Source organism: Zafaria cholistanensis, from assembly GCF_008580665.1.
Classification (GTDB): domain Bacteria; phylum Actinomycetota; class Actinomycetes; order Actinomycetales; family Micrococcaceae; genus Zafaria; species Zafaria cholistanensis.
This window is the reverse complement of the sequence record NZ_BKDJ01000001.1, coordinates 227083-341020: the sequence shown is the minus strand read 5'-3', so window position 1 is coordinate 341020 and position 113938 is coordinate 227083. Positions and strand designations below refer to the sequence as shown.

Sequence of the window (113938 nt, the reverse complement as noted above, 5' to 3'; positions counted from 1 at the left end):
GCCGGTGCCGGGAACGCTGTTCGGGTGGGCCCCGTTGAGCGGGGCGGAGACCGCGTTGGCGGCTTCGAGGACGTTGATGGAGTTCCGCCAGGCCGTGGTCAGGAAGGCGACCTCCGCCGGGGCCAGGCCCCCCGGCCCGGCGGAGGGGAATTCCTGCGGGAAGCGGAAAAGCTGGCCCGCGGACGCGCCCCGGAAGCCGTAGATCGACTGGTTGGGGTCCCCGACGGCGGTTACCGCGTGCCCCCCGCCGTACAGGCAGGAAAAGAGCACCATCTGGGCGTGGGAGGTGTCCTGGAACTCGTCCAGCAGCACCACCTTGAAACGGGATCGCTCGGCCGCCCCGGCGGCGGGGACGGTCCGCGCAATGCGGGCCGCGAGGGCCACCAGGTCGCCGTAATCGAGCACGCCGCGGCGGCGCTTCTCTTCGGCGTAGTCCTCGGCCAGGCCCGCGACGGTCGATCGGGTGCGCAGCCTGTCCAGCAGCTCCAGGGCCTTCTGCGCGGGGGCCGCCGGCTTGCCTTCGTGGTACGGCAGCGCGGACAGCGTCCCGGTGAGGTCATCCAGCCAGGCGCGCGCCTGCCCCGGATCGACGAGGTGCTCGGCGCATTCGCCCGCAAAGTTCACCACGGCGTCGATGAGCGTGGCTTTGGAGGCGCTCAGGTGCTCGTGGTCCCCGTCGTAGGCGTCCACGACCGTGGCCGCCAGCTGCCAGGCTTGGGCCCCGCCGAGCAGGACGGTGTCGCTTTCAACACCGATGCGCAGCCCGTGGTCCTGGACCAGGGTGTTGGCATAGGAGTGGTAGGTGGAGACCGTGGGTTCAAGGGAGGCGTCGTCCTCGGCGTCGGGCAGCAGCCCGCTGCGCGCCAGCTTGGCCAGCTGCTGGCGGATGCGCTGGGCCAGCTCGCCGGCGGCCTTGCGGGTGAAGGTCACTCCGAGGACCTGCTCGGGGCGGACCAGCCCGTTGGCGACCAGCCACACCACGCGGTCGGCCATGGTGGCGGTCTTGCCCGAGCCCGCGCCGGCGACCACGAGCATCGGGGCCAGCGGAGACGAGATGATGGCCGACTGTTCGGCGGTCGGCTGGTGTTGGCCAAGCAGGTCGGCCAACTCCTCCGGGGTGAAACGCGGCGTTGCAGGATCAGTCACTTCCGGATCCGCCACCGCCGTCTCCGCGACCTTCTCCTCCGTCACGGTCTCCTCTGTCATGGTTTCCTCCGTCACGGTTCGGTGACCTGCTTTCCTTGGACGCAGAGGGGGCAGACGGAGGGCAGGCGGCAGGCGGACCCGCCGCGGCCCCCCTTGGCGGGATCGTGGCGGGCGAGGAACTCCGCCGCGCCCATCAATTCGGCGGCGGCCAGGACCATTGGGGTGGCCCAGTCCTCGCCGTCGACCGCCGGCTGCGCCTGTTCCCTGGGGCTCTTGGTGACGGTGCCCAGCTGGACCAGGGCGGCCCCCGCCGGCTGGGACGGGACGGGCACCTCCAGCTTGCCCTCCAGCGCGCCGGCGAGCACGGCGGCCTGATAGCTGCCCAGTTGGGCGTGCCTCTCGACGTCTTTCCCGGCGGGCTGGGATTTGCCGGTCTTCAGGTCCACGACGTAGGCCCGGCCGTCCGCGTCGACCTCGACGCGGTCCATGACCCCGCGCAGGCGGGCCGTGCGGGGTCCTCCGGGCACCTCGACGTCGAATGCGACCTCGCGTCCGGCCAGGGTGCGGCCCTGGCCGCGCATGAGCAGCGCGTACTGGGCGAGCTTGCGCAGCATCGCGTCGGCGCGTTCCTTGTCCCGGGCGCTTTCCCAGTTCGCGGGCATGTCCAGGTCCGGCCAGCGCCGTTCCAGCTCGGCGGCGTATTCGCTGCCGGTGGCGTCGGGCAGGTTCTCGGCGATCCCGTGGACCAGGGTGCCCAGGCTGCGCGCGAAGTCCGTGGCTGCCTCCCCGCCGGCGGCCTGGACGAACCAGTTCAGCGGTGAGTCGAGGACGGCCTCGACCTTGGACGGGGATACCCGCACCGGTTGGCCCTCCGGGGTCACCGGCGCATGGGTGGTGGAGGGCAGCAGGCCCCACCAGTGTTCGGGGGCGGCGCCGCGCACCGGGCGCGGGCTGGCCGCGAGGCGGGCCAGCACCGCGGCCGCGTCGGCACGCACCGCGGCATCCTCCTCGGCCTCGGCGGCCTGGCGCAGCCGTGCCACCAGGGCGGAGAGCGTGCGGGGGCGGGCCACAGGGGTCACCGGACGCGGACGGTCGGGATCGGTCCACGGCACCGCAAGCTCCAGGAACTGGGAGGGCTGGTGGTCCTCGGAGGAGACGGCCACGCACACCACGCCGTCGCGGGCACGGGAGAGCGCCGTGGCGAAGGTGCGAAGCTCGTCGGCACGCGTGGCGCGCAGGCGCGAGGCGGGGTCGCGCTGGAGCAGGATGTGCGGGCCGTGCTCGACGACGTCGGCCAGGGCCCCTGAACCGAGGAGCTCGCCACGCAGCCGGGTGTTCGGCCAAATGCCCTCCTGGAGCCCGGGGAGCAGCACGAGCCCCCATTCCCGCCCGGCCGCGGCCGCGGGGGTCATCACCTCGACCGCATCGAGGCTTTCGCCCCGGTTGGCCAGGGTGTCCATGGGCAGTTCCTGGCCGAGCACGTGCTCGACGAACTGCAGGACGGTGGAGCCGGGCAACTGGTCCACAAAGCGCTCGGCCGCCTGGAAGAGCGCCATCACCGCATCCAGGTCCGCGTCGGCGCGCACCCCGGCGCTTCCGCCCTCGTGCACGGCCTGCGTCCAGGCCTTCTCCATGCCGGAGGCCTCCCACAGCGCCCACAGCGCGGTTTCGGCGTTGGCCCCGGGATCGGCCAGTTCGGCGCGCAATGCCTCGAACATGCGGACCAGGCGCCGTGCCCCGGCGGCTTCGCGGCCCAGCCCCTCAAGCGCCGCGGGCTCGTCGAAGAGCGCGGCGAGCAGTTCGTTGGAGCCGCGGGTGCCGCCGGCGACGCGTTCCTCGCGGCGCAGCGCCTGGCGTAACCGGCGCACGTCCAGGGCGGTGGAGGTGCCGTACCGCGAGGAGAGCAGCAGTTCGACCCCGGCGGTGTCCGCCGCGGCGTCGGGCGCCAGCGCGCGCACCATCAGGTCCAGCAGCGGCCGGACGGCCGGTTCGTCGCGCAGGGGGGTCTCGGCCGGCGGGACGGTCACCGCGATCCCCTGCGCGGTGAGGTAGCGCGAAACCGCCCGGACCTGCCCGCCGGTGCGTACGATCACGGCGATGGAGGCCAGCGGCCGCCCCTCCATGAGGTGCTCCTCCAGGATGCGTTGGGCCAGCAGGCGCATCTCATGGATCGGGGAGTCCACCAGGTGGGCCTCCACGGTCCCCACCCCCCGGCCCGGCGCCCCGTCCGCCGGCGGGGACTCCCCCGGCACGTTCCAGGGCGCCTCCCGCGGCTCGGGCTCGAAGGTGCGCCCCGCGGCGCCGGCCGCAACGGGGATGCGCCGGGCGATCCGCTGCCAGGCCCCGGAAAGCGCCGCGGGCATGCGCAGCGAGCGCGTGAGCTGCAGGTTCCGGACTGGCCGTTCCTCGGTGCCGAAGCGGCTCCCGAAGGCGGCCAGGAGGTCCGGCCGGGCGCCGCGGAAGCCCTGCACCACGCTGTCCGGGGAAGCGAAGGCGAGCAGGTCCCGGCCGGCGCCCAACAGCTCCAGGAGGCGGTGCTGCGAGGGGGTGGCTTCCTGCAGGTCGTCCACGACCACCAGCCGCAGCCGTTCCCGTTCGCCCTCCAGCAGTTCGGGGATGCCGGCCAGCAGGTCCGCGGCGGCCGTGATCAGCCCGGCGGGGTCGAAGGCCTCGGAACTGCCCAGGTCCAGCAGGTCGCGGTACTCCTGGTAGAGCTCGGCGGCGGCCGCCCATTCGGCGATGCCGGTGGACTCGCCAAGGTCGGCCAGGTCCCCGGCCTCGAGGCCGTGCTCGGAGAGGCGGTCGAAAAGCTCGCGAACCTCCTTGCGGAAACCGCGCGTGCCCACCGCCTCGCCGAGGGAATCCGGCCAGGCGGGGCCGGGCGTGAAGCCGGCGGCGTGGCCGGCGAGCAGCTGCCCGATGAGGGTGTCCTGCTCGGGGCCGGAGAGCAGCCGTGGCGGACGCTGCACGTAGGGCAGGTGCCCGGCGACCCGGGCCCGGCGGATCAGGTCGAAGGCGTAGGCGGACCAGGTGCGCACGGCCGGTTCGGAGAACGTGGTTTCGGTGCCGGCGGAGAGCGCATCGCGCAGGCGTGTCGCGGAGGCGCGCGAGGGCGCGATGGCCAGCAGCCCCTGCGGGTCCAGGCCGCGGTCCAACCGGCGCACGATGGCGGCGAGCGCCGCCGTCGTCTTCCCCGTCCCGGGCGCGCCGAGCACCAGCACCGGGCCGTGCCCGGGGCCGAGTCCGGCGATGCTCTCCTGCTGCGGCGTCAGCTGCAGTGCCTGCGGATGCTCCATGGCATCCATCCAACCAGCACTCCCCGACAACTTGGGCCCAGGCCCGCCGGACGCGGTCCGCGGCGCCGGTATCCGGCTCACGAACGCCCCGGCAGTGACGGCCCCGGAAGCGGGCGTCCGGGCCTCCCATGCTGGGGTCATCCGTGCCGGAGCCTTCCGGGTTCGGTCCCCGGGGCTGACGCCCCTGCGGCCGGCGACCCTGCGGCCAGCGCCTCGGCGAGGCGGTCGATGGCGGCGAACCCGGCCCCGTCCGGCTGCCAGCGGGCCGCGGCCATGTCGATCCGCGCCCCGCGCCGGGGCGTGCCTTCGGCCTCCCAGCGGGCGGCCGCGCGGGCGGCCAGGGCCGGCGGCAGGGTCCCGTCGGCGCGCAGGATCCGCCACCACGGCAGGTCCGCCGGGGCGGAGGCCATGGCCGCACCGACCTGGCGGGCTCCGCCGCCGCGGCGCCGGGGGGATGTTCCGCGCGGGTCCGGCGTCTGGAGCGGATCCGGCGTCTGAAGCAGTTCGGCGACGTCCCCGTAGCTGAGCACGTGTCCCGGCGGGACCAGCGCGGCGAGGGCGTGGACAGCGTCGGCATAGGCGTGCGGCATGGGAACCCAGTGTAGGCGGCGAGGGTCCCGTGCCGAGCGAAGCGAGGTGCGGGGGCCGCCGCACCCCTCACCGCGGGAAGGGGACTGCAACCGCGGCGCAAAGTGACGGCAGCGCCCGGTAGCGTTAAGCCCCATGAACAACTGGCATGAACTCCCCCGCGCGGCCTTCGACCTCGAGACCACCGGGCGGGACCCGCAGACGGCCCGGATCGTGACCGCGTCGGTCGTAATGGTCAACGGCCGCCAGGAGATCGTGCACCACCGCGAGTGGCTGGTGGACCCCGGCGTGCCAATCCCGGAAGAGGCCGCCGCGATCCACGGGGTCAGTACCGAGCGCGCCGCCGCCGAGGGCATGGACGCCGCCAGCGCGGTCGCCGAGATCACCGCGCACCTGCGCGACCTGTTCCAGACGGTTCCCGTGATGGCGTTCAACGCCGCCTACGACTTCACCGTGCTGGCCCGGGAGTGCGAGCGCCACGGCGTCGCCCCGCTGGAACCGGCCCCGGTGATCGACCCGTACATCCTGGACAAGCGGGTGGACCGGTACCGGCGCGGCAAGCGCACGCTGGCCGCGATGTGCGAGTTCTACGGCATCCCCCTGCGGGACGCGCACACGTCCCTGGCCGACGCGGCCGCCACCATCGGGGTGGCCGATGCCTTGGCGGCAAAGTACCCCCGGGAACTTCAGGTCGACCCGCTGCAGTTGCACGGGGCCCAGGTCCAGTGGGCCGCCGAACAGGCGGCCAGCCTGCAGGAGTGGCTGCGCCGCACGGATTCGGCCGCCGTGGTGGAGGGAGCGTGGCCGGTCCGGTAGCCGCCCCCCACGCACCCCCGGTACCCGGGTGTGACAAGTCTCACGCTCGCGGCCGCGTCATCTTCGCCGGAACCCGCCTGCCGGGCATCACCGCATCGTTCGCCCGCGGGCGCGGCGGGTGCCGCATCGTTCGACCGGCCGGGGGCGGTGGCCGGGAATATCGATCCCCAAGGGCACATGACGGCGATTGGCGCACGATTATTCGGCGATGCTTCAATATGGGGTAACTTTCTCTCCCATCCCCAGGGGTTCCTTTTGATCACTGTGACCGACCTGCGCAAGGTCTACCGCCAAGGAGACCGCGACGTCGTCGCGCTCGACGGCGTGACACTCCGCGTCCCGAAGGGCTCGGTCCACGGGATCATCGGCCACTCCGGCGCCGGCAAATCCACCCTGGTGCGCTGCCTGACGCTGCTGGACCGGCCGACCTCCGGCAGCGTCTCGATCGGGGACAGGGAGCTCTCCAGCGTCTCCGACGCCGAACTGCGCCGGGCGCGCCGCCGGATCGGCATGGTGTTCCAGCACGCCAACCTGCTGGACTCGCGCACCACCGCACAGAACGTCGCGTTCCCCCTGGAACTGGTGGGAACCCCCAAGCAGGAGGCCGCCCGGAAGGTTGCCGAACTGCTCAAGCTCGTGGGCCTGGACCGGTTCGCCGACGCCTACCCCTCCCAGCTCTCCGGCGGGCAGCGCCAGCGCGTGGGAATTGCCCGGGCCCTGGCCACGGACCCCGACGTGCTGCTGTGCGACGAGCCCACCAGCGCACTGGATCCGGCGACCACGGAAGAGATCCTCGACCTGATCAAGGCACTGCGCGACCGCCTCGGGCTGACCGTGCTGATCATCACCCACGAGATGCACGTCGTGAAGCGGGCCTGCGACTCGGTGTCTCTGCTCGAGGCCGGGAGGATCGTCGAAAGCGGCAGGCTCGCGGACGTCGTGGCCTCGCCGGGCGGGCGGCTCTCCATGGCCCTGCTGCCGCTGCCCGGGGAAGCCCCGGAGGTGCTGCCCGGCGGCCCCGTCCTGGACCTGCTCTACTCCGGGGACGCGGCCGCGATGCCGGTGATCTCCGGCATCGCCCGCCGCTTCGACACCGACGTCAACGTCCTGGCCGGTTCCGTGGAGCACCTCGGCGAGGCCCAGTTCGCCCACCTGCGCATCCAGCTGCCCTCCAGCGCCGACCTGGCCGCCATCACCGCCCACCTGACCGCCAACGGCATCGCCGTGACCACGAAGGAGGCCTAGGCGATGGACATCCTCAACGACCTTTTCTCCAACCCGGGCATCACCAAGGCCCTGCCCACCGCTTTCGCCGAAACCCTGCAGATGGTGGGGATCTCCGGGGTGTTCGTGGTGCTGATCGGCCTGCCGCTGGGCGTCATCCTGCACACCACCGCCCCGGGCGGCCTGACCCCGGCGCCGTGGGTGAACGCGGTGCTCGGCGGCATCATCGTGAATATCACCCGCTCGGTCCCCTACGCCATCCTGATGGTGTCCCTCATCCCGCTCACCCGGATGCTGGTGGGCACCTCGATCGGCCCGGTCGCCGCCTCGGTGTCCCTGACCATCGGCACGGTGCCGTTCTTCGCCCGCCTGGTGGAAACCTCCCTGCGCGAGGTCGACTTCGGCAAGATCGACGCCGCGCTGGTGATGGGTTCGACCCGCCTGCAGGTGGTCCGCAAGGTGCTGCTGGCCGAGGCAATGCCCGGTTTGGTCGCCGCCCTGACGACCACGCTGGTCACGCTGGTGGGCTTCTCCGCGATGGCCGGCCTGATTGGCGGTGGCGGCCTGGGCCGCCTCGCCTACAATTACGGCTACCAGCGTTTCGACACCACCGTCATGCTCACCACGATCGTGATCATGGTGGTGCTGGTCCAGCTGATCCAGTTCGTCGGCGACCGCGTTTCGCGCAGGGTCGACCACCGCTGACGCCCTGCCCCCTCGATTCCCGCCGCCTCCCGGGCGGCGGTCCCGCGGCCAGTAGCCGCTAGCCGCGGAAACCCTCCGGACGCATCCCCGACGTCCGGCCGGAAGAATAGGACGCATTCCATGCGTAAGCAGCTCACCCTTGTGGCCACCGGCCTCGCCGCCCTGTTCGCGCTGACGGCTTGCGGTGGCGGAACCTCCACCACCCCCAGCGCGGACGCCACGCTGGACCCGGCGAACCCCACGGTGGTCAAGGTCGGCGCCGTCCCGGTGCCGCACGCCAAGATCCTCGAATTCATCGATGCCAACCTGGCCCCGGAAGCCGGGATCGACCTGGAGATCACCGAGTTCGACGACTACCAGACCCCGAACGTCGCCCTCAGCGAGGGCAGCGTCGACGCCAACTACTACCAGCACCTGCCGTGGCTCGAAGACCAGATGAAGACCAAGGGCTACACCTTCGAGCACGGCGCGGGCGTGCACATCGAGCCGTACGCCGCGTTCTCGGACAAGTACAAGACCCCGGAGGAGATCCCGGACGGCGCCACGGTGGCGATCACCAACGACCCGTCCAACCAGATCCGTGCACTGCGCGTGCTGGAGTCGGCGGGCCTGCTCAGCGGCATCGAGGATGATTCCGCCGTGCTGACGCTCACCGATGAGCAGAACCCCAAGGGCCTGAAGTTCGAGGAGAACCAGCCGGAGATCCTGATCACCCTGGTCTCCGACCCGAAGGTGGACATTGCGCTGGTCAACGGCAACTTCATCCTGCAGGCCGGCCTGAGCACCGACGACGCGCTGGCCGTGGAGTCCGTGGAGAACAACCCGTACGCCAACTTCCTGGCCTGGCGCGCCGGCGAGGGCACTCCCGGCATCGCCAAGCTCGAGGAGCTGCTGCACACGGAGCAGGTCCGCAACTACATCACCGAGAACTGGCCGAACGGCGACGTCACCCCGGCCTTCTAGCCTGCGGGCCGGGCCCCGGGCAGAGCGGCTTGGCCGCCGCGCACGGGACCCGGCTGCGGCCGCCCTGGGCGGTGCGCCCCCAGGGAAAACGGCGACGGCCGGTTCCCCTCTCAACGGAGGGGAACCGGCCGTCGCCGTTTTCCGCTGCGGGCCGGCTGGCCCGGCTGGACTGTTACTCCGGCTGGGCTGCTGCGGCCGCACGGGCCGCCGCCGGCAGGGCGGCATGGATCTTCGCCATGGCCTCGTCGTCGTGCGCGGCGGAGAGGAACCAGGCCTCGAACACGCTTGGCGGCAGGTAGACCCCGGACTCGAGCATGCTGTGGAAGAACGGACGGTAGCGGAACGCCTCCTGCGCCTGCGCCTGGGCGTAGTTGTGCACCCCGGCCGCCGAGGTGCCGAAGGCGACCGAGAACAGGTTCCCGGCCCGCTGGATGGAGTGGTCCACGCCCTCGGCGTCCAGCGCCGCGGAGACCGCGGCGGACAGTTCCAGGGAGCGCCGGTCGATGAACGCGTAGACCTCCGGGGTGGCCAGGGTCAGCGTGGCGACGCCGGCCGCCATGGCCACCGGGTTCCCGGAGAGCGTGCCGGCCTGGTAGACCGGCCCGATCGGGGCCAGGTAGTCCATGACCTCGGCGCGCCCGCCCAGGGCGGCGGTGGGCAGCCCGCCGCCGATGACCTTCCCGAACGTGAACAGGTCCGGGGTCCAGCCCTCCTGCGCGCCGGTCAGGCCCCAGTAGCCGGCCCAGCCGGTACGGAAGCCGGTGAGGACCTCGTCGAGGATCAGCAGGGCGCCGTTCGCGGCGGTGGTGCGGGAGAGGAACGCGTTGAAGCCCTCCTCCGGGGTGACAACGCCCATATTGGCGGGCGCGGCCTCGGTGATCACCGCGGCGATGCGGTCCCCGTACTTGGCGAAGGCGGCCTCCACGGCGGCGGTGTCGTTGTAGGGCAGCACCAGGGTCTCGGCGGTCGTGGCAGCGGTCACGCCGGCGGAACCGGGCATCGCCATGGTCGCCAGTCCGGACCCGGCGGCGGCCAGCAGCGAGTCCAGGTGGCCGTGGTAGCAGCCGGCAAACTTCACGATCAGGTCCCGGCCGGTGAAGCCGCGGGCCAGGCGCACCGCGGTCATGGTGGCCTCGGTGCCCGTGGAGACCATGCGGATGCGTTCCACGCCCGGCACGCGCTCCATGACCAGTTCGGCCAGCCGGCCCTCGTCCGGGGTGGAGGCACCGAAGGAGAGCCCGTGGTCGACGGCGGCGTGCACGGCGGCGAGCACGCCCGGATGGGCGTGGCCCAGCAGGGCCGGGCCCCAGGAGCAGACCAGGTCCACGTAGCGGATCCCGTCAGCGTCGGTCAGGTAGGCGCCGTGGGCATCCACCATGAAGCGCGGGGTCCCGCCCACGGAGCCGAAGGCGCGCACCGGCGAATTCACGCCGCCGGGCATCAGCTTCCGGGCACGCTCGAAGAGTTCGTTGGAGGAGGTCATGGTCTACTTTCCTTCTTTCAGCCAGCCGGCCAGTTCGGCGGCCCAGTATGTCAGCACGGTGTCGGCACCGGCGCGCCGGATGCCCAGGACGGATTCGGTAATGGCGGCCCGGCGGTCGATCCAGCCGTGCGCGGCGGCAGCCTCGATCATCGCGTACTCGCCGGAAATCTGGTAGGCGGACACCGGTACCGGGGACATCGCGGCGATGTCGGCGACGATGTCCAGGTAGCTCATGGCCGGCTTCACCATGACCATGTCGGCGCCCTCGGCCAGGTCCAGCTCCACCTCCAGGAGCGCCTCGCGGCGGTTTGCGGCGTCCATCTGGTAGGTGCGGCGGTCCCCCTTCAGCTGGGAGTCCACCGCCTCGCGGAACGGCCCGTAGAACGCCGAGGCGTACTTCGCGGCGTAGGCCAGCACGGACACGTCCTGGTGGCCGGCGGCGTCGAGGGCCTGCCGGATCACCGCGACCTGGCCGTCCATCATGCCGGACGGGCCGAGCATGTGCGCGCCGGCCTCGGCTTGGGCGACGGCCATCTCCGCATAGACCTCCAGTGTGGCGTCGTTATCGACGCGGCCGGCCTCGTCCAGGACGCCGCAGTGGCCGTGGTCGGTGAACTCATCGAGGCAGACGTCGCTCATGACCACCAGGGCGTCGCCGACCTCGCCCCGCACATCGCGGATCGCCCGGTTCAGCACGCCCTCGGGGTCCAGGCCGGCACTGCCGGTGGCGTCGCGGTCCTCGGGGATGCCGAAGAGCATGATCCCGCCCAGCCCCAGCCCGGCGGCCTCGGCGGCGGCGCGCCGGAGCGTGTCCGGGGTGTGCTGCACCACTCCGGGCATCGACTGGATCGGGTTCGGCTCGGACAGGCCTTCGCGGATGAAGGCCGGCAGGATCAGCTGCTGGGGGGCGATCAGGGTCTCCGCGGCGAGGCGGCGCATGGCGGGAGTGGTGCGCAGGCGGCGCGGCCGGTGTTGGGGAAAGCTCACGTCGGTTCCTTCGGGGTCGGTTCTGCGGGCGGGGTCGGTACTGGGGGCGGGGTCGGTACTGGGGGCGGTGGGATGTCCGGGGTGCCCGGGCCCGGCGGGTGAGGCACCGGCGGGACGGGCGCCTGCCCGGTGCGGGCTGCCCGGGCGGATTCCCAGGCATCGGCCAGTCCGGCGGGGGTGGGCACCGGGGCCGTCGCGGCCGGCGGCAGGCCCAGCCGGTTGAGCTCGGCGGCGGTGCTGCGGCCGATCGCCACCAGTGCGACGGCGGCCGGGGGCGCCGGGACCAGCGCGGCGAACCGGCGCGCGATGCTCGGCGAGGACAGGAAGACCGCATCGATGCGGCCGGCCTCAACCCGCGCGGCCAATGCCTCCGGCGGCAGGACCTCGGCGTCCAGCAGGGGGCCCGGTCCGCCACGGGCTCCGGCAGCGGCTCCGGCAGGGTCTCCGGCAGAGGCTTGCGGGCCGGGGCCCGGACGGCGGGTGGAGTCCAGACGGCGGGTGGGGTCCGCGGGGGCCTGGACCGTCCGGTAGGCGACCACCGCCTCGGTGCCCCAGCCGCGGGAGCGGAGTCCCTCCTCCAGCACCGGCGCTGCCAGGTCCGCCTGCGGAAGGTAGACCGTCCGCTCCCCCGCCTCCGGGGAGGGGGCCGGCGCCTCCGGCCAGCCGGCCAAGAGGCCCTCGGCGGAATGGTCCGGGGCCGGGAGGACGTCGACGCGCCACCCGGCGTCCGTGGCAGCCCCGGCGGTGGCCGCTCCGACGGCGGCCACCCGGGTTCCGGGAGGCACCTCCAGCTCCAGGCCCAGGGCGTGGCAGCGCTGCTGCAGCGCCCGCACCGTGGTGGCGCTGGTCAGGACGATCCACCGGTGGGCCCCGGCCAGGAACCGGCGCAGGGATGCGTCCAGGGCGGCAGTGTCCTCCGGCAGCTCGAAGTCGACCAGCGGGCACACCACGGCGCCGGCTCCGCGCGCCGCGAGCTCGGCCACCGTGGGGCCGGCCCGTTCCGGGCTGCGCAGCACGGCAGCGGTCAGCCCGGAGAGCGCCCCGGAAGCAGGACTTCCGGGGGGAACCGCCCCGGGCGGGCGGGCGGATGCCCCGGCGGGACCTGGCCCCTCCGGGGCATCCGCCACCCTGCTTCCGGGCACGGGGTCAGTGCCCTTCCGGATCGACCGGAACATCCGTGCGCAGGTCCGCCAGCGCCGCGGCGCCTTCGCCAAGCAGCAGCTCGGCCAGCGACCGGCCCACCAGTTCGGCCCCGGAGACGGTCAGGTCCCTGCCGGTGGCGGAGCGGCGCAGCACCTCGGTGCCATCGGTGCTGCAGACCGCGGCCTCCAGCACCAGGGCGTCCCCTTCCACCCGGGCCAGCGCGCCGATTGGCGCGCTGCAGCCGGCCTCGAGCCGGGCCAGCAGGGCCCGCTCGGCGGTGACGGCCAGCCGGGTGTCGTGGTCGTCGAGGGCGGCCAGCGCGCCGGCCAGCGCGCCGGCCGCAGCCGTCTCCGGGCGGCACTCCACCGCCAGCGATCCCTGCCCGGGGGCGGGCAGCATGACCGCGGGGTCCAGGTATTCGGTGATGTGGTCCTGCAGGCCCAGCCGGAGCAGCCCGGCGGAGGCCAGCACCACGGCGTCCAGGTCGCCCTGGAAGCCGTGGCCCACGCCGCCGTCGTCCGCAGCGGGCGCCTGGCCCTTGACGCGGCCAAGGCGGGTGCCCACGTTGCCGCGGATGTCCACGACCTCCAGGTCCGGGCGGGCGGCGCGCAGCTGCGCGGCCCGGCGCGGGGACCCGGTGCCGACCGTGGCACCGGCGGGCAGCGTGCCCAGGGTCAGCCCGTCGCGGGCGCACAGCGCGTCGCGCACGTCCACGCGGCGCGGCGTCGCGGCGATGACCAGGCCCGGGGGCTGCCTGGAGGGGAGGTCCTTGAGCGAGTGGATGGCCACGTCGCAGCCGCCCTCAAGGAGGGAAACGCGCAGCGCCGCGGCGAACACTCCGGTGCCGCCCAGCTGGGACAGCGGTCCGGAAGTGACGTCGCCCTCGGTCTTGACGCGGACCAGTTCATAGGCCAGCCCGGATTCTGCGGCCAGCGCCTCGGCGACCGTGGTCGTCTGGGTGACCGCCAGCGCGCTGCCGCGGGTGCCCACCACGAAGCCGGTTTCGGCAGCCGTGCCGGGGCCCGGCGCCGGCCCGTTTCCGGTACCCACGCCTTCGGGGCCCATGCCTTCGGTGCTCATGCCTGCGGCACCCCCACTTCCGAGTCGACGGCGGCGATGGTCGGCCGCGCTGTTCCGTCCCGCATCACCTTCACGCAGCAGTTGGCGCGGCAAACGTCGAACCACGGGCCCAGTTCGGCCTCGGTGGCGCGGCCCTGCAGCAGCGCGGAGCCGTCCGGGCCGGCCAGGCGCTCGCAGACCATGTCCACGATGCCGCGCACGAACGCCGCGTGGGTGCCGGGGGTGGGGACGCGGTGGAAGGCCAGCCCCAGGTCGGCGCATGTTTGCCGGGCCTCGGTGTCCAGGTCCCAGACCACCTCCATGTGGTCGGAGACGAAACCGATCGGCACCACGACGGCGCCGCGGGTCCCGGCCTCGGCGTACCCGGCCAGGGCATCGTTGATGTCCGGTTCCAGCCACGGCACGTGGGGTGCCCCGGAGCGGGACTGGAACACCAGCGACCACTCCAGCCCCTCCGCTTCCGGAACGCGGGCCAGGATGGCCCGCGCGACGGAGAGGTGCTGGGCCGAATAGACGTCGGTCTCCAGCTCCGCGGCCAGGGCGCGCGGACCTGCGGCCTCGGCGTCGGAGGTGGGGATCGAGTGCGTGGTGAAGACGATCCGGATCGGGCCCTCGGGGTCGCCGGCCGCGGCCAGCTGGGCGCGCACGTCGGCCAGGCCGGCCGCAAGGCCCTCCGCGAAGGGCGCCACGAAGCCGGGATGGTCGAAGTACTGGCGGACCTTGTCCACCTCCAGCTTGCCTTCCAGGCCGGTCTCGCGCAGCCCCACCCCGAGGTCCTCGCGGTACTGGCGGCAGCTGGAGTACCCGGAGTAGGCGCTGGTGGAGAACATCAGGACCCGGCGGTGGCCGTCGGCGTGGATCTGCCGCAGCGTCGGCTGGATGTAGGGCGCCCAGTTGCGGTTGCCCCAGTAGACGGGCAGCGCCAGGCCGCGGGCGGCAAGTTCGGCCTCGATCGCGGCCTTCAGCGCGCGGTTCTGCGCGTTGATGGGGCTGATGCCGCCGTTGGCTCGGTAGTGCGTGGCGACTTCCTCGAGGCGCTCGTCCGGGATACCGCGGCCGGCGGTGACGTTGCGCAGGAACGGGATGACGTCCTCCTGGCCCTCCGGTCCGCCGAAGGACGCCAGCAGGAGGGCATCGTAGGGCTTCGGGGCCATCCGTCCGGCGGCGTCGTACCCTTCCCGCGGATCGAACACGTGCTGGGAGGGCTGCATCAGCGCAGGACCTCGGCGACCTCGGCGGTGGAGATCCGGCGCCCGGTGAAGAAGGGGATCTCCTCGCGCACGTGCTGGCGGGCCTCGGTGTAGCGCAGGTGGCGCATCATGTCGACGAGGTCGATCACGTCCGGGGCCTCCAGGGCGATCATCCACTCGTAGTCGCCCAGCGCGAACGCAGCCACCGTGTTGGCCAGCACGCTGGGGAAGTCCCGGCCGAGAATCCCGTGGTCGCGCAGCATCTTGCCGCGCTCCTTCGGGTCCAGCAGGTACCAGTCCAGGGAGCGGACGAACGGGTAGACGCAGAGCCATTCCTTCGGCTCGACGCCGCGGGCGAACGCCGGCGAGTGGTCCTTGGCGAACTCGGCCTCGCGGTGCACGCCAAAGGAGGACCACACCAGGCTGGTCTCGGCGAACAGGTAGGTGCGGCGGACCTTGCGCAGGGCTTCCTGGAGGCCCTCGAACGTCGGGCCGTGCAGCCACACCATCACGTCGGCGTCGGCGCGCATGGCGGAAACGTCGTAGGTGCCGCGCACAACGACCCCGTCGGCGGCCAGTTCGGCCACGAGCGCGTCGAACGCGGCCACGCCCTCGGAGCGGTCCAGGTCGGAGTCGCGCTTGAAGACCGTCCACAGCGTGTAGTACATCGTGGCGCTCCCGGCGTTGGCGCGCTCGGCCATGACCGGGCTGTTGTGCTCGGGCTGGTACGGGGTGGGCTGGCTCATGGGATGTGTGCCTCGTTTTCTGCGGATGGATCGGATCTGGTCTGGATTGTCTCAGGCGGCGCTGACGGCCAGCCGGGAGCGGGTGTCGGCGACGACCGCCGCGAGCCCGGTCCCGGAGAGCCAGCCACCGACCACGTCGAGCCCGGGCAGGGCCCGGGTGGCGGCGTGGAAGGCGGCCACGCGGTCGCGGTGCCCGGTGGTGGCGAAGGGCAGGGCGCCGGCGAAGCGGACCACGTCCCAGCCCAACACGTCCTTTTCCTCGAGCGCGGTGCCCAGCAGCGCGGACGCGTCGGCGACCGCCTGGTGGCGCAGGGTGGCGTCGTCGGCGTCGGCCAACCGGGCGGCCTCCGCGGAGAGCCGGCCGTAGGACAGGCGCAGCACATGGGTGCCGGGGCCGGCCTCGTCCGCGAGCCACTGCCACTTGGCGCTGGCGTGGGTGAGGGCCTTGGCGCCAATCCCGCCCGTCCCCGGCGCCACCAGCAGTCCGGTGCCGCGCGGAGCCGCGTCCAGTTCGGGCTTGTCGACCACCAGGGTGACCAGGGAAACCCCGGCCCCCGTGGCGGGCCGGTGCCCGGCCAGGGCGGGCAGCAGCGGGGAGAGCAGGTCGACGGCGGCCGGGCCCCCGGTGGCGACCACGAGGCGCCCGGCACCCACGGTGCGCTGGCCGTCCGCGTCCGCGACGGTGACGGACCAGGGCTGCTCCGCACCGGCATCATGCCCCAGCCGCACCACCGCGGTGCCGGTGTGCAGGGCGGCGCCGCGGGCGCGCAGGTCCTCCACCAGCGCCGCGGTGAGCCGGTGCATGCCCCCGGCAAGGCCGGCCACCGCGGAGCCTGCCGGGGCGGCAGCACGCAGCGCGGCCACGGCGCGGGCCAGCGAGCCGTGCTGGAGGACGGCCGCGCGCAGCCCGGGCGCGACGGTGTCCACATCCAGGGTGTCAGGGTCGGCCGAGTGCACGCCAGCCACGACCGGGGCGACCAGGGTCTCCAGGACGGCCAAGCCCATCCGCGAGCGGACCAAAGCGCCCAGGCTGAGGGGGCCCTGAGCCAGGCGCCTGGGTACCGGCAGGACAAGGTCGGCGGCGGCGCGCAGGCAGCCGGAGGTGCCGATGGCGGACTTCACGTCCCCGGCCCAGGGGTCCCCCGGAATGCCGAGGATCCCGGTGGCCGGCAGCGGCTGGGCCACCGGCCGGCCGTGGCGTTCGAAGTGCAGCCAGGCGCCCCCGGGCTGGGGGGCGGCGATGCTCTGGCCCAGGCCGAGTTCGGTGGCCAGGTCCGCGACGGCGGTGGTGCGCGTCGCGAACGATTCCGCGCCGGCGTCCAGGACCAGTCCGGCGACCTCGTGGGCGCGGACGCAGCCGCCCCAGGTGGCGGAGGACTCGAAGACCTCCACGCTGTGGCCGCTGAGCGCGAGTTCTCGGGCGGCGACCAGGCCGGAGATGCCGCCGCCGACCACGACGGCCCGGGGACCGGGGGGGACGGCCTCGGGCAGGTGCGCGTGGCCGGGACGCAGGCGCTCCAGGCCGTGGTGGAGCCCCTGCTGGAGTGCGTTCCGGTGTGGCATCGGAGGTCCTTTCGTCGCGGGTGCCGCGCAGGCGCCCCGTCGGGGCCGGGCCGTGCGGCCCGGGAATGGCCGGAGCCGTGGGTCCTAGGCGAGCGGAGACTCCCCCGGGGCGATCGAGTGGATGAGCCCGACGACGCGGGTGAGGACCGCGGGATCGGTTTCCGGGGGCACCCCGTGGCCGAGGTTGACCACGTGGCCCGGGGCGGAGGCGCCCGCGGCGAGGACCTCCCGGACGTGTTCTTCAAGCACCTGCCACGGCGCGTTGAGCAGCGCCGGGTCGATGTTCCCCTGCAGCGGGGTGGTGCCGCCGAGGCGGCGGTTGGCCTCATCCAGCGGCAGGCGGTAGTCCACCCCCACAACGTCCACGCCGACGCTGCGCATGGCGGCCAGCAGCTCGGAGGTCCCGGTGCCGAAGTGCACCAGCGGGGCGCCGAGGTCGCGGACATGGTCCAGGGCCCGGGCGGAGGCGGAGGCGACGTGGCGTTCGTAGTCGGCCAGGCCCAGGCTGCCGGCCCAGGAGTCGAAGAGCTGCCCGGCGCTGGCGCCGGCCTCAAGCTGGGCGCGCAGGAACGCGCCGGACGCGTCGGCGGCCCATGCCGCGAGCTCCTGCCAGGCCTCCGGGTCCGCATGCATCATGGTGCGCGGGCCGAGGTGGTCCCGGGACGGCCTGCCCTCGACCATGTAGGCCGCCAGGGTGAAGGGGGCTCCGGCGAAGCCGATCAGCGGGGTGGAGCCGAGCTCGGCAACGGTCAGGGCGACGGCCTCGCGGATCGGGTCCAGCGCGGAGTCTTCGAGGCGGGGCAGCTTGCGCACGTCGCCGGCGCTGCGCACCGGGGATCCGAGCACCGGGCCGACGCCGGGAACGATGTCCACGTCCACCCCGGCCAGGCGCAGCGGGATCACGATGTCGGAAAAGAAGATGCCCGCGTCCACGTCGTGGCGGCGGACCGGCTGCAGGGTGATTTCCGCGGCCAGCTCGGGCTTGAGGCAGGATTCAAGCATGCCGATGCCTTCGCGCGCCTTGCGGTACTCGGGCAGCGACCGGCCGGCCTGGCGCATGAACCACACCGGGCGGCGGCTCGGGGCACCGCCCCGGTAGGCGGTAATCAGCGGGGATCCGGCAGTACGGCCATCCATCAGCGGGTGGCTTGCGCTCAACGTCATGCCTTCGATTCTGCCAAGTTGCGCCCCGGAACTGTAATCCGGGACCGATCCGGACCGATCCGGGCCCGCGGAAGTGGCGGAGGACACCCGATCGGGCCCCCCGGGTGGGCCTGACCGGCCCCGAAGCGGGATACCATGGGACCATTGTGGTTTTCGTATCGCTTGTCGCCTCCCATTCGGATATCGACCTCGAGACTGTTGCGCTGCTGAGCGCCGGATCGTCCGGGGTCGCTTCCGCCGTGCTTGACGGCACCACCCCGGTTTCCGGCGCGGTGGTGCTGGCTACGTGCAACCGCTACGAGGTCTACTGCGAGGCCCCCCGCGAGGACGACGTCGAGGCCGCCCGCTCCGCCGTGATCTCCCAAATCAGCCGCGCGTCCGGACTCACCGAGCACCAGGTCTCCCAGGCGCTGGCCACCAAGACCGGCGCGGATGCGGTCGACCACCTCTTCTCCGTGGGCGCCGGGTTGGACTCCGCGGTGATCGGCGAACGCGAGATCGCCGGGCAGGTCCGCCGGGCCCTGATCGAGGCCCAGCAGAAGGGCACCGCTTCCGGGCCGCTGGTGCGCCTCTTCCAGACCGCTTCCCGCACCGCCAAGGAGGTCGGCACCCGCACCGCCCTCGGCGGCCGCGGCCTGTCGATCGTTTCCGTCGCCCTCGACCTGGCCGCCGACCTCTCCCCCGACGCCGGATGGGCGGACAAGTCCGTCGTCGTTTTCGGCACCGGCGCCTATGCCGGGGCCACGATGGCGCTGCTGAAGGAGCGCGGCGTCGTGGACCTTTCCGTCTACTCCGCCTCCGGGCGGGCCGAGGCGTTCGTGGCGACCCGCGGGGGCACCGCCCTCGACGACGACACGCTCACCGCGGCACTGGCCTCCGCGGACGTGCTGGTGGGCTGCTCGGGCGGGGACCGTCGCCTCATGGCCGAGGACATTGCCGGGCTGGACCGGGCGGGCCGTCCGCTGGTGGCGATCGACCTGGCACTGACCCACGACTTCGACCCGGCCTTCGAGGACGTTGACGGGGTGGAGCTGATCACTCTTGAGTCGGTCCGCATGGCCGCCCCGACGGAGCAGGCCGAGGCGCTGCGCGAGGCCCGCCGGATCGTGCGCGCCGCCGCCGACGAGTTCGAGGCCGAGCAGCGCCAGCGTTCCGCGGACGCGGCGATCGTCGCCCTGCGCCAGCACACCCAGTCCGTGCTCGAGGCCGAGGTGGAAAAGGTCCGTGCCCAGCACGGCTGCACCGCGGCGGCCGAGGAGGTCGAGTTCGCGCTGCGCCGGATGATGCGCCAGCTGCTGCACATCCCGACCGTGCGCGGCCGCGAGCTCGCCGCCCAGGGGCGCCTGGACGAGTACGAGGCCGCACTGGAAACCCTCTACGGGATCGCGCCCGCGGCGGCCGCGCAGCCGGCGCGCTCCGGCAGCGCGGCGCCGGCAGCGGTGGCGGCCCATCCGCCGGTGGGTCCGGGGCAGCGGCACGACGCCGGCCAGTGCCAGGCCACCGGCACCGACGGATAGCCCACCTTCGGCCGCGGAAGCGGGCGGCGCCGGGACCCCGTAACAGGGACGACCCGGTACGGAGACCCGGTACACAGACCCCGTACAGGGACTCAGTACAGGGACTCAGTACACGGGCTTTGCCGGCTCAATCCGGCTGATCCACGCGAGGATTCCGCCGGCGAGGTGGCGGGCGTCGTACCCGCGGTCAAGCAGGTGGCCGAGCACCTCGCCGGAGCGGGCTCCCGACTTGCAGTGCAGCACCACCGGCACGTCACGGGGCAATTCGGTTTCCCCGGAGAGCAGTTCCCCGCGCGGGACCAGCACGGCCCCCTCGATGGCCACGATGGCCGCCTCCCCCGTCTCGCGGACGTCCACCAGCAGGAACTCGGCCTCCCCCGCCGCGCGGGCGACCAGCAGGCGCGCCAGTTCCGCCGCGTCGACGGCCGGCAGCTCCCGCTCCACCGGCGCGCCGCAGAACTCCGCGTAGTCGGGAAGCAGCGCGGCCGGACGGACGGCCTCCGGGTCCGGGCGCAGCCCCACCTCCCGCCACCGCATGGCCAGCGCGTCCAGCACCAGCACCCTTCCCAGCAGCGGCTCGCCCGTCCCGGTCAGCAGCTTGATGGCCTCGGCCGCCATGGCGGACCCGATCTGCCCGCACAAGGCCCCAAACACGCCGCCCTCGGCGCAGGACGGGACGGTTCCGGGAAGCGGCGGCTCCGGGTGCAGGTCCCGGTACGTCGGCCCCCGCCCGGCCCAGAACACGGTGACCTGCCCGTCAAAGCGCAGGATCGACCCCCAGACGCAGGGCTTGCCCAGGATGGTGGTCGCATCGCTGACCAGGTAGCGGGTGGCGAAGCTGTCGGTGCCGTCCAGGACCAGGTCGTACCCTGCCATGATCTCCAGCGCGTTGGAGGAGTCCAGCCGCTCCCGGTGCTCCACCACCTGCACCAGCGGGTTGATCCCGCGCACGGTCTCCGCCGCCGAGGCCGTCTTGGGGCGCCCCACGTCGGCAGTCCCGTGGATGACCTGGCGCTGCAGGTTGGAGGTGTCGACGGTGTCGTCGTCGACGATGCCCAGCGTGCCCACCCCGGCGGCCGCAAGGTAGAGCAGGACCGGCGATCCCAGCCCGCCGGCCCCCACCACCAGCACCCGCGCCTTCTTCAGGCGCCGCTGGCCCGCCATCCCGACCTCGGGGATGAGCAGGTGCCGCGAATAGCGCTGCAGCTCCTCCGCCGTCAGTTCCGGCCCGAGGTCCACCAGCGGCCCGGGGTCCACCAGCGGCCCGGGGCCTTGGCCCCGGCCCGCGTCCCGGGCCGAGTGGTTCATGATTTCCATGTCCACACTCTAGTTCCGCCGGCACTGCCCAGGGACATTACCGCGCAGTACACTGGGGGCGGTCGGAGCGTCCCGGCACCGCCCGGTCCCGAAAGGCAGACGTGAGCACCACCCCCCAGCGCCCCGCCCGCACCCCGCGCATGCCCCGCGAGGAGCGCCGGCGGCAGCTGCTGCGGGCCGCCCAGCAGGTCTTCGTCGCCCACGGCTACCACGGGGCGGCGATGGACGAGATCGCCGAGGTCGCCCAGGTCAGCAAGCCGGTGCTCTACCAACACTTCCCGGGCAAGCGGGAACTCTACCTTGCCCTGCTCGACTCCCACCTCGAGAACCTGACGGAACTGCTCGCCCAGGCCATCGCCGGCACCCAGGACAACCGGCAGCGCGTGGTGGACACCATCCGCGCCTACTACCGGTTCGTCTCCCAGGACAGCCAGGGCCACCGGATGATCTTCGAATCGGACCTGATGAACGACCCGGACGTCGGCGCCCGTCTGGAAACCTTCAACGCCCGCTTCGCCGCGTCGATCGCGGACGTGATTGCCGCCGAGACCTCGGTGCCCCATGCGCAGGCCACGCTGCTGGGGCGCGCCCTGGCCGGGATGGCACAGGTTTCGGCGCGCTACTGGCTTGAACTGGGCAATGACGTGCCCCTTGAGGAGGCCAGCGAACTCGTGGCCCGTTTAGCTTGGCGCGGAATCAGTCGCTTCCCCAAGGAAAACTGACGTACATTCGGTACCGGAAAACCACCCGCGCCGTCCGCCGGCGCCGCCACGAAAAGGAGCGCCAATGGACGTGCGCATCGGAATCCAGAACGTCGCCCGCGAAGTCGTCATCGAATCCGGGCAGACCGCCGAGGAGGTCGCCGCGGCCGCGAGCAAGGCCATCGCCACCGGCAGCGGAGCCGAACTGCGCCTGACCGACGCCAAGGGCCGCGTCGTGATCGTGCCCGCCGGCGTGATCGGCTACGTGGAGATCGGCGCCGAGGAGCAGCGCCGCGTGGGCTTCGCCCACTGATCCCGGCCGAAGCCAACAGCAGGGGCCACGGCTACGGGCCCGAACGGTCCCCGGTGACCACCTTGGCGCCGGCCGCCTGCGCAGCCTCGGAGACCGCCCGCGCCAGGGCGAGGTCCTTGCCGGTGACCCGGCCCCCCGCGTCGTGCGTGGTGCTGGCCAGGTGGACGGTGTTGTAGCGCCAGTCCAGGTCCGGGTGGTGGCCCAGCTCCTCCGCGAGCGCACCGACCGTTCCGATGAACGCTACCGCGGGCGGGGCGCCGCGGAAGCGGTAGGAGGCCACCAGCCGGTCCCCGATCAGCCGCCAGTCCGGCAGCCCGGCCACGGCCGCCGCAAGGGCGTCCTGGCCCTGCGGGTCCACCGCGTGGATGCCGTCCGGATGTGCCGCGTCGTCCATGGGGTTCCCTTCTTCCGTGCGGCGCCGGGCGCGCCCGGCCCGGGTCCCTAGGCGGTGAGCCCCAGGGCGCCCATGCGCCGCGAATGGTTTTGGACCAGCTTGGCGAAAAGCTGGGAGATGACTTCCCGGTGTTCCTCCCCGCTTCCGTGCGGGAGCAGGTTGCCCCAGAAGTCGTGTTCGTCCCCGATCAGGCGGGCCTGGGTGAGCGCCTCCCCGAGCAGCCTGCGCCCCCACAGGGCCAGCCGGGAGGCCAGCCGGGGGTCGTCGGCGAGCGCGGCCCGCAGCCGTCCGCGGATCCAGCCCGTCTGTTCCTCCATCGACTGGACCGCGGAGACCAGCAGCCGGGTCTCCTCGTCCAGGGCGCGGGCGATGGCCCGGTAGAAGTCGCCCGAGACGGCGTCGATCACGTAGGCCTTCATCAGCGACTCATGCCAGTCCCCCGGGCGGGTGCGCTCGTGCAGCGCGTCGATGGCGGCGACGAAGGGTTCCATGGCCGCCTCCGGGTCGGCCCCGCGGGCCAGCAGGCGCTCGCGGACGGCCTCGTAGTGGCCGAATTCGGCGACGGCCAGCCTGGCCAGCGCCTCCCGGTCGCCGAGCGTCGGGGAGAACCGGGCATCCGAGGACAGCCGCTCGAACGCGGTCAGCTCGCGGTAGCACATAAGGCCATAAAGGGCCGTCTCGTAGCGCTCGGCAAGGGGCCGGCCCACCACCGACCCGGGCTGTTCACTCATGCATCCAGCCTACTCCGCGCGCGCATGGGTAGGCTGGGCACGTGGTGTACCAGCACATCGATCTGACCGCCGGAGCCCGGCGGACCGGCCTGGCCGCGGCGTTGGCGGCCCTGGAGGACGAATTCGGGCTGCCCCGCGGCTTCCCGGAGGATGTGCTGGAGGAGGCGCGGGCGGCGGTGGCCGCGCACCATCCCCCCGCGGAGGACCGCACCGGCATTCCCTTCGTGACGATCGACCCGCCCGGGTCCACCGACCTGGACCAGGCCGTGCACCTGGCCCGGGACGGCGGTGGCTACACCGTCCACTACGCCATCGCCGACGTGCCCGCCTTTGTGGCCGACGGCGGGGCGGTGGACCGTGAGGCCCGGCTGCGGGGCCAGACCGTCTATCTTCCGCACCGGCGGATCCCGCTGCATCCGGAAGTGATCAGCGAGGATGCCGGCAGCCTGCTCCCGCTGCGGCGCCGCGGCGCCTACGTGTGGACGTTCCGGCTGGACCGCGAGGCGCGCGTGGTCTCGACGGAACTGGTGCGCGCCGCCGTCGTCAGCCGCGCGCGGCTGACCTACGCCGAGGCGCAGCAGGCGCTCGATGCCGGCGCCGCGGACGAGTCCCTGGTCCTGCTGAAGGAGGTCGGGATCAAGCGGGTGGCGCTGGAGCATGCGCGCGGCGGCGCGCACCTGCGCATCCCCGAGCAGGAGATCGAGGCGGACGACGAAGGCGGGTACCGGCTGGTGGCACGGGCCCCGCTTCCGGTGGAGGACTGGAATGCCCAGATTTCGCTGCTGACCGGGATGGAGGCGGCCCGGATCATGGTGGCGGGCCGGATGGGCATCCTGCGTACCCTGCCCGGGCCCGACGCAACCGGGGTGGCGTATTTCCGCCGCCGGGCCCTGGCCCTGGGCCATGAATGGGAGCCGGGCGTCCATTACGGGGACTTCCTGCGCTCCCTGGACCTGACCGACCCGCGCCAGCTGGCGCTGATGCACCATGCCGCGGCGCTGTTCCGCGGAGCCGGCTACACGGCGTTCGACGGCGAGGTCCCGGAGGAGCACGTGCAGGCCGCGATCGCCGCCCCCTATGCGCATGCCACGGCGCCGCTGCGGCGGCTGGTGGACCGTTTTGTCCTGGTGGTGTGCGACCACCACCTGCGCGGCGAGCCGGTCCCCCCGGGGGTGCGGCAGGCGCTGCCGCTGCTGCCGGAACTGATGCAGCGCTCGGGCCAGCTGGCCTCGCGGGTGGAACGGGCCGCGATCGACACGGTGGAGGCCGCCTTGCTGGCCGGCAGGGTCGGGGAGATGTTCTCCGCGGTCGTGATCGAGCCCCCGGCCCCGGCCGCTCCCGAGCGCAACGGCCGGGAGGGAAACGGCGGCAACGGTGGCAACGGTGGCAACGGGAGGCCGGCCGGCAACGGGGGCGGACCGTACGGGACGCTGCAGATCGCCGATCCCCCGGTGGCCGCCCGGTTCGAGGACACCGGGCCGGAAGGGGCCCGGGTGGCGGCCGGGGAACGGGTCACGGTCCAGCTCGCCGAGGCGGATCCGGGTACCCGGAAGGTGCTTTTCCGCACGGTCCGCTAGGCCGGCAGGACCCTGTCCCCGTCCGTCCCGCAGCGTGCCGCGCCCCGGGGGCGGGCCCGCAAGATACACTGGTTGGGTATACATGGATGCCCGGTCGCTATACGTCACCAGTTCCCCGGCAGCGTTTCACCAGCAAACCTGCCCCCCATGGCGCGGTCAGCTTCTCCGCGCCGGCAGCCCGCGATCGGCTCCGCTGGATGCGCCGCTCCCGCGGTGGTCTCCGTCCCGCCCCGTGCGGTGCGCGTTGAGCACGCCCGGCCTCGGCACCCTAATGAAATTGAGAATGCCTTGAACGCTGAACACCATCTGATTGCCGACTCGGGCACCGAAGAGATCGACGTCGAAGAGTCGCTGACCACCACCGAAGCCCCGCACGAGATCCCGGAGAAGACGTTCGCCGACTTCGGTGTCCGCCAGGACATCGTCGACTCGCTGGCCGCCGCCGGCATCACCCACCCCTTCCCGATCCAGGCGATGACGCTGCCGATCGCCCTTGGCGGCCACGACATCATCGGCCAGGCCAAGACCGGCACCGGCAAGACCCTCGGCTTCGGCCTGCCCGCGCTGCAGCGCGTGGTTGGCCCGGGCGACGAGGGCTACGACCAGCTGCCCGTCCCGGGCGCCCCGCAGGCGCTGATCGTCGCCCCCACCCGCGAACTGGCCGTCCAGGTCGCCCAGGACCTGGAAACCGCGTCCAGGCACCGCAACGCGCGCATCGCCACCATCTACGGCGGCCGCGCGTACGAGCCGCAGATCGAGCAGCTGCAGGCCGGCGTCGAGGTGGTCGTCGGCACGCCCGGGCGTCTGATCGACCTCTACAAGCAGAAGCACCTGAGCCTGAAGAACGTGCGGATCGTGGTCCTGGACGAGGCCGACGAAATGTTGGACCTCGGCTTCCTGCCGGATGTGGAGACCCTGCTGGCCGCCACCCCGGCGGTGCGCCAGACCATGCTCTTCTCCGCCACCATGCCCGGGGCCGTCGTGGCCATGGCCCGGCGCTACATGTCCCAGCCCACGCACATCCGTGCCGCCGATCCGGATGACGATTCGATCACCAAGAAGGACATCCGCCAGGTCATCTACCGCGCCCACCAGCTGGACAAGGACGAGGTCGTTGCCCGCATCCTGCAGGCGGAGGGCCGCGGCCGGACGATCATCTTCACCAAGACCAAGCGCTCGGCCGCGAAGCTGAGCGACGAACTGGTCGACCGGGGATTCGCCGCCGGATCCATCCACGGCGACCTGGGCCAGGGCGCCCGCGAGCAGGCGCTGCGCGCCTTCCGCAACGGCAAGGTCGACGTGCTGGTCGCCACCGACGTCGCCGCCCGCGGCATCGACGTGGACGACGTCACCCACGTGATCAACCTGCAGTGCCCGGAGGACGAGAAGACCTACCTGCACCGTGTCGGCCGCACCGGCCGCGCCGGGAACAAAGGCACCGCGATCACCTTCGTGGACTGGGAGGACGTCCCGCGCTGGGGCCTGATCAACAAGGCCCTGGGCCTGGACCAGGCCGAGCCGGTGGAAACCTACTCCTCTTCCCCGCACCTGTACACCGACCTGAACATCCCCGCCGGAACCAAGGGCCGCCTGCCGCGCCACAAGCGCACTTTGGAAGGCCTTTCCGGAGAGGTGCTTGAGGACCTCGGGGAGACCGGCAAGAAGAACTCCGGGCGCGGCGGTTCCCGCGGACGCGGCGAGGGCGAGGGCAGGCACCCCGGCCGCGGCCGTTCCGACCGTCCGGTCCACGCCGAGGGCAAGGGCGGGCGCAGCCGCGGCCCCCGGGCCGAGGGTGCCCGGAACGACGCCGCCGGTGGCGGCGCGGCGCGGCAGGACGCCGCCGCGGAGGCTCCGGCCGGTACCGGGACCCCTTCGGCGCAGGAGCCGGCCGAAGGCGGCCCCGAGGCCCCGCGCCGCCGCCGTTCGCGGACCCGCCGCCGCAACGGCGAGGTCGTGTCCCGGCCCGAGGGCGAGTAGCCCGCTTGGCCGCGAGCGTTTCCGTGGATACCGGAGCCGCGGAGGTCCCCCACCGGGGGCTCCGCGGCTTCGGCCGTTCGCGCCCGCCCGCCTGGTCCCCCGACGGTCCGGACCTGGTGGTGCAGGCGGACAATGCGGACTACCTGCCCAAGCTGCCCGACGGCGCCTTCACGCTGATCTACGTCGACCCGCCGTTCAACACCGGGCGCACGCAGAAGCGCCAGAACGCGAAGATGGTGCGCGCGGTACCCGGCGAAGGGGACCGCGTGGGCTTCAACGGGCGCACCTACCAAACGCTGCTGGGTCAGCTGCACAGCTACGACGACGTGTTCGAGGACTACTGGTCCTTCCTTGAGCCGCGGCTGCGCGAGGCCTGGCGGCTGCTGGCCGAGGACGGAACCCTGTACGTCCACCTGGACTACCGGGAGGTGCACTACGCCAAGGTGCTCATGGATGCCATCTTCGGGCGGGAGTGCTTCCTGAACGAGATCGTCTGGGCCTACGACTACGGGGCCCGGTCCAAGAGCCGCTGGCCCACCAAGCACGACAACATCCTGGTGTACGTCAAGAACCCGGAGCGCTACCACTTCGACGCCGAGGCCGTGGACCGCGAGCCCTACATGGCGCCGGGCATGGTCACCCCGGAAAAGGCCGCCCGCGGGAAGCTGCCCACGGACGTGTGGTGGCACACCATCGTCTCCCCCACCGGCAAGGAGAAGACCGGCTACCCGACGCAGAAGCCCGAGGGCATCCTGCGCCGCATCGTGGCCGCCAGCAGCCGGCCCGGCGACTGGGTGCTGGACTTCTTCGCCGGTTCCGGGACCACCGGCGCGGTCGCGGCCGCCTTGGGCCGGCGCTACGTGTGCGTGGACTCCAACCCGCAGGCGGTCAGGGTCATGGCCGACCGGCTCCCCGGCGCGAAGGTCTACCCGGCACGGCTGCGCCGGAGTTCGAAGGCCTGAGGGTTCAAAAGCCTGAGGGTTCAAAGAAGGCCCGGACATGCCCCGGCGCGGCCGCGCCGGGGCATGTCCGCCCTCCCGGGCCCCTTCCGGCCGGTCCGGGAGGGCGGGCAGGCCGCCGCTGGCGGGGCGGCTACTGGCTGGGCGGCGCGCTGGTGACCATCTCGCCGTCGGGCGCCACCACGTACCAGACGCCGTTGACGTCCTGGCCGAGCACATCGCCCGGCGCCGTGTCCTTGGCGTAGTAGTACAGCGGCATGCCGTCCAGCGTCAGGTGCTTGCGCCCGTCCGGACTGTCGATGGTGCCCACGGTCCCGGTCACCGACGGGTCGACCGCCGGCTCGTCCCCCGCGGCCACCGCGATTGGCCAGGCCTTCAGGCATTCGTCCGTGCAGGCGCTGGTCCCGGAGTCCTTGGTGTCCTTGGTGAAGTAGTAGAGCGTCATGCCCCTGCCGTCCACCACGATCTCCCCGAGCGGGGAATCGGCGGTCTTCAGGTCCACGGCCTCGGAGTCGGCCGCCGGCGGGCTCGTGGTACCGGGTGGCGGGGTGGAGGGGCCGATCGGGGTGCTGGTGGTGTTCCGGGGCTCGGGCTCCGTGCCGGGGGCGCAGCCGGCCAGTGCTGCCGACGCCGCCACCGCCAGCAGTGCCAGCGCCATAGAGGTCCTGTTCTGGGGACGATTCATGGGATGGATCCTTTCCCTGCGGAGGGGGCCGGTGCACCGGACCGGATGTTCGGGACCGCGCACCCCTGTTCTCCAAGACGCACAGGCCCCAAGGTTGGTTCAACGCGGCGTGGCTATGCTGCCGGTGTCCGCCGCGTTGCGCAAGGCCCTGCGGCGCCGCGCCCGGGGCGGTCCTGCGGCGCCCCGCCGCACCCCGGGGAGGTGGCACGTGCAACCGATGGAGCAGCAGCGATGCCCGGTAAGGCCCGATCCCCCGCACGGGTCAGCCCCGGACAGCGGCTTCGCGGAGCGGATCTACCGGGAGCACGGCGACGCGCTGCGCCGCTTCGTCCTGCGGGCCGGGCCCGACCCCTCCTGCGTCGAGGACATCGTCCAGGAAACGGTGCTGCGCGCGTGGCGGGCGGCGCCACGGATCACCGGCAGCCTGCGCGCCTACCTGTTCCGCACGGCGCGCAGCGCCATGGTGGACGCCTACCGCAGGTCGGCGGTCCGGCCCCCGCTGGTATCCATGGACGGCGGGGTGGACCTGCTGCCGGACGCGGCGGACCCGATCGAGGAGCTGCTGGGCCGGCTGCTCATGGAGGAGGCGCTGGGGCGCCTGAGCGCCGAACACCGGGAGGTCGTGGTGGCCCTGCACTACCGGCGCGAGACGCTGGTGGAGGCGGCCGAACGCCTCCGGATCCCGGTGGGCACGGTGAAGTCCCGGGCCCACTACGCTCTCCATACGCTCCGGACGGTGCTCGCCGCGATGGGGGTGGAACGCTGAACCGGCCGGCTTCCCGGCCCGGACGCCGTCCCGGGCTGCCGTCCTACAGCGCGGGCATGTTCACCGGCGCCGAGCCGGTGCCCGCCTCAAGGATCCGGGCCAGCATCTCCGGCGAGGTGGTGTTCTCCCCCAGCCGGTTGGGTTTGCCGGTGCCGTGGTAGTCGCTGGATCCGGTGACGATCAGCCCGCGCTCGGCGGCCAGCCGGCGCAGGTAGTCCCGGCCCGCCGCGGGGTTGTCGCGGTGGTCCACCTCCACCCCCAGCAGGCCCGCCCCAATCATGGCCTCGAACGTCTCCGGCCCCACGACGCGGCCGCGCTCGGAGGCCACCGGGTGCGCGAACACGGGCACCCCGCCGGCGTCGCGGACCAGCTTGACGGCCGCGACCGGATCCACGGCGTAGTGGCTCACGTAGTAGCGCGAGCGGGCGGTGAGCACGCTGGCGAACGCCTCGGAGCGGGTGGAGACCACGCCGGCGGTCACCAGCGCGTCGGCGATGTGGGGCCGGCCGATCGTCGCCCCGGGCACCGCGTGCCGGCTGACCAGGTCCCAGTCCACCGGGTAGTCCTCGGAGAGCAGCGCGACCATTCTGCGGGCCCGGTGCACGCGCGCGTCGCGGGCCTTGTTGATCTCCTCCAGCAGCCCCGGGTGCGTGGGATCGTGCAGGTACCCCAGCAGGTGAACGCTGATGCCCTCGGCGGTCTTGCAGGAAATCTCGATGCCGGGAACCAGCCCCATCCCGACCTCCCCGGCCGCGCAGGCCGCCTCGGCCCATCCGGCCGTCTGGTCGTGGTCGGTCAGTGCCAGGACGTCCAGCCCGGCAGCCTTGGCCGAGGCGACGACGCCGGCCGGGGGCTCGGTCCCGTCCGAGACGTGCGAGTGGGTGTGGAGATCGATCCGCATTGCCTAAGCGTAATAGGCGGGCGTAACGGGCGGGCGTAACGGTCGGGGCGCAGCCGGGGGCCGGTGCGGCCCTCTGGGCGGCCGGGACGGGCGTCGCTGGCGCCCGTCCCGCAGGGGCACGCCGCGGTGCCCCTGGCGGAAAGCCCATGGACCCCGAGGCCGCCTCTGCGAGAATGGAGGGGTGATGAGCGAACACACTGACACCCCCGGCAGCGGGCAGCCCCTCGAGGACCGCGTCAACAACCGGTCCCAAAAGCCGACGTCCAAGGCCTTCAAGGACTTCATGGCGTCCCACTGGGCCCAGGCCCCCACGCAGGCCCCGGCGCTGGACGCGGTGGCCCCCTACGCGGCCCGCCGCCGCCGCGCGCTTTCGGAGCGGTTCCCCGGCGAGCGCCTGGTGGTCCCGGCCGGACCGCTGAAGGTCCGTTCCAACGACACCGACTACCGCTTCCGCCCGCATTCGGCGTTCGCGCACCTGACCGGCCTGGGGCTGGACCACGAGCCCGAGGCGGTGCTGGTCCTGGAACCGACCGATCCGGGGGCCGGCGACGACGGAGGCCACCACGAGGCCACCCTCTATTTCCACCCGATGGCCGGACGCGACTCCGAGGAGTTCTACGCCAACGCCCGCAACGGCGAGTTCTGGATTGGCGCCCGCCCCACCCTGGCCGAGCTCAACGCCCGCCTCGGCCTCCGCACCGCGGACCTGAACGCGCTTGAGGTCGCGATCACCAAGGACGCCGGGGCCGTGGAATTCGGCGGCCTGCGCATCCGCCTGGTCCGCGACGTCGACCTGAACTGCGACGCCCTCGTGGACACCTCCCGCATCAACACCGGCGTGGACCTGGAACTCTCCGACGGCTTGGACGGCGAGCTGGCCGAGGCCCTCTCCGAGCTGCGCCTGGTCAAGGACGCGTGGGAGATTGAACAGATGCGCCTGTCTGTGGCCGCGACCGTCCGCGGCTTCCATGACGTGGTCAAGGCCCTCCCCCGCGCCATTGCCCACGACCGCGGCGAGCGCGTGGTCGAGGGCGCGTTCTTCGCCCGGGCCCGTGAGGAGGGCAACGACCTCGGTTACGACACCATCGCCGCGGCGGGCAACAACGCCACCGTGCTGCACTGGATCCGCAATAACGGAGCCGTGGTGCCGGGCGAGCTGCTGCTGCTCGATGCCGGCGTGGAGGCCGATTCGCTCTACACCGCCGACGTCACGCGCACCCTGCCGATCAGCGGCGGGTTCAGCGACGTCCAGCGCCGGATCTACCAGGCCGTGCTGGACGCGGCGGATGCGGCGTTCGCCGTGGCCAAGCCGGGCAACCGGTTCCGCGACCTGCACAAGGCCGCCGTCGAGGTCCTTGCCCGGCGCCTGGACGAGTGGGGCCTGCTGCCGGTTTCCCTCGAGGAGGCCCTCTCCGAGGACGGCCAGCACCACCGCCGCTGGATGCCCCACGGCACCAGCCACCACCTGGGGCTGGACGTGCACGACTGCGCGCAGGCCAAGCGCGACCTGTACCTGGACGGCGTGCTGGAGGAGGGCATGGTCTTCACGATCGAGCCCGGCCTGTACTTCAAGGCCGAGGACCTCGCCGTGCCCGAGGAGTACCGGGGTATCGGGGTGCGCATCGAGGACGACGTCCTGATCACCGCGCACGGCTGCGAAAACCTCACCTCCGCGCTGCCGCGCAGCCCGGAGGAGGTCGAGTCCTGGATGCGCGGAATCTACGCCGCCGAAGGCGAGTAGGCCCCACCCGGCCAAAGCGAAGCGCCCGTCCCTCCGTGAGGGGCGGGCGCTTCGCTTTGGCCCCACGGAGGGACGGGAAGTTCCCGAAGCGGCGGAGTTCCCGGAAACGGCGGAGTTCCCGGAAGCGGCTGGCCGGGGCCGGGCCTTTCAGGCCGCCGGTGCGCTTGCCGCCGGGCCTACTTGTTGGGGCGCTGGTCGGGGTGTTTGTCGGTGTGCCTGTCGGTGTGCCTGTCCGGGTGCGGTTCCGCGGACGGTTCGCCCCGTTCCGGGCCTGACTGGTCCCCGGTCCGGGACGGGTCCCCCACCGCGGACTGTTCTCCGTTCGGCGGCTGCTCTCCGTCCCGCGGCTGGTCTCCGTCCCGCGGCTGGTCTCCGTGCCGCGGCTGGGGAACCGCCTCCGGGGAGGCCTGGGGCGCGGCGGCCGGGGGCACGGCGGGCGGGGCGTCGATGCGGATGCCGAACTGCGGACGCCCGTCGGGAAGGTCACGGTAACCGCTGCTGCCGGGCCCCGGAGGGGACGGCTCCGCCCCAGCGGGCGGCACCGGGGAACCGGGGAACGGCGGCGGGCCGGCCGCCTGCGGCGGCGCCCAGGCCGGGGCGCTACGGTGGGCATCGACATGGCTCATCGGCAGCTTGGAGGCCATGGCCCGCGCGGCCGCGGCGTGCTCGAACGCGACCACGACGTCGTAACTGGTGGCCAACACCTGGCTGGAGGAGGCAAAGTCGCGCTTGCCCTTGCGGAAGGAATAACCGACCACCCCAAAGATCATCCAGATGGCCATGCCCAAGCCCACCGCGGACACCAGCTGCATGGGGTTGGAGGCCGAGGACCCGAAGATGCTCAGGATGAGTCCGACGAACAGGCCGAACATCGCTCCTTGGGCGGCGCCGGCGAGGGCGACCTTCGGGTAGCTCAGCTTGGCGGTGACGTGCTCGACCGTCTTGAGGTCGTTGCCGACGATCGTGACGCTGGCGACCGGGAAATCGTTGTCCGCAAGGTAGTCGACGACCTTCTGCGCGTCCAGGTAGGACTGGTAGCGCCCCAGCAGTTCGCCACGCGGCAGCCCGTTGGGCAGCCCTTTGGACGAGGCGGCGTTCGTTGGAGGACCGAATAGGGAGGACATGGGTCCATTGTGCCTTGCGGGAGCCCAATCGGGCGCCTCTTATCGCTGCGGGTGAACCGGACGGAGGCCGAGGCCGCGGGCGCGGCGGCACGCCCGCACGTGCCGCGGGATGCGCGGAAGGGAACGGCGGTGCCGGTCCTGCGGGCAGGCAGTAGCCTAGGGGGGTGAGCAGCTCTTCGAACAAGGTTTTCATTGCGCGCCTGCTCGGCCTTGACGTTTTCGACCCCTTGGGCGACCGGCTGGGCCGGCTGCGCGACGTCGTGGTCTTCGACCGGGGCCCTTCCAGGCCGGCGCAATGCGTCGGCATCGTGGTGGAGGTCCCCGGCCGGAAGCGCGTGTTCGTACCCATGACCCGCATCCAGGCCATGGAACCCAGCCAGATTATCTGCTCCGGGCTGGTCAACCTGCGCCGCTTCCAGCAGCGCGGGGCGGAATCGCTGGCGGCGGCCGAACTGTTCGACCGCCGCGTGTCCTTCAAGGACGGCAGCGGCAACGGCGTCGTGGAGGACATCGGCCTGGAGCGCCAGCGCAACGGCGACTGGACGGTGGCCGAATACTTCGTGCGCCGCGGCGAGCCCGGCGGTTTCCGCGCGCTGCGCCGGCTGGCCCGGGGCGAACGCGTGCTGGTGCGCTGGGACGAGGTCGTGCGCGGGCAAACGCAGGAGCCGCAGGCGGCCACCCAGTTCGTGGCCGCCAACGAGGAGCTCAAGCCCGCGGACTTCGCCGAGGCCCTGCACGAGATGAGCGACAAGCGCCGCGTGGAGGTCGCCACCGAACTCCAGGACGACCGCCTCGCCGACGTGCTTCCCGAGCTTCCCGACGACGAGCAGGTGCAGATCCTCTCCTCGCTGGATATGGAGCGCGCCGCCGACGTCCTCGAGGAGATGGACCCGGACGACGCCGCCGACCTGCTCGCCGAGCTCAGCCACGAGCAGCAGGAAGCCCTGCTGGAGCTGATGGAGCCGGACGAGGCCAACGACGTGCGGCGCCTGCTTGAATACGAGGAGAACACGGCCGGATCGATGATGACCCCGGTGCCGGTGATCCTGCCTCCGGAGGCGACCGTCGCCGAGGCCCTGGCCTCGGTGCGGCGCGAGGAGCTCAGCCCGGCGCTGGCCTCGACCGTGTTCGTCTGCCGTCCGCCCCTGGAGACCCCCACCGGACGCTACCTGGGCGTGGTGCACATCCAGGCCCTGTTGCGCTGCGCCCCGCCCGAGGCCCTGGGCTCGATCCTGGACTCGGACCTGGAGCCGGTTTCCGACCTTGCCGATATCAGCGAGGTTTCCCGGCGGCTGGCCACCTACAACCTGACGTCCCTGCCGGTGGTCAACCACGCGGGCCGGCTGGTGGGTGCGGTGACGGTGGACGACGTCCTGGACCATCTCCTGCCGGAGGACTGGCGCACGCATGACGGCGACGACAAGCTGACGGGAGGCCGTGCACATGGCTGACAAGACCACCAGGCACAGCGCCTCCTCCTCGGCGTCGGGCTTGGACACGCCACTGAGCGCAAAGGACCGGTTCTGGCCGCGCTTCTCCCCCAACCCGGACCTGTTTGGCTCGGCCACGGAAAAGTTCGCCCGTTTCATGGGAACCCCCGCGTTCCTGTTGTGGATGACGGTCTTCTGCGTGGCCTGGCTCGCCTGGAACACGTGGGGCCCCGAGCAGTACCGTTTCGACAGCGCCGTGCTGGGCTTCACCGCGCTGACCCTGATGCTCTCGCTGCAGGCCTCCTACGCCGCTCCCCTGCTGCTTCTGGCGCAGAACCGCCAGGACGACCGTGACCGCGTCTCCCTGACGGAGGACCGGAACCGGGCGGAACGGAACCTGCACGACACCGAATACCTCACCCGCGAGCTGGCCGCGCTGCGCATCGCCCTGCGCGACGTCGCCACGCGCGACTACGTGCGCAGCGAACTGCGCTCGGCGCTGGAGGAGCTGCTCGAGGCGAACGACGGCGAGGAGATCCGCCTGCGCGGCCGGGCTCCGCGCAAGCGCGAAAAGGTTTCCGAGGCGACCACCCAGCTTACCCAGGTGTCCCGCAAGGCGGACTACGCCGGCCGCAAGCCCAGCGGGTCCGGCAAGCGGGCCGCCGCCCCCGGAAAGCACACAGCGGATCCAACGGCAGGGGTGGGCCCCGGCGCCGGGACGGGACCCGGCGTCCGCCCGGACTCCACGACCCCCAGGGCAGGCGAGATGAGGGATGATGCCCCGAGGCAATCCGATGCCTGAGGACTCCGCCCTGGACCCCGCCGCATCCAACCCCACACCATCCAATCCCACCCCCTCCCCTGCCACCGCGTCCAGTCCCATGGCGTCCAATCCCTCCGGTGAGGACCTTGCCGGACGGGTGCGCGCGGCGCTGGCCGCCGTGCAGGACCCGGAGTTGCGCCGCCCCATCACCGAGCTGGGCATGGTCGACGCCGTCGCCGTCGCGGCCGACGGCACTGCCACCGTCCGGGTGCTGCTGACCGTGTCCGGCTGCCCGCTGCGCACCACGATCGTCGACGACGTCACGGCCGCGGCCGGGACGGTGGAGGGCGTCGGAGCGGTGCGGGTGGACGTGGGTGTGATGACCCCCGAACAGCGTGCACAGCTGAAAGAGGGCCTGCGCACGCGCGCCGTTCCGTTCGGCGCCCCGGGATCGCTGACTCGCGTGATCGGCGTGGCCAGCGGCAAGGGCGGTGTCGGAAAGTCCAGCCTGACGGTGAACCTCGCCTGCGCCATGGCCGCGGACGGGTTGCGCGTGGGCATCATCGACGCCGATGTGCTGGGCTTCTCCGTCCCCGGCCTGATGGGTATCACCCAGGCCCCGACGCGGGTGGACGAGATGATCCTGCCTCCGGTGGCCTACGGGGTGAAGGTGATCTCGATCGGCATGTTCGTCCAGGGCAACCAGCCGGTTATCTGGCGCGGGCCCATGCTGCACCGGGCCCTGGAGCAGTTCCTGACGGACGTTCACTTTGGGGACCTGGACGTGCTGCTGCTGGATCTGCCCCCGGGCACCGGCGACGTGGCCATCTCCATGTCCCAACTGCTGCCCGGCTCGAGCCTGCTGGTGGTCACCACGCCGCAGTCGGCCGCCGCCGAGGTGGCTGTGCGCGCCGGTTCGGTGGCCACCCAGACCGGCCAGGAGGTCCTGGGCGTCGTGGAGAACATGTCCTGGCTTGAGCTGCCCGACGGCACCCGGATGGAGCCTTTCGGCTCCGGGGGCGGTGCCCGCCTGGCTGCCCGGCTCTCCGAGATCCTGGGCACCCCCGTCCCCCTGCTGGGAAGCATCCCGCTGGAGCCGCGGTTGCGGGAGGGCGGGGATGACGGCGTGCCGATCGTCGTGTCCGCCCCGGACTCGGCGGCCGCGGCGGAACTGCGCGCGATTGCCCGTACGCTCGCCAGCCGTCCCCGCGGCCTGGCCGGCCTGCCGCTGGGCATCACCCCGACGCGCCCGGACCCGGCCCCCTAAAACGCGGAGCACAAGAACGGGAGGGGTACCGGCATGCAGCCCGGGCCGGACGGAAAACGCCGCCGCTCCCCTCAGGGAGCGGCGGCGTTCGCAGGCCAGGGGGCGCGTGCCGCTGGATCAGGTGGCCCCGGAGTCAGGTGGCCGCAGAGTCAGGTGGCCTCAGAGTCAGGTGGCCTCAGAGTCGAAGGGCGGCGCTTCGCCGGGCTCCAGCTGCCGCTCGGCCTGCCGGCGGGCGGGGACCCGCGGGGCCACCGCCGGCTGGGGGCTTTCCTTCGCGGCGGAGACGGCGTCGTCGAAGTCGTCCAGCAGCGCTTCCTTGATGATTTTGCGCGGGTCGTACTGCCGCGGGTCGAGCTTGCGCCAGTCAATGTCCGCGATCTCGTCGCCGACTTCCTCGCGCAGCTGCTCCTTGGCGCCGGCTGCCATGCGGCGCACTTCCTTGACCAGCCGCGCAAGCTGCTGGGCATACGCCGGCAGCTTGTCGGGTCCCAAAATCAGGACCGCGAGCACGGCGAGCACCAGGAACTCGCCACCGTTAATTCCAAACACGTTATGAGAGTACCTGCTCGCCGCGTGCGCCCGGCATTCGCCGTACCGGATGGCCGGTGCGCCGGGCGCTGTTTCGGACCGGCGCACCGGGAGCGGCGGCTCCGTGTCCTGCCGCCGGTGTCACTGCTCGATGTCCACAACCGTGAGCTTGGCCAGCCCGCGGCCGATGCGTTCCAGCGGGGGTTGTTCCTCCAGGCCCCGGGCGTCCAGCCGAGCGTGTTCGGTCACCACGATCCGGCGCAGCAGGGCCCGGGTCCTGCCCTTGTCCAGCGTCGAGGCGACCTCGTACTCGGCGGATTCCATGACCAGGACCGAATGCCCGTCCGCGCCGGTCTCGACGGTAGCGACCTCGCTGGCGGCGTTCAGCGCCATGCTCGGGGTCCCGGAGGACGCGGTCCCGGCGGTGGCCGGATCCCGGCGCCGCTCCGTCACCACGGCGGTGCCCCCCGGCCCGGCCAGCTCCAGGGTCAGCTCCGGCACACCCTCCACCACGGCGCCCCGGGCGCCGGTCAGGGCCAGGCCGAAGGCGGCGAACTGCGGGCAGTTCCAGCCGGCCTCGCGCAGCCGCTGCAGGTCTTCTTCCTTGAGCGGGATGCCTGCCTCGGTCCAGCCTCCGGCCACGGAGGTTGCAGAAGCCGCGCGCCCGCCCTCCGGCTCGCCCAGCACCCACGCCACTCCGGCGGTCGCGGTGACCGAGCCGATCGCCAGGGCACAGGCCAGCGCCGGCAGCAGGGAGCGCCAGCGCGCGGACGGGGGCTGCGCCGGTTCGCCTGCCCCCGCGGCGCCGAACTCCGAGGTCCGCACCAAGCGGTTGAGCAGCTCCGCCCCGGGGGCGGGAGCGGAACCCCGGGAGGCCGAAAGAGCGTCAAGCCGCCGCATGAGCCGCCGCCCGTCCTGGACCAGGACGCCGCAGCTGTGGCAGCGCCGCAGGTGCTCCTCGAAGACGCTCCTGCGTGCTTCGGGAAGCTCCCCGTCCAGGTACGCGTCGACCCAACGCCGATAGCGGTGCATGCGCTAGTGGGCCTGCGGAAGGGCCCGCCCCGCCTTGGGCAGGGACACCGTCAGGCGTGCGGGGTTGCGGTGGGCGAGCTTCTCGCGCAGCAGGGACCGGCCGCGGTGGATGCGCGAGCGGACGGTTCCGAGCTTCACGCCCAGCACGGCTGAGACTTCCTCGTAGGACAGTCCCTCGAGGTCGCACAGCACCACGGCGGCGCGGAAGTCCGGCGGCAGGTCCTCGAGGGCGCGCTGGACGTCCACGTCCAGGTTGTTAAACTCGAAGCTGCGTTCTGGGCCGGGGTCGGTTCCCGGAACGCGGGCCTCCGCGTCCTCGGCGAACGCATCGAACCGGATGCGGGTGCGCCGCCGCGCCTGGTCCAGGAACAGGTTGGTGGTGATCCGGTGGATCCAGCCGTCGATGGTTCCGGGCGTGAAGTTGTGCAGCGACCTGAAAACCCGGACGAACGTTTCCTGGGTGAGGTCTTCGGCGTCCGGCCGGTTGCCGGTGAGCCGGTAGGCCAGGCGGTAGACCTTGGGCGAATGCCGTTCCACAATTTCATCCCAGCCGGGCACGGCGCCGGCCGGGTCGGCGGGAACTGGAGTGCTGGATTGGGCGTTCACGTCCCCAATTTTGGCGGACCAGTCTGTGAACAAGCTGAACAGCCGCTCGGCGGTTCCCCCATCTCCCTTCCCCCCGGCCACTAGGATGGGAACGGGTCCCCGAGCCCGTTCCCTCCCCTCGATCCCGAAGGAACCCGCCCCAGCCATGAGCGCCGACAAGCAAAGCAGCTGGTCCTACACCGAAGCCTTGCCCGAGGAGGACGAGGTCCTGTTGCGCGCGCGCGAACGCGGGCACGAACTGGGGGTGCTGCCGGTGGGTGCCGGAACCGCGGCGCTGCTCACGGTCCTGGCGGCGTCCTCGCAGGCGCGCACCGCCGTGGAAGTCGGCTCCGGGGTGGGCGTCTCCGGGGTCAGCCTGCTCCGCGGGCTGGGACCCCGTTCGGTCCTGACCACCATCGACATCGACGTGGACCACCTGCACGCGGCCCGCGAGGCCTACCTGGAGGCCGGCATCGCGGCCAACCGCACCCGCACCATCGCCGGGCGGGCCCAGGACGTGCTGCCGCGGCTGACCGACGCCGCCTACGACCTGGTGTTCATTGACGCGGATAAGGCCAACCTGGTGCGCTACGTGGAGCAGGGAGCCCGGTTGCTGCGCCGTGGCGGAACGCTGCTGGTCCACGACGCCCTCGACCAGGACCGGGTCCCGCAGCCGGCCATTCGCCGGCCCACCACGGTGGCGGCCCGGATGGTCCTGCGGATGCTGCGCGACCGGGACGACTTCGTCACCGCCACGGTCCCCACCGGCACCGGGCTGCTGCTGGCCACCAAGGTCCGCTAGCGCGGGACAGCCCCTGCCGCCCCGGCCACCGCACGCGGAAGGCCCGGGAGCAACCGCCCCCGGGCCTTCGGAAACACCTTGGCGCTTCTAGTCCTTGGCGCCTTTAGTCCTTGGCGCCTCTACTCCGTGACGCCCACGAGGCATTCGCGCAGCTGCGCGGCCTCATCCGCATTCAGTTCGACCACGAGGCGGCCGCCACCGTCGATCGGTACGCGCATGATCAGGCTACGGCCTTCCTTGGTGACCTCCATGGGGCCATCCCCGGTACGCGGTTTCATCGCAGCCATTGGCGCAGTGTCCCTTCCCTCTGTGAAGCGGAGCGGGCCCCGCTGGTCGGTCTCGAGCAGCATCCCCGCAAGTGGGAATGCGTTCAGCTTGCACTTCACATTATCCCGGAGTTTCGCGCGTGCCGCTAATCACACGCCGGTTCCGCGCGTCGCCAGTTCCGCATGAAGGCGTTCGATCTCCCCGCCCAGCACCCCGAGCACCTCGTCGACCTGGTCCGCACGGTACCCGCGCAACCCCACCGCAAAGCGGACTTTCTCGATGTCCGACGCCCTCGGGCGGGCGGGCAGCAGGACCGGCGGCAGCGACGGGACCGGCTCCACCAGGCCAACCAGCAGGCCGCGGCCGGCATCTTCGGGCACCGCGGCGGTGCGCCGCCTTCCGGACAGGGCAAAGACGGTTCCGCCCAGCACGAGGACCGCGACGAAGAGCAGGCCGATTTCCACCGTGCCCTCTCCTACGGGTTGTGGTGGTGGGCGGCGCCCTCCGCCACGATGCGCACCGCTTCGGCCGGGTCGTCCGTGATCCGGATCAGGTCGACGTCGGAGGGCGAAATGGTCCCCTCCCCGACCAGCGTGGTCCGGATCCACTCCAGCAGCGGTCCCCAGTAGTCGGTGCCGACCAGGACGATCGGGAAGCTGGTGACCTTCTGCGTCTGGACCAGGGTGAGCGCCTCGAAGAACTCGTCCAGGGTGCCGAACCCGCCGGGCAGGACGACGAAACCCTGCGAATACTTCACGAACATTGTCTTGCGGGCAAAGAAGTACCGGAAGTTGATCCCGATATCGACCCACTCGTTCATGCCGGTCTCGAAGGGCAGTTCGATGCCCAGGCCCACCGAGGTTCCCCCGCCCTTGAAGGCACCCTTGTTGGCCGCTTCCATGGCTCCCGGACCGCCTCCGGTGATGACGGCGAACCCGGCCTCGACCAGCCGCTTGCCGATCTCCTGCGCCTGCCGGTAGCGCGGCGACTGGCGCTCGGCCCGGGCGGAGCCGAACACGCTCACCGCCGGGCCCAGGTCGGCCAGCGTCCCGAACCCTTCCACGAACTCGGCCTGGATGCGCAGCACCCGCCACGGGTCGGTGTGGGTGAAGTCCTTGAACTCCTTGGTGTCCAGCAGGTAGCTGTCAGCCTGCGGCGCCCTGGCCCGGCTGCGGCGCAGGACCACCGACCCTTTGGGCCGGCCATGGCTCGGGACGGGCTCTTCGAAAGGTTCGGTGTCATCTTGGCGTAGCATGCACACAGCCTAGTCCTCCTCGGTGCTCCCGCAACCGGCTTTTTCCCGTATCAAGAATTTGTGTTGTCCCCGGGGACCCCTTGTGAAAGCGCCGATGATGGCTAAGGGTCGGACTATGAGCACAGAACCCCAAACCGGCGGACGGGTCGCGGACGGGTCGCCGGTCGTCCGGTTGGCGAACGTCAACAAGCACTACGGCCCCCTGCATGTCCTCAAGGACATCAACCTCGAAGTTGCCAAGGGTGAGGTGGTGGTGGTCCTGGGCCCCTCCGGCTCGGGCAAGTCCACGCTCTGCCGGGCCATCAACCGCCTGGAGACCATCGACTCGGGCGAGATCTACATCGACGGCAAGAAGCTGCCCGCAGAGGGCAAGGAACTGGCCCGGCTCCGGGCCGACGTCGGCATGGTCTTCCAGTCGTTCAACCTGTTTGCCCACAAGTCGATCCTCGACAACGTCACGCTGGGTCCGATCAAGGTCAAGGGCCTGCCGAAGGATGAGGCCCGCAAGCAGGCCCTGGTGCTGCTTGAGCGGGTCGGGGTGGCCAACCAGAAGGACAAGCTGCCCGCCCAGCTCTCCGGCGGCCAGCAGCAGCGCGTCGCCATTGCCCGGGCCCTGGCGATGGCGCCCAAGGTAATGCTCTTCGACGAACCCACCTCGGCCCTGGACCCGGAGATGATCAACGAGGTCCTGGACACCATGATCACGCTGGCCAAGGAGGGCATGACGATGATCGTCGTCACCCATGAGATGGGCTTCGCGCGCAAGGCAGCGGACCGCGTCGTGTTCATGGACGCCGGGCAGATCGTCGAACAGGCCGCCCCGGAAACGTTCTTCACCAACCCGCGAAGCGACCGCGCCAGGGACTTCCTCAGCAAGCTGATCACTCACTAGCACCGCGGCCCGGCCGACCTGGCGGGGCCACAACCGAAGGAGAACACATGCGTCACCCACGCATCGCACTCGCCGGCATGGCGGCGGTCGCCGCCCTCGCGCTCACCGCCTGCGGCGGAGGAGGGGGATCCGGGGAACCGTCGGACACGATCAGGATCGGCATCAAGTTCGACCAGCCCGGGCTGGGGTTCAAGAGCGGCGACACCTACACGGGCTTCGACGTCGACGTGGCCAAGTACGTGGCCAATGAGCTCGGATTCCCCGAGGACAAGATCGAGTGGGTCTCCACCCCGTCGGCGAACCGCGAAACGGCCCTGCAGAACAACCAGGTGGACATGATCTTCGCGACTTACTCAATCACCGACACGCGCAAGCAGTCCGTGGCGTTCGCCGGGCCCTACTTCGTTGCCGGGCAGGACCTGCTGGTGCCCATGGACAGCGACATCGCCGGCCCCGAGGACCTCAACGGGAAGACCCTCTGCTCGGTCACCGGCTCCACCTCCGCCCAGAAGGTGAAGGATACCTACGCCGCTTCCGTGAACCTGCAGGAGCTTCCCGGGTACGCCGAGTGCGTGACCGCCATGGAGGGCGGCGCCATCGATGCGGTGACCACCGATGACATCATCCTCGCGGGCCTGGCCGCGCAGCCGGCCTACCAGGGCAAGTTCAAGGTCGTGGGGGCGCCGTTCAGCGAGGAGCGCTACGGCGTGGGGCTGAACAAGGACTCCGACCGGTGCGAGGCCATCAACACCGCCATCGGCAAGATGATCAGCTCCGGGGAGTGGGAGAAGGCCCTGACCAAGAACACCGAAGGGACCGGCTACACCCCCAGCGACCTGAACCCGCCGGCCCAGGATCCGTGCGCCTAGCGGCGACTGCCGACCTCCGCCACGGCACTCCGCGGGGCCCCCGCCGGGGGCCCCGCGGCCTCCATCGACCAGGGTGCGCACCGCCCCCGACAATCGAGGCAGACCATGGACAACTACCTGTCCCTTTTCACCGAATACAACATCGCGGCGGCGTTTTGGGTCAACATCCAACTGACCTTCTGGGCCGCGCTGATCTCGCTTGCCATCGGCACGGTGCTCGCCCTGATGCGCATCTCCCCGGTGCCCAGCTTCGAGGCCATCGGCGCCGCCTACGTGACCATCTTCCGCAACACCCCGCTGACCATCATCATCCTTTTCGGGGTGCTGGCGCTGTTCAACCAGTTGGGGTTCACGCTCAGCCCCAACTTCAACGAGAACTTCTTCCGGATGGCCGTGATGGGCCTGGCGATCTACCACGCCGCCTTCGTCTGCGAGGCGATCCGCTCGGGCGTCAACACGGTTCCGGTGGGCCAGGCCGAAGCGGCCCGGGCCATCGGCCTCGGGTTCCTGCCCGCGGCCCGGTTGATCATCCTGCCGCAGGCGTTCCGCGGCGCGGTCGTGCCGCTGGGCAACGTGCTGATCGCGCTGATCAAGAACACCACGGTTGCCAGCGTCGGCTCGGTGGCCGTGGAGGCCTCCTCGGTCATGAAGACGGCCCTGGAGTTCCGCGGGGACATCATCATCCCGATCTTCCTCACCTTTGCGCTGGGCTTCGTACTCATCGTCATCCCGGTCGGCCTGCTGACCACGTGGCTTTCCAGGAAAATGGCGGTGGCCCGATGAGCGCGTCCGTACTGTTCGACGCCCCCGGCCCCAAGGGCCGCCGCCGGATCCTGATCGCCAACGTGGTGGGCGCCCTCATCATCGCCTGGCTCATTTTCCTGGTCGTTTCGGGCCTGGCGGGCAAGGGCCAGATGAGCCCGGACAAGTGGGCCCCGCTGTTCACCTCCAACGCGTGGACCAATTTCTTCCTGCCGGGCCTGACCAACACGCTGAAGGCCGCGGCGGTGTCGATCGTGCTGTCCGTGGCGTTCGGCCTGATCTTCGGCCTCGGCCGGCTCTCCGAGCACAAGGCCTGGAACTGGACCTCCGCGGTGGTCGTCGAGTTCTTCCGCGCCGTGCCGGTGCTGCTGATGATGGTCTTCTTCAACATCTTCTTCGCCCGCTCGGGCCTGGTGCCCGGCAGCGAGGCCCCGTTCTGGGCCGTGGTGGTCGCGCTGACCCTCTACAACGGGTCCGTGGTTGCGGAGCTGGTCCGTTCCGGGGTCCACAACCTGCCCAAGGGCCAGCGGGAGGCCGGCATCGCGATTGGCCTCACCCACAGCCAGTCACTGCGCCTGGTGGAGGTTCCGCAGGCCCTGGTATCCATGCTGCCGGCGCTGATCGGCCAGTGCGTGGTCATCCTGAAGGACTCGGCGCTGGGCTACATCATCGGCTACACGGAGTTCCTGTTCTACTCGCGCACCTTCGGCGCGGCCAACGCGAACACGCTGCAGGGACTGCTGCTGGCCGCGGCCGTGTTCATCCTCATCAACTACACGCTGACCAAGCTGGCCGAATGGGTCTCGCGCCGGCTCGGCAGCCGCGGGCCGCGGCGCACCACGCCCGGGGAGCCGGCCGCCGTCGGACTGCCGGTGGGCCTGCCCGGTCTCCCGGACACCGACGCCGACGCCGGCCCCCGGCGCTAGCCCCGCCCGCCTGCTGCAGGCGGGCGGGGCCGGCAGCCTAGGCGGCGAGCCAGCGGAGCAGCGCGTCCAGGCAGTCGCGGACCGCCTGCGCGGGGACATGCTCGTTGTCGGTGTGGGCCAGCAACGCGTCCCCGGGGCCGAAGTTCACCGCCGGAATACCCAGCTCGGAGAAGCGGGCCACATCGGTCCAGCCGTACTTGGGCTTCGGGGCGGCCCCCACCGCCGCCACGAAGGCGGCCGCGGCGGGGTGGTTCAGCCCCGGGCGGGCTCCGGGGGCCCCATCGGTACGCACGATCTCGAAGCCCTCCAGCAGCGCGCGCACGTACTCCTCGGCCTCGGCCAGCGTCTTGTCCGGGGCGAACCGGTAGTTGATCTCCACCTCGCAGGCGTCCGGGATGACGTTGCCGGCAATGCCGCCGCTGATGCGTACCGCGTTGAGCGACTCGCGGTACTCGAGCCCGTCCACGGACACGGTTGCGGGCTCGTGCGCGGCAAGGCGGGCCAGCACGGGGGCCGCGGCATGGATCGCGTTCGATCCCATCCAGGCGCGGGCCGAATGCGCCGCCAGCCCGCGGGTGGTGACGCGGAAGCGGCTGGTTCCGTTACAGCCGCCCTCGACGGTGCCGTCCGTGGGTTCAAGCAGGATCGCAAAGTCCCCCCCGAGCAGCTCGGGGCTGTTGCGGACCAGCCGGCCCAGCCCCGACTTGGACCCCTCGACCTCCTCGTGGTCGTAGAAGACGAAAGTCAGGTCGCGGGTGGGGGCAGTCAGCGCGGCGGCCAGCGCCAGCTGCACGGCGACCCCGCCCTTCATGTCGGTGGCCCCGCGCCCGTACAGGATCTCGCCGTCCCACTGCGAGGGCACGGTGCCGCGGGAGCCGGGAGCGCTCGGCAGCGGGACGGTGTCCAGGTGGCCGGCCAGGATCACGCGCTCGGCGCGACCCAGCTCGGTGCGCGCGACAATCGAGTCGCCGTCGCGGTGCACGCTCAGGTGCGGCAGCGCCCGCAGGGCGTCCTCGACCAGGTCGGCGAGGACACGCTCGTTGCCTGAGACGGAATCGACGTCGATCAGCGCGGCGGCGAGCGCGGCGACGTCGCCCGCCAGGTCGAGCGGGGCGGGGACGGAGGGCACGGGGAAGGCGGAAGTCACCCGCCCAGCCTAGCCGCCGAGGGCCCCGCGTCGAGCGAAGCGAGGCGTGGGAGGCGGAAACGCGCCAACCCCGCTCCCCCGGCTACCATGGGAGGCATGACTACCGCAGATGCCCAGCACAGCCCTGCCCAAAATCCCGTCCGCCTGGCTTCCGGCCACGGCCTGGCCACCCTTGCCGCTGACGGCACCGTCCTTGACGCCTGGTTCCCGGCCCCGGCCCTCGGCCCGCTGTCCGGCGCCGAGCAGCTTGCCGGCGAACTGAAGGCCGTGGCCGCGGACGACGCCGACCGCGGGACCACGCAGTCCGTGGTCTCCCTGGAGGTCGACCTGGACGTCGCCCCGGCGGATTCCGCCGATGCCTGGCTGCGCCTGCACCTGCTCTCCCACCGCCTGGTGGCCCCGAACTCGCAGAACCTGGACGGCATCTTCGGACTGCTGGCCAACGTCGTGTGGACCAACTTCGGCCCGTGCGCCGTGGACGGCTTCGAGGCCACCCGCCTGAAGCTGCGCAAGCGCGGCGCCGTGACCGTGTACGGCGTGGACAAGTTCCCGCGCATGGTCGACTATGTGATGCCATCCGGCGTGCGCATCGCCGATGCGGGACGCGTCCGCCTGGGCGCGCACCTGGCGCCGGGCACCACCGTCATGCACGAGGGGTTCGTGAACTTCAACGCCGGAACCCTGGGCACCTCCATGGTCGAGGGCCGCATCTCCGCCTCCGTGGTGGTCGGCGACGGCTCCGACGTCGGCGGTGGCGCCTCCATCATGGGCACCCTCTCCGGTGGCGGCAAGGAACGGATCGTCGTGGGCGAGCGGGTCCTGCTGGGAGCCAACTCCGGCATCGGCATCTCCATCGGCGACGACTGCGTCGTCGAGGCCGGACTCTACGTCACGGCGGGCACGCGCGTGGTGCTGGGCGAACGGACGGTCAAGGCGCTGGAGCTCTCCGGCGTCCCGAACCTGCTCTTCCGCCGCAACTCCCTCACCGGCGCGGTGGAGGCCCTGCCGCGGCTGGGCCAGACCGTGGAACTGAACTCCGCGCTGCATGCCAACTGACGCACGGGAAACCGTCTTCGCGCTTGCTTCCGGGTCCGGCCACGGCCCCGGAAGCGGGCGCAGCCCGCGGACCCGCCGGCAACGGCTGGTCCGCACCCTTGTTGCGCTCGGGCTGTGCGTGGGCGTCGTGGGTGGCGGGGCATTCGCCGCGGCCCTCTTCCTGGAGCGCGAGGAAACCCTGGTGCGCGAGCACTGCACCGCCGTCGTCGGAACCGACGAGCACCGCCTGGATCCCGAGCAGGCCGCCAACGCGGCCCTGATCGCCGCCGTGTCCGTCCGCCGCGGCCTGCCCGCGCGGGCGGCAACGATCGGCATCGCCACCGCCGTGCAGGAATCGAAGCTGCGCAACATCGACTACGGGGACACCGCGGGCCCCGATTCGCGCGGGCTGTTCCAGCAGCGCCCCTCCCAGGGCTGGGGCACCGAGGCCCAGGTCATGGACCCGATCTATGCGGCGAACCGCTTTTACGCGGAACTGGAGACGTTCGACTACCGCGCGATGGAGGTCACCGAGGCCGCCCAGAAGGTCCAGCGCAGCGCTTACCCGCGGGCGTATGCCGATCACGAGCCGGAGGGCCGGGCCTACGCCTCGGCCCTGACCGGCAACTCCCCCGCGGCCCTGAACTGCGTGCTGCGCCGCGCCGACGGAGCCGGGAACGCGGACGCTCTGGTGGCCTCCCTCGAGGCCGCTTTCGGCAACCTGGACACCACGGTCGACGGGCGCAGCGTGACCGTGCGGGCTCCGGGCAAACGCGGCTGGGCCGTGGCCCAGTGGGCGGTGGCCACCGCCGACCAGCACCAGACGACGGCGGTGGGCAACGCCGGACTGGTGTGGAACCGCGCCGAGAAGGGCTGGGTCACGGCCGCGACCACCGACGGCGCCGTGGTCATCACCGTCGTCGCGGGGACCTAGGCACCGGGGCGGGCTCAAACCAGCAGGTCGACCACCGGCTGCAGGTAGGACCGGAAAAGCCCCTCGTCACGCGGCAGGTCCCGGCTCAGGATCACGGTGGCGGGCTCGACGAACCACGCCCGCGGTTCGGCCAGGGGCAACTCCAGCAGGGCCAGCCTGAATGGAGGGGCCGCCCGGTCCACCTCAAGCTCGCGGTCCTGGATCATGCGTTCCACCAGGTCCCGGCCCCGCGTGGCGGGCACCGCTCCATTGCCGCGGTATTCCTCCAGGCGCTCGCGCGTCCAGTCGAAGGCGGCCCCGTAGTGCGCCCGCAGCAGGTGCTGCAGCGTGGGCGAGTCGTTGAACCTTCCGAAGGCGGGCGCATCCAGCGCTCCGGCCAGCTCCTGCGCCTGGGCGGCGGCGGAACTGCCGAGGTTCCCGTCGCTGCGCAGCAGGCGGTGCCACCAGCGCTGCCACTCCTGGCGCAGCTCGGCGGCGGCATGGGGACCGATTTCCGCCGCGGCGGCCGGCTTGACGGGCGGGTCGAGCGGGCACAGCACCGGGTGCCCCACCGGATTGATTTGTGCCAGGTCGCGCAGGTACAGGGCCAGCAGCATCTGTCCATGCATGCCCGCCGCCACCTGCCAGCCGCACCCTTGGCTGTGGGACATAGAGCAGGCCTTTCTCGAAAGGGCTCCCACATCAAGGGTAGCCCCGATCGCGGCCGTTGGTGCCGGCAAACGCGAAAGGCCGCATCCCCTGCAGGGGATGCGGCCTTTCAGGCGCCGGTCCGGAGCGCGGGTCCTAGACCGGGTAGTTGCGCTCGGCCTCGCCCACGTACAGCTGGCGCGGGCGGCCGATCTTCATTTCCGGGTCCTGGATCATCTCGCGCCATTGGGCGATCCAGCCCGGCAGGCGGCCGATCGCGAACAGCACGGTGAACATCTTCTCCGGGAAGCCCATGGCCTTGTAGATCAGGCCGGTGTAGAAGTCGACGTTCGGGTACAGCTTGCGCTGGATGAAGTAGTCGTCGGCGAGGGCCTTCTCCTCCAGGCGCATGGCGATGTCGAGGAGTTCGTCGTTGCCGCCGAGCTTGCCCAGGATCTCGTGGGCGGTCTTCTTGATGATCTTGGCGCGCGGGTCGTAGTTCTTGTACACGCGGTGGCCGAAGCCCATCAGGCGGACGCCGTCCTCCTTGTTCTTGACCTTGTCCATGAAGACTTCCGGCTTCATGCCCTCGGCCTGGATCTGGCGCAGCATCTTCAGCACAGCCTCGTTGGCGCCGCCGTGGGCGGGGCCGAACAGGGCGTTGATGCCTGCGGAGACCGAGGCGAAGAGGTTCGCGTTGGAGGAACCGACCAGGCGGACGGTGGAGGTGGAACAGTTCTGCTCGTGGTCGGCGTGCAGGACCAGCAGCAGGTCCAGGGCCTTGACGACCTCGGGATCGACCTCGTAGCGCTCGGCCGGGTTGCCGAAGTTCAGGCGCATGAAGTTCTCCACGATGCTCATGGAGTTGTCCGGGTACAGCAGGGCCTGCCCGATGGACTTCTTGTGCGCGTAGGCCGCGATGACCGGCACCTTGGCCAGCAGGCGGATGGTGGAGAGCTCCACCTGTTCCTCGTTGAACGGATCAAGCGAATCCTGGTACCAGGTGGACAGCGCGGAGACGGCGGAGGAAAGCACCGGCATCGGGTGCGCGTCGCGCGGGAAGCCGCCGAAGAAGCCCTTCAGCTCCTCGTGCAGCAGCGTGTGGCGGCGGATCTTCTGGTCGAATTCCTCCAGCTCGGTGGCGGTCGGCAGGTTGCCGTAGATGAGCAGGTAGGACACCTCAAGGAAGCTGGAGTGCTCCGCGAGCTGTTCGATCGGGTAGCCGCGGTAGCGCAGGATGCCCTGGTCGCCGTCGATGTAGGTGATCGCGGACTTGGTGGCCGCGGTGTTCATGAAGCCGGGGTCGTAGGTCACCACTCCTGTGGTCTTCAGCAACTTGGAGACGTTGAAACCGTCGTTGCCCTCCACCGCCGGGATGATCGGCATCTCAAGGTGGTGGCCCGCATAGCTTAGCTGGGCAGATTTGTGGTCCGTCATGGCTCTCCTTGTCGGAGTACAGGTAATACCTGGGTGCTGTAATTCAGTGACACGGTACCGCCATCGGGCAGCGGTTCCCTAATCGGTGTGTTCACTAACTGGACCGTTTGGTTCCGACAGGTGATACGGCGGCCAGCCGCCCCACCGCGGCGCCGATCCGCTCGTCGCTCGCCGTGAGCGCCACCCGCACGTAGCCTTCCCCGGCCGCGCCGTAGAAGCTGCCCGGACCCACCACGATGCCAAGTTCAGCGAAGCGGCCCACGGTCGTCCAGGTGTCCTCGCCGGCGGTGGCCCACAGGTAGAGCCCGGCGGCCGAGTCGGGAACCGTCAGCCCGAACCCCTCCAGTGCCGGGAGCAGCGCCTGGCGCCGGCGCCGGTAGAGGTCCTTCTGGGCGGCCACGTGGGCGTCGTCGCCCAGTGCAACGCGCATGGCTTCCTGCACCGGCCGCGGAACAATCATGCCCGCGTGCTTGCGGTTGTTCAGCAGGTTGGGCATCAGGTCGGGCGCGCCGGCTACGAAGGCTGCCCGGTATCCGGCGACGTTGGACTGCTTGGACAGCGAGTAGACCGAGAGCAGGGAGGTGAAGTCGCCCCCGCTCACGCGCGGATCCAGGATGCCGGGCACGCCGTCCTCCCAGTCACCCCAGCCCAGTTCGGCGTAGCACTCGTCGGAGGCGACCACCGCGCCCAGCGAGCGGGCGTCGCGGACCAGTTCGGCCAGCTCGCCGACGCCCCGGACGGTGCCGGTCGGGTTGCCCGGAGAGTTGGTCCACACCAGTTTCACCCGTGCCCGCACCTCTGCGGGCAGGTCGGAGAGCCGGTCGGCGGGAACCGCGTCGGCCCCGGCCAGCCGGGCACCGATGTCGTAGGTCGGGTAGGCAACCACGGGACGCACGACGACGTCGCCCGGGCCCAGCCCGAGCAGCAGCGGCAGCCACGCCACCAGCTCCTTGGACCCGATGGTGGGCATGATGTGCTCGGGGTCCAGGCCGGGGGTGTTGCGCCGGCGGGCGTACCAGGCGGCGATCGCCTCGCGCAGGGCACGGGTGCCGTGGGTGGTCGGGTAGCCGGGAGCATCGGCGGCCTCGCGCAGCGCGGCGCGGATGACCTCGGGGGTCGGGTCTACCGGGGTGCCGATGGACAGGTCCACGGTGCCGCCGGCGTGGGCCTCGGCCGTGCGCCGGTAGGGCGCCAGCGAGTTCCAGGGGTAATCGGGAAGGGTCAGCATCGTCGGGGCCGGTGCCTAGCCCTGGTTCTGCGGGGCCAGGGCGGCGACGAAGGGGTGGTCCTTGCCGATGTTGCCCAGCTTCGCGGCTCCGCCGGGGGAACCGATCTCATCGAAGAACTCGACGTTGGCCTTGTAGTACTCGGCCCACTCGTCGGGCACGTCGTCCTCGTAGTAGATGGCCTCGACGGGGCAGACCGGCTCGCAGGCGCCGCAGTCCACGCACTCGTCCGGGTGGATGTACAGCGAACGGTCGCCCTCGTAAATGCAGTCGACCGGGCATTCCTCGATGCAGGCCTTGTCCTTAACGTCTACGCACGGCTGCGCGATGATGTACGTCACGGTACCCGGGTCCTCCCCTTGTGGATGGTGGTGTTTTCTGCCGCCGCCTCCGGCGGTTTCGCCGGGCAGCCCGGTCAATAGTTTAGTCCCCCCGGAACCCCGCCGCGTCATCGGCCCCCACACCCCGGCCAAAGTGCCCGCGAGCCCCCTGCGGACCGGGCCTCCGGCTAGGCTGGCCCGGTGGCCAACGATTTCTTCGCAACGCTTCTGCCCGGGGACCGGATCGTGGTGCGCTACCGCCTCGGGGAGGACGCCTCCACGCCCGGCGGTCCCGCGCTGACCGACGCCCTGGGCGAATTCGCGGGCCTGGAGGAAGGACCCGCGGCCCCGGATGGCCGCGGGGACCGGGAAGCGACGGTGTCCGTGCGGACCCGCAAAGGGGTGGTGCGGATCGCCCTGTCCTCCATCACCCACGCCAAACGCGTGCCCCCGCCCCCGGAGCGGCGCGCGTCCCGCCACCCGGAGGCGGGATGACGGCGACCGGGTGACGGCGGCGGGATGACATCCGCTGGCGCGGCCCGGGCTTAGGGCCTTCGGGCGGCCTGCTGGGACCGGCCCTCCTCAGACACCTCCTGTTCGGGCCCGTCCTCCTCAGGCCCGTCCGGGAGCACGCGCATGCGCGCCAGGGGTGAGAAAACCAGTGGCAGGGCGGCCGCAACGCTGCCGGCAACCCCGATCCACAGGGCGGGCACGGTGCCCAGCCGCTCCCCCAGCACTCCGGCCAGCAGGGCCGCCGGAGGCACGACTCCCCAGACCAGGAAACGGATCGAGGCGTTTGCCCGGCCGAGCAGCCCGGGAGGGCAGATCCGCTGGCGCAGGCTGACCTGGAGGATGTTGTAGACCAGCACTCCGGCGGTCAGCGCGAACATCGACCCGGCCAGGACCGCGAAGGCGGGCAGCGGGCCCGGCGCCAGTACGGACAGCGGGAAGCCTGCCATTGCGGTGCCGGTCAGCGCCGTGGAGATGGGCAGCACGGTCCCCTCCCCGATCCGGCGGGCCAGGTAGGGCGTGGCGGCGGCGGCGAGCAGGCCGCCGACTGCGCCGGCGGAGTACGCCATGCCCAGGTGGGCCGGATCCAGCCCCAGCGTACGCAGCACCAGGACCGGCATCAGGGTGAAGACGATCGTGCTGAAGAAATTCATGATGGCCGTTGCCGCCACGATGTGCTTGATCAGGCGGTGGCGCACCACGTAGGCCAGGCCTTCGCGGATCTCCGGCCAGAGCCTGCCCCGGACGCAGGGCGCCTTTGGCTGCTCGCGGTCCCGGACCCCCCACAGGCAGGCCGCGGAGGCCAGGTACCCGGCGGCCTGGCCGATGAACAGGACCGGTGCCAGCACCAGGTGCAGCAGCCATCCGCCCAGCGCGGGTCCGACCAGCCGGGAGGCCTGCCCGGTGGCTTCGAGCCGGGCGTTCGCCTGCGCGACAGACCGCGAATCCACCAGCAGCGGGACGGCGGACTGGTAGGCCACGTCGAAGAACACGGTGGCTATCCCCAGCAGGGCGGCACAGGCCCACAGGTGCCACATCTGCAGGATCCCCAGGTACCACAGCAGGGGGATCGCGAGCGTGATGGCGAAGCGGGCCAGATCGGCACGGATCATCACCCCGCGCTTGAGCCAGTGGTCCACCCAGGCCCCGGCGGGCAGGCCCACCACCAGGAAGGCCAGCGACTGGGCGGCCTTGAGCACGCCGACTTCGAGGTCCCCAGCCGACAGCAGCGACACCGCCAGCACCGGCAACAGGACGGCGCCGGTCTGCACCCCAAGCTGGCCCAGCGTCTGCCCGGCCCAGAACAGGCCGAAGTTCCGGTCGCGGACGGAGTCGGGGAACACCGCCGGCGCCTCCGCGGGGCGGCTGTCCGCCGGCGCCTGGCTCGGGGGGACGTGGGAAGGCGGGCGCGTGGTGCCGGGCATGGTTCCCCCGTGGTCCGATTTGATTACATATCGAGTAATGCTTATTACTTGCATTGACGATATGGGATTAGGGAAAGGGCCGCAAGCATCGCGCCGGATCACGTCCCGCATGTCGGGGGACGCGCGTGCTGCGGGTGTGTTGCCCTGCCCCGGGACGCAGCGAAGCCCGGCCTCCCTGGGGAGGCCGGGCTTCGCTGTGGCGCGGGGGACGGCTGCGCTAGCGGGCGCGCCGGGGCAGGGCCCGGGCGGCAATCACCAGGGCCACCAGCGTTGCGGCCACCAGTCCGTAGGTCCAGACCGCGCCGGCCCACGCGGGGCCGGGCAGCACTGCATGGTTGGACCAGTCGACGATCATGTGGTTGCGGGTGTCGGTGCTGCTCAGCGCCACCACCCCGTAGGCCACGACGCCGGCGAGGGCCGTGGCCCACAGCTTCTCCGCAAACAGTCCGGCAAGCACCATGACCGCCCCGGCGAATCCCAGTGCCACCAGGGCGCCCCACGGCAGGGGAATCTCGCCGGCATAAAGGACGTGCCCATGCACCAAGGTCCCGACGACCGCCGCCAGCAGCCCCGCCACCAGGGCGGAGACGGTGCCGGTGACGGCCGCCAGGACCTTGTCGCGGGTTGCGTCAGGCGCGGGCACGGGCCCGGTTGGCCTTGAGGCGCTCGTTGGCGTCGAGGATCACCTTGCGGATGCGGATGGCTTCCGGGGTAACCTCCACGCACTCGTCCTCGCGGGCGAATTCCAGGGATTCCTCGAGGGTGAGGGTGCGCGGCGGGGTGAGGTTCTCGAAGCTGTCGGAAGAGGCCGCACGCATGTTGGTGAGCTTCTTTTCCTTCGTGATGTTCACGTCCATGTCGTCGGCACGGGAGTTCTCGCCCACGATCATTCCCTCGTACACCTCGGAGGTCGGCTGCACGAAGAAGCTGCCGCGTTCCTGCAGGTTGATCATCGCGAACGGGGTTACCACCCCGGCGCGGTCGGCGACCATCGAACCGTTGGTGCGGTACTCGATCGGGCCGAACCACGGCTCGTAACCACCCGAGTAGGAGGACGCGATGCCTGCGCCGCGGGTTTCGGTGAGGAACTTGGTGCGGAAGCCGATCAGGCCGCGGGCCGGAACGGTGAACTCCATGCGGACCCAGCCGGTGCCGTGGTTGGCCATGTTGGTCATGCGGCCCTTACGGGCGGCCATGAGCTGGGTGACGGCGCCGAGGTACTCCTCGGGGACGTCGATGGTCATCTCCTCGATCGGCTCATGGATCTTGCCGTCGATGGTCTTGGTGACCACCTGCGGCTTGCCGACGGTGAGCTCGAAGCCCTCGCGGCGCATCTGCTCGACCAGGATGGCCAGGGCCAGCTCGCCACGGCCCTGGACCTCCCAGGCGTCCGGACGCTCGGTCGGAAGGATGTTCAGCGACACGTTGCCGATCAGTTCCTTGTCGAGGCGGTCCTTGACCTGGCGGGCGGTCACCTTGGCGCCCTTGACCTTGCCGGCCAGCGGGGAGGTGTTGATGCCGATGGTCATCGAGATCGCCGGCGGGTCAACGGTGATCAGCGGCAGCGGCTTCGGGTTCTCCAGGTCGGTGAGGGTCTCGCCGATCATGATGTCCTCGATGCCGGCGACGGCGACGATCTCGCCCGGGCCGGCCTCTTCCGCGGGAACGCGGGTCAGGCCCCGGGTGGCCAGCAGTTCGGTGATCTTGACGGTCTTCAGCTCGCCGTCCTGGCGGGCCCAGGCGACCTGCTGGCCCTTGCGCAGGGTGCCGTTGAAGATGCGCAGCAGGGCCAGGCGGCCCAGGAACGGGGAGGCGTCCAGGTTGGTGACGTGGGCCTGCAGGACCTCGTCCGGGGTGTAGACCGGGGCCGGGACGTGCTCCATGATGGCGGCGAACAGCGGCTCCAGGTCCTCGCTGTCCGGCAGGGCGCCGTCGGCGGGCTGGGTCAGGGAGGCGCGGCCGGCCTTGCCGGAGGCGTAGACGACCGGCACGTTCAGGACCGAGTCCAGGTCCATGTCCGGAACCTCGTCGGCCAGGTCGGAGGCCAGGCCCAGGAGAAGGTCCATCGAGTCGGAGACGACGCCGTCGATGCGGGCGTCGGGACGGTCAGTCTTGTTGACCACCAGGATCACCGGCAGCTTCGCGGCCAGCGCCTTGCGCAGCACGAAGCGCGTCTGCGGCAGCGGACCCTCAGAGGAGTCGACCAGCAGCACGACGCCGTCGACCATGGACAGGCCGCGCTCGACCTCGCCGCCGAAGTCGGCGTGGCCGGGGGTGTCGATGACGTTGATGGTGACGGTCTTGCCGTTGGCGGAAGGACCGGAGTAGGCGACCGTGGTGTTCTTGGCGAGGATGGTGATGCCCTTCTCGCGCTCGAGCTCACCCGAGTCCATGACCCGTTCCTCAGTCTCCCCGTGGGCGGAGAAGGCGCCGGTCTGGCCCAGCATGGCGTCCACGAGGGTGGTCTTGCCGTGGTCGACGTGCGCGACAATGGCGACGTTGCGAAGGTCTTCGCGGACGGCGGTGTTGGCAGCCGTGCTGATATCAGACATGCGTTCGGGACTCACTTCGTTCGGTTGTTGGGGTCGGGGCCACAGTCGACCCAATCATCCATTCTAGCGCCCCCGAAAAAATGACCCAAACCTCTGGCGCGTCGCGGCCCGGAAGAGCAAGGCTGGAGCTCCGGTGGCCTGCGGCCGCCGGGTCCTTCCAGGGCCAGGGGGAACCATGGGACACGGTCATGACCGGGGGAACGGATGCGGGGACGGGCGCGGGGACGCTCCTGCCCCTCGCCGGGGGCGCCGGGGACTGCTCAAGGCCGCGGGCGCGCTCGCCGCGGCCGCGGTGCTTGCGGGACTCTGCCTGGCGGCCTCGGCGCACGCCGGCGGGCAGGTCCCCGGCGCAGCCGCGCAGGCGGAGGCCCTGCGTGCCGGGACCGGGCCGGGAGGTGCGGCGCCGGGGGCGGATGAGCACGCCGGCTGGTCCACGCAGGGCAGCGTCGGCACCGTGCGCAACCGCTCCACCGGCCGCGACGAACTCCTCTACCCGCACCCGGCCCGGCTGGCGGTGGTGGTCGGGGACTCGCAGGCCGACGGCGCCGCGGGCGTCCCGGGCGAGCGGACCTGGCCGCGGCTGGCCCTCAGGGCGGCCGGCTACCAGGTGGTCTATCGGGGCCGCGGCGGGACCGGTTTCACGGCCGCCAACGGGAAATTCCTGAACTATGTGGACGCGCTGCGTTCGGGCCAGTGGCTGCTCCCCCACGGGAACGTGGGACTGGTGCTGGTGGAGGGCGGCGGCAACGACGCGCGGGCCGGAGCCACCGATGAGCGGATCCGCGCCGGATTCCTGGACCTGGTGGCCGAACTGCGGCGCACCTATCCGGAGAGCCGGATTGTCGCCGTGGGCACGCTCGCCCGGGCCGCACACGAGGGCGGCGGCCGCCGCAACGCGGTCGACGCGGCGGTAGGGCGCGCAGCCCGGGAGGCGGGCGTGGACTTCATCGCCGCCGGGGACTGGCTGACCACCGCCGGGCTGGCCGCCCGGCTGGCCGACGGCACGCACCTGGACGCGGAGGGCCACCGGATCGCGGCGGACCTGTTCGGACAGCGCCTGGCCGGCCTGGGGGTCGGCGGTCCCCTGGACACCACTTCCGCCCTGGCCGCCCCCGCCCCTACTGCCGTCCCCGTCCCTACTGCCGTCCCCGCCCCCACTGCTGTCCCCGAGGTTCCCTAGCCGGACGGCCGGGGCTGATGCAGGCCCACGCGAAGACGCCCGGATGCCGGCGCTGGGGCTACGGGGCCGGTTGCTCCGCCAGAAGGGCGCGGCGGGCCTCCCGGCGGCGGCGCTGCTCGCCCGGTTCCGGGACCGGTGCGGCCGCCAGGAGCCGCCGGGTGTAGTCCTGCCGGGGTTCGTGGAGGACCCGCGCCGCGGGCCCCTGCTCGACGGTCCTGCCGTTCCTCATCACCAGGACCGAATGCGCCAGCATGTCCACCACCGCCAGGTCGTGGCTCACGAACAGGCACGCGAACTCGTAGCGGGACTGCAGTTCCGCGAACATCTCCAGCACGGCCGCCTGCACGGATACGTCCAGCGCGGATGTGGGCTCATCGGCGACCAGCAGCTCCGGGTCCAGCGCCAGCGCACGGGCGATGCTCACGCGCTGGCGCTGCCCGCCGGAAAGCTCATGCGGGTACCGGTTAACCACCGAGCGGGGCAGCCGGACGGCGTCGAGCAGGTCGTAGGCACGCTCCGCGCGGCTCCTGCGGTTGCCCTTTCCGTGGACCACCATCGGCTCCACAATGCACTCGCCGATCGGGAAGCGGGGGTTCAGCGAAGCCGCGGGGTCCTGGAAGACGGCACCGATCCGTGCGCGGGCGGCGCGGGCGGAGCGGCCCTTGAGCGCGGCGAGGTTTTGCCCATGCACCATCAGCTCCCCCGAAGCCACCGGGAGCAGCCCCAGGACGACCTTGGCGATGGTGGACTTCCCCGACCCGGATTCGCCCACCAGCCCCAGGATCTCCCCGGCGGCGACCTCGAAGGAGATGTCCTCCACGGCCCGGAAGGCCCTGCCGCGCGCGGTGTACTCCACCGCCAGGCCCCGGGCCCGGAGCACGGGCTGGCGCACCGTCTCCCCAGCCGCCGCATCCCCGCCCGCCGCATCCCTGCCCGCCACACCCCCGCCCGCCGGCAGCGCGGCGGCCTGCGGCCCGGACCTGCCCAGGTGGGGAACGGCTGCCAGCAGCGTGCGCGTATAGGCGTGTTCGGGGCGGGTCAGGACGTCCCGGACGGTTCCGGCCTCCACCACCCTTCCCTGGAACATCACGGCCACGCGGTCGGCCAGGTCGGCCACGACGCCCATGTTGTGCGTGATGAGCAGGATGCCGGTGTCCAGCTTGTCCTTGAGCTCGCGCAGCAGGTCCAGGATCTCCGCCTGGACCGTCACGTCCAACGCGGTGGTGGGTTCGTCGGCGATGATCACCCGAGGGCCGCAGGAGATGGCCATCGCGATGACGATGCGCTGGCGCTGGCCGCCGGAGAACTGGTGGGGATACTGCCGCAGCCGCTGGTGTGGATCGGGGATGCCCACCATCCCGAGCAGTTCGGCCGCCCGCCGGTCCGCCGCCTTGCCGTGGGCGATCCCGTGCAGTTCCAGGGCTTCGGTGAGCTGGTCCCCCACCGTCAGCACCGGGTTCAGCGCCGTCATCGGCTCCTGGAACACCATGGCGATGTTGGAGGCGCGCATCCTGCGCAGCCGCGCCTCATCGAGCCCGAGCACGTCGGTGCCCCCCACCTGGATCCGGCCGGCGACACGGGCATTGGCCGGCAGCAGGCCCATGGCCGCCGTCGCAATCGCGGACTTGCCGGAGCCGGACTCCCCCACCAGGGCGACCACCTCGCCGCGCTTGACCTCGAGGCTGAAGCCCTTGACCGCATGGACCTCGGAGAATTCGGCGTCGAAGAAGACATCGACGCCTTCGAACCGCAGCGCCGTGCGCGTGTCCGGGCCTTCAGCGGAACTCATGGGCGGGTCCTCCCTTTTCGGCGGGCGGCGCGGGACTGGCGCGGGTCAAAGGCATCGCGCAGTCCGTCGCCGATGAAGTTCACGCTCAGGGCGACCGCCAGGATGGTCATGCCGGGCCACCAGAACAGCCACGGCCTGGTGGTGAAGGCGCTTTGGTACTGGCTGATCAGCAGGCCCAGGGAGGAGTCCGGCGCGCGCACCCCGAAGCCGAGGTAGCTCAGCGAGGTCTCCAGCAGGATGGCGCCGGCGACGGCGAAGGTCGCGTTAACCGCAATCACGCCGACCGTGTTCGGCAGCAGATGCCTGAAGATGATCCTGGAGGCCCTGGCGCCCATCGCCTCGGCGGCGGAGACGAATTCGCGCTCCCGCAGGGACAGCACTTCGCCGCGCACCAGGCGGGCCAGGCCGGTCCACGTCACCAGTCCCAGAACCAGCGCCAGGACGAGCACGTTTCCGGAGCCCCCGGCGATCTTGCCCAGGACGGCGGCCAGGACCAGCAGCGGGATGACGATGACCAGGTCGGTGATGCGCATCAGCACCGAGTCGACCCACCCGCGGAAGTAGCCGGCCACTGCCCCGACCACGGAGCCGATGACCGTCGCCACGGTGCCGACCACGAGGGCAATGGTGATGGACTGCTGGGTCCCGCGCATGACCAGGGCGAAGTAGTCTTTGCCGGTGGAGTCCTGGCCGAAAGGGTGCTCGCCCCAGCGGAGGCCTTCGCCGCCGAGCCAGCCGGGCACCAGGCTCAGCGTGGGCCGCCCTCCGTCGACGACGGTTGCCGCCAGCGTATAGCTCTTGTCCCACCAGCCCGGGATCCCGGCGAAGCCGATCGAGGTGAAGGCCAGCACGGCGATGGCGGCGAATACGGCCACGGACGCCATCGCCGCCTTGTGGGCGAGGAAGCGGCGGGCGACCAGCCGGCCCTGGCTGGTCGCGGTGTCCCCGCGCAGGCGCAGGGCGGCGTCCTCGGCCTCGGCCAGCGAGGCCGCCGCGGCGGCTTCGCCCCCGGCCGGCATTTCCGGTCCGGGAGCGGGAGTTCCTTCGGGCCCGGACCCGCTGGTCCGCGGTGTCTGGCTCATACCCTGATCCTCGGGTCCAGGATGGCGTACAGGATGTCCGCCAGCATGTTGAACAGAACGGCGGCCGTCCCGGTGACCAGGAAAAAGGCCATGACCGGCGCCGGGTCCACCTGGTCCAGGCCGGTGCGGAAAAGCTCCCCCATCCCTTTCCAGCCGAAGACGGCCTCCGTGACCACCGCGCCGCCGATCAGGCCCGCGAAGTCGAAGGCCATGATCGTGGCGATGGGGATCAGCGCGTTGCGGAGGGCGTGCTTGAGGATCACAGTCCGCTCCCCCAGCCCCTTGGCCCGCGCCGTGCGGATGTAGTCCTGCCGGCCGACCTCAAGCATCGAGGCCCGGGTGTACCGGCTGTAGCTGGCCAGCGAAATCAGGGCCAGGAGCAGGGTGGGCAGCAGCAGCTGCGCGCCCCGGTCGAGGAAGGATTCCCAGAACGTGCCGCCGAAGTTGGGCGTCTGCGAGCCGATGGTGGAAATGGGGCGGGGCTTGAGGGACAGGAACCCCGGCCAGGCACGGAAGATGTGGTCCAGCGTGGTCAGCCCGGCCATGGCCAGGGCAGTGGCAAGGCCGGCCCCGGTGGCACGCCCCCGCAGGTGCCCGCCCAGGACGCGGCCCAGGACCACCGGAACGGCGACCGCGGCAGCCAGCAGCAGCGCCAGCGTCCCCCAGGTGGGGTTTTCCATGAGCCCGAACGTCGCCCAGTAGGCGATGGCCCCCGCCAGCACCGTGGCCAGCACCGGGTAGAGCACCAGCTTGTTCCTCAGCCCGGCGCTGGTGGCGGTCGCGCTCAGCGCCACCGCGAGGGAGAGGACGACGACGCCTCCAAACCCCAACTGGGGATAGCGGAAGAAATTCAGCCACTGCAGGTAGGGCAGCACCAGGGCGACGAAGGCTGCCGAAGCCGCGAAGGTCGCCAGCCGCCGCGTGCGGCTGCCCGCGAGCACCACCTGCATCACGAACCCGAACAGGAGCGCGGAAACAGCAGTCTGAGCGGGGGTGAACGCGGGGTTCGCGATCCAGTCGTTGTAGCCGATGGCCAGGTACTCCTTCAGGAGCACGGCCGCCCAGAAGACGGGCAGGGAGAAGAAGAGGAAAGTCAGGAAGGTCACCGAGTAGTCCAGGCCCGAGTACTGGCGCACTGCGGTGAGGACGCCGACGGCGATGCCCAGGACGGCGGCCAGCACGGTGGCCAGCACCACCAGGCGCAGGGTGGAACCGGCGGCATTCGCCAGGAGGGAACTGACCTCGACGCCGGAGCGGTTCGTCCCCAGGTCGCAGTTGAGCGTCACGCACTTGGCGACGCCGGCCAGCCAGGTCCAGTAGCGCTGGTACCAGGGCTGGTCCAGCCCCATGAAGCCGATCCGCTGCCGGATCAGCTCGTCCCGGTTGGAGGCATTGCTTTCCCGCAGGTCCTTGAGCGGGTCCCCGGCGTTGACCATGAGCACGTAGAGCAGCAGGGAGGCCCCCAGCAGGATCGCTGCCGATGCCCCGAGCCTGCGGAGGATGAATCTCAGCACGGCGGGTGGTTGCCTTTCGAAGCCGGAGGTCCGGAGGACGCCGGAACGGAGGCCCGGCGCGCCGCGCCGGGCCTCCGCGGGGGGCGGGCCCCGCCTGCGCGGGACCCGCAGGAGGCGCGGGCTAGCGCGGAGCCCGGAGCCACTGCTCGGCGTTCCAGAGCACGGTGCTCTGGGCCGCGGTCCGGCGGACGTTCAGCACGTCCGCGCGGGCCGCCGTGATGCCCGGGTGGGCAAACAGCGGGATGCCGTGCAGGTCCTCCCACAGGAGTTTCTCGATGGCCTTGGTTTGCTCAAGTTGCACCGCCGGGTCCAGGCTGGTGGCGAGCTTGCGCCACGCGGCATCGACGTCCCTGTTGCTGTACTGGCTGTAGTTCTGCGGCTTGCCCGTGGCGTAGATGTTTTCCCCGGAGGTGATCTGGCCGGAGCTGGACCAGGCGTACAGGGCCACGTCGTAGTCGCCGTTGGGCAGGGTCTTGCTGAAGAAGTCTCCGCTGCCCACGTCGACCACCTCGAAGCCGGCCTGGTCGCAGGAGGACTTGATCATCGCGACCACGTCGGTGCGGCGCGGGTTCGGGGCGTTGTAGCCGATGCGCACCTTGACGCCGGTGGCGTTCTGCTCTTCGAGGATCCTCTTGGCCCCCTCGATGTCGACGGCGTCGTACTGTCCCGAGTAGGCGGCGGAGACAACATCGCCGTAGTTCTCCTGGAAGGGGAACACTTCGCGGGCGTTCATGACCTGGGCCCCCGGGTTCAGCGGCTTGATCAGGTTGTCGACGATCTGCTGGCGCGGCACGCACAGGGCGAACGCCTGGCGCAGTTCCGGGTTCCCGCCGAACTTGTTGCCCTCGGCGAAATTGAAGTCCAGGTGCTCCCAGCTGAGGGTGTCCCCGGCGAGGATCTGCACGTCGTCGCCCAGGCCTTCCAACTGGGCCACCGTGTCAATGGTCGCCTGCGGCTCGACCACGTCCAGGTCGGCGTTCTGCAGCGCCTGCACGTGGGTGTCGGCGGCGGCGAAACGGATGACCAGCTTCTCGGTGGCCGCGGGAGTGCCCCACCACTTGTCGTTGGCGGTCAGGGTGATTGACTGGCCGGCTTCCCAGGAGTCGATCTTGTAGGGGCCGCTGGAGAGTGCCAGCGCCGGATCCGGAACGGTGCCGGGGTCGGTGTTCCACCCCGTGTTCCAGAAGTCAGCGGCCTTTTCCAGCTTTGCCCCGTCGCCGGCCAGTGCGGCTGCGACGAACTCCGCGGTGGAGAGTCCCCCCTGCTCGGCCACGATGTGTGCCGGGTGGATTAGCAGGGACTGGATTTCCCAGTCCGGGTTCGGTTCGGCGTAGACGAGCGTGAACTCCTTCCCGGAGGCCTCGCCCTTTGGCCCCTTGGGGACCTGGTCGCCAAGGTCCTGCGCCACGGAGTTGAAGATGGGCTTGCCGTCCACCGTGAGGTTGGCGTTCTGGAGGGCCCAGGCGAGGACGGCGTCGGCGGTGGTGATGGGGGTGCCGTCGGACCAGACCGCATCGGGGTTGATCGTGTACTTGATCGTCAGGGGCGAATCGCTGACCTTCTCGATGCTGCCGATGGCCGGGTTCTGGTAGACGGCACCGTCGGTTCCGAAGTAGGAGAAACTGCTCTGGATCCGTTCGGTGACGACCGAGTTGTAGGCGTTGTTGGCCTCCGGGGTGAAGCCGTTGTAGCTGATGAACTCGTCCTCCCCGATGGAGGCGGCGATTGAGCCGGACGCGGTGGTGATGTCCCCCAGATCGGCCAGGCCGGTGTTGGTCGGCTCGACGGAGTACTTCCCCGTCGAACCCGCCGACGGGGATCCGGTCGGGGCAGCGGGGCCGCCCGGGGAACATGCGCTCAGTGCCAGCGCAAAAGTTGCGCCGAGCGCAACAGCCTTGGAAATACGCTTCAAACGCATTCCGCCTCCTTGATTCCTAGGTGCGATACGGCCCGGCCCCCACACCTAGCCACGGCGCAGCACAAGACCCGCCGTACATGAAATGCACTCTAATCCTCGGGGATGGGGGGGAATATAAAAAATCCGTTTCAGAATCGAATATTACCCAGTCTTAACTGCCGGGTTATCCCTGCACGCGGGGCCGGCTCGGCCGTGATTCGGGCTGTGCCGGGTCCGCCTGAACGGCTTTGAGCACCTCGGCGTGCTTGAAGGGTTCCACCAGTGCTTTCTGCCTGGTCGGCGCACGACCCCGTACGGTTCACCCCGCCGTCGATCGGGTGGTTAGGCTGGGTGGATGGCGACAGTCATTCTCGTGCGGCACGGCCGCACCACAGCCAATGCCACCGGAGTGCTGGCCGGCCGGGCCGTCGGCGTCGGCCTGGACCAGATCGGGCGGGACCAGGCGGCCCTGGCCGGAGACCGCCTGGCGGCCGTGCCCCTCGTCGGGGTGGTGTCGAGCCCCCTTGAGCGCTGTCAGCAGACCGCCCGGCTCATCCTCGACCGCCAGGCCGGCACGCCGTACGCGCCGGTCGATCCCGATCTCACCGAGTGCGATTACGGCCAGTGGCAGGGCCGCACGCTCAGTGATCTCGCGACCGAGGAGTTGTGGCCGGTTGTGCAGTCGCAGCCGTCCGCCGTCGTCTTTCCCGGCGGTGAATCCATGGCTGCGATGCAGGCCCGTTCAGTGGCAGCGATCCGACGCCACGATGCAGCCTTCGAAGCCGGGCACGGGCCAGGGGCCGTGTGGGCAGCGGTGAGTCACGGTGACATCATCAAGTCGATCCTCGCCGAGGCGCTCGGCATGCACCTTGACCTGTTCCAGCGTCTTAACGTGGGCCCCGCCTCCGTGTCGATCGTGCACTACGGCCCAGATCGGCCGAGCGTCTACGCGACCAACACCGACGCGGGTGATCTGTCGTGGCTGTCCAACGGCCTCCACTCCGGTGATGCGCCGGTGGGCGGCGGCGCCGGGCACAGGGCGCCATGAACCCTCTGTGCCTAAAATACTGACATGCCTGCACGTGTTCACGAGTTTTCCTGGCCGGATCGGGTCGTCGTTGGCACCATTGGCCTTCCCGGGGCGCGCACGTTCTACCTGCAGGTGCGCGCAGGGACGCAGATCGTGAGTATTTCCCTGGAAAAGCAGCAGTCGGCTCTGCTCGCGGAGAAGATCGACGAAATTCTCGACCACCTGATGACCGTCGAGGGCAATCCCTTCAGCGTTCCCGCGGGCACTCCCATGGAACTTGTGGACAATGACCAGCTCGAGGCCGTTCAGGAGCAGTTTCGCGCCGGTGCCATGAGCTTGGGTTGGGACCCCACCACGGCCCAGATCGTCATAGAGGCCCACCCCATCCCCGATGTCGATGACGATGACGAATCGCTTGATGAGGACGGCGCCGGCGAGCCCGAAATGCTGCTGGTGCGAATGCCGGTCGGCACCGCCCGCGCATTCGCCAAGCGCACCCGGGAGATCGTGAGCGCCGGGCGTCCGGCGTGCCCGCTCTGCGGTTACCCGATGGACGCTGCCGGGCACACCTGCACCCTTCCGGGGATCTGATGCCGGCGCCGGAGCCGGTGACCGCCGAGCTGACGCTCACCGGCCGCATCACGACGGCTTCAAACGCCACATTCCTGGGCCGTATCGGCGACGTGGTGGTCGTCTATAAGCCGGTAGCGGGCGAACGTCCGCTGTGGGATTTTCCCCACGGCACCCTGGCCCGGCGGGAGGTGGCCGCCTACCTGGTCTCGCAGGCCTTCGGCTGGGACATCGTGCCGCGCACCTGGCTGCGCGATGGGCCGATGGGCGAAGGAATGGTGCAGCTCTGGCAGGACCAGGAACCGGCCCAAAGCGCTGTGGACCTGGTCGCGGCGGACCACGTGCCGGAGACGGGCTGGAAACGCGTCCTCGAGGGACGCGATGAGGACGGCCGGATGGTCGCCCTCGTTCACGAAGACTCGCCAGCGCTCAGGCGCATGGCGGTGTTCGACATCGTCGTCAACAACGCCGACCGCAAAGGCGACCACATTCTTGCCATGCCGGATGGACACCGGCACGGCGTGGACCACGGGCTCACCTTTCACCGCGACCACAAGCTGCGCACGGTGCTGTGGGGATGGCTCGGAGAAGCTCTCACCGCCGAGGAACGCGACGGCATAGATCGTGTCACCGAAGGACTGCATGGCGGGCTGGGCCGAAACCTGGCGGACCTGCTCAGCGCCGGCGAAATCGCAGCCCTCGCCGCGCGCTGCGCCCGGTTGCGCTCGGCAGGGCGGTTTCCGGCGCCGAGCGGCGAGATGCCGGCGGTGCCCTGGCCGCTGTTCTGAGGGAATTACGGCGGCGGGCTTCGCCGGGCCGTGTGGCGTCGAGGCGTCCCCTGCGGGCGGCACCATTTCGATGTGGCAGCCGGTGGGTAAAAAGCGCATGGCCGCCGGAACACGTGTTCCAGCGGCCATCGCAAAAGGTCCCAGGAGGTCAGGAACTAGACATTGAAGCGGAACTCCACCACGTCGCCGTCGCGCATGACGTAGTCCTTGCCTTCCATCCGGGCCTTGCCGGCGGCGCGGGCGGCCGCCACCGAGCCGGCCTCGACCAGGTCCTCGAAGCTGATGACCTCGGCCTTGATGAAGCCGCGCTGGAAATCCGTGTGGATGACGCCGGCCGCCTGCGGGGCGGTGTCGCCCTGGTGGATCGTCCAGGCGCGGGTTTCCTTGGGTCCGGCGGTCAGGTAGGACTGCAGGCCCAGCGTGGCGTAGCCCACGCGGGCCAGCTTCTCCAGGCCCGACTCGGCGTAGCCGGCCTCGGCCAGCATTTCCCCGGCCTCCTCCTCGGTCAGTTCCACCAGCTCGGCCTCGAACTGGGCGTCCAGGAAGATGGCCTCGGCCGGGGCCACCAGGGCGGAGAGCCTGGCCTTGAGCTCCTCGTCGGCCAGCCCGGCCTCGTCCATGTTGAACACGTAGATGAACGGCTTGGTGGTCATCAGCTGCAGCGGGGCCAGCTCGGCCAGGTCCAGCTTCGCCTCGGCGGCGCCGGCAAAGAGCGTCTTGCCGGATTCCAGGACGGCCTGCGCGGCCTTGACGGTTTCCAGGAAGGACGCGTCGATCTTCTTGGCGCGCAGCTCCTTCTCGAGCCGCGGCAGCTGGTTCTCGATGGTCTGCAGGTCCGCGAGGATCAGCTCGGTGGCGATCACCTCGATGTCGGAGGCCGGGTCGACCTCGCCGCTGACGTGGATCACGTCCGGGTCGGCGAAGGCGCGGGTGACCTGGCAGATCGCGTCCGCCTCGCGGATGTTGGCGAGGAACTTGTTGCCCAGGCCCTCGCCCTCGGAGGCGCCCTTGACGATGCCGGCGATGTCCACGAAGGACACGGTCGCCGGCAGGATGCGCTCGGAGTCAAAGATCTCGGCGAGCACCTTCAGCCGGGGGTCCGGCAGCGGGACCACGCCGACGTTGGGTTCGATGGTCGCGAACGGGTAGTTCGCGGCGAGGACCTGCGCGCGCGTCAGGGCGTTGAACATGGTTGACTTGCCGACGTTGGGCAGTCCGACGATTCCGATAGTAAGAGCCACGGGAAACAATTCTACCGGTCTTCCGTGTCCCGCGGTCCCGGCCGGGCGGAAGCCGGGCCCGGTGCCCGCCCGGCCGGGGCCGCGGGACGGGCCGCTAGCTGGAGGGGCGGGTGCCGCGGCCCCCGAGCCCGCGGGTGCCGTCCCCGGCCTCCTTGAGCTTGGCGCGCAGTTCCTTGGGCAGCGAAAAGAGGATGTCCTCCTCGGCCGTGACGACCTCATCCACCTGCGCGTAGCCGTACTCGGCCAGCAGGCGCAGCACGTCCTGGACCAGGACCTCGGGCACGGAGGCCCCGGAGGTGACTCCGACGCTGGCGACGCCCTCGAACCACGCCTCGTCGATTTCGTTGGCGAAGTCGACGCGGTGCGCGGCCTTGGCCCCGTACTCAAGCGCCACCTCGACCAGGCGCACCGAGTTGGAGGAGTTGGCCGAGCCGACCACGACCACCAGGTCCGCCTGCGGGGCGATCTTCTTGATCGCGGCCTGCCGGTTGGAGGTGGCGTAGCAGATGTCGTCGCTGGGCGGATCCTGGAGGTTCGGGAACCGCTCGCGCAGGATGTTCACGATCTCCATGGTCTCGTCGACCGAGAGCGTGGTCTGGGAGAGCCAGATCAACCGGTCGGGGTCCTGGACCTCCACGGTGCGCGCCTCGGCGGGGTTGTTCACGATCGTGGTGCTCTCCGGCGCCTCGCCGAAGGTGCCCTCGACCTCTTCGTGGCCCTCGTGGCCGATGAGCAGGATGTGGTTCTCGGCCTTGGCGAAGCGCACGGCCTCGCGGTGGACCTTGGTCACCAGCGGGCAGGTGGCATCAATGGTGCGCAGGTTGCGCTCCTCGGCCGACTGCACGACGGCGGGGCTGACGCCGTGCGCGGAAAAGATCACCAGGGCGCCCTCGGGGACCTCGTCGGTTTCCTCGACGAAGACCGCGCCGCGCTCCTCCAGCGTGCTCACGACGTGCTTGTTGTGCACGATCTGCTTGCGCACGTAGACCGGGGCCCCGTAGTGCTCCAGGGCCTTCTCCACCGCAATGACCGCACGGTCCACGCCCGCGCAGTACCCCCGCGGCGCGGCCAGCAGCACGCGCTTGTCGCCGGCGACCGGGGCTGCCGCGGCGATTTCCTCCGGGCTGCGGCGGCGGCGCGGCACGGTGGGCATGGGGACGGACACCGGAGCGGCGGAAGTGGTAGGCATGCAACAATTCTACCGTCGCCGTCCGGCCCGGCCTGCGTGATTCGGCGCACCGCCCCCTGCCGGCGTTCCGGCCTGCTTTCCGGCGTTTCGGCAACCTCCGGCCCAATCCGTCCCGGCGTACTGGTAGGAATGGGGAACAGCGACGGCGCCCGGCACCGGCCGGGAGACCATGAACCGGGACGCCATGAACCCGGAAACCACGAACCGGGCCGCACGGTTCGGGCAAGGCACGCGGCCGGCACGGCCCGCGGAAAGGACGGACACGTGGACGAGGACCCCGGGCTGGCTCCGGCGCCGCAGGCGGCCGGACCGCAGCCGGCCGTTTTGGCGCCCACCGCGGCCCAGACCTCGCCGGAGGCGCCGTGGCCGCTGCGCCTGTACTCGGAGAACCTGAAGGCCCACGTCGAGCGGGCCCCGGAGGCATGGATCGAGGGCCAGCTGCTCGAGGCCAACATCCGCAACGGGCACGCCTACCTGACCATGCGCGACGTCGACGTCGAGTACTCGCTCGCGGTGAACGTGTGGTCCTCGGTGATGCGCACCCTTGAGACCCGGCCGGAGGTCGGCTCCAGGGTGGTGGCCCGGGTCCGGCCCAGCTTCTACCTGAAGACCGGGCGGCTGTCGATGAACGCCTCGGACCTGCGCCCGGTGGGTTTGGGCGACCTGCTGGCCCGGCTGGAGCGGCTGCGCCAGGCGCTGCAGGCAGAGGGGTTGTTCGACCCGGCCCGCAAGAAACCGCTGCCGGTGCTCCCGCTGTGCGTTGGCCTGATCACCGGACGCGATTCGGATGCCGAGAAGGACGTGGTCCGCAACGCGACGCTGCGCTGGCCGGGGGTGCGTTTCAGGGTGCGCAACACCGCGGTCCAGGGCGTCAACTGCGTTCCGGAGGTCATTGCGGCGCTGCGCGGGCTCGATGCCGACCCGGAGGTCGACGTGATTGTGATCGCCCGCGGCGGCGGGGCGCTCGAGGACCTGCTGCCCTTCAGCGCCGAGGAGCTGGTGCGTGCCGTGGCGGAGGCGGACACCCCCGTGGTGTCCGCGATCGGCCACGAGGCGGACCGCCCGATCCTCGACGACGTCGCCGACCTGCGCGCCTCGACCCCCACCGACGCTGCGAAGCGGATCGTCCCCGACCTCGGCGAAGAGCTCCAGCGGCTCGCCCTGGCGCGAACCCGGCTGGACCGCTCGGTGCGCCACTTCGTGGAACGGGAAGGGCACCGGGTGGAGTCGCTGCGCTCCCGCCCGGTGCTGGCGTTCCCGGAGCAGCTGGTGTCGCGGCTGGCCGAGGACGTGGAACGCCTGCGCGGCAGGTCGCTGACAGCAGTGCGCGGGGCGCTGGTCCGCGGTGCCGACGCGGTCGCCCACCTGCGCGCCCAGGTGCGGGCCCTGTCCCCGCAGCAGACCCTGGACCGCGGCTATGCCGTGGTCCAGCGGCCCGACGGCGCCGTGGTGCGCGACCCGGCCGAAGCTCCCGCCGGCACCGAACTGTCGGTGCGCCTGGCGCGCGGCCGCCTCTCCGCCGTCGTCCTTGAAACAGCCAGCCCCACCCAGGAAGGGACCCCCGCATGAGCACGGAACAGAACCCCGGCAGCGCCGACCCCAACATCGCCAACCTCACCTACGAGCAGGCCCGCGAGGAACTGGTGGCCGTGGTCGCCCAACTGGAGGCCGGCGGCGCGACGCTGGAGCAGTCACTGGCCCTGTGGGAGCGCGGGGAGGCCCTGGCCGCCCGCTGCGAGGCGTGGCTGGAGGGCGCCCGGCAGCGTCTGGACGCCGCCCGCAGGCCGGCGGACGGATAAGGCCTCACGGACAGGGCCGGACGGACGGACAGGCGCGCCGGGCCCTAGGAGTCCGCGAGCCGGCGGCGCTGTTCGGCGACGTCGAAGGCGGGCGCAGGCCACTGCGGATCGATGCCGTGCAGGGCGTCGATGAGCAGCTGCTGGACGGCGATGCGCGCGTACCACTTCTTGTTCGCCGGCACCACGTACCACGGCGCGTCGTCGCTGCGGGTGCGCTCGATGGCGATCTGGTAGGCCTCCATGTAGCCGTCCCAGTGCCGGCGTTCGTCGATGTCCCCGGGACTGAATTTCCAGTACTTGTCCGGGCGGTCCAGCCGGGCCGCCAGGCGGGCGCGCTGCTCGTCCTTGGAGATGTGCAGCATCACCTTGATGATGCGCGTGCCGCCCCCAACCACCAGCTCCTCGAACCGGCGGATCGCCGCGTAGCGGCGTTCGATCTCCTCCGGCGCGGAGAGCCCGCGGACCCGGTGGACCAGCACGTCCTCGTAGTGGGACCGGTCGAACACCCCGATGATTCCGTCCTCGGGCAGCCGCCGCGCCACGCGCCAGAGGAAGTCGTGGGCCCGCTCCTCCGCGGTGGGCGCCTTGAAGGCGTGGTGCTCGATCCCCTGCGGGTCCACCGCGCCGATCACATGGCGCACGATCCCGCCCTTGCCGGCGGTGTCCATGGCCTGCAGGATCAGCAGGAGGCTGTCCCGGGCCCCCACGCGGGAGGCGGCGAAGAGGCGTTCCTGCAGGGCATCGAGTTCCCCGTCGCTGGCCAGCAGCGCCGCCGCGCCCTCCTCCTTGGTCCCGGAGAACCCGGGAGTCGAATCCGGGTCGACGTCCTCCAGCCGGAACCGGGCTCCGGCGCGCAGCAGCACGCTGGGGCTGGTTTCGAAGCGCGAGGTGCCCACGATGCGCGAATGCATTCCCCCGCCGGATCCGCCGCCGTTGCCCATCGCGCCTCCCGTGCCCTCACCGAACCTTTGCCGACCACTATGCCACCGGCCGGCGCTGCAGGTCAGTGCCGCAGGTCCTCCAGGAACTCGGCGATGCGTCCCACCGCGTCCTCGATGTCCCGCACCGCCGGCAGGGTCACCAGCCGGAAGTGGTCCGGGGCGATCCAGTTGAACGCGGTGCCCTGGCTGACGAGCATCTTCTGCTGCTTGAGCAGTTCCAGGGCAAACTTCTCGTCATCGCGGATCGGGTAGACCTCGGGGTCCAGCTTCGGGAACAGGTACATGGCCCCCATGGCCTGCTGGCAGCTCACGCCCGGGATCTCGTTGAGCAGGCGGTAGGCGGTGTCGCGCTGCTCCTTGAGCCGGCCGCCGGGCAGGATAAGGTCGTTGATGGACTGGTAGCCGCCCAGCGCGGTCTGGATCGCGTGTTGGGCCGGGACGTTGGCACACAGGCGCATGTTCGTGAGCAGGTTGATGCCCTCGATGTAGTCCGAGGCCATGTGCTTGGGCCCGGAGATCGCCAGCCAGCCCGCCCGGAAGCCACAGACCCGGTAGGCCTTGGACAGGCCGGAAAAGGTCAGGATGAGCACGTCGTCGGCCAGGGCGGCCGTGTTGAAGTGGACGGCGTCGTCGTAAAGGATCTTCTCGTAGATCTCGTCGGAGAAGACCACCAGGTTGTGCCGGCGGGCGATCTCCAGCATCCCCTCCAGGATGTGCCGGGGGTACACCGCGCCGGTGGGGTTGTTGGGGTTGATGATCACCAGGCCCTTGGTGTGCGGGGTGATCTTGGCCTCGATGTCCTCCAGGTCCGGCAGCCACCCTTCCTCCTCGACGTTGAGGTAGTGCACCGGGGTGCCGCCAGCCAACGAGACCGAGGCCGTCCACAGCGGGTAGTCCGGGGCGGGGATGAGCACCTGGTCGCCGTTGTTCAGCAGCGCGTTCAGGCTCAGCGTGATCAGTTCGGAGACGCCGTTGCCCAGGTAGATGTCGTCCACGCCAATGGTCTGGATGCCGCGCGTCTGGTAGTACTGCGAGACGGCGGTGCGGGCGGAGAAGATACCGCGGGAATCGCTGTAGCCCTGCGCCTGGGGCAGGTTGCGGATCATGTCCACCAGGATCGCGTCCGGAGCCTCGAAGCCGAACGGGGCGGGGTTGCCGATGTTCAGCTTCAGGATGCGGTGGCCTTCGGCCTCCATGCGTTGTGCGTGCTCAAGCAACGGGCCCCTGATGTCGTAGAGGACGTTATGGAGCTTGGTTGATTGCTTGAATTCCGGCATTTTCATAGCTTCTCACAGGGTGTGCGGTGGGTCGGGAAATGTGATCAATAAGGCGCGGCCCGCGTCCGGGAACGGCTAGGGCGTGAAGCCGTTCCCCTGGAGCCAGTCGGCGGCCGCCTCGGCCGGGGTCAGCCGGGCGTCCCCGGACACCGCGCGGAGCAGGTCGGTGAGGTCGTCGCTGCCCAGTTCGGCGGAGACCCGGTTCAGCACGTCCGCCGCGTCCTGCCCGACCACTTGGGCGTTCACCAACGGGGCGACCTGCTGCGCGGCGAACACCGTTTTCGGGTCCTCCAAAACCACCAGGCCGTGGTCCGGGATGGCCGGTTGCGTCGCCGGCAGTTCGACCACGTCGACGCTGCCGCCAATCAGCGCCCGCACCGCCTCGGCGCCGTTGTCGGCGAGCGCCACGAAGGTGCCCGGCACGCAGTCGTAGCCGGCCTCCAGGCCTCCCAGCCCCTGCGCGGAGGTGCGGAACCCGGCCGGGGCTCCCAGGGTGAGCTTGCCGCAGGAGGGGGCCAGGTCGCTGAGGTTGCGCGCGTCGTACTGCTCCGCGGTGGCGGCGGTCGCCACCAGCACCGAGTGGCTGTCCGCCGCGGCCGGGGCGAGTACGGCCAGGTCCTGCGGCAGCGCCTCGCGCAGCGCCTGGAGGACGGAGTCGGCGGTGGTGGCCTCCGCCGCGGCGTCCAGGCCCAGCAGCAGGGTGCCGGTGCGGCCGGGGGCCACGTCCGCGAACCCGCTGGAGACTGCCCCGGCCAGCCCGGCCTCGGCCGTCGCGTCCGTGACCGCGGCCTCGATGCCGGCGGCATTCAGCGCCCCGGCATAGACCTCCGCCAGGGTGCGGCCTTCGTCCGTGTCCGGGGAGGTGACCAGCAGGCGCCGCTCCGTGGTGGGGTTGCTGACCACCGGGGAGTCCGGAACGAACGGGGCCGGGCCGCTGCAGCCGGCCAGGGCCAGCAGCACAGGCACCAGGACACCGGCCCGCGCCGCGGCGGAAAGCCCTGCGCCGGGCCGGCGTCCGGCCCGGCGCTGGGCGGACGGGATCGCAGCCGGGTCATTTACCGCAGGGTCATTTACCGCTGGGCTATTCCCGGCAGGGTGGTTCACAGCGGGGTGGGGGGCGGTCCGGGCGTGGAAAGTCCGGGGATGCGGGGTCACGGGGTTGCTCCTGTTGGAAGGTGCCGGAGGATGGGCCGGGTGGCCGGGCTGTTTCTGTTTGGGGGGATCAGCGGGCGCCGTGGCGGGCCCCGCGGCGGGCACGGTAGAGCTCCAGCGCCTCGTCCACACGGTCCACCCGCTCGATCCGGTCCAGTTCATCGAGCGGGAACCACCGGGCCTCCGAGGTGGAGCCGTCGCGTTCGAAGGCCAGTTCTCCGCCGACGACCTCCGCTTCGTAGAGCACCGCGACGGTCTGCAGCGCCCGGCCGGTCGCATGCAGGCGCTTGTGCGCCGGGATGTGTCCGGACACGACGCCGAGCAGTTCGCCGAGGCGGACCTCGTAGCCGGTTTCCTCGGCCAGTTCGCGCACGGCGCCGTCCTCGATGGCCTCACCCAATTCCACGCCGCCGCCGGGCAGCGTCCAGCGTGGACGGAAGTCCGGGTCCGTGGCGCGCATGTCCCACAGCGCCAGCAGGATGGAGCCGTCGCGGACCACGACGCAGTAGGCTGCCAGCCGGGTGTCATACTCGGGGCGTGGAACGGGGCTTGGGGTCATGGTTCCAGCCTACCCGCGCGGCCCACCGGACGCCGGTCACCGCCCCGGAGCCGCTCCGGCCCGCCAACGTGTCCGCGGCTGGTTCCTGTGGTGGAATAGCGACTATGTCAGCTTCCGAGCAGCCCTCCGTTCCCCTCGACGCCGTCGACCGCCGCATCCTGTCGGAACTGCTGGCCGACGCCCGGATCAGCAACGCCGCCCTGGCCCAGCGTGCCGGGATCGCCCCGTCCACGGCGCTGCTGCGCACCCGCCAGTTGGTGGAACGCGGAATCATCGAGGGCTACCATGCCGAGCTGAACCTCTCCGCCGTCGGCCGCGGCGTGCAGGCGCTGATCTCGGTCAAGCTGCGGGTGCACGACCGCGACCAGATCGACCGCTTCACCGCCCAGGTGCCACAGCTGCCCGAGGTGCTGTCCATGTTCCACGTTTCCGGGGGCACCGACTACCTGCTCCACGTGGCCGTCGCCTCCACCACGGCGCTGCGGGACTGGGTGCTGGATCACCTGGCCACCGATGGCGCCGTCGGACACACCGAGACCACTCTCGTGTTCGAGCACTTCAAGGGCCAGTCCGGCCCGTTGCTGCCCGGGAAGGGCGAGTAGGGCCGAAGGTGCGGGCCCGAAGGCGCGGGCGGCTGGTCAGGGCGTAGTCTGGAGGCCAGCCACCCGCCCGGCGATCCTCGAGGAGGCGCCCCCCTTGTCCGCACTGGCCGAGCGTTTGCACGGCATCCTGAACCGTCCCCAGCCCAGCCCGTTCCTCTCCCCCAGCGACGCGCAGGGCTGGCTGGAGCTTGCCTACGACCGCGCCTATGCCGAAGACCACGACGGCGCGATACGGGCCGCGGAGGCCGGGATCGCCGCCGAGGGCGCCGATGCCGAGGCGCAGCTGTCCCTGTGGGGCATCGCCGCCTCCGTCCACCACCTGGCCGACCGGGACGAGGCCGCCCTGGAGTGCGCGCACCATCGGGTGGAACTGCTGCGCCGCCTCGGCCGGAACCACCAGGCCGACCTCGAGGAGGACCTGGGCAGCCTGCTGTTCCGCGAACCCCGCCCGGAGGAGGCACCGCTGCTGGAGGCCGCGCTGGCCACCCATTCGGCCGCCGGCGCCAGCGCCGAGGTCCTGGCGGACATCCGCCTGCCCCTGGCGGTGTGCCGTGTGGAGGCCGGTGACGAGACAGCCCTGGAGGACCTGGAGCTGTGCGCGGAAGACTACCGCGCCGGTGGCCGCATCGACAGCCTGGCCGGGGCGCTGCTGTACCTGGCCCACCACTACGCCCGGGGGGGCCGCTTCCAGGAAGCCCTGGAAAAGTCGGACGAACTGCTGGCGCTTCCGGTGAACCGGGCCATGCGCGCGGCCGTGTGGATGGTCCGCGCCACCGGCCACAACGAACTGGGGAACCCTTTGGAGGCGGAGGGCAGCGCGGTCGAGGCGCTGGACCTCTACGCTGCCGCCGGGGTGCGGCGCGGAGCGGTCTCCGCCGCGGCCCTGGTGGCCAACCTGGCGGCCCAGGCCGAGGACCAGGAGGCGGCCGTGCTCGCCTGGCGCATCGCGGTCCAGCAGGCTGAACGCGGCGAATTCGGCGAGGTCTGGGCGGTGCGCATGGGCTTGGGCAACCAGCTGCTGGAGGCCGGAGAGTACCTGCTGGCGGAGGAGGTCCTTGAACATCTGGCCGGCTGGCTGGAGCAGGCCGGCCGGACCGCCGACCAGGCCAGGACGCTCATGTCGCTGGGGCACTGCCTGCGCCACCAGGAGCGCCAGGACGAGGCGCTCGCCGCCTGGGAGCGGGCCAGCGAGCTGTTCGCGGCCGCGGACCTGCCCGGCGAGGCCTCCCGCGCCCTGCTTTCCGCTGGCACCCTGCTGGCCCGCGAGGGACGCGACGCCGAAGGGCTGAAAAACTTCGAGCGGGCGGTCATGTGGGCCCGCCGTGCCGGTGAGGAGGATCCGGCGGCGCTGCCGCAGGCGCTGCACGCGTTTGGCCACGCCCAGTGCGAGGCCGGCGACGCGGACGGGCTTGCCGCGCTGGACGAGGCCATCCGGCTGGCCGACGAGCACAGCGCCGAATGGCACTCGGCGGACTTCCGCGACACCCGCGCGCGCAGCCTGTGGCTGCTCGGGCATGGCCGGGAGGCGGTCTCCGCCGCGCTGGAGGCGGCGGACCTGTACCGGGACGCGGACGATCCGGACGGCAGCGGCAACGCTGAACTGTTCGCCGCCCAGGTGCTCTTCGAAACGGGGCAGCTGGACCAGGCGGCCCGCGTGTTCCGGCTGATCGCCGAGGAGCACCGCGGCAGCCCCGCCCACCACCATGCCGCCCAGCGCGGGCTCTCCGAGGTGCTGGACGCCATGGGGCTGCGGGAGCAGGCCGAGGAGGCGCGCGCCGCGGCCGAAGCGGCCCTGGATGCCGGCGACACTGCGGAGGACACCACCGGGGAAGATGGCACGGCGCAAGACAGCACCGGGGAAGGCACCCCCCAGGAAGGCGGCACAGGGGACGCGCAGGACGATGTTCCCGGCAGCTAGATACCCGTCAGCTGGGCATCCGGCGCACGGGAACCACCCAGCACAGGGGAACCGTCGCGGCCACCCCCTGCGTCCACTCCCGGGGGTGGCCCCGTGATGTCCCGCGCGCCCTCCTCCCGGCCAGGGCGCCGCCCCCTCCGCCTCGTGCTCGCGGCACTCGTCCTGGCCACGCTCGGAGCCGTCGGCGCACTGGCGGCCGGCACGCTGGCGGCCTCCCGTCCCGTGGACCTGGGTCCCGGCGTCGTGGGTCCCGGGATTGTGGGTTCCGAGGTCGTGGGTCCCGGCATCGTGCTGCGGGACGACGCCGCCGGCAGCGCCCCCGCGACCGTTCCCTCCCCGGTCTCCACGGCAGGTGCACCCTCGGCGGGGCCCACGGCACCCTCCGCCGGTCCGGTGTCCCCCGCGCCAGGGTCGCGCACCGCTTCCGCCCCGGTGGTGCCCGCCCCGCCGTCGTCCTATGACGATGACGACGACGCGGAGGACGATGACGATGGGGAGGACGACGACGCGGAGGACGACGACTGATGGGCCGGCGCTTCCGGGGGTGGCGCATTGCGCTGCCGTATTTCACTGCGCTGCCGCATTTCACTGCGCTGCCGTATTTCACCGCGCTGCGTCGCTTCACCGCGTCGGGGCGCCTGGCGGGACCCGGGCGCGGGGCACGGTCCGTGGCCGGACGCATCCTCGGGTCCATGCTGCTGCTCTCGCTGCTGACCCTGCTGGTGGCTGGCGGCACGTCCTACGGCATCCTGAGCAGCCAGGCCGCCGCGCGCATCGACGACGCGCTCAGCCGGACGGTCAATGAATTCCGGGTGCTCTCCGCCAGTTCCGTGGACCCCTCCACCGGTGCGCCCTTCGCCCGCGCCGAGGACCTGGTGTACGTCGCCATGCAGCGCACGCTCCCCGCCGCCAATGAGGGAATGATGGCCCTCGGCCCCGCCGATGTGCGGTGGGTGGCCCCCGAATCGGTTTCCCTGCGCCCCGAACAGGACCGGCAGCTGCTCGACCGGCTGCTGGCCGAAGCCCCGCAGGAGCGCGCCGTGCTGCGGACGCTCTCCACCGGCACCACCACTTACCGGCTGGCCGTGCTCCCGGTGCAGCTGGCCGGCGACGCGGCCCCGATGCGCTACGTGGTGGCGTTCGACCTCAGGGCCGAACTGGCCGCCCTGGGCCGCACGCACCTGGTCTTCCTGGCCGCGGGCCTGGCCGCGCTGGCGCTGTCCGCCGTGCTCGGCTGGATGCTCGTGGCCCGCCTGCTGGCACCGCTGCGGGAGATGCGGCGGACCGCCGAGGCCATTTCCGAACACGACCTGGGGCAGCGCCTGGAGGTGCGCGGCAACGACGACCTCGCCGACCTCTCCGCCACCTTCAACCACATGCTGGACCGGCTGGGCAACGCGCTGCGCTCCCAGCGGCAGCTGCTGGACGACGTCGGCCACGAATTGCGCACCCCGATCACGATCGTGCAGGGGCACCTGGAGCTGCAGGACGCCGCCGACCCGCACGATGTCGAACAGACCCGCGGCATCGCCCTGGACGAGCTGGACCGGATGAGCCTGCTGGTGGACGACCTGGTCATGCTGGCCAAGGCGGACCGGTCCGACTTCGTGGCCCCCGTCCCGGTGGAGCTGGACGTGCTCATCGACGACGTCCTGGACAAGGCCCGGGGACTGGGCGGGAGGCGCTGGACCGTGGAGGGGCGTGTCCACGGCACCGCGGAGCTGGACCCGCGCCGGATCGAGCAGGCCATGCTGCAGCTGTGCCAGAACGCGGTGAAGTTTTCCGCCGGCGGGAGCACGGTGGCCCTGGGCTGCCGGCTGCACGGGAACACCCTTCGCCTCTCGGTGCGCGACGAAGGCATCGGCGTCCTGCCCGGGGACCGCGCGGCCATCTTTGAGCGCTTCGCCCGCGGCAGTAACGGCCGCCGGGCCGGGGGATCCGGGCTGGGCCTGACCATTGTGCGCGCGATCGCCGCCGCCCACGGCGGCACGGCCGGAGTCGAGTCACGGCCCGGGGCCGGCTCGACGTTCTTCATCGACCTGCCGCTGCGCAGGTTCGGACCCCTCCAGGACCACACCGACAACACCGTCACCGGCACCGAGGAGGCCCATGAGCCAGATCCTGATCATTGAGGACGAGGAGCGGATCGGCTCCTTCATCGCCAAGGGCCTGCGCGCCGCGGGGTTCTCCCCCACCATTGCGGGCAGCGGACGCGAAGGCCTGCTGATGGCGCAGACCGGGGAGTTCGAGCTGGTCGTGCTGGACCTGGGCCTGCCGGACCTGGACGGATTCGAGGTGCTGCGGCGGATCCGGGACGGGCACAACCCCGTGCCCGTCATCATCCTCACCGCCCGCACCAGCGTCGACGACACCGTCGCCGGATTCGAACGCGGCGCCGACGACTACATGCCCAAGCCCTTCCGGTTCGAAGAGCTGCTGGCCAGGGTGCGGCGGCGGCTGCGCACGGACGCCAACGGCGCGGACCTGTCGGTGCTGGGGCATGCCGGACTCTCGCTGGACCTGCGCGCACGGCGGGCCAGGGTGGACGGGCGCGAGGTGGACCTCTCCGCGCGCGAGTTCGCGCTCGCCGAGGCCTTCCTGCGCAACCCGGGCCAGGTGCTCAGCCGCGAACAGCTGCTCTCCCGGGTATGGGGCTATGACTTCGACCCGTCCTCCAACGTGGTGGACGTCTACGTCCGCTACCTGCGCAACAAACTTGGGGCCCAGCGCATCGAAACCGTGCGCGGGATGGGCTACCGCCTCGCCGCCAGGGCCTGAGCAGCGGGGGCGGCCCGTCCCGGCCGCCCCCAGGCCCGCCCTTCGCCACTGCCGCCCCCCGCCCTGCCGGCGGTGTCCATCCTGCCGGCGGTGTCCATCCGGCCGGCGGTGTCCATCCGGCCGGGCGGGGGATTCTGGCGGCGGGTTGTCTTGACCTAGTCCGCGCTGGCGGCGGAGGGCGCTGTTGCCGCAGAGGCCGCGGACACCGGGGAGGCCGCAGTGGCAGGGGTCGCCGCAGTCGCGGCGGAGGCTGCGGTAGCTGCCGACGCTGCCGTCACCGGGGAAACGGCCGACACCGCAGAGGCCCCGGACGCCGGAGTGGCGGGCGTGGCGGGGGTGGCTGCCGAGGCCGCCGTCACCGGGGAGGCCGCCGTGGCCGGGGTCGCTGCGGTCGCTGCCGAGGCGCCCCGCTCGGTGAAGTCATCGATGTTCACGGCCCCCGGGTCCGTCGCGGTTGCCGTCTCGACCGTGGCCGCAGTGTCCGTTCCGGCGGTCTCCGTTCCGGCAGTGTCCGTTCCGGCGGTGTTCCCGACAGTGCTTTCCACGACGCTGGGGGCCGGTCCGGGGCCCGCGGTGCCCGTGTCGGCGGCCGCGGTGCCCGCGCCCGCGGCGACAACGCCAAGTCCTCCGGTCACTGCCCAGAATTTGCGGTTGATCATGCTGTTCCTTTCGGTGGGGGTTCTGCGGGAGCCTGCTTCACCCAGTGTTCGCCGGTCGTATGAGAAGAAAAGGAAGCGCCCATGAGAGGGTTCTCATCCGGCCCGTTCCAGCAGGTCCTCGGCGGCTGCCAGCCGGGCCAGAGCCGCCGGCTCCCAGCCGGGCGCCCCCGGCGTCCGTGCCCCGGCCACCAGGGAGACCGCCACGGCCGCGGACCGGGCCCAGAGTCCCCGCGGGTCCACGCTCCGCCCGAAGGCTGCGCCAAAGTGTTCCAGCCCCGCCCCGGCGTGGACATACCGGGCATCCACCGCGGGCAGCACGGCAAGGTGGCCCAGGAAGCAAGCCAGGTCGTCCACCCGGTGTCCCGGTCCCACGGCGTCGACATCCAGCAGTCCTGAAATACGGGGCCCGTCCATGAGCAGGTTGGCCTCGTAGAAGTCGCCGTGGCTGGGAACCAGCGGTCCCCGGTCCGTGGACCGGAGGACCGCTTCGATGCGGCCGCGCAGCCCGTCGATGCGGTCCGCCGCGGCGGGCAGGGCCGATGCCGCGGCGTCCGCGTAGCGGCGCAGCCGTTCGCTCCACGCGGGGCGGGCCTCCAGCGCCAGCGCCGCGGCCGGCAGGCCATCCAGCAGTTCCGTGAAGGCGGCCGGGTCAAGGGAGGTGCCGCCGTCGTGCAGGATGCGGCGGGACAGCGGTTCCCCCGGGGCTTCGGCCAGCGCCAGGACATCCTCGACCGGCCCGCCCAGCACCGCCGGGACGGGCAGGCCGGCGGCGCGCAGCAGGGTGTGGCGCGCATGCAGTGACGCCGCCTGGCCCGGGCGCAGCACCTTGAGGTAGACGCTGCGCCGGTCCACCACGGGACCGGGGGTCGCGAACGCCGCCCGCAGCACCGCCCGGCGCAGCGGACGGTAGGCCACCGTTTCCAGCCGTTCCAGCCTTTCGCCACATCCCCACAGGCGCGCCACGCGGTCGGGGTCGGAGGCCAGCGGCAGGCCGGGCAGGCGCGGGTCGTGCGGGTGCCGCCAGGCCGTGACCACCAGCGGTTCGGCGGGCAGGCGTGCGCCCGGGACCGCCGGTGCCAGGCCCCGCGCCTGCTCGGCGGGGATCTCGATGCGCACGGTTCCGTCCCCGCTGCCGGTGCGCCGTTCGGTGCTCAGGCCAACGAAGCCGGCCTGGAGCGCGGGAGGGAGCTCGTACAGCGCGCTGATCCCGGCCCCGGGGCGGTGCTGGAGTTGGAGCTGGCGCGGCCGGTCCGGCCCGGCGAAGCCCTCCAGGCCCAGCGCGGCGGCCACGAGGTCGCTGCCGTGGGCGGAGAACAGCGCCAGTTGCAGGTTTTCGGACCATCCATGGGCGCGGCTCACACGCCGCCCGCCCGGCAGGTGGGCGCGCCGTCCCGGCGCGCGGGGGCCGTACCCGCCACCGCTAGGCGCGCCGGCGCTGCAGGACGGCGTCGAGGTTGATGCGCCCGGTGGCCGGTGACGCGGCCCCGGGCCGGGAGCCGGGCAGTTCGGCAACGTTGCCGGCGATCGGCTGTGCCGCCCGCGCGGCCGCCCGGGTGTCCTGAAGGATGCTGGTTACGCCGGAGGGCTTCTTCTCCGCGGCCTCCGGCAGCGGGGCCGGCTCCGGACGCCCGGCCTTGGCGGCACCCACGTAGGTCGGCAGCGGCACCTCGACCGGGTCCCAGGTGGTGGCGGCGGGGGCCTCGGCCGCGGCGGCAACGCGGCGGGCCGCCGCGCGCAGCTCCTCGAGGGTCGGTGCCGGCTCGGGCTCGGCCGCCGGCGCCACATCGAACACCTCGGACTGGGTCCGCCGGACCGGTGCCGGCGGATCCGGGGTGCTCATGGCCGCGGCGAAAACGGCTTCCATCCGGGCCAGCGCCTTGCGGCGCCGGTCGCGCACCGCGAAAGAACGCAGGCCGGCGAAGCTGGCCACGAGCACGGCCAGCGCCATGCCGGGCACGCCGGCACCCACGGCCCCCATGAGCGCCAGCGGCGCACACACCACCAAGACGACGACGGCGGCCAGGCCGGCGAGCGCGACGGCCAGGCGCCCGGTTCGGATCCGCAGGGGTGCGGCGGCCCGGGCGCGGGTCCGCGGGGCTTCGGCTGGCATGTGGTTCCTCCATTGGTGGACGCTGGTGTCCGTGGCCGGTTGGTCGCACGCCGGCTTGCTTCCCCTATTGAACAGGCTGGGGACGATGAAGGCGAGCAGAACTCCGAGCACGGCCACCAGGACCACGGAACTCTCGACTTGGACGTCCACAACCACCAACTTAACGGCGCATGCATTCCGCCTGCGGCATTTGTCCCGGTGTGTCTGCGCGGCCCCCCGGAAGACGCCGGGTTTCCCTCCCCCACAAGGCGTTTTGGGTGCCTTGGGAGACGCCGGCGGCAGGCGGCTCAGGTGCGCAGCGGTTCCCCGCGGGAGGCGAGCCAGCGCGGCAGCAGCCCTCCGGCGGCCTCCTCGGCGGTCAGGGCGAAGGTGCGGTGGTCCGCCCAGGCGCCGTCGATGTGGAGGAACCTGCGGCGCAGCCCCTCGTCGCGGAATCCGAGTTTCTCCACCACGCGCAGGCTGGGTCGGTTCTCCGGCCGGATGTTGATCTCCATCCGGTGCAGGCCCAGGGTCTGGAAGCAGTGGTCGGTGGCCATGGCCACCGCCGTGGGCGCCAGCCCCCGGCCCGCCCGGGACCGGTCCACCCAATAGCCCAGTGAGGCGCCGAGCGCAGCACCCCAGGTGATGCCGGACACGGTGAGCTGCCCGGCGATCACCGGCTGCCGTCTGCGCGGTTCGCGGACGGCGATGACCCAAGGCAGTGCCTGCCCCGCTTTGGCCTGCGCCCTCAGGGAGGCCACCATGGCGCGGTAGGTGGGCGGGGCTGCGTCGGGGTCAGGCGACGTGGCTTCCCACGGCCGCAGCCACTCGGCGTTGCGCCCCCGCAGGTCCTGCCATTCCGCGCGGTCGCGGTAGCGCAGCGGGCGCAGGAGCAGGTCCCCGCACTCAAGCGTCGCAGGCCAGATCCCCACACCGGTCACCATGGGTGACAGCTTAGCTCCCCCGCACCGGTGCCGGGGGTCCCTGGCGGGCCCGCATTCGGCTCCGGCAGGCAGGCCGTTTCCGGCGGGCAGTTCGGCCCTGGCAGGTAGATCGTTTCTGGCAGGTAGATCGTTTCTGGTGGGCAGTTCGGCCCTAGCATGGTGGGGTGGACGAGCAGAGCGAAAACCAGAGCGTAGACCAGGGCCCAACCGGACGCGCCACGGAGGCCGGCCGCGCCGGAACGGTGCCCCCAGGGCCGGTGATGGACAAGGACCGCGCCCGCGCCGCCTATCGGGGGCTGCGCCGGGCCCTCTCCCCCGCGGAGCGCCAGCGGCAGGCAGGGGCGCTTGCCGCCCGGCTGTTGCCGTGGCTGGCAGGACGCGCCCCGGGGGCGACGGTGGCCGGCGTCGTGTCCTACGGAGCCGAACCGCCGACGGCGGCGCTGCTGGCGGCGCTGCACGGGGCCGGGCACCGGGTGCTGGTGCCGATCTGCGAACCCGAGCGGCAGCTGTCCTGGGCCGAGTGGTATCCGGGCGTGCCGATGCAGCGGTGCGCGGTGGCGCCCATCGACGAACCGGCCGGGCCGCGGTTCGGAACGGAAGCCATGGACGGCGTCGGGGTGGTGCTCGTCCCCGCGCTGGCCGTGGACGGCGACGGTGCACGGCTCGGCCAGGGCGGGGGCTACTACGACCGCTTCATTGCCTCGCTGGACCGGTTGGACCGCCGGCCGGCGCTGCTGGCGATGGTGTACGAGCACGAACTCGTGCCCGCCGGAACGTTCGAGTACGACGCGCTGGACCGGAAGGTGGATGGGGTGCTCACCGCGGAGGGCTTCACGTGGTTTTCCCCACGGCCGGGGCAGTGATGTAGAATTGGCACTCACGGGGTTGGAGTGCCAGTGCCGCGTTCCCGAACGCGCTGTTCCCGGACGCGCTGTTCCGGACGCGGTCCGGCACAGGTCCCGGCTTGCCGGGCTCCCCTGACCAGCAACCTTCCGAAAGGGAACCCATGCCAACGTACGTGTACTCCTGCAAGGACTGCGACCACGCGTTCGAGACCGTCCAGTCCTTCAACGAGGATTCGCTGACCGTCTGCCCCGAATGCAGCGGCGTCCTGCGCAAGAAGTTCAACAGCGTCGGCGTTGTCTTCAAGGGCTCGGGCTTCTACCGCACCGACTCGCGCGGATCCTCCTCCTCGACCGCTCCGGCCGCGGCCAGTTCCACCTCCAGCTCCACCGCCAGCTAGGCGCCCGGGGCACCTCACCGGCCCGCGGGAGGAAGCCGCCTGGCGCGGCCCCCCACAGTCCTGCCTCCCTGCCGCAGCAGGGAGTGGCCGTCCACATTCCCTCGGGTGTGGGCGGCCTTTCGCATGCCCGGCATGCGGTAGTGGGAGGCATGCGCAAACCGCCCCGCACACATCCCGGCCCCCGCGTACATTCCGGCCCCCGCCCCGGCCCGCGCCCTGTCCGGTTGCGGGAGGCGCCCCACCGGAAAAGCTGGCGCGAGGTGCTGGCGTTGTACCGCCGGCCGCTGGCCGCCTGCCTGGCGGCGCTGTCCGTCGCCTGCGCCCTGTCGGCCCTCGCTCCCCAGCACGTGCCCACCCGTGCGGTGGTGGTTGCGGCGCGGGACCTCCCGGCCGGGCAGGCCATCGCCGCCTCCGACCTTACGCAGCGGGTGCTTGCCTCCCAGGCGCTGCCGCCGGACGTGGCCGGCCATGCGGGCGAGGTCGTCGGCCGGCGCCTGGCCGTGCCGCTGCGGTCGGGCTCGCCCGTGGCGCTGGCCTCCCTGGTGGGGCCGGGACTGCTCACCGGCACCCCGCCGGGCACGGTGGCCGTACCGGTCCGCCCCAGCGATGCGGAAACGGTCTCGCTGCTCTCCCCCGGCCAGCTTGTCGATGTGGTGCTGAGCACCGGAAACGGCTACGAGCAGCCGGTCGAGTCCACGGTGATCGCCTCGGCCCTGCCGGTGCTGTGGACCGGGGATACGGCGTCCGACGGCGGTTGGCTGGGCGGGGAAGGTCCGGCCAGCATGGTGGTGCTTGCGGCCTCCGCAGCGGAATCGGCCGCGCTGGCCGGCGCCCCCGGCCGGGGCCGGATCTTCCTGGTCCTGGTGGCGGGATAGGCCCTGCCCGGCCCGGCTGAAGTGGCCTAGCCCCAGTGCGGCGGACGCTGTTCCCGCAGCCAGCGGTCGCGGTCATCGCCCCGCTCGCCCCAGGCGCGCGGTTCGTCCTCGGTGGCCAGCCGCGGCACCACGCTGTCCACGGGTCCCCCCGCGGAACGGCGCCCGCTCCCCTGCGGCAGCGTTGCCCCGGCGCCGACCAGTTCCGACTCCCCGGCTCCCGAAGCCCCGCTTTCGGACGGCCGGGCCTTCAGCCCCGCGCCGGCGGCACCCTCCGGCACGGCCACCGGGCCTGCTGCCCGCGCCCCGCCCCGGGCAGGACTGGCCTGCCCGGCATTCTGCGCGGCCTCCGGGGCAGCACCGTGCGCGCTGTCCTGCGCGGCGTCTTGCCGCTGCGGCTCGGGGAGGGTGCGGGTGGGGGCGGATTCGGCCCGGCGCGGGCCTCCGCTGCGGTTGCCTGCCATGGCGTCCTCCTTGGGGTTGTCCTGCACCCCATTGTCCTGCACCCCATTGTCCGCCGGTTCCCGGGCAGGATCGACCGCGGGCAACCCCAGGTGGGCGGCAAGGGTGTTGGCGATCGCGCCGGGGTCGCTGAACACATCGATGGTCCACAGCGGAATGTAGCGCCAGCCCATGGCTTCCAGCTGCTGGGGGCGCAACCGGCTGCGCTCGCGCACGGTCATGCTCCGGTAGGCCTCGGTTCCGTCAGAAACCACCGCCAGCGGGGGGTGGTTGCCGGCCGCATCGACGTCGGCGGCCTGGGCCGCGAGGTCCAGCACTCCCCGGTAGTGCTGGGCCACGGTGGCCCCCCGCCGGGCAAGCCGGTTCATCAGGTCCGCGACCAGCGGGTCCTTCAGGGGCGTGCCTTCGCCCTCCACCCCGGAGTCCCCGGAGAGCACCCGGCCGGCCAGCTCCAGGAAGCGGCGGGCGCCGCCGCCGACCCGGTCGAGGTCGACGTCGGAGGGCAGGACGCCGGTGACCAGTTGCAGCAGGTCGCGCGAACGGGTGACGCCGGTGACAAACAGCTCGTCGCCGCGGGCCCCGGAGAGCGGGCCGAAGTCGTGCAGGGCCTTGCCGTGCGGGGTGCGCCCGTAGCCCAGGGTGAAAATCACGGCGTCGCGGACCAGCCCGTGGGCGCGTTCGACGGAGGACACCTGGAACGGCTCGTCGGTGCGCTTGAAGAAGTCCGCGGCCCAGGGGAAGTTGGGCAGCTGCAGGCGGATGGCCTCGGCAATCCGGGCCGCATGGCGCTGGTTGGAGGCGATGACGGCCAGCGAACGGTTGGGGCGCCGGCGGATGTGCCCGAAGACCAGGTCGGCGACGCGGTTCACCTCGGCGACGGTGGTTTCGATGCCTTCGCCGCCCTCGGGCAGGGCGGTACCGTCGGCGACATACTCCACCGACAGGGAGGGGGTCCCCCCGCTCATGGCCCGTGCCGCGGGCAGGCGGCGCAGCGAGCCGTCGTAGTACGCCCGGCCCAGGGCCTCGGTCAGGCCCTCGTCGACTCCACGGTAGACGGTGCCCAGCCGGCGCAGGGGCAGCACCCCCGTCAGCGCGGTGAAGGTGCTCGCCGGCGGGGCCGGTTCGCGGGTGGAGGCCGTGGGGTCGACCGAGACGTTGAAGCCGCGCGGGGAACCGAGCATGGAGTCGCCGAACGCGACCACCTGGCGGGAGCGGCTGATCGAGCCGAGGGCGGAGCGCAGCGACAGGGCGTCGGCATCAAGCAGGATCACCGCGTCGAAGTCGATGTCCGCCGGCACGGCGGCCGGAATCAGCAGCGGGGCCCCAATCCAGATCGGGACCAGGGAATTGACCAGCGCAGAGCCGAGCTGCCCCAGCCCCCGCAGCGTGGGTTCCCCGTCCTTGAGCATGGCGCGCAGCTCGCGCGAGGCGGCGCGGTGGTCGGCCAGGGCCCCCTTCCAGCGCTTGGCCAGCAGCCACCGCAGGCGGGAGGCTCCGGAGGCGATGTGGGTATTGTCGGCCAGGCGGTACTCGGCTTCTAGCCGGCGCAGGCGCGCGCCGTCGGACATGGCGAGGTAGTCGTCGCCGCTGATCATCGCTTCGAGCGCGGACTGCCACCAGGCCAGTTCCAGCTCGTTGCCCACCAGCTCCGGGGCGACCTCGCGCTCGGCAAGGTCCTCCATGAGTTCGCTCAGGCCCTGCTCGCGCAACTGCTCCTGAAGCAGGGTGCGCTCGGGCAGCGAGACAAGGGTTTCCTTCCCGGCGACCAGCTCCCGGAGCCGGGAGAGCATCGTCTCCAGCGGAAGCCGCGGCAGCGCTTCCCGCTCGGGCGCGGGCGCCAGGAGGTCCACGAGCCGTTCCAGCCGCGCCTCGGCGTCGCGGTAGGCCGCGCTCAGCTCGGCCAGCCCGATTGGCACCTGCGGATGCCGCTGGCTGGTGGCGTAGCGGGCCCACTGCCCGCGCTGGCGCTGCACGGCCTGCAGCGCCTGGTGCAGGTCGGCGATGTGCACGCCCGGACGCACATATTCCTTGGCCACCCGGCGCAGACGGGAACGGGTGATCGAGCTCATCTCGACCCCGCGCTCGCGCCTCCACTGGGCGGGCGCGGTGGCGTTGATCAGGTCGTCCACGTCGTGGTCGAAGATGTCGGGCTCAAACCGGTCCAGGCTGCCGCGGACGGCCAGCAGCAGGTCCAGCTGCTCGCCCCACTCGGCGAAGCTTTCGCCCAGCTTGATCTCCGAGTGCGCGGCGACCTTGAGGATCTGCTCGTGCAGGGGCGGAAGGTCGGCGGCCAGGGACTCGGAGATCTCCAGGGCGTATTCGGTCTCGCGGCGGTTGCGCAGGCGTGCCCCGTGCCAGGGGCTCGTCGCGGCGGCGCGGCTGAACCCGCCCAGCTCGGCGGCGCGGCGCAGCTTGGCCCCGGTCTCCTCCCGGCTGGTGATGTTGTCCAGGACGCTGCGCTTGAGCCGCACGGTGGTGGCAGGGGCGGGGTCGAGGGCGGTCAGGCGGGCCAGCTCCTGCATGGCTTCGTAGGGCGAGCAGGCCCACCGCGCACGGACGTTATGCAGGGAACGCACGTGGTCCAGCAGCGCGTGGCGGTGGCCGGTGAGCGTGGCGTGCAGCTTGTACAGCTGGGGCTCGGTGGCGCGTTCGTTGCGCAGGATGGCGCGGGTGAGCTGGCTGCGCAGCTCCTCGGGCCCGGTCTCGGGCGACAGGCGCAGGGCCAGGCTGTCCAGCCCGAGTTCGGCGAGGCGCCCCACCAGGCCGTCGGCGGTCGCCCGCCGTTCGGCCACCACGAGCACCCGCTTGCCCTGCCCGGCAAGGATGGCCGCGGCGTTCACCGCGGTCTGGGTCTGGCCGGTCCCCGGCGGGCTGGAGACCACTACCGACTCCCCGGCTTCGACGAGGTCCAGGACCTCCTGCTGGGTGCCGTCGGCATCCAGGACCAGCAGTTCGTCGGCGGGGTCGCGCTCGTCGCTGCTGAGCACGGTGACCTCGGGTTCGGGCACCTCCACCGGCCGCCCGGCGGCCGCGTCCAGCAGCCGGGAGATGACGGGGTGGCGCACGTCCAGGCGGGCCGGGTCGGCGGGGTCGTTGAGGTCGGCGAAGGTGGAGAGCAGCAGCCGGTGCTCGATCACCGCGCCCCGCACGTCCGCGACGTCCCGGCGCAGCGAGTCCATGGCCAGGCGGGGATCGAAGCGGGCCGTCGCGTAGGCGGAGGAGCGCAGCGCCTCGGCGTCGATGGAGACACCGTGCACCTCGCGGAAGTAGCGGACCAGCGCGGGGTTGACCTCGGCCCGTCCGGTGAGCTGGATCTCGTAATCGTCCTGGCCTTCGCGCAGCGCCAGCGAAATGCGCCCCAGCATCACGGGGGCGCTGAACTGCTCGCTGCGTCCGTCCTGGGTGGCGCGCCAGGTGGCCAGGCCGGCGGCCAGGTAGCCGACGTCGATCCCGCGGTCCTCGGAGAGCTCCTCGATCTTGGCGCGCAGGGCGCGCGCGGCGCGGCGGCCCACGGCGTACTGCTCCTGGTCGCGCAGCAGGGTGGAGAGGCGGGTGCGGCGTCCGGCCAGGAACTGGGCCAGCCCCGACGGGTGGGCATGGGTGAGGTCGATGCTGTTGGAGGAGGATCCGGCGAACCGCAGGAGGGTGTCCGTCCCGGCCCCGGGACCCAGCTTCTCCAGCCATGCGGACAGCTCCGCGGCTCCGCCTTCCCGAGTACCGTCCACGTGAACACATCCCTTCCCTGTTGTCGCCCCGCCGTCGCGCAACTTGTCGTTCCGCAGGCGACGTCTCGCCCCCGGACCCTACCTAACCTAGCCGAAAGCGGCCCCGCAGTGGCTGACCGCAACGCGCAGGCGCCGGGACCGGGCCGTGGGCGGAACCACGGCAAAGGGGAGGGACCGAAGCCCCTCCCCCGCCTTACGGGCGTTCCGCGCCGCAGCGCCGGACGCCTACTCCCACTCGATCGTTCCCGGCGGCTTGCTGGTCACGTCGAGGACCACGCGGTTGACGCCGTCGACTTCGTTGGTGATCCGGTTCGAGACCCGGGCCAGCAGGTCGTACGGCAGCCGCGACCAGTCGGCCGTCATCGCGTCCTCGGAGGACACCGGACGCAGCACGATCGGGTGCCCGTAGGTGCGGCCGTCGCCCTGGACGCCCACCGAACGGACATCGGCCAGCAGCACGACCGGCATCTGCCAGACGTCGTTGTCCAGGCCGGCCGCGGTCAGCTCGGCGCGGGCGATCGCGTCGGCCTTGCGCAGCAGCTCCAGGCGCTCCTCGTTGACGGCACCGATGATGCGGATGCCCAGGCCCGGGCCCGGGAACGGCTGGCGCTGGACGATCTCCGCCGGCAGGCCCAGCTGGGCGCCCACGGCACGCACCTCGTCCTTGAACAGGGTGCGCAGCGGCTCGATCAGCTCGAACTGCATGTCCTCGGGCAGGCCGCCGACGTTGTGGTGGCTCTTGATGTTGGCCGCGCCCTCGCCGCCGCCGGATTCCACGACGTCGGGGTAGAGCGTGCCCTGGACCAGGAAGCGGACCGGCTCGCCGGTCTCCGCGGCCTCGGCCATGATGGCGGCCTCGGCAGCCTCGAACGCGCGGATGAACTCGCGGCCGATGATCTTGCGCTTGGTCTCCGGGTCGGTGACGCCCTCGAGGGCGCTGAGGAAGCGCTCCTGCTCGTCGGCGACGTAGAGCTTGGCGCCGGTGGCGGCGACGAAGTCCTTCTCCACCTGTTCGGCCTCACCCTCGCGGAGCAGGCCGTGGTTGACGAACACGCAGGTGAGCTGGTCGCCGATGGCGCGCTGGACCAGGGCCGCGGCAACGGCGGAGTCCACGCCGCCGGAGAGGCCGCAGATGGCGCGGCCGGTGCCGACCTGCTCGCGGATCCGCTGGACCTGCTCTTCGACGATGTTCCCGGTGGTCCAGTCGGGCTTCAGGCCCGCGCCCTCGAAGAGGAAGTTCTCCAGGACCTTCTGGCCAAAGTTGGAGTGCTTCACCTCCGGGTGCCACTGGACGCCGAAGAGGCGCTTGGCCTCGTTGGCGAAGGCCGCAACGGGTGCTCCGGCGGTGGAGGCCAGGACCTCGAACCCTTCCGGGGCCGAGCTGACGGCGTCGCCGTGGCTCATCCAGACGTTCTGGTGGTCCGGGATGCCCGCCAGGATCGACTTCGCGCCGGCCGTTGCGGTGGCGTCGGTGGCGCCGTACTCGCGCAGGCCGGTCCGGGCCACCGTGCCGCCGAGCGCGTTCGCCATGGCCTGGAAGCCGTAGCAGATGCCGAAGACCGGCACCCCGGCCTCGAACAGGTCGGCGCCGACGCGCGGCGCGCCGTCGGCGTACACGCTGGAAGGTCCTCCGGAGAGGATGATCGCGGCCGGTTTCTTGGCCAGGATCTGCTCGGTGGTGAGGGTGTGCGGGACGATCTCCGAGTACACGTTGGCTTCGCGTACGCGGCGGGCAATGAGCTGCGCGTACTGGGCCCCGTAGTCGACGACCAGAACCGGCTGGTGCTCTGGGGGGGTGGCTTGGTTGGTCACGGGCTCCAGTTTAGTCGCCCGCCGGACCGCGGCGCACCTTGGGGCTCCCGGACGTGACGCACCCTACGACGCCGGGCCCGGAGCGGCGTCCGGCGCGCCCTCCACTTCCCCGGCATCCCCTGCCGCCAGGCCCGTCCCGGCCTGCGCGGGAGGCTCCCGCCAGACCTTGAGCACGGCCCACGCCACGGCGGTGACCGGCACGGCCAGCACCGCTCCAGCGATTCCGGCCAGGACGACGCCGGCGGCCAGCGCCAGCAGGATGACCAGCCCGTGCAGGCGCAGGGTGCGTCCCATGACCAGGGGCTGCAGGACGTCGCCGTCCAACTGGTTCACCGCGACCACGACGGCCACCACGATCAGCGCGACCACGGGCCCGTTGGCGACCAGCGCCACCAGGGCCGCGAAGATGCCCGTCAGCGTGGCCCCGACCATCGGCACGAAGCCGCCCAGGAAGACCAGCACCGCCAGCGGCAGCGCCAGCGGGACCCGCAGCAGCAGCAGCGCCACGCCGATGGCCAGGGCGTCCACGAAGGCAACGACAGCCGTGCCGTGCACGTACTTGCCCAGCACCTCGAGGGCGCGCTGGCCCGCGCGGTGCATCCTGTCCCGGCGGGTGCCCTCGAACCCGCGCAGGAAGAAGGACCAGATCCGGTCCCCGTCCTTGAGGAAGTAGAACAGCACCACGGCGCACAGCAACCCGCCGGTGACCACTTCCGCGGCCGCGGAGATGCCGGAGAGCGCACCGAGGCCGAACTGCCGGCTGCCGGCGAAGCCCACCAGCGCCGCCACCGCCTGGTCGATGGCGGCCTGGTCAACCTGCAGCGGCCCGTCCTCCAGCAGCGCGCGCAGCTCCTCCCAGCCGGCGATGGCGGAGGCGACGAGTTCGTCCCATTCGCTGCGCACCGCGAAAACCAGCGCGGTGATGATTCCGCCCAGCACCAGCACCGCGGCCAGGAAGGTCGTCCAGGTGGCCAGGCCGGGGCGCAGGCCGCGGCGGCGCAGTGCGGCCACCACGGGGCTGAGCGCGGCGGAGAGGATGAGGGCGATCATCAGGGGGATGACCACAAGTTTCAGCTGGATCAGCCCGTAGACGGCCACAGACACGGCCGTCAGCACCAGCAGCAGCTGCGCGGCCCGGGTCGCCGAGCGGCCCAGCGGGTCCGCCCAGGGGCCCGCCCCGGGTTTGGGGGAAGCCCAGTGCGGGGATCGTGCCATCGTCGCGGCTCCTTCGTCGGCAGTACCCGGGGCGGGCCGTTCTCCACCCTGCACACCCAATCCTGCACCCCGGGGGCCGGACGCCCAAGCCCTGCGGGCCCGGACGGCCCGGGGCCGGCCGTCAGTAGCGCTTGGCGGCCTGGGGGTGGGCGGCGAGCTCGCGCTCGACCTCCTTGTGGACCTTGGCCTCCATGATGAAGGACAGTGCCGGCACCACCCCGCCCAGGGCAATCGTGACGAAACGGGTGAACGGCCAGCGCATGAGGCTCCACAGCCGGAAGTCGGCAATGAGGTAGATGACGTACATCCAGCCGTGCACGATCAGGACGGCGGTGGAGAGGTTGAAGCCGCCCTCGAAGGAATCGGCGGGCAGGAATCCCAGGCCGTTGGAGGCACCGTCGGCACCGGTGCCGCCCAGGACGATCTCGGTGCCGTAGCCGTACTTTGCGACCATCTCCACCACCACCAGCAGCAGCATCACGCCGGTCGCGTAGGCCAGGACCTTGTACAGCCTGGCTGCGCTGCGGATCTGGGCGGGGGTGCCGGCGAAGCGGCGCTTCTTCTGGGCGGGTGCGGTCTGCTCGGTCATGGCTGTTCCTTTTCCGGGATGGTCTGCTGGGTGTCCTGCCCCTGTGCCCCGCGCAGGGCCTCGGCGGCGTCCTCGAGGTCCTCCTGCTGGCGCCGGTAGTCGTCGGCGACCAGGCGGTACCAGAGGAACACCGCGAAGCCGGCGAAGACCACCCACTCGATGCCGTAGAACACGTTCAGCCAGTTAATCTGCTGCTGCTGCGGCTGGGGGCCCACATAGACCGGTTCCAGGCCGGTGGTGGCGGCCCCGGCGTCGGCTCCGGCCCCGGTGGCCACGTCGAAGGCGACCACGAAGCCGCTGTAGGCGGGCACGTCCCACAGGTTGATCAGCTGGGCGGTGGAGACCGCCCCCAGTGCTCCGGCCGGGGATTCGTCGAGGGGCGATTCGGTGGGCAGCAGCCGCCCGGTCAGGTCCAGCTGTCCGGACGGGGCGTCCCGGGGCGTGGAGGCGTCGGCCTGCCAGCCGCGCACCACGGCGATGGTTTCCCCGTTCGGGGCTCCGTCCACGGCGAAGGGCGCCACCACCCAGTACCCCTTCTCGCCCTGCTGGAGCCTGTCGCGGACCAGGACCTGCCGGCCGGGCAGGAACCGGCCGCTGGCGGTGACGATCTGGTCGGCCTGGAAGCCCATCATCTCCTCGAGCGGGCGGATGTGGCCGGTCAGCGGGACCGCGGTCTCGGTGGTGCCCGGCGGCGGCGGGGCTGCGGTCTGGGACCGGTCGAACTGCCACTGGCTCAGGAGGACGAAGCCCGAAGCCACGAGGAGCGCTCCCAGCAGGGCAAGGATCCATTGGGGCTTCAGGGCGGTTTTCAGCACCCTTTAACGGTACTTCGGACGGGCCCGGTTCGACGAACCGGCCCCTGCGGACCCGACCCCTGCGGACCCGGCCCCCGCGGACCCGACCCCCGCGGCCCGGGTCGGGTGGACCCCCGGCCGCTAGTCCCGCACGGGAACGATGTCCTCGACGTTCATCCGGGTCCGGTCCGCGGAGACGTCGTCGGGCTGTTCCTGGCTGGCCCGTTCGGCCTCGACGCGGGCCAGGTAGTGGCGCACCTCGCGCTCGACCTGCGCCGCGCTCCACCCCAGCAGCGGCGCCATGAGCCGGGCCACCTCCGGGGCGGCGGACACGCCACGGTCCCAGGACTCGATGGAGATGCGGGTGCGCCGGGTGAGGACGTCGTGGATGTGCCGGGCCCCCTCGTGGGTGGTGGCGTAGACGGCCTCGGCGGCCAGGTAGTCGTCGGCGCCGGGCAGCGGCCGGGCCAGTTCGGGGTCGGCGGAGATGAGCGCGAGCACGTCGCGGGCCAGCGACCCGTACCGGCCCAGCAGGTGCTCGACGCGCGCCACATGGACCCCGGCCGCACGGGCCATCCGGTGCCTGCTGTTCCAGGCCGCCTTGTACCCCTCGGCCCCGAGCAGCGGGATGTCCGCTGTGCACGACGGCGGGACCTGGAGGTCCATCGCGCGCACCGCCTCGTCCACGGCGTCGCGGGCCATCACGCGATAGGTGGTGTACTTGCCGCCGGCGACCACCACGAGCCCGGGCACCGGGTGGGCCACCACGTGCTCGCGCGAGAGTTTGGCGGTGGAGTCCGACTCCCCGGCCAGCAGGGGGCGCAGTCCGGCGTAGACGCCTTCGACGTCCTCGCGGGTCAGCGGCCGCTTGAGCACCCGGTTCACGTGCTCCAGCAGGTAGTCGATGTCCCGGCTCGAGGCCGCCGGATGGGCCTTGTCCAGGGCCCATTCGGTGTCCGTGGTGCCGATAATCCAGTGCCGTCCCCACGGGATGACGAACAGCACGGACTTCTCGGTGCGCAGGATCAGGCCCACCGTGGACTGGAACCGGTCCCGCGGGACCACCAGGTGGATGCCCTTGGAGGCCCGGACCTTCAGCTGCCCGCGGTCGGTGACCATGGCCTGGGTCTCGTCGGTCCACACGCCGGTCGCGTTGAGCACCTGCCGGGCGCGGACGTCGAACTCCTCGCCGGTCTCCTGGTCCTGGACCCGGGCTCCGACCACGCGTTCGCCCTCGCGGAGGAAGCTCACGGCCTTCACCCGGTTGGCGGCCCACGCCCCGTACTTCGCGGCGGTGCGCACCGCGTCCACGACCAGACGCGCGTCGTCCACCTGCGCGTCGTAGTAGCGGATGGACCCCACGAACGCCTCGTCTTTGAGCGAGGGGGCGCTGCGCAGCGTGGCGCGGCGGGAGAGGTGCTTGTGGAAGGGGACGCCGCGGCCGTGGCCGGAGGCCAGGGACAGCGCGTCGTACAGCGCCACCCCGGCGCCCACGTAGGCGCGTTCGGCGAAGCGCCCGGTCAGCGGGTAGAGGAAGGGCACCGGGCGGACCAGGTGCGGGGCAATCCGTTCGATCAGCAGCCCGCGCTCCTGCAGCGCCTCGCGGACGAGCGCGAAGTCGAGCATCTCCAGGTAGCGCAGCCCGCCGTGGATCAGCTTGGAGGAGCGCGAGGAGGTCCCGGCGGCCCAGTCGCGCGCCTCGACGATCGCCACGTCCAGCCCGCGGGTGGCCGCGTCGAGCGCGGCCCCGGCCCCGACGACCCCGCCGCCGACGATCAGGAGGTCCAGCTCCTGCCCGCCCGCCGCGGCGGTGCCCCTCATCGCCTCCAGGGAGGCGGCACGGAACGCGGGACCCAGCTGGCCGGTGTGCTGGTCACCGGCCCGGCCGCCTGCCTGGGCACCCGCCGCGTTCCGTGCCATGGGCGTCAGACGGACTCGTACGGGGACACGACCACATCGACCCGCTGGAACTCCTTGAGGTCCGAGTAGCCGGTGGTCGCCATCGACCGGCGCAGCGCGCCGATGAGGTTGGACGTGCCGTTGGTGTGGCTGGAGGGGCCGAAAAGCACCTGCTTCATGGGGCCCACGGTGCCCACGTAGGCGCGGTCCCCGCGCGGGGAGGTCTCGTGGTGCGCCTCCGCGCCCCAGTGCCAGCCCTGCCCGGGGGCCTCGTTGGCACGGGCCAGCGCGGTCCCCAGCATGACGGCGTCCGCGCCCATGGCGACAGCCTTGACGATGTCGCCGCTGGTGCCCATGCCGCCGTCGGCGATCACGTGCACGTAGCGTCCGCCGGACTCGTCCAGGTAGTCGCGGCGGGCCGCGGCGACATCGGAGATCGCGGTGGCCATCGGGGCGTGGATGCCCAGCTGGCGGCGGGTGGTGCCGGTGGCTCCCCCGCCGAACCCGACCAGGACGCCGGCCGCGCCGGTGCGCATCAGGTGCAGGGCCGGGGTGTAGCCGGCGGCGCCGCCGACGATCACCGGAACGTCGAGTTCGTAGATGAACTGCTTCAGGTTCAGCGGTTCGGTGGTCTTGGAGACGTGCTCGGCGGAGACAGTGGTGCCGCGGATCACGAAGATGTCGACGCCGGCGGCGACGACGGTCTTGTAGTGCTCCTGGGTGCGCTGCGGGGTGAGCGCGCCGGCCACGGTGACGCCCGCGTCGCGGATCTCGGCCAGGCGGGAGGTGATCAGCTCCGGCTGGATGGGTGCCGAGTACAGCTCCTGCAGGCGCCTGGTCACTGCGGGGCTGAAGTGCGCCCCATCCTGCGCGGCTTCGAGGGCAACGATCTCGGCCAGCACCGGACGGGGGTCCTCGTAGCGGGTCCACAGGCCTTCCAGGTTCAGCACGCCCAGCCCGCCGAGCCGGCCCAGCGCGATCGCGCTCTCCGGGCTCATCACCGAGTCCATGGGCGCGCCAACGATCGGGGTGGAGAACTGGTACGCGTCGATCTGCCAGTTGACCGAGACGTCCCGGGGATCGCGGGTCCGGCGGTTGGGGACGATCGCCACGTCGTCCAGGGAGTAGGCCCGCAGTCCGCGCTTTCCGCGCCCGATTTCAATCTCGTAAGTCACCGGCCCAGCTTATCAGCGCCCTCCGGGCGGTTTTCCGTCAAGCGCGGGGCAGCAGGGTCCCTGCGTGTCGACGAAGTCGACACGAAAGGGCCTGCCCCGCGTGCTACCGGCCCGCGCGCCGGGCGACGATCACGGTGGGCGCCAGCACCCCCGAGGCAATGGCCCGGCGCAGGTTGGCCAGGCGCCGTCCCATGTCCGGGCCCATCACCACTTCCGGGCCCAGCGGAGCCTCCGCGCCCGCGGGGGCCTCAGCGCCCTGCGGCGCCCCTGCCGCGGCGCGGGCGGGCGCCCGGTCGAGGAAGGCGAGCGCCTCCGCGCTGCGGTCACGGGTGCTGTCCACCGCGAAGCCCGCCCCGGCGAGCGCGGCGTCGTACTGGACCACGGTGCGCACGAACGAGTCCCCGGCCGCCGCGGCCCACGGCATCGGGTACTCGGGCGCGTCCCCGTCCCGCGCCATGATGTCGTAGATGGCGAAGACTCCCTGCGGGTGCAGCACGCGCGAGGCCTCGGCGAACACGCGCGCCTTGTCCGCGACGTTCATGCCCACGTGGATCAGCGTGACGGCGTCAAAGGCCCCGGCCTCCAGCCGGCTGTCGGCGGCGCTGGCCCGGGTGACGGTGATCGCGCTGGAGAGCCCGCAGCGCTCGTTCAGTTCGGCGGAGAGGTCCACGAACTCGGGGGTGACGTCCACCGCGTGGACCACGGCCCCGTGCCTGCCGGCGAAGATCCGGGCCGGCCCGCACAGGCCCGAACCGAAGTCCGCCACCCGGGTGCCGGCGCCGATCCCGGCGTCGTGCACGATCTCCTCGGTAGCCTCGACCCCTCCGGTGTGCAGCTGGTCCAGCGGCACCAGGTCCGCGGCGCTGAGGTTGTCCGGGTCCTTGCCGGCGCCGCGCAGGGCGGCGAAGACGCGCTCGCGCAGCGTCCCGGAGGAGTAGTGGTCGACGACGGCCTGGACAGATCCCATGGTGTCCTCCACAGCTGGTTGCTCCACGGCGCGGCACACCTGCACGGCGGTGTGCACGGTTCCTGCCTTCATGCTAGGACGGTGCCCGCACCCCGCCAACCCCGGGGCGTCAGCCGGTCGCCGCGGCCAGCGCCACGGCCAGCCCGCGGGCGGCGGCCTCTTCGGCGTCGGCCAGTTCCTCGACCAGGTCCGCCAGGCGCGCGAAGTGCGCGGCCCGCTCCCCCACCGCCACCGCCGGATCCACCGCGGCGGCGAGCGCGTCCCACCGCGGGGCCAGGGCCCGGTAGGCCCCGGCCGGCTCCGCCAGCGGGGCCAGGCCCGGCAGCGCGGAGGCCTCCGCGAGGAAGTCGGCGTAGAGGCCGCGCAGGCCCCCGCTGCCGGAGAAGCGGTTGGAGGTGAGGAACCCGGCCAGCTGGGCCATGCCGTCCCGCAGCCGTGCCTCGTCGGCGAACATCGCCGTCCAGCCCTTTTTGGTGGTGGTGTCGCGCAGCCGGTCGGCCCAGGTGCGCATCCCGGCCACGCCGAAGTTCTTGGCGAAGTGGGCGGGGATCCCCTCCAGCTCGCGGGTTCCCAGCAGCCTGCCGGTGGTCTGTCCGACCGCCTCCAGGACGTTCAGCCGCAGCACCTTCACGCGCGGGCTGAGCGCCTGCGGGGCCCAGGCGGAGAAGTGCTTGTCCTTCCTGCCGGCGCGCCGGGCGGCGGCCAGCTGCTCCGGGGAGATCAGCTGCAGGGCACCGGATCCGTCGTCCACCAGGTAGTCGTCCCCGTGCTCGCCCACCACGGCGATGTCCAGCGAGTCGCTTTCCTCCACGGCCTCCCCGTCCACCCACGGCAGGGCCGCGTGGGTGACGCGCACGACGACGGCGCGGCCGGCGTCGAGCCCCGCGTCCAGGTGCTCCTGGGCCTGCTTTGCGCTGTTGGTGGTGCGCTGGGTGACCGGCACCCCGCAGCGGGCGAGCAGGTTGGCCGTGTATGGCTCGGGGTGGGCCCGGGTCACCACGGTCACGGTGGTGGTTTCGGCGTATTCGAAGGTGAACACCATGAAGCCGATGCCGCCGGCGAGCCCGGCCAGCAGGGCCTGGCTGAGCGGCTGGCCGGTGACCGGGTGGGTGACCCCGGCCTGGGTGAGCACGCGGTGCCACAGCCCGGCGTCGTACTGCACGACGCCGGCCGGCGCCGGGTACTCGGGCAGTTCGGCCTCCTCGACGAAGCCCGTCCCGGCCTGCTGGGCCTTGGGTGCGTTCATGAGCTTCCTGCGCGCCGTGGTGTAGGACTCCCCCGTCTTGGCCATGCGCTCGCGGACCATCTTCTTGAGCTGTTTGGGCTGGGGCATGGGAACTCTTTCCTGTGGTGGTCGCTGGTGCGTGGGGGCGTCCGGCCGGGGCCGCAACGGACGGAACCCCCCTGCCGGGGACCGAGGTCCCGGAAGGAGGGTTCCGCGCCGGCGACGCTAGCGCGAACGGTAGTTCGGCGCCTCGACGGTCATCATGATGTCGTGCGGGTGGGACTCCTTGAGCCCGGCCGCGGTGATGCGGACGAACTTGCCGCGGGCCTTCAGCTCCGGGATGGTGCGCCCGCCCACGTAGAACATGGTCTGGCGCAGCCCGCCGACCAGCTGGTGGGCGACGGCGGAGAGCGGGCCGCGGTAGGGCACCTGCCCCTCGATGCCCTCGGGGATCAGCTTCTCGTTGGAGGGCACGTCCGACTGGAAGTAGCGGTCCTTGGAGTAGGAGGTGTTCTTGCCCCGGGTCTCCATGGCGCCCAGGGAGCCCATGCCGCGGTAGGCCTTGAACTGCTTGCCGTTCATGAACACCAGGTCGCCCGGGGACTCGGCGGTGCCGGCCAGCAGGGAGCCGAGCATCACGGAGTCGGCGCCGGCCACCAGGGCCTTGCCGATGTCGCCGGAGTACTGCAGGCCGCCGTCGGCGATGACGGGCACGCCCGCCGGGATCGCGGCCTTGGCGGCCTCGTAGATGGCGGTGACCTGCGGGACGCCGACGCCGGCGACGATGCGGGTGGTGCAGATGGAGCCCGGGCCGACGCCGACCTTGATCGCGTCCGCGCCGGCATCGATCAGTGCCTGCGCCCCCTCGCGGGTGGCCGCCTGGCCGCCGATGACATCCACGTGCGCGGCCTTCGGGTCCTTCTTCAGGCGGGCGATCATGTCCAGCACGCCCTGGGAGTGGCCGTTGGCGGTGTCCACCACCAGCACGTCGACCCCGGCCTCGACCAGGGCCATCGCCCGGTCGTAGCCCTCGCCGAAGAAGCCCACGGCCGCGCCCACGCGGAGCCTGCCGTCCTCGTCCTTGGTGGCGTTGGGGTACTGCTCGGCCTTGTCGAAGTCCTTGACGGTGATCAGGCCCTGGAGGACCCCGGCGTCGTCGACCAGCGGCAGCTTCTCGATGCGGTGCTTGCCCAGCAGGTGCACGACCTCGTCCCGGGAGACACCGACCTTGGCGGTGATCAGCGGCATCGGGGTCATCTTCTCGTAGACCTTGGTGGTCAGGAACTCCGAGTAGGGCACGAACCGGGTGTCGCGGTTGGTGATGATGCCCAAAAGCTTCTTGTCCCCGTCGACCACGGGCAGGCCGGAGACCCGGTAGTGCGCGCAGAGGTCGTCGAGTTCCTTCAGCGTGGCGTCCGGGCTGATGGTCACCGGGTCGGTGATCATCCCGGATTCGCTGCGCTTGACCTGGTCCACATGGTTGGCCTGGTCCTCGATGGAGAGGTTGCGGTGGATGATGCCGATGCCGCCCTGGCGGGCCAGCGCGATCGCCATCGGGGCCTCAGTGACGGTGTCCATGGCGGCCGAAAGCAGCGGGATGTTGATGTTGATCCGCTTGGTCAGCCGCGTGGTGGTGTCCGCCTCCGACGGGATGACATCCGTCGGGCCGGGCAGCAGAAGGACGTCGTCGTAGGTCAGTCCTTCAAAGGCGAACGGGTTGAACTCGGTCACGGGGGGCCTTTCGCACGAGGGGGTTTCGTACCATCCTAGAACGCGCTCCCCGGTTGCGGCATTCCGGCCCTTCCTTACTGTGCCCAACGCCACTGTGCCCCACCCCGGCGGCGGGATGGCGCGGGGGCGCGGGAAGGGCACCGCTCAGGCGCGGATGAAGATGCACGTGGCGTTGGCGGAGTCGATGCCCGTCCGGCTGACCGACTGGATCATGTACCAGCAGGTGCGCCCCGGCGTGGCCCCGGTGTCCAGCCAGCTCTGAGTGCCGGAGGTGCGCCGGAGCACCGCGCGCAGGTGGGTGGCGGTGGACTGGATGTGGGGAACCACGGAGCCGGTGGATTCCCAGCGCCAGATCGCGATCAGCGTGGGATCCTCGCCGGCGGTGCCGGAGGTCCAGGTCAGCCGGACGCCGGCGCCCTCGCGGACCGCGGACTTGATCACGGGCGTGGCGGGACGTCCGGCGTTCAGCCGCGGAAACGGAACCGGCAGGGCCGGGCGGGCGTAGTGCCTGGCCGCCAGGATGCCGATCGCGTTGAGCCTGTTCGCCCGGAACGCGGTGGTGTTGTAGAAACAGTGCCCCCGCACCGCCGGGACGCCGCGGGCCTTGGTGAGGTGGTCGCGCAGTTCGTGGGGGTCCCGCCAGGCGGCCGGGGACGGGTCCCCGGCCTTGTAGGCGGCCTCGCCGGTGTAGAGCTTCACCGCGGTTCCGGCCACCTGCCGGGCCCACCAGTCGACCAGCACGTTGTAGTCGGCCACCGGATACCCCTGGTGCCAGTAGAGCTGCGGGGTGATGTAGTCCACCCAGCCCTCCCTGACCCACTTCCTGCTGTCCGCGTAGAGGGCCGAGTAGGATTCCAGCCCGCTGGTTGCGGACCCGAGGCTGCTGGAGGAGGAGTTCCGCCAGATCCCGAAGGGGCTGATCCCGAACGCGACCCGCGGCTTGGCGGCCTTGAGCGCCGCCCTGGTGTCCCGGATGAAGACGTCGATGTTGTTGCGCCTCCAGCCGGCGACCGAGGTGAAGGCCCCCTTGTGGGCGGCATAGGCCGCGGCGTCGGGGATGGCTTGGCCCGCCACCGGGTAGGGATAGAAGTAGTCGTCGAAGTGGATGCCGTCGACGTCGTAGTTCCTGACCAGGTCCACCACCACCGAGCGGATGAAGTTGCGCACCGCGGGAAGGCCTGGGTTGTAGTAGCGCCTGCCGCCGTAGGCGAAGCTCCACGCGGGGTGCTTCCGGGCCGGGTGCGAGGACACCAGCGCATTCAGGTTGGTGTCCATGGCCACGCGGAACGGGTTGATCCAGGCGTGCAGCGCCAGCCCGCGCTTGTGGGCCTCGGAGACGGCGTAGGCCAGCGGGTCATAGCCGGGGTCCCTGCCCTGGGTGCCGGTCAGGTACCTGGACCAGGGCTCCCCCACCGTGGACCTCCACATGCGGTCGGCCGTGGGCCTGACCTGCAGCAGCACCGCGTTCAGTTGGCGCGAACGGGCCAGGTCCAGGATTGAGCGCAGCTCGGCCCGCTGCGCCGCGGCACTCAGCCCGGTCCTGGAGGGCCAGTCGATGTTGGCCACGCTGGCGGTCCACAAGCCGCGGAATTCGGCCCTGGGGTAGGTGGTGCTGGTGACCGTGTTGCGGCGGCTCACCGTGTAGACCCGGTTGCGCACGACGGCGGCCGGAACCGCGGCGTCCGCCCGCGCCCCGCCGGCGGACGCAGCCGCCCCGGCGAGTACGGCGGCGGCCAGCACCTCGCGGCGCGTGGGCTCCCAAGCGGGCCAGGCCGTCCCGGCGCTGGAGGCCTGGTTGCCCCTGGGCTGGTGCCCGCACCTGCTCCCGTGCGCGAATCCCATCGACGCACCTCCCCCCTTGCGCGGCACTCTATCCCGGGGCCCCGGCCGCTACCAGCCCAGGGCCGCCTTGAAGCGTTCCTCGAACACCGGGGAGGTCGTGGCCGTGTAGGTCTTGGACAGGTGGGACTGGTCGATGTACACCAGCACGTTGCCGATCACCGGGCGGCACAGCCGCTCGTCGCAGATCTGGTCGGTCAGGTCGAAGAAGCCCAGTCCGGCATGGGTCCGCCCGCCCTCCAGCGTGTCCTCCAATTCCTCCAGCGGCGATTGGGCGGCGATGACGGCGTCGCGCCCAACGGTGCAGGCGGCGGAGTCCGGGCCGTTCAGGTCCACGCACTCGGGGACCAGGAAATCGAAGCGTGGCGTGTCGCGCATCCCGGCGACGCGGATCCCGGCCTCCAGCCATGGCCCCACGCCCTCAAGGTAGCCCGGCACGACGCGTTCGGGCGCCCCGTGGGAAGCCGTCAGGGAGGCCAGCGTGAGCACTGCGTCGGGCCGGTGCTCCAACACGTAGGCGGAGGCGGCCGCGTTGAAGCCGTTGCAGGCGTCGTCGCGTTCGGGACTGTCCGCGCCAAAGCGGCAGCCGGGGCGGTGCACCATGACCACCAGCCAGCCGTTCCGCTCGGCCGCCGGACGCAGGGCGGGAATCCAGTGCTGGGCGTGGGAATCACCCACCACGAACACCGTCTTGCGGGCGCTCGCCGGATCCCCGGCCACGTAGCACTGTTCGATCCTGGGATCCACGGGAGCGTATTCCCCCTGGCACGGGCCGTCGAATTCCGCCCATTCAGCGTCCAGTTCGGTGGTGAGCGGGAGCACGGCCGCCGCGGGGCTCCCGCCGTACTCGAAGCCCGGACGCAACGCCTCCGCCCCGGGGTTGTCCTGCACCGTCTGGGTGGCAGCCATCCGCTCATAGGCGGCGACGCGTGCCTGCCATCCGCTGAGCGGGGCGGCGACCACCGCCATCAGGACGGCAATCACCAGGCCCAGCCGCCGGCGTCGCACCGTCGGCCAGCGCCATGAGCGCAGCGGGGTCTCCACCGCCTTCGTGGTGGCCCACGCCAGCGCCACGGAGAGGGCAACCACCGCGGCCCCGCCGGCCAATCCCGGGACGGCGGTGTGCCGGGTGGCCAGGTAGATGACCAGGATTGGCCAGTGCCACAGGTACAGGCCGTAGGAGATGTCCCCGAGACGGGTCAGCGGGCGGGCGGAGAGCAGCCGGTCGGGGCCGAAACGGCTGCCGGTGCCGCCGGCGGCGATGACCGCCGCGCCGGCCAGGGTGGGCCACAGCGCTATCCACCCGGGGAAGGACTGCTGCACCTGCAGCACGATTCCGCAGGAAAGCATCGCCCCCAGCCCGGCCCAGCCAAGCCCCACCCGCACGGCGGAGGGCAGCTTCGCGGCGTACGGAACTGCCAGGGCCAGCAGCGAGCCGAGCGCAAACTCCCACAGCCGGGCGCGCGTATCGAAGTAGGCCCAGGCCTGGTCCGCGGCGGTGGCCTGGATCGAATAGGCCAGCGATGCCGCGAAGATGGCCCCGAACGCGGCCGCCACCACTAGCCGGAACCCCGGTACCGGGACCCCGCGCCGGCGGGCCAACGCGCCCGCCCCGCGCCACAGCGCGGCGCAGGCGGCCAAAACCAGCGGCCAGAGGATGAACACCTGGCCCTGGATGGAGAGGGACCAAAAGTGCTGGAGGGGACTGGCGACAGAGTGGTCCGGAGCGTAGTAGTCGACCGCAGCGTCGGCGAGCGCCCAGTTCTGGACGTAGAAAAGGCTGGCCCAGGACTGGCTGAAAATCTCCGCCCAGCGGCTGCGCGGCAGCAGGTTAGCGGTGGCGGCGAGGACCGCCAGCAGGATCACGACGGCGGCCGGCAGCAGCCGCCGGAACAGGTTCAGCCAGTAGGAAGGCAACCTGAGCGGGCGTCCCGCCTCCACCTTGCGGACAAAGGATCCGGTCAGCAGGAACGCCGAGATGAGCAGGAAGACGTCTACCCCTCCGGAGACCCGGCCAAGCCATACGTGGTACACCACCACCATCAGCACGGCAAGGGCGCGCAGCCCCTGCACGTCCGGGCGGTACCCGGGCCTGGGGCCGCCCGCGGGACGGCCAGCGGCAGGGGTTTGGGGGGTGGCGGTTTTGGGGAGAGCGGTTTTTTGGGCAGGGTGTGCCGGGTCAAGGCGTGCCGGAGCAGGGCGTGTTGAAGCCACGTCGCGCACCTTCCGTGGTGGATCGGTCTTGTGTCGGTTCCCCGGCGGGCTGCCCCACCCCGAGCAGAAAATTTTACCAGCGGGGGGCGCTCCGGAAAGGCGCGGAAAGGTGCAACTGGTCACGTCCGGCGGGGCCGATCCACCGCGCGGGCATGGTTCCGGGCGGGCTTGGTTCCGGGCGGGCAGCCCCACGGGTGGTGGGGCTGCCCGCTGCGCGGCCTAATTACGGCCTGGCACGGCCTAGTACGGCCTAGTACGGCCAGTTGCCACCGTAAGTGGTGGTGCTGTACGGCCAGTTGCCGCCGGCGTTGGCCTCGTCGGCCGTGGCAGAGCCCGCGGCGGCACCGCCGGTGACGAGGGCGGCGACGACCGCCAGGGCGGCGGCGGACTTCATCAGGAACTTCTTCATTTTTACCTTTGTCTCTGGTGGTGGTGGCTGCCGGAGCAGGGCGTCCCGAATGGACACTCTGGCCCGACACTATTCCATTGTTACTGGAGTGAAGGAAGGGAATTAAGTGAAAAAAGTGAGCAGCCGACAAACAATGTTCCAACATCCGGCCCGAAAAGCCTTGCCAAACCCCGGGTTCATGCACCTCTAGGACATACTGGTCCCATGCACCCGTCACACGTTCCGGGCGACCTCCGCGGCATTGAGGCGTTCCTTCGGCGCGCCCAGCGCCAGGGCGACCACGAGACGGTGATCCGCGCCGCGCGGGAAGGCGCCAAGGCTGCCCGCGCGCAGGACAACGCAGCGCTCCGGTGGCACTTCGAGCGGGCGCACGCCGAGGCGCTGCACGCACTGGACAGCTATCGGGACATGCTGGCCGTGGCGCGCCGCATGGGCTCCTCCCCCGCCGCGGCCGCCGACGCGGCCCTGCGGGCCCAGTCCCTGGTGCTGGAGTCGATCGCGCTGCGCTGCCAGGGACGCCTTTCCGCCGCCTCCAACTGCGCCGGGGAGGCACTGGGACTGTTGGGTCCGGCCCCGCGAACCACGGAAATACGCGCACAGGCCTTCCAGGCCCTTATCGCGGCGCTGGTCGAGGCCGGCCGCAGCCAGGAAGCATGGGCCCGGCAGGCCGACCTGGCGTTGTTGCTGGAATCCGCCGCCGACGCACAGACCGCGGGCAAGGGGTTCTGGACCCTGGGCAATCTTGCCTTCCTGGTCGGGGAAACCGACTGCGGCCTCGACTACCACGCGCGCGCGTCTTCCCTGCTCTCCTCCGCCAACGACATACAGCTCTGGGCCCGTTTCAACCGGGCTTCCGCGGACCTGCAGCTCCAGGCGGGCCTCGCGATCGAACAAACCCGCGACTGCATCGAACGGGCCATGCTGGCGCATGAAGTCATGGCCGCTACGGAGATGGACCGGGTGGGGCTTGCCGTTGCCCGGGCACGATGGGACCTGGCCACCAACGCCCCCGAGGCGGCCGATGAAGTCCTCGCCACGGAACTTTCGCGCGTCAGCGACCGTGCCGCCGCGTACCTGGTCCCCGCTTACCGGGTCTGGGGCACAGCCCTTGAGGCGCTCAAGCGTCCCGAGGCTGCGCAGAAGTTCGCCGAGGCTGCCCGCCTGGAAGCCCTCGCCGGCGGGGACGCGGCGGGGTAGCCCAAATCCTTTTCCCCGCCGCCCTGCGGCCCGGGATGCCGCGCGTCAGGAACCCGAGGACTTCTTGAACGCCACCACGAGGGCCTTGACCTGGTCGTTCGCCAACACCCGCCAGGGTGTGTTCGCGGCCGAGCGGAGCGCCGCTTCGGGGCTCTCCGCGGTGTTCCACCACTTCGCCTCCAGCACCCGCCCTTCGAACAGCACGCGGTCTCCCTTGGAGTAGGCCCTCTTGGGCGACCAGTTCGGGTAAAGCCCCTTCGGGGCGGTCACGGGCTTCTCCGGTTTGTCGCCCGGAAGCACCGGCCCCACCAGTGTCCAGGGGGTTTCCGCCGCGGCCGCCACCGGGGCATCGGGCGCGTCGCCCTGCGTCCACCATTTCGCCTCGTAGACGTTGCCGCGCCACACGACCCGTTCCGCCTCCACGTAGGCGGCCTCCTCCTCCCAGATCGGGTACGGGCTGGTTTCCGGGTTGTCGACGATCGCCGTGGCCGCCGGGGCCGACTGGGCCGCCTGAAGGCCACCGGACGGTGCGGCCGCCGGGGGCGGAGCCACCTTCTCGATGTTCTGCGCCAACAGGGAGGAGAACTCCCCCTGCCCCTGCGGAACGCCGCTGCAGTTGTTGGAGACCCGCGTCGGGTCCGGGTAGTTCGGGCCGCAGTCGAAGTCCCGGTTGGCCGACCACAGGGAGACGCGGCCCACGCCCACCTCCAATGCAAAAGCGTTGAGGTCCCTGGCGTCCTGCAGCGTGAAGATCTCCCCCATCAGGTCGTTCTGGCCGAGCATTGGGGTCAGCCCGATCTTGCTCCAGAGCGACATTTCCCCCCACTCCTCGCCGTGGGAGCCGTAAAGTTCCTTCAACTGCTGATGGGCGCTGCGGGCGGCCTGGATGGAGGCCGCGGCCATCGACTGCCCGGCGGAGCGCGTTTCGCCGAAATTCATGGTCATCAGGTTTACGCCGGCCAGATCGACGCCGCCGGCCACGTACCGTTCCACCTCGGCCAGTCCGGCCGCCGTCAGGCCCCCGGTCGCCACGGGCAGGGTCAGCCACACCTCCAGGGGTTTGCCGGCGGCCGAGAAGCGGCCCTGCAACTCCCGCACCGCCTGGACCCGGCGCGCGGAGGCGGCCGGGTTTTCCAGCGCGGGACCCTCGATGTCCAGGTCAAGGGTGGACGAATCGTAGCGCTCCAGCAGGTCTGCATAGGCGGTAACCAACTGGGCCGGATCCTCGCAGGCCACGGCCGGCTCCTCATTGATCAGCCCTCCGGTGGACACCACCACGGATGCGCCGGCCTCATGCACCCGCGCCACCCGGCGGTCCAGGTCGAAGGTCCCGGCAGCCTCGTCCATCGAGTAGTAGCCGCCCCACGAGGGCCGGCACGGTTTTTCGGGATCGGCCACCGCAAACGCCAGGACCACCCGCTCGCCCGCGGCGACGCCATCCCCGATGGGATAGAAGGGCGTCGAGGTCGCGTCCACGTAGGGGCCGAACCACGAATGGGTTTGCTCCGCCTGGGCGGCGTCCTTCACCTTGCCCCAGGAGAGCAGCGCTCCCTGGACTAAAAGGGCGGCGATGGCGAGGACAATGGAGAGCCTGACGACGGAAAGCCGCCGTCCCGCAAAACGTGAAGCCATGGTTCCCACCCTTTTCCAGCGGCGGCGCCGGGCACCGCCTGCGGCCCTCCGGCATCGGTTTCGGGCACCTCTGCGGACACCGCCCCGCGCCATGTCGGAGCGTTATATGCGACCGCACCGATCCACAGCGTAACGCAGTGCGTTACAATCGGACGAAACCCGGGTAGCAAGCGTCACAACATTGCGGTGGGGTTGTCAAAGCAGCACCTTTTTATGTAACCAGTTTTATATAACCAGAAGGCACAGCGGATGACCTACAGCAGCACTGCTGCCACGCCGGAAAGGCCTGGAAGCCCGGCCACTCCGCAGGCGCCCGCCCCCGAAGGGGCTCCCCGCCGCCGCCAGTGGGGTTCTGAACGCCGCTCGGAGCCGCTCTCGATCGTCCATCCCACCCCCTCCAAGCGGAAACTTGCCTGGGGCCGGCTGGCCATTGCCGCGACCCTCACCTTCTGGGCGCTCTATATCATCACCACGGTCCTGCGGCAGCTGGCGAACAATCCCGGCGTGGGATTCCGTTTCCAGTTCGAGGCCGTCCTTTACCTGGTGGTGGTCACGTTCCTGACATTCTCGGCGCTGATGTACCTCACGGCCCGGCAGGCGGCGCTGCACCGTTTCGCCGAGCACAAGCGTGCCCCCCGCGGCGAACTGGACCGCCACTTCCGGGATTACGACAAGGGCATTACGGTCCTGGTGCCCAGCTATGCCGAAGAGCCGGCGGTCGTGCGCGGAACGCTGTGGTCCGCCGCCCTCCAGGAGTTTCCCGACCTGCGGATCGTGCTGCTGATCGATGACCATCCGTTCCCCACCGATCCCGAGGTCGCGGCCAAGCTCGAAGCGACGCGCAGCCTTGCGGCCTCGATCGAAAGTGCGCTGCACGTTCCGCACCGGCAGGCCCTGGCCTCCCTGGAGGCCTTCCGGCAGGCCCGGGGGGCGGGGGCCACCGCCGAGGAACTGCTGCCGCAGCTGTCGGGAAGCTACCGGCATTCGGCCGAATGGCTCGAGGCCATGGCCGAGGCCGAACCGGTCAACGACCACGTCGACGAGTTCTTCATTGACTCGGTCCTCATGGGCCTGTCCCGGGAGCTGCGCCTGACCCTGCTGGCCCTGACGGCGGCCGAGGCCCAGAACACCGCCCCCGCCCTGGAGCGGCTGGAGGAACTGCACCTTCGCCTGGTCAGGATCTTCAGCGCCAAGCTGACCTACTTCGAACGCAAGCGCTACGCGAACCTCTCCCCCGAGGCGAACAAGGCGATGAACCTGAATTCCTACATCGCCGTCATGGGCCGGCGCTGGCTCCTCGACCCGCGTGGCGATGCGCTGGTCCTGCGGGAAATGGAGGACGCGGAGGAAGCGGAGCCGGACAGGGTGCTGGACATCCCCGACAGCGAATACCTGCTGACCCTGGACGCGGACTCGCTGTTGCTGCGCGACTACTGCCTGCGCCTGGTGTACTTCCTCGAGTCGGAGGAAAACGCCCGGGTCGCCGTGACCCAGACCCCCTATTCGTCCTTCCGCGGCGCCCCCACGCGCATCGAACGGGTGGCCGGCGCCACCACCGACATCCAGCACATCCTGCACCAGGGCATGACCGCCCACGGGGCCACCTTCTGGGTCGGAGCCAACGCCATCATCCGTAAGCAGGCCCTGTTGGACATCGCGGAGGTCAACACGGTCGGCGGATACGAGATCCACACCTACATCCAGGACCGCACGGTCATCGAGGACACCGAATCCAGCGTCGACCTCGGAACCTACGGATGGCAGTTGGCCAACTACCCCGAACGCCTCAGCTACAGCGCCACTCCCCCCGACTTCGGGTCCCTGGTGGTGCAGCGGCGCCGCTGGGCCAACGGTGGCCTGCTCATCCTGCCGAAGTTTTGGAGGCAGCTGCGCGAACGCCGTTTCCAGCGCCAGCCCCTTCAGCTGCGCGAAATCCTGCTGCGGGTAAATTACATGGCCTCGATCACCTGGGCCAGCGTGGGGCTGGTCTTCCTCCTGGCCTATCCCTACGACAGCCGGCTCCTGAGCCCGTTCATCTTTGCCGCAGCCGTGCCCTACTTCCTGTGCATGGGCTCGGACCTGCGCGACTGCGGCCACCGGTTCTCAGATATTTTCCGGATCTACGGCTTCAACCTGGTGCTGCTGCCGGTGAACCTGGCCGGGGTCCTGAAATCCATCCAGCAGGCGTTCACCGGCGAAAAGATCCCCTTCGTCCGCACGCCCAAGGTCCGCGACCGCACCGCCTCCCCCGGCCTCTATGTGGTGGTCCCCTACCTGATCGTGGCGTTCTCCCTGTTCACCCTGTGGCGGGACGTGCGGGAGCAGAACTGGGGCAACGCCGTGTTCGCCGGGTTCAACGCCATCTCGGCCCTTTTCGCCATCCGCGCCTACATCGGGATCAAGAACTCGCTGGTGGACATGGGGCTGGGTCTGCTCAACTGGCTGTTCGTCGCTCCCAAGGAGAAACCCGCCGCAAAACCGGCTCCGGCACCGGCGGCGCCGGAGAACACAGACTGGGCAACTATCCTTTATCAAGGTGACCGGCGCTTGAACCGGGACCTACGCGGTTCCAAGGACCGCAGGAGGAGGATTGGCGTTGGCAAGTAGCACCGGAACCTGGACCCAAGGCAGTGGGGCCAGCGATCCTGCTGTCCTGCCGGCCCCGGAGGCCGCCGGCCCGCCGGCCCCGAGCCCTCCCGCCCCTGCCCCTCCGGCCCCTGCCCCTTCCCCCCTTGGCCCGCACTCCGCGGATTCCACCGCGTCCCCGGACACCACCACGTTCCGCCCCCTTCCCGGCGGCGTCCTGGAGGTCGGATTCGCGCCGCGCACCACCTTGACCGCGCGGCTGGTCAGGCAGCTCTCCGACGCCGCAGCGGGGAGCGGATCCGGGCAGGTGCCGGCGCACCTGCTGGTCCACGTCTCCGCGCTGGACGGGGTCGCTCCCCGCGCCTCCTGCGTGCTGGGCGGTTTCGATGGAATCGGACGGATCGCGTTTTTGGGCAGCGGCCCCGCCGACCGCGTCACCGCACGGTTCATGATGTCCGCGCTGCCGCACGGAACCGAGGCCCGCTACCTCGAGGACCGGGACGAGGCGCTCCACTACCTGAAGCGCGATGCCTGAACCGGCATCGTCAGTCCCTCCCGGGGACGACCGGATTGAACGCATCGTCGCGGCCATCCTGGACATCGCGGACCGGAAGTTCACCACCGGACTGCAGCCGAGCCCGCGCCGGGACGAGATCGACGCGATCATCGTCGGAGTGAACACCATGGCCATGGAGCTGTCCCAGGCCTATGCCACCCTGGATCAGCGGGTCGCCGAGCGCACCGCGCAGCTGGAGGAGGCCCGGGACCGGCTGCAGGTCCTGGCCTATTCGGATCCCCTGACCGGGCTGGCGAACCGCGGGGCCCTGCTCCGCGAGATCGAGCACAGCCTGGACGAACACCGCCGCGGGGAACCTGCTCCCCTCCTGATGCTGCTGGACCTGGACGCCTTCAAGAGCATCAATGACACGTACGGGCACGCGGCCGGGGACCGGGTGCTGGGCATCGTGGCGGACCGGCTGCGCGAAGGGGTGCGCGCCGGGGACATCATTGCCCGCCTGGGCGGGGACGAGTTCGCGGTCCTGCTGCCGGCGGGGTGCCCCTTCCCGGGCGAAGTCGGCAACCGCCTGATCGAACTGATCAATAAGGAAATCAAGATTCGCGGCGTCTCGGTCTCCCCGGGAGCCAGCTTGGGCATGGCCCACGCAACCCCGGAGCACGACGCGAACCGGCTGCTGGTGGAGGCGGACACGGCCATGTACGTGGCCAAACAGTCCAACGGCCGCAAGGTGCAGGAGTTCGAGGACTTCATGCTCTACGAGCGCCAGGAGAAGACCCTGCTGCTGCGGGACCTGCGGGCCGCACTGGAGACCCCGCAGGTCTTCCCGGTGTACCAGCCCATCGTGGACATTGAATCGGGCCGCTGGGTGGGAGTCGAGGCCCTGGCCCGGTGGAACCACCCGGACCGCGGCCTGGTGGTGCCGGACCAGTTCCTGGGCCTGGCGGAGGAAGCGCGCCTGCTGCCGCGGCTGACCGCCCGGATCCTGGACTCCACGCTGAAGGACCTGGCCCGGTGGCGTCGCACCGGTCTGGTCGGCGAGGGCTTCACCCTGCATGTGAACGTCACCCCGGCGGAACTGCACATGCTGGATTTCCCCGACATCGTCCGCGCGGCCCTGCGCCGCCAGGGGCTGCCCGCGTCCTGCCTGGCCATCGAGGTCACCGAGCACAACCTGATCAGCGGCGACTCGCTGGACCGGTATTCGCTGCTGGCCCTGCAGCGGATGGGTGTCGCCACGGAGATCGACGACTTCGGCACCGGCTACTCCTCCATCGGGTACCTGAACCGGCTGCCCGTCTCCGGGGTGAAGCTGGACCGCTCGCTGATCCTGGGCATCGAATGGGACCAGCAGCAGCTGGCGCTGCTGGCCGCCACCCTGGGCCTGGTCAAGGCCTGCCAGCTGGGCTGCATTGTTGAAGGCGTGGAGACCCAGGACCAGGCCGACCTGCTGCGCCACTTGGGCTTCAGCCGCGCACAGGGCTACTTCTACAGCCGCCCCGTTCCGGCCGCGGAACTGGTAGCGGCACTTCCCGCCCGCACCGCGGAGGGATCCGGCCCGGCCGCTCCGGAGGCCTAGGTGGCTGCCCGGCAACAGCACGCTGCCGGGCAACAGCACACAGCACGACGGCGGGGCCCCGCCCACCGCACGCAGGTGCGGAAGGCGGGGCCCCGCCGTCGTGCCGCCACACCGGTCCCTGGGGTCCGGTCAGGCGGAGTGCCGGGGCTAGTGGCTGTGGCCCGCGTGCGCGGGCGCGTCCTCTTCGGCCGGCTTCTCGACCACGAGGGTTTCGGTGGTCAGCACCAGCGCGGCGATGGAGGCGGCGTTGCGCAGGGCGGAGCGGGTGACCTTCACCGGGTCGATCACGCCGGCTGCCAGCAGGTCCTCGTACACACCGGTCTTGGCGTTGAAGCCCTGGTTGAGGCCGGACTCGGAGACCTTGTTGGCCACCACGTAGCCGTCGACGCCGGCGTTTTGGGCGATCCAGCGCAGCGGCTGGACCAGCGCGCGGCGCACGATGCCCACGCCCGCCACGGCGTCGCCCTCGAGGGCGAGCACGGCCGGGTCGGTGTCCAGCACGGCCAGCGCGTCGACGAGGGCGGTGCCGCCGCCGGCGACGATGCCTTCCTCAAGCGCGGCGCGGGTGGAGGACACGGCGTCCTCGATGCGGTGCTTGCGCTCCTTGAGCTCGACCTCGGTCGCGGCGCCGACCTTGATGACGCCGATGCCGCCGGCGAGCTTGGCCAGGCGCTCCTGCAGCTTCTCGCGGTCCCACTCGGAGTCCGTGCGGGAGAGCTCGGCCTTCATCTGGGCCACGCGCTCGGCGAGGTCGGCCTCGGAGCCGGCACCGTCGACGATCGTGGTGGAGTCCTTGGTGATGGTGACGCGGCGGGCGGTGCCGAGCACCTCGAGGCCCACCTGGTCCAGCTTCAGGCCCAGGTCCGGGGAGACGACCTGCGCGCCGGTGAGGATCGCGAGGTCCTGCAGCATGGCCTTGCGGCGGTCGCCGAAGCCCGGGGCCTTGACGGCCACGGCGTTGAGGGTGCCGCGGATCTTGTTCACCACGAGGGTGGACAGTGCCTCTCCCTCGACGTCTTCGGCAATGATGAACAGCGGCTTGCCGGCCTGCAGCACCTTCTCCAGCACCGGCAGGAACTCCTGCACGGTGGAGATCTTGCCGGAGTTGATCAGGATCAGCGGGTTTTCCAGGACGGCTTCCTGGCGCTCCGGGTCGGTCACGAAGTTCGGGGACAGGTAGCCCTTGTCGAACTGCATGCCCTCGGTGAGGACCAGTTCGGTCTGCGTGGTGGAGGATTCCTCGATGGTGATGACACCCTCGGTGCCGACCTTGCCGAAGGCCTCGGCCAGCAGCTCGCCGATCTCCTCGCTCTGGGCGGAGATGGCCGCCACGTTGGCGACCTGGTTGCCTTCGACGGGACGGGCGTTCTCGGCCAGGCGGGCCGCAACGGCCTCGACGGCGACCTCGATGCCGCGCTTGACCTCGCCGGGGGCGGCGCCGGAGGCCACGTTGCGCAGGCCCTCCTTGACCAGGGCCTGGGCCAGCACGGTGGCGGTGGTGGTGCCGTCGCCGGCGACGTCGTTGGTCTTGGTGGCGACCTCCTTGGCCAGCTGGGCGCCGAGGTTCTCGTACGGGTCGTCCAGCTCCACCTCGCGGGCAATCGTGACGCCGTCGTTGGTGATGGTCGGCGCGCCCCACTTCTTGTCCAGGACGACGTTGCGCCCGCGCGGGCCCAGCGTCACCTTGACGGTGTTGGCGAGCTTGTCGACGCCGGCCTCGAGGGCCTTGCGGGCGTCATGGTTGAAGGCAAGCTGCTTTGCCATGCTTTTAACTCCTAGATCATGTGCAGGAAGCCCCGGCCGGGGGCCGGGGCTTCGAGCGCTGGAAAACTACTTGACGACGATCGCGAGGACGTCGCGGGCGGACAGCA

102 protein-coding genes (2 of these 102 running past the window's edge) are annotated in these 113938 nt (G+C 71.5%); 41 read left to right on the top strand and 61 right to left on the bottom strand.

The window, feature by feature from the left end:
* The 3 genes from NCCP_RS01635 to NCCP_RS01625 all read right to left on the bottom strand — a co-directional run.
* Positions 1–1206, bottom strand: partial view of an ATP-dependent helicase gene (locus NCCP_RS01635; RefSeq protein WP_149955338.1) — the start only. It extends 2280 nt beyond the left edge of the window; only the first 1206 of its 3486 coding nucleotides appear in the window; the start codon lies at positions 1204–1206; the stop codon falls past the left edge of the window.
* An 11-nt stretch (positions 1207–1217) separates the two neighbouring features.
* A complete protein-coding gene (locus NCCP_RS01630; protein WP_225873610.1) occupies positions 1218–4442 on the bottom strand; it encodes an ATP-dependent helicase in 3225 nt (1074 codons plus the stop codon).
* 137 nt (positions 4443–4579) lie between these two features.
* Positions 4580–5032 (bottom strand): MGMT family protein, encoded by a 453-nt coding sequence (locus NCCP_RS01625; protein ID WP_149955336.1) that lies wholly within the window; start codon positions 5030–5032, stop codon positions 4580–4582.
* 133 nt (positions 5033–5165) lie between these two features.
* Between NCCP_RS01625 and NCCP_RS01620 the strand changes: the two genes are divergently transcribed.
* The 4 genes from NCCP_RS01620 (at position 5166) to NCCP_RS01605 (ending at position 8738) form a co-directional block, all read left to right on the top strand.
* Positions 5166–5846, top strand: a complete 681-nt coding sequence (locus tag NCCP_RS01620; protein WP_149955335.1) for a 3'-5' exonuclease — start codon at positions 5166–5168, stop codon at positions 5844–5846.
* A 255-nt stretch (positions 5847–6101) separates the two neighbouring features.
* On the top strand, positions 6102–7091 hold the full coding sequence (locus NCCP_RS01615) for a methionine ABC transporter ATP-binding protein (RefSeq protein ID WP_149955334.1): 990 nt from the start codon (positions 6102–6104) through the stop codon (positions 7089–7091).
* 3 nt (positions 7092–7094) lie between these two features.
* Entirely contained in the window at positions 7095–7775 is a 681-nt protein-coding gene (locus NCCP_RS01610; protein ID WP_149955333.1) for a methionine ABC transporter permease, read from the top strand.
* A gap of 120 nt (positions 7776–7895) precedes the next feature.
* Positions 7896–8738 carry a MetQ/NlpA family ABC transporter substrate-binding protein gene (locus NCCP_RS01605; protein ID WP_149955332.1) on the top strand — a complete coding sequence of 281 codons (843 nt, stop codon included), beginning with the start codon at positions 7896–7898 and terminating at the stop codon, positions 8736–8738.
* 172 nt (positions 8739–8910) lie between these two features.
* Here NCCP_RS01605 and hemL read toward each other — a convergent pair whose 3' ends face one another.
* The 8 genes from hemL to hemE form a co-directional block, all read right to left on the bottom strand.
* The gene (hemL, locus tag NCCP_RS01600) at positions 8911–10221 is read right to left on the bottom strand and encodes a glutamate-1-semialdehyde 2,1-aminomutase (protein WP_149955331.1); all 1311 of its coding nucleotides are present in this window, start codon (positions 10219–10221) and stop codon (positions 8911–8913) included.
* A 3-nt stretch (positions 10222–10224) separates the two neighbouring features.
* A complete protein-coding gene (hemB, locus tag NCCP_RS01595) occupies positions 10225–11208 on the bottom strand; it encodes a porphobilinogen synthase (RefSeq protein ID WP_149955330.1) in 984 nt (327 codons plus the stop codon).
* Positions 11205–12224, bottom strand: a complete 1020-nt coding sequence (locus NCCP_RS01590) for a uroporphyrinogen-III synthase (protein ID WP_172627254.1) — start codon at positions 12222–12224, stop codon at positions 11205–11207. The genes hemB and NCCP_RS01590 overlap by 4 nt, the downstream gene beginning before the upstream one ends.
* 130 nt (positions 12225–12354) lie before the next feature.
* Positions 12355–13431, bottom strand: a complete 1077-nt coding sequence (gene hemC / locus NCCP_RS01585) for a hydroxymethylbilane synthase (protein WP_225873609.1) — start codon at positions 13429–13431, stop codon at positions 12355–12357.
* Entirely contained in the window at positions 13428–14642 is a 1215-nt protein-coding gene (locus tag NCCP_RS01580) for a ferrochelatase (protein ID WP_149955328.1), read from the bottom strand. Before NCCP_RS01580 ends, hemC begins: the two co-directional genes overlap by 4 nt.
* Positions 14642–15322, bottom strand: a complete 681-nt coding sequence (hemQ, locus tag NCCP_RS01575; RefSeq protein WP_149955534.1) for a hydrogen peroxide-dependent heme synthase — start codon at positions 15320–15322, stop codon at positions 14642–14644. Before hemQ ends, NCCP_RS01580 begins: the two co-directional genes overlap by 1 nt.
* Positions 15323–15418: 96 nt before the next feature.
* Positions 15419–16930 (bottom strand): protoporphyrinogen/coproporphyrinogen oxidase, encoded by a 1512-nt coding sequence (locus NCCP_RS01570; RefSeq protein ID WP_149955327.1) that lies wholly within the window; start codon positions 16928–16930, stop codon positions 15419–15421.
* Positions 16931–17014: 84 nt separating this feature from the next.
* The gene (gene hemE / locus NCCP_RS01565) at positions 17015–18094 is read right to left on the bottom strand and encodes a uroporphyrinogen decarboxylase (RefSeq protein ID WP_149955326.1); all 1080 of its coding nucleotides are present in this window, start codon (positions 18092–18094) and stop codon (positions 17015–17017) included.
* Positions 18095–18240: 146 nt separating this feature from the next.
* Between hemE and NCCP_RS01560 the strand changes: the two genes are divergently transcribed.
* Positions 18241–19611 (top strand): glutamyl-tRNA reductase, encoded by a 1371-nt coding sequence (locus NCCP_RS01560; RefSeq protein WP_149955325.1) that lies wholly within the window; start codon positions 18241–18243, stop codon positions 19609–19611.
* Positions 19612–19716: 105 nt separating this feature from the next.
* On the opposite strand, the gene moeB is transcribed toward NCCP_RS01560, so the two are convergent.
* Entirely contained in the window at positions 19717–20919 is a 1203-nt protein-coding gene (gene moeB, locus NCCP_RS01555; protein ID WP_149955533.1) for a molybdopterin-synthase adenylyltransferase MoeB, read from the bottom strand.
* A gap of 149 nt (positions 20920–21068) precedes the next feature.
* Here moeB and NCCP_RS01550 point away from each other — a divergent pair, with 149 nt between their 5' ends.
* The gene (locus NCCP_RS01550; protein ID WP_149955532.1) at positions 21069–21650 is read left to right on the top strand and encodes a TetR/AcrR family transcriptional regulator; all 582 of its coding nucleotides are present in this window, start codon (positions 21069–21071) and stop codon (positions 21648–21650) included.
* A 64-nt stretch (positions 21651–21714) separates the two neighbouring features.
* The gene (locus NCCP_RS01545; RefSeq protein ID WP_149955324.1) at positions 21715–21942 is read left to right on the top strand and encodes a DUF3107 domain-containing protein; all 228 of its coding nucleotides are present in this window, start codon (positions 21715–21717) and stop codon (positions 21940–21942) included.
* A 31-nt stretch (positions 21943–21973) separates the two neighbouring features.
* On the opposite strand, the gene NCCP_RS01540 is transcribed toward NCCP_RS01545, so the two are convergent.
* Together NCCP_RS01540 and NCCP_RS01535 are read right to left on the bottom strand one after the other, a co-directional pair.
* Entirely contained in the window at positions 21974–22336 is a 363-nt protein-coding gene (locus NCCP_RS01540) for a 4a-hydroxytetrahydrobiopterin dehydratase (RefSeq protein ID WP_149955323.1), read from the bottom strand.
* Between the two features lie 47 nt (positions 22337–22383).
* On the bottom strand, positions 22384–23067 hold the full coding sequence (locus tag NCCP_RS01535) for a ferritin-like fold-containing protein (protein ID WP_149955322.1): 684 nt from the start codon (positions 23065–23067) through the stop codon (positions 22384–22386).
* 41 nt (positions 23068–23108) lie between these two features.
* On the opposite strand from NCCP_RS01535, the gene NCCP_RS01530 reads away from it, so the two are divergent.
* The 3 genes from NCCP_RS01530 (at position 23109) to NCCP_RS01520 (ending at position 27583) form a co-directional block, all read left to right on the top strand.
* Positions 23109–24644, top strand: a complete 1536-nt coding sequence (locus NCCP_RS01530) for an RNB domain-containing ribonuclease (protein WP_149955321.1) — start codon at positions 23109–23111, stop codon at positions 24642–24644.
* Between the two features lie 288 nt (positions 24645–24932).
* Positions 24933–26621, top strand: coding sequence for a DEAD/DEAH box helicase (locus NCCP_RS01525; RefSeq protein WP_225873608.1), 1689 nt, complete (start codon positions 24933–24935; stop codon positions 26619–26621).
* 113 nt (positions 26622–26734) lie between these two features.
* On the top strand, positions 26735–27583 hold the full coding sequence (locus tag NCCP_RS01520) for a DNA-methyltransferase (RefSeq protein ID WP_225873633.1): 849 nt from the start codon (positions 26735–26737) through the stop codon (positions 27581–27583).
* 130 nt (positions 27584–27713) lie between these two features.
* Here NCCP_RS01520 and NCCP_RS01515 read toward each other — a convergent pair whose 3' ends face one another.
* Positions 27714–28265: a COG4315 family predicted lipoprotein gene (locus tag NCCP_RS01515; RefSeq protein ID WP_225873607.1), complete on the bottom strand. Its 552-nt coding sequence runs from the start codon at positions 28263–28265 to the stop codon at positions 27714–27716.
* Positions 28266–28482: 217 nt separating this feature from the next.
* Between NCCP_RS01515 and NCCP_RS01510 the strand changes: the two genes are divergently transcribed.
* A complete protein-coding gene (locus NCCP_RS01510) occupies positions 28483–29031 on the top strand; it encodes a sigma-70 family RNA polymerase sigma factor (RefSeq protein ID WP_149955319.1) in 549 nt (182 codons plus the stop codon).
* Positions 29032–29074: 43 nt separating this feature from the next.
* Here the strand turns inward: NCCP_RS01510 and NCCP_RS01505 are convergent, their stop codons facing one another.
* Positions 29075–29932 carry a PHP domain-containing protein gene (locus tag NCCP_RS01505; protein ID WP_149955318.1) on the bottom strand — a complete coding sequence of 286 codons (858 nt, stop codon included), beginning with the start codon at positions 29930–29932 and terminating at the stop codon, positions 29075–29077.
* Positions 29933–30116: 184 nt separating this feature from the next.
* Between NCCP_RS01505 and NCCP_RS01500 the strand changes: the two genes are divergently transcribed.
* Complete coding sequence (locus NCCP_RS01500; protein ID WP_149955317.1) at positions 30117–31673, top strand: aminopeptidase P family protein; 1557 nt, start codon at positions 30117–30119, stop codon at positions 31671–31673.
* A 176-nt stretch (positions 31674–31849) separates the two neighbouring features.
* Here NCCP_RS01500 and NCCP_RS01495 read toward each other — a convergent pair whose 3' ends face one another.
* Positions 31850–32797: a YflT domain-containing protein gene (locus NCCP_RS01495; protein WP_216364642.1), complete on the bottom strand. Its 948-nt coding sequence runs from the start codon at positions 32795–32797 to the stop codon at positions 31850–31852.
* Positions 32798–32961: 164 nt separating this feature from the next.
* On the opposite strand from NCCP_RS01495, the gene NCCP_RS01490 reads away from it, so the two are divergent.
* The 3 genes from NCCP_RS01490 to NCCP_RS01480 all read left to right on the top strand — a co-directional run bounded on the left by NCCP_RS01490 (position 32962) and on the right by NCCP_RS01480 (position 36257).
* Positions 32962–34248, top strand: coding sequence for a magnesium transporter MgtE N-terminal domain-containing protein (locus tag NCCP_RS01490; RefSeq protein WP_149955316.1), 1287 nt, complete (start codon positions 32962–32964; stop codon positions 34246–34248).
* Positions 34241–35029, top strand: a complete 789-nt coding sequence (locus NCCP_RS01485; protein WP_149955315.1) for a DUF1003 domain-containing protein — start codon at positions 34241–34243, stop codon at positions 35027–35029. Before NCCP_RS01490 ends, NCCP_RS01485 begins: the two co-directional genes overlap by 8 nt.
* 79 nt (positions 35030–35108) lie before the next feature.
* Positions 35109–36257, top strand: a complete 1149-nt coding sequence (locus tag NCCP_RS01480; protein WP_149955529.1) for an Mrp/NBP35 family ATP-binding protein — start codon at positions 35109–35111, stop codon at positions 36255–36257.
* Positions 36258–36422: 165 nt separating this feature from the next.
* Here NCCP_RS01480 and NCCP_RS01475 read toward each other — a convergent pair whose 3' ends face one another.
* The 3 genes from NCCP_RS01475 to sigE form a co-directional block, all read right to left on the bottom strand.
* A complete protein-coding gene (locus NCCP_RS01475; RefSeq protein WP_149955314.1) occupies positions 36423–36806 on the bottom strand; it encodes a sec-independent translocase in 384 nt (127 codons plus the stop codon).
* A gap of 120 nt (positions 36807–36926) precedes the next feature.
* Entirely contained in the window at positions 36927–37817 is an 891-nt protein-coding gene (locus NCCP_RS01470; RefSeq protein WP_149955313.1) for an anti-sigma factor family protein, read from the bottom strand.
* 3 nt (positions 37818–37820) lie between these two features.
* Complete coding sequence (sigE, locus tag NCCP_RS01465) at positions 37821–38423, bottom strand: RNA polymerase sigma factor SigE (protein WP_216364641.1); 603 nt, start codon at positions 38421–38423, stop codon at positions 37821–37823.
* 145 nt (positions 38424–38568) lie between these two features.
* Here sigE and NCCP_RS01460 point away from each other — a divergent pair, with 145 nt between their 5' ends.
* Positions 38569–39204 (top strand): O-methyltransferase, encoded by a 636-nt coding sequence (locus NCCP_RS01460; RefSeq protein ID WP_149955312.1) that lies wholly within the window; start codon positions 38569–38571, stop codon positions 39202–39204.
* Positions 39205–39323: 119 nt separating this feature from the next.
* On the opposite strand, the gene NCCP_RS01455 is transcribed toward NCCP_RS01460, so the two are convergent.
* From NCCP_RS01455 to NCCP_RS01445, 3 genes are all read right to left on the bottom strand, one after another.
* On the bottom strand, positions 39324–39491 hold the full coding sequence (locus tag NCCP_RS01455) for a DUF3117 domain-containing protein (RefSeq protein ID WP_149955311.1): 168 nt from the start codon (positions 39489–39491) through the stop codon (positions 39324–39326).
* Between the two features lie 129 nt (positions 39492–39620).
* Positions 39621–39935, bottom strand: coding sequence for a DivIVA domain-containing protein (locus NCCP_RS01450; protein ID WP_149955310.1), 315 nt, complete (start codon positions 39933–39935; stop codon positions 39621–39623).
* A gap of 11 nt (positions 39936–39946) precedes the next feature.
* Positions 39947–40726 carry an LOG family protein gene (locus tag NCCP_RS01445; protein ID WP_149955309.1) on the bottom strand — a complete coding sequence of 260 codons (780 nt, stop codon included), beginning with the start codon at positions 40724–40726 and terminating at the stop codon, positions 39947–39949.
* Positions 40727–40841: 115 nt separating this feature from the next.
* Here NCCP_RS01445 and NCCP_RS01440 point away from each other — a divergent pair, with 115 nt between their 5' ends.
* The 4 genes from NCCP_RS01440 to NCCP_RS01425 all read left to right on the top strand — a co-directional run bounded on the left by NCCP_RS01440 (position 40842) and on the right by NCCP_RS01425 (position 44175).
* Positions 40842–41618, top strand: coding sequence for an amino acid ABC transporter ATP-binding protein (locus NCCP_RS01440; RefSeq protein WP_172627252.1), 777 nt, complete (start codon positions 40842–40844; stop codon positions 41616–41618).
* A gap of 47 nt (positions 41619–41665) precedes the next feature.
* Positions 41666–42487: a glutamate ABC transporter substrate-binding protein gene (locus tag NCCP_RS01435; protein ID WP_149955307.1), complete on the top strand. Its 822-nt coding sequence runs from the start codon at positions 41666–41668 to the stop codon at positions 42485–42487.
* Positions 42488–42592: 105 nt separating this feature from the next.
* Positions 42593–43270: an amino acid ABC transporter permease gene (locus NCCP_RS01430; RefSeq protein WP_149955306.1), complete on the top strand. Its 678-nt coding sequence runs from the start codon at positions 42593–42595 to the stop codon at positions 43268–43270.
* Positions 43267–44175 carry an amino acid ABC transporter permease gene (locus NCCP_RS01425; protein ID WP_149955305.1) on the top strand — a complete coding sequence of 303 codons (909 nt, stop codon included), beginning with the start codon at positions 43267–43269 and terminating at the stop codon, positions 44173–44175. The genes NCCP_RS01430 and NCCP_RS01425 overlap by 4 nt, the downstream gene beginning before the upstream one ends.
* A gap of 37 nt (positions 44176–44212) precedes the next feature.
* On the opposite strand, the gene dapE is transcribed toward NCCP_RS01425, so the two are convergent.
* Positions 44213–45322, bottom strand: coding sequence for a succinyl-diaminopimelate desuccinylase (gene dapE / locus NCCP_RS01420; protein WP_149955304.1), 1110 nt, complete (start codon positions 45320–45322; stop codon positions 44213–44215).
* Positions 45323–45418: 96 nt separating this feature from the next.
* Here dapE and dapD point away from each other — a divergent pair, with 96 nt between their 5' ends.
* The gene (dapD, locus tag NCCP_RS01415; RefSeq protein WP_149955303.1) at positions 45419–46378 is read left to right on the top strand and encodes a 2,3,4,5-tetrahydropyridine-2,6-dicarboxylate N-succinyltransferase; all 960 of its coding nucleotides are present in this window, start codon (positions 45419–45421) and stop codon (positions 46376–46378) included.
* Complete coding sequence (locus NCCP_RS01410; RefSeq protein WP_225873606.1) at positions 46368–47291, top strand: hypothetical protein; 924 nt, start codon at positions 46368–46370, stop codon at positions 47289–47291. The genes dapD and NCCP_RS01410 overlap by 11 nt, the downstream gene beginning before the upstream one ends.
* A gap of 14 nt (positions 47292–47305) precedes the next feature.
* On the opposite strand, the gene NCCP_RS01405 is transcribed toward NCCP_RS01410, so the two are convergent.
* From NCCP_RS01405 to fdxA, 4 genes are all read right to left on the bottom strand, one after another.
* On the bottom strand, positions 47306–47941 hold the full coding sequence (locus tag NCCP_RS01405; protein WP_149955302.1) for a hypothetical protein: 636 nt from the start codon (positions 47939–47941) through the stop codon (positions 47306–47308).
* A 133-nt stretch (positions 47942–48074) separates the two neighbouring features.
* A complete protein-coding gene (locus tag NCCP_RS01400) occupies positions 48075–49355 on the bottom strand; it encodes a citrate synthase (protein WP_149955301.1) in 1281 nt (426 codons plus the stop codon).
* Positions 49356–49449: 94 nt separating this feature from the next.
* Complete coding sequence (gene dapC / locus NCCP_RS01395; protein ID WP_149955300.1) at positions 49450–50583, bottom strand: succinyldiaminopimelate transaminase; 1134 nt, start codon at positions 50581–50583, stop codon at positions 49450–49452.
* A gap of 15 nt (positions 50584–50598) precedes the next feature.
* On the bottom strand, positions 50599–50922 hold the full coding sequence (gene fdxA, locus NCCP_RS01390; protein ID WP_149955299.1) for a ferredoxin: 324 nt from the start codon (positions 50920–50922) through the stop codon (positions 50599–50601).
* Positions 50923–51102: 180 nt separating this feature from the next.
* Between fdxA and NCCP_RS01385 the strand changes: the two genes are divergently transcribed.
* Positions 51103–51396, top strand: coding sequence for a hypothetical protein (locus NCCP_RS01385; RefSeq protein ID WP_149955298.1), 294 nt, complete (start codon positions 51103–51105; stop codon positions 51394–51396).
* Positions 51397–51446: 50 nt separating this feature from the next.
* Here the strand turns inward: NCCP_RS01385 and NCCP_RS01380 are convergent, their stop codons facing one another.
* The 3 genes from NCCP_RS01380 to typA form a co-directional block, all read right to left on the bottom strand.
* Positions 51447–52835, bottom strand: coding sequence for an MFS transporter (locus tag NCCP_RS01380; protein WP_149955297.1), 1389 nt, complete (start codon positions 52833–52835; stop codon positions 51447–51449).
* 217 nt (positions 52836–53052) lie between these two features.
* The gene (locus NCCP_RS01375; RefSeq protein ID WP_149955296.1) at positions 53053–53478 is read right to left on the bottom strand and encodes a hypothetical protein; all 426 of its coding nucleotides are present in this window, start codon (positions 53476–53478) and stop codon (positions 53053–53055) included.
* Entirely contained in the window at positions 53465–55387 is a 1923-nt protein-coding gene (typA, locus tag NCCP_RS01370) for a translational GTPase TypA (protein ID WP_149955295.1), read from the bottom strand. The genes NCCP_RS01375 and typA overlap by 14 nt, the downstream gene beginning before the upstream one ends.
* Positions 55388–55562: 175 nt before the next feature.
* Here typA and NCCP_RS01365 point away from each other — a divergent pair, with 175 nt between their 5' ends.
* Positions 55563–56567: an SGNH/GDSL hydrolase family protein gene (locus tag NCCP_RS01365; protein WP_149955294.1), complete on the top strand. Its 1005-nt coding sequence runs from the start codon at positions 55563–55565 to the stop codon at positions 56565–56567.
* Positions 56568–56625: 58 nt separating this feature from the next.
* Here NCCP_RS01365 and NCCP_RS01360 read toward each other — a convergent pair whose 3' ends face one another.
* The 4 genes from NCCP_RS01360 to NCCP_RS01345 all read right to left on the bottom strand — a co-directional run bounded on the left by NCCP_RS01360 (position 56626) and on the right by NCCP_RS01345 (position 62870).
* Complete coding sequence (locus NCCP_RS01360; protein WP_149955293.1) at positions 56626–58356, bottom strand: dipeptide ABC transporter ATP-binding protein; 1731 nt, start codon at positions 58354–58356, stop codon at positions 56626–56628.
* Positions 58353–59375, bottom strand: coding sequence for an ABC transporter permease (locus NCCP_RS01355; RefSeq protein ID WP_149955526.1), 1023 nt, complete (start codon positions 59373–59375; stop codon positions 58353–58355). The genes NCCP_RS01360 and NCCP_RS01355 overlap by 4 nt, the downstream gene beginning before the upstream one ends.
* A 59-nt stretch (positions 59376–59434) precedes the next feature.
* Positions 59435–60952: an ABC transporter permease gene (locus tag NCCP_RS01350; protein WP_149955292.1), complete on the bottom strand. Its 1518-nt coding sequence runs from the start codon at positions 60950–60952 to the stop codon at positions 59435–59437.
* A gap of 121 nt (positions 60953–61073) precedes the next feature.
* Positions 61074–62870: an ABC transporter family substrate-binding protein gene (locus tag NCCP_RS01345; RefSeq protein WP_149955291.1), complete on the bottom strand. Its 1797-nt coding sequence runs from the start codon at positions 62868–62870 to the stop codon at positions 61074–61076.
* Positions 62871–63204: 334 nt separating this feature from the next.
* Between NCCP_RS01345 and NCCP_RS01340 the strand changes: the two genes are divergently transcribed.
* From NCCP_RS01340 to NCCP_RS01330, 3 genes are read left to right on the top strand one after another with little or no spacing between them, the layout of a single operon-like run.
* Entirely contained in the window at positions 63205–63897 is a 693-nt protein-coding gene (locus NCCP_RS01340; protein WP_149955290.1) for a histidine phosphatase family protein, read from the top strand.
* A 24-nt stretch (positions 63898–63921) separates the two neighbouring features.
* Positions 63922–64470, top strand: a complete 549-nt coding sequence (locus NCCP_RS01335) for a DUF3090 domain-containing protein (RefSeq protein WP_149955289.1) — start codon at positions 63922–63924, stop codon at positions 64468–64470.
* On the top strand, positions 64470–65237 hold the full coding sequence (locus tag NCCP_RS01330; RefSeq protein ID WP_149955288.1) for an SCO1664 family protein: 768 nt from the start codon (positions 64470–64472) through the stop codon (positions 65235–65237). Before NCCP_RS01335 ends, NCCP_RS01330 begins: the two co-directional genes overlap by 1 nt.
* A 155-nt stretch (positions 65238–65392) precedes the next feature.
* On the opposite strand, the gene ychF is transcribed toward NCCP_RS01330, so the two are convergent.
* Entirely contained in the window at positions 65393–66478 is a 1086-nt protein-coding gene (ychF, locus tag NCCP_RS01325) for a redox-regulated ATPase YchF (RefSeq protein ID WP_149955287.1), read from the bottom strand.
* A 94-nt stretch (positions 66479–66572) separates the two neighbouring features.
* Positions 66573–67667, bottom strand: a complete 1095-nt coding sequence (locus NCCP_RS01320; protein WP_149955286.1) for a 4-hydroxy-3-methylbut-2-enyl diphosphate reductase — start codon at positions 67665–67667, stop codon at positions 66573–66575.
* Positions 67668–67931: 264 nt separating this feature from the next.
* On the opposite strand from NCCP_RS01320, the gene xseA reads away from it, so the two are divergent.
* Both xseA and NCCP_RS01310 read left to right on the top strand, forming a co-directional pair.
* Complete coding sequence (gene xseA / locus NCCP_RS01315) at positions 67932–69236, top strand: exodeoxyribonuclease VII large subunit (protein WP_414727686.1); 1305 nt, start codon at positions 67932–67934, stop codon at positions 69234–69236.
* Positions 69233–69466, top strand: coding sequence for an exodeoxyribonuclease VII small subunit (locus tag NCCP_RS01310; RefSeq protein ID WP_149955284.1), 234 nt, complete (start codon positions 69233–69235; stop codon positions 69464–69466). Before xseA ends, NCCP_RS01310 begins: the two co-directional genes overlap by 4 nt.
* A 44-nt stretch (positions 69467–69510) precedes the next feature.
* On the opposite strand, the gene NCCP_RS01305 is transcribed toward NCCP_RS01310, so the two are convergent.
* The 4 genes from NCCP_RS01305 to NCCP_RS01290 all read right to left on the bottom strand — a co-directional run bounded on the left by NCCP_RS01305 (position 69511) and on the right by NCCP_RS01290 (position 73395).
* Entirely contained in the window at positions 69511–70377 is an 867-nt protein-coding gene (locus NCCP_RS01305) for a PPK2 family polyphosphate kinase (RefSeq protein WP_149955283.1), read from the bottom strand.
* Between the two features lie 92 nt (positions 70378–70469).
* Entirely contained in the window at positions 70470–71684 is a 1215-nt protein-coding gene (locus NCCP_RS01300) for a pyridoxal phosphate-dependent aminotransferase (RefSeq protein ID WP_149955282.1), read from the bottom strand.
* Positions 71685–71759: 75 nt separating this feature from the next.
* The gene (locus NCCP_RS01295; RefSeq protein WP_172627251.1) at positions 71760–72650 is read right to left on the bottom strand and encodes an ABC transporter substrate-binding protein; all 891 of its coding nucleotides are present in this window, start codon (positions 72648–72650) and stop codon (positions 71760–71762) included.
* A 256-nt stretch (positions 72651–72906) separates the two neighbouring features.
* Entirely contained in the window at positions 72907–73395 is a 489-nt protein-coding gene (locus NCCP_RS01290) for an NUDIX hydrolase (protein ID WP_149955280.1), read from the bottom strand.
* 104 nt (positions 73396–73499) lie between these two features.
* Between NCCP_RS01290 and NCCP_RS01285 the strand changes: the two genes are divergently transcribed.
* The 5 genes from NCCP_RS01285 to NCCP_RS01265 all read left to right on the top strand — a co-directional run bounded on the left by NCCP_RS01285 (position 73500) and on the right by NCCP_RS01265 (position 78693).
* A complete protein-coding gene (locus tag NCCP_RS01285; protein WP_149955279.1) occupies positions 73500–73997 on the top strand; it encodes an Lrp/AsnC family transcriptional regulator in 498 nt (165 codons plus the stop codon).
* Between the two features lie 94 nt (positions 73998–74091).
* Positions 74092–75915: a tetratricopeptide repeat protein gene (locus NCCP_RS01280; RefSeq protein ID WP_149955278.1), complete on the top strand. Its 1824-nt coding sequence runs from the start codon at positions 74092–74094 to the stop codon at positions 75913–75915.
* Positions 75916–76059: 144 nt separating this feature from the next.
* Positions 76060–76440: a hypothetical protein gene (locus NCCP_RS01275; protein WP_149955277.1), complete on the top strand. Its 381-nt coding sequence runs from the start codon at positions 76060–76062 to the stop codon at positions 76438–76440.
* Positions 76440–78047: a sensor histidine kinase gene (locus NCCP_RS01270; RefSeq protein ID WP_225873605.1), complete on the top strand. Its 1608-nt coding sequence runs from the start codon at positions 76440–76442 to the stop codon at positions 78045–78047. The genes NCCP_RS01275 and NCCP_RS01270 overlap by 1 nt, the downstream gene beginning before the upstream one ends.
* Positions 78025–78693 carry a response regulator transcription factor gene (locus NCCP_RS01265; protein WP_149955276.1) on the top strand — a complete coding sequence of 223 codons (669 nt, stop codon included), beginning with the start codon at positions 78025–78027 and terminating at the stop codon, positions 78691–78693. The genes NCCP_RS01270 and NCCP_RS01265 overlap by 23 nt, the downstream gene beginning before the upstream one ends.
* 155 nt (positions 78694–78848) lie before the next feature.
* Here the strand turns inward: NCCP_RS01265 and NCCP_RS01260 are convergent, their stop codons facing one another.
* The 4 genes from NCCP_RS01260 to NCCP_RS01245 form a co-directional block, all read right to left on the bottom strand.
* Positions 78849–79352: a hypothetical protein gene (locus NCCP_RS01260; protein ID WP_149955275.1), complete on the bottom strand. Its 504-nt coding sequence runs from the start codon at positions 79350–79352 to the stop codon at positions 78849–78851.
* Between the two features lie 93 nt (positions 79353–79445).
* On the bottom strand, positions 79446–80711 hold the full coding sequence (locus NCCP_RS01255) for an aminoglycoside phosphotransferase family protein (RefSeq protein WP_172627250.1): 1266 nt from the start codon (positions 80709–80711) through the stop codon (positions 79446–79448).
* A gap of 61 nt (positions 80712–80772) precedes the next feature.
* Positions 80773–81612, bottom strand: coding sequence for a hypothetical protein (locus NCCP_RS01250; protein ID WP_149955273.1), 840 nt, complete (start codon positions 81610–81612; stop codon positions 80773–80775).
* A gap of 137 nt (positions 81613–81749) precedes the next feature.
* Entirely contained in the window at positions 81750–82385 is a 636-nt protein-coding gene (locus NCCP_RS01245) for a GNAT family N-acetyltransferase (RefSeq protein ID WP_172627249.1), read from the bottom strand.
* 164 nt (positions 82386–82549) lie between these two features.
* Between NCCP_RS01245 and NCCP_RS01240 the strand changes: the two genes are divergently transcribed.
* The 3 genes from NCCP_RS01240 to cpaB all read left to right on the top strand — a co-directional run bounded on the left by NCCP_RS01240 (position 82550) and on the right by cpaB (position 84503).
* Entirely contained in the window at positions 82550–83248 is a 699-nt protein-coding gene (locus NCCP_RS01240; protein WP_149955272.1) for a 5-formyltetrahydrofolate cyclo-ligase, read from the top strand.
* A 143-nt stretch (positions 83249–83391) separates the two neighbouring features.
* On the top strand, positions 83392–83628 hold the full coding sequence (locus tag NCCP_RS01235) for an FmdB family zinc ribbon protein (RefSeq protein ID WP_149955271.1): 237 nt from the start codon (positions 83392–83394) through the stop codon (positions 83626–83628).
* Between the two features lie 260 nt (positions 83629–83888).
* Entirely contained in the window at positions 83889–84503 is a 615-nt protein-coding gene (gene cpaB, locus NCCP_RS01230; protein WP_172627248.1) for a Flp pilus assembly protein CpaB, read from the top strand.
* A 26-nt stretch (positions 84504–84529) separates the two neighbouring features.
* On the opposite strand, the gene NCCP_RS01225 is transcribed toward cpaB, so the two are convergent.
* The 13 genes from NCCP_RS01225 to NCCP_RS14890 form a co-directional block, all read right to left on the bottom strand.
* Positions 84530–88687, bottom strand: coding sequence for a DUF4011 domain-containing protein (locus tag NCCP_RS01225; protein WP_225873604.1), 4158 nt, complete (start codon positions 88685–88687; stop codon positions 84530–84532).
* Positions 88688–88912: 225 nt separating this feature from the next.
* The gene (gene guaA / locus NCCP_RS01220) at positions 88913–90499 is read right to left on the bottom strand and encodes a glutamine-hydrolyzing GMP synthase (protein ID WP_149955269.1); all 1587 of its coding nucleotides are present in this window, start codon (positions 90497–90499) and stop codon (positions 88913–88915) included.
* Positions 90500–90562: 63 nt separating this feature from the next.
* Entirely contained in the window at positions 90563–91714 is a 1152-nt protein-coding gene (locus NCCP_RS01215) for an AI-2E family transporter (protein ID WP_149955268.1), read from the bottom strand.
* Positions 91715–91835: 121 nt separating this feature from the next.
* Positions 91836–92303 carry a DUF3817 domain-containing protein gene (locus NCCP_RS01210; RefSeq protein WP_149955267.1) on the bottom strand — a complete coding sequence of 156 codons (468 nt, stop codon included), beginning with the start codon at positions 92301–92303 and terminating at the stop codon, positions 91836–91838.
* Positions 92300–93118, bottom strand: coding sequence for an SURF1 family protein (locus NCCP_RS01205; RefSeq protein ID WP_225873603.1), 819 nt, complete (start codon positions 93116–93118; stop codon positions 92300–92302). The genes NCCP_RS01210 and NCCP_RS01205 overlap by 4 nt, the downstream gene beginning before the upstream one ends.
* A gap of 120 nt (positions 93119–93238) precedes the next feature.
* The gene (locus tag NCCP_RS01200; RefSeq protein WP_149955266.1) at positions 93239–95017 is read right to left on the bottom strand and encodes a glycerol-3-phosphate dehydrogenase/oxidase; all 1779 of its coding nucleotides are present in this window, start codon (positions 95015–95017) and stop codon (positions 93239–93241) included.
* A 5-nt stretch (positions 95018–95022) separates the two neighbouring features.
* Complete coding sequence (locus tag NCCP_RS01195; RefSeq protein ID WP_149955265.1) at positions 95023–96171, bottom strand: GuaB3 family IMP dehydrogenase-related protein; 1149 nt, start codon at positions 96169–96171, stop codon at positions 95023–95025.
* 103 nt (positions 96172–96274) lie between these two features.
* Positions 96275–97210, bottom strand: a complete 936-nt coding sequence (locus NCCP_RS01190) for a class I SAM-dependent methyltransferase (RefSeq protein WP_149955264.1) — start codon at positions 97208–97210, stop codon at positions 96275–96277.
* Positions 97211–97247: 37 nt separating this feature from the next.
* On the bottom strand, positions 97248–98471 hold the full coding sequence (locus NCCP_RS01185; protein ID WP_149955263.1) for a BtrH N-terminal domain-containing protein: 1224 nt from the start codon (positions 98469–98471) through the stop codon (positions 97248–97250).
* Positions 98472–98588: 117 nt separating this feature from the next.
* Positions 98589–100094 (bottom strand): IMP dehydrogenase, encoded by a 1506-nt coding sequence (gene guaB, locus NCCP_RS01180; RefSeq protein ID WP_149955262.1) that lies wholly within the window; start codon positions 100092–100094, stop codon positions 98589–98591.
* A gap of 144 nt (positions 100095–100238) precedes the next feature.
* Positions 100239–101936: a glycoside hydrolase family 10-like protein gene (locus NCCP_RS01175; protein WP_149955261.1), complete on the bottom strand. Its 1698-nt coding sequence runs from the start codon at positions 101934–101936 to the stop codon at positions 100239–100241.
* Positions 101937–101984: 48 nt separating this feature from the next.
* A complete protein-coding gene (locus NCCP_RS01170) occupies positions 101985–104006 on the bottom strand; it encodes an acyltransferase family protein (RefSeq protein WP_149955260.1) in 2022 nt (673 codons plus the stop codon).
* A gap of 391 nt (positions 104007–104397) precedes the next feature.
* On the bottom strand, positions 104398–104556 hold the full coding sequence (locus tag NCCP_RS14890; RefSeq protein WP_172627247.1) for a hypothetical protein: 159 nt from the start codon (positions 104554–104556) through the stop codon (positions 104398–104400).
* Positions 104557–104760: 204 nt separating this feature from the next.
* On the opposite strand from NCCP_RS14890, the gene NCCP_RS01165 reads away from it, so the two are divergent.
* Positions 104761–105753 carry a hypothetical protein gene (locus NCCP_RS01165; RefSeq protein WP_149955259.1) on the top strand — a complete coding sequence of 331 codons (993 nt, stop codon included), beginning with the start codon at positions 104761–104763 and terminating at the stop codon, positions 105751–105753.
* Positions 105754–105798: 45 nt separating this feature from the next.
* On the opposite strand, the gene NCCP_RS01160 is transcribed toward NCCP_RS01165, so the two are convergent.
* Positions 105799–107385, bottom strand: coding sequence for a chitinase (locus NCCP_RS01160; protein ID WP_149955258.1), 1587 nt, complete (start codon positions 107383–107385; stop codon positions 105799–105801).
* 249 nt (positions 107386–107634) lie between these two features.
* Between NCCP_RS01160 and NCCP_RS01155 the strand changes: the two genes are divergently transcribed.
* Genes NCCP_RS01155 through NCCP_RS01145 form a run of 3 tightly spaced genes read left to right on the top strand, consistent with a single transcriptional unit; the run spans position 107635 to position 112067 of the window.
* Positions 107635–109992 carry a glycosyltransferase family 2 protein gene (locus NCCP_RS01155; protein ID WP_149955257.1) on the top strand — a complete coding sequence of 786 codons (2358 nt, stop codon included), beginning with the start codon at positions 107635–107637 and terminating at the stop codon, positions 109990–109992.
* On the top strand, positions 109982–110506 hold the full coding sequence (locus NCCP_RS01150) for a SpoIIAA family protein (protein ID WP_149955256.1): 525 nt from the start codon (positions 109982–109984) through the stop codon (positions 110504–110506). Before NCCP_RS01155 ends, NCCP_RS01150 begins: the two co-directional genes overlap by 11 nt.
* Positions 110499–112067 (top strand): putative bifunctional diguanylate cyclase/phosphodiesterase, encoded by a 1569-nt coding sequence (locus NCCP_RS01145; RefSeq protein ID WP_149955255.1) that lies wholly within the window; start codon positions 110499–110501, stop codon positions 112065–112067. The genes NCCP_RS01150 and NCCP_RS01145 overlap by 8 nt, the downstream gene beginning before the upstream one ends.
* A 147-nt stretch (positions 112068–112214) precedes the next feature.
* Here NCCP_RS01145 and groL read toward each other — a convergent pair whose 3' ends face one another.
* Complete coding sequence (gene groL / locus NCCP_RS01140; RefSeq protein ID WP_149955254.1) at positions 112215–113831, bottom strand: chaperonin GroEL; 1617 nt, start codon at positions 113829–113831, stop codon at positions 112215–112217.
* Positions 113832–113897: 66 nt separating this feature from the next.
* Positions 113898–113938 carry the final stretch of a co-chaperone GroES gene (gene groES, locus NCCP_RS01135; protein WP_149955253.1) on the bottom strand. 256 nt of this gene lie beyond the right edge of the window, so only the last 41 of its 297 coding nucleotides appear in the window; its start codon lies beyond the right edge, outside the window; the stop codon is at positions 113898–113900.

Bases quoted from the DNA above. Each gene is read 5' to 3' on its own strand.
- NCCP_RS01470 (WP_149955313.1), bottom strand. From the start codon at position 37,817: ATGCACCGCTATCGGCGTTGGGTCGACGCGTACCTGGACGGGGAGCTT.
- NCCP_RS01300 (WP_149955282.1), bottom strand. From the start codon at position 71,684: ATGCCGGAATTCAAGCAATCAACCAAGCTCCATAACGTCCTCTACGAC.
- NCCP_RS01320 (WP_149955286.1), bottom strand. From the start codon at position 67,667: ATGCCTACCACTTCCGCCGCTCCGGTGTCCGTCCCCATGCCCACCGTG.
- NCCP_RS01270 (WP_225873605.1), top strand. From the start codon at position 76,440: ATGGGCCGGCGCTTCCGGGGGTGGCGCATTGCGCTGCCGTATTTCACT.
- NCCP_RS01500 (WP_149955317.1), top strand. From the start codon at position 30,117: ATGAGCGAACACACTGACACCCCCGGCAGCGGGCAGCCCCTCGAGGAC.
- NCCP_RS01580 (WP_149955328.1), bottom strand. From the start codon at position 14,642: ATGCAGCCCTCCCAGCACGTGTTCGATCCGCGGGAAGGGTACGACGCC.
- NCCP_RS01235 (WP_149955271.1), top strand. From the start codon at position 83,392: ATGCCAACGTACGTGTACTCCTGCAAGGACTGCGACCACGCGTTCGAG.
- NCCP_RS01605 (WP_149955332.1), top strand. From the start codon at position 7,896: ATGCGTAAGCAGCTCACCCTTGTGGCCACCGGCCTCGCCGCCCTGTTC.
- NCCP_RS01545 (WP_149955324.1), top strand. From the start codon at position 21,715: ATGGACGTGCGCATCGGAATCCAGAACGTCGCCCGCGAAGTCGTCATC.
- hemC (WP_225873609.1), bottom strand. From the start codon at position 13,431: ATGAGCACCGAAGGCATGGGCCCCGAAGGCGTGGGTACCGGAAACGGG.
- NCCP_RS01540 (WP_149955323.1), bottom strand. From the start codon at position 22,336: ATGGACGACGCGGCACATCCGGACGGCATCCACGCGGTGGACCCGCAG.
- NCCP_RS01265 (WP_149955276.1), top strand. From the start codon at position 78,025: ATGAGCCAGATCCTGATCATTGAGGACGAGGAGCGGATCGGCTCCTTC.
- NCCP_RS01630 (WP_225873610.1), bottom strand. From the start codon at position 4,442: ATGGAGCATCCGCAGGCACTGCAGCTGACGCCGCAGCAGGAGAGCATC.
- NCCP_RS01365 (WP_149955294.1), top strand. From the start codon at position 55,563: ATGGGACACGGTCATGACCGGGGGAACGGATGCGGGGACGGGCGCGGG.
- NCCP_RS01160 (WP_149955258.1), bottom strand. From the start codon at position 107,385: ATGGCTTCACGTTTTGCGGGACGGCGGCTTTCCGTCGTCAGGCTCTCC.
- NCCP_RS01480 (WP_149955529.1), top strand. From the start codon at position 35,109: ATGGCGTCCAATCCCTCCGGTGAGGACCTTGCCGGACGGGTGCGCGCG.
- NCCP_RS01330 (WP_149955288.1), top strand. From the start codon at position 64,470: ATGCCGGCGCCGGAGCCGGTGACCGCCGAGCTGACGCTCACCGGCCGC.
- NCCP_RS01345 (WP_149955291.1), bottom strand. From the start codon at position 62,870: ATGCGTTTGAAGCGTATTTCCAAGGCTGTTGCGCTCGGCGCAACTTTT.
- NCCP_RS01495 (WP_216364642.1), bottom strand. From the start codon at position 32,797: ATGTCCTCCCTATTCGGTCCTCCAACGAACGCCGCCTCGTCCAAAGGG.
- NCCP_RS01190 (WP_149955264.1), bottom strand. From the start codon at position 97,210: ATGAAGGCAGGAACCGTGCACACCGCCGTGCAGGTGTGCCGCGCCGTG.
- NCCP_RS01440 (WP_172627252.1), top strand. From the start codon at position 40,842: ATGAGCACAGAACCCCAAACCGGCGGACGGGTCGCGGACGGGTCGCCG.
- NCCP_RS01175 (WP_149955261.1), bottom strand. From the start codon at position 101,936: ATGGGATTCGCGCACGGGAGCAGGTGCGGGCACCAGCCCAGGGGCAAC.
- NCCP_RS01485 (WP_149955315.1), top strand. From the start codon at position 34,241: ATGGCTGACAAGACCACCAGGCACAGCGCCTCCTCCTCGGCGTCGGGC.
- NCCP_RS01610 (WP_149955333.1), top strand. From the start codon at position 7,095: ATGGACATCCTCAACGACCTTTTCTCCAACCCGGGCATCACCAAGGCC.
- NCCP_RS01535 (WP_149955322.1), bottom strand. From the start codon at position 23,067: ATGAGTGAACAGCCCGGGTCGGTGGTGGGCCGGCCCCTTGCCGAGCGC.
- NCCP_RS01570 (WP_149955327.1), bottom strand. From the start codon at position 16,930: ATGCCACACCGGAACGCACTCCAGCAGGGGCTCCACCACGGCCTGGAG.
- NCCP_RS01200 (WP_149955266.1), bottom strand. From the start codon at position 95,017: ATGGCACGGAACGCGGCGGGTGCCCAGGCAGGCGGCCGGGCCGGTGAC.
- NCCP_RS01305 (WP_149955283.1), bottom strand. From the start codon at position 70,377: ATGCATTCGCGCATCGTGGGCACCTCGCGCTTCGAAACCAGCCCCAGC.
- NCCP_RS01625 (WP_149955336.1), bottom strand. From the start codon at position 5,032: ATGCCGCACGCCTATGCCGACGCTGTCCACGCCCTCGCCGCGCTGGTC.
- NCCP_RS01425 (WP_149955305.1), top strand. From the start codon at position 43,267: ATGAGCGCGTCCGTACTGTTCGACGCCCCCGGCCCCAAGGGCCGCCGC.
- dapD (WP_149955303.1), top strand. From the start codon at position 45,419: ATGACTACCGCAGATGCCCAGCACAGCCCTGCCCAAAATCCCGTCCGC.
- NCCP_RS01410 (WP_225873606.1), top strand. From the start codon at position 46,368: ATGCCAACTGACGCACGGGAAACCGTCTTCGCGCTTGCTTCCGGGTCC.
- NCCP_RS01510 (WP_149955319.1), top strand. From the start codon at position 28,483: ATGGAGCAGCAGCGATGCCCGGTAAGGCCCGATCCCCCGCACGGGTCA.
- NCCP_RS01155 (WP_149955257.1), top strand. From the start codon at position 107,635: ATGACCTACAGCAGCACTGCTGCCACGCCGGAAAGGCCTGGAAGCCCG.
- NCCP_RS01455 (WP_149955311.1), bottom strand. From the start codon at position 39,491: ATGGCTGCGATGAAACCGCGTACCGGGGATGGCCCCATGGAGGTCACC.
- NCCP_RS01260 (WP_149955275.1), bottom strand. From the start codon at position 79,352: ATGATCAACCGCAAATTCTGGGCAGTGACCGGAGGACTTGGCGTTGTC.
- NCCP_RS01435 (WP_149955307.1), top strand. From the start codon at position 41,666: ATGCGTCACCCACGCATCGCACTCGCCGGCATGGCGGCGGTCGCCGCC.
- NCCP_RS01355 (WP_149955526.1), bottom strand. From the start codon at position 59,375: ATGCCGGCCGGGGGCGAAGCCGCCGCGGCGGCCTCGCTGGCCGAGGCC.
- NCCP_RS01285 (WP_149955279.1), top strand. From the start codon at position 73,500: ATGTCAGCTTCCGAGCAGCCCTCCGTTCCCCTCGACGCCGTCGACCGC.
- NCCP_RS01405 (WP_149955302.1), bottom strand. From the start codon at position 47,941: ATGTCCCACAGCCAAGGGTGCGGCTGGCAGGTGGCGGCGGGCATGCAT.
- dapC (WP_149955300.1), bottom strand. From the start codon at position 50,583: ATGCTGACCCTTCCCGATTACCCCTGGAACTCGCTGGCGCCCTACCGG.
- NCCP_RS01460 (WP_149955312.1), top strand. From the start codon at position 38,569: ATGAGCGCCGACAAGCAAAGCAGCTGGTCCTACACCGAAGCCTTGCCC.
- NCCP_RS01360 (WP_149955293.1), bottom strand. From the start codon at position 58,356: ATGAGTTCCGCTGAAGGCCCGGACACGCGCACGGCGCTGCGGTTCGAA.
- NCCP_RS01400 (WP_149955301.1), bottom strand. From the start codon at position 49,355: ATGACGGACCACAAATCTGCCCAGCTAAGCTATGCGGGCCACCACCTT.
- NCCP_RS01310 (WP_149955284.1), top strand. From the start codon at position 69,233: ATGAGCACGGAACAGAACCCCGGCAGCGCCGACCCCAACATCGCCAAC.
- typA (WP_149955295.1), bottom strand. From the start codon at position 55,387: ATGTCTGATATCAGCACGGCTGCCAACACCGCCGTCCGCGAAGACCTT.
- NCCP_RS01515 (WP_225873607.1), bottom strand. From the start codon at position 28,265: ATGAATCGTCCCCAGAACAGGACCTCTATGGCGCTGGCACTGCTGGCG.
- NCCP_RS01550 (WP_149955532.1), top strand. From the start codon at position 21,069: ATGCCCCGCGAGGAGCGCCGGCGGCAGCTGCTGCGGGCCGCCCAGCAG.
- NCCP_RS01445 (WP_149955309.1), bottom strand. From the start codon at position 40,726: ATGCTACGCCAAGATGACACCGAACCTTTCGAAGAGCCCGTCCCGAGC.
- NCCP_RS01505 (WP_149955318.1), bottom strand. From the start codon at position 29,932: ATGCGGATCGATCTCCACACCCACTCGCACGTCTCGGACGGGACCGAG.
- groL (WP_149955254.1), bottom strand. From the start codon at position 113,831: ATGGCAAAGCAGCTTGCCTTCAACCATGACGCCCGCAAGGCCCTCGAG.
- NCCP_RS01290 (WP_149955280.1), bottom strand. From the start codon at position 73,395: ATGACCCCAAGCCCCGTTCCACGCCCCGAGTATGACACCCGGCTGGCA.
- NCCP_RS01430 (WP_149955306.1), top strand. From the start codon at position 42,593: ATGGACAACTACCTGTCCCTTTTCACCGAATACAACATCGCGGCGGCG.
- NCCP_RS01340 (WP_149955290.1), top strand. From the start codon at position 63,205: ATGGCGACAGTCATTCTCGTGCGGCACGGCCGCACCACAGCCAATGCC.
- NCCP_RS01245 (WP_172627249.1), bottom strand. From the start codon at position 82,385: ATGGTGACCGGTGTGGGGATCTGGCCTGCGACGCTTGAGTGCGGGGAC.
- NCCP_RS01145 (WP_149955255.1), top strand. From the start codon at position 110,499: ATGCCTGAACCGGCATCGTCAGTCCCTCCCGGGGACGACCGGATTGAA.
- NCCP_RS01335 (WP_149955289.1), top strand. From the start codon at position 63,922: ATGCCTGCACGTGTTCACGAGTTTTCCTGGCCGGATCGGGTCGTCGTT.
- NCCP_RS01380 (WP_149955297.1), bottom strand. From the start codon at position 52,835: ATGCCCGGCACCACGCGCCCGCCTTCCCACGTCCCCCCGAGCCAGGCG.
- NCCP_RS01185 (WP_149955263.1), bottom strand. From the start codon at position 98,471: ATGCCCCAGCCCAAACAGCTCAAGAAGATGGTCCGCGAGCGCATGGCC.
- NCCP_RS01215 (WP_149955268.1), bottom strand. From the start codon at position 91,714: ATGGCACGATCCCCGCACTGGGCTTCCCCCAAACCCGGGGCGGGCCCC.
- NCCP_RS01165 (WP_149955259.1), top strand. From the start codon at position 104,761: ATGCACCCGTCACACGTTCCGGGCGACCTCCGCGGCATTGAGGCGTTC.
- hemL (WP_149955331.1), bottom strand. From the start codon at position 10,221: ATGACCTCCTCCAACGAACTCTTCGAGCGTGCCCGGAAGCTGATGCCC.
- NCCP_RS01210 (WP_149955267.1), bottom strand. From the start codon at position 92,303: ATGACCGAGCAGACCGCACCCGCCCAGAAGAAGCGCCGCTTCGCCGGC.
- hemE (WP_149955326.1), bottom strand. From the start codon at position 18,094: ATGACGTTGAGCGCAAGCCACCCGCTGATGGATGGCCGTACTGCCGGA.
- NCCP_RS14890 (WP_172627247.1), bottom strand. From the start codon at position 104,556: ATGAAGAAGTTCCTGATGAAGTCCGCCGCCGCCCTGGCGGTCGTCGCC.
- NCCP_RS01620 (WP_149955335.1), top strand. From the start codon at position 5,166: ATGAACAACTGGCATGAACTCCCCCGCGCGGCCTTCGACCTCGAGACC.
- hemQ (WP_149955534.1), bottom strand. From the start codon at position 15,322: ATGGCCGAGCGCGCCAACGCCGGGAGCGCCACGATGTACTACACGCTG.
- moeB (WP_149955533.1), bottom strand. From the start codon at position 20,919: ATGAACCACTCGGCCCGGGACGCGGGCCGGGGCCAAGGCCCCGGGCCG.